This window comes from Oceanimonas baumannii, assembly GCF_002245495.1.
In the GTDB taxonomy this organism is placed as follows: domain Bacteria; phylum Pseudomonadota; class Gammaproteobacteria; order Enterobacterales; family Aeromonadaceae; genus Oceanimonas; species Oceanimonas baumannii.
In genome coordinates this window covers 1-115,343 of record NZ_NQJF01000013.1, presented here as the reverse complement: position 1 = coordinate 115,343, position 115,343 = coordinate 1, and the positions used below count along the sequence as shown (strand labels likewise).

The following is a 115,343-nucleotide window of genomic DNA, read 5'->3' as shown; positions in this document are numbered from 1 at the left end:
TTCATAATCTCCCTGGGTACCGAGTCTCTTGGCCTGTATCTGGATACCTTCTTCTCCCGTAGCCTGTTTACCGGCGCCGCCGCCAGCGATCCCTGGCCCCAGTGGTGGAGCATCTTCTACTGGGCAGTCTGGTTCGCCTGGGCTCCGGTCACCGCCCTGTTCCTGGGCAAAATCGCCCGGGGTTACACGGTGCGCGAGTTCATTCGCATCAACCTGGTGTACCCGGCGCTGTTCGCCATTGTGTGGATCTGCATCTTCTCCGGCACTGCTATCTACCTGGACATGCAGCAAGCTGCCGGTCTCAACGACGTGCTCAACAACAAGGGTGTGGAGCATGTGCTCTATCACATTTTTGAGCAGCTGCCGGGCAGCCATCTGATGATCGTGCTGCTGCTTTTTATCGCCTTTATCTCCTACGTCACCGCCGCCGACTCCAACACCGATGCCATTGGCGGCCTGTGCACCCGAGGCCTGACCGCCGACAGCGATCTCGAAAGCAACATTGGCATCAAGGTGCTGTGGGGTACGGTGATCGGCACCGTCTCCTGGGTAATGGTGTCCTTTGTCGGCATCGACGGCGTCAAGATGCTATCCAACCTGGGTGGCCTGCCTGCCATGTTCATTATTTTGCTGGCCAGCGGCTCGCTCTGGCACTGGCTGTCGAACCCGGCCCTGGTATCGTTCGCCGCTGAACCGGCCGACGCCCCCCATTCATCCGCCATCGAAGGAGTTCCAGCCAATGCACATCAAGCATGAATTTCCCCGTCGAGTACGTGAAATCGAGCACACCCTGATCCCGCTGCAGGATGGCACTCAACTGGCGGCTCGCATCTGGCTGCCAGAAGACGCGGAGCAGAACCCGGTGCCCGCCATTCTGGAGTACTTGCCCTACCGCAAGCTCGATGGCACCGCGGTGCGCGACGCCCTCACCCATCCCTACCTGGCGGGCCACGGCTATGCCTGCGTGCGGGTGGACATTCGCGGTAACGGCGAGTCCGACGGTCTGATGCTGGATGAATATCTCCAGCAGGAGCAGGACGACGCTCTTGAAGTTATCGACTGGATAAGCCGTCAACCCTGGTGCAGCGGAAAGCTGGGCATGATGGGTATCTCCTGGGGCGGCTTCAACAGCCTGCAGCTGGCCGCGTGCCGGCCCGAACCGCTGAAGGCGATCATCACCATCTGCTCCACCGACGACCGTTATGCCGACGACGTACACTTTAAGGGCGGTAACCTGCTGCTGGAAAATCTGGGCTGGGCTGCCACCATGCTGAGTTTTTCCGCCGCCGTACCTGACCCCCGGCTGGTGGGCGACGACTGGCTGGAGCGCTGGAAATACCGACTGGAGAATATGCCGCTGCTGGCTCAACCCTGGGTCGAGCACGGCACCCGGGACGCTTACTGGCAGCACGGTTCCATTTGCGAAAACTATGCAGATATCGAGGCAGCGGTGTACTGCATCGGTGGCTGGGGCGATGCCTACCGCAATACCCCGGTGCGTATGATGGAACACCTGACCTGCCCTAAAAAGGCACTGATTGGCCCCTGGATCCACAAGTATCCCCACTTCGCCATTCCCGATCCGGCCATCGGCTTTTTGCAGGAATCGCTACGCTGGTGGGATCACTGGCTCAAGGACATCGATACCGGCATCATGGACGAGCCCGAATGTACCTTCTATTTGCAGGAAGCCCAGCCGCCGGTAGCCATGGCGGCCCATCGCGCCGGTAACTGGGTGCAGACCGAGGCCTGGCCTGCCCGCGAGGTCAACACCAGAACCTTCAGCCTGACCGACGGCGGCCTGCGCGAAGGTGAGCACTCGCTGACCAGCGCAGCCTCGATCTGCTCCCCGCTGACCACGGGCGTGCACGGCGGCGAATACTGCGCCATTTGGTTCGGCCCGGACTTTCCCACCGATCAGCGCCGGGACGATGCCCAGTCGCTGTGCTTTGACAGTCCCCCCTTGAGCGAAGCGCTGCCGCTGCTGGGTAACCCCAGAGTACGCTTGACCGGTGCAGTAGATCAGGACTGTGGCCAGGTCACGGTGCGCCTGAACGATGTGGCTCCCGATAACCGTGCGACGCTGATCACCTATGGCACCCTTAACCTGAGCCTGCGCCATGACCGCGCCGAGTACACCCCGCCGGTGCCGGGAGAAAACATGGACTTTGAGATAGTGCTTGACAACATGGGTTATAAAATCCCCGCCGGTCACCGGCTGCGGGTGGCCATTTCCACCGCCCATTTCCCATTGTTGTGGCCCAGCCGCAAGCTGACCACCCTGACCCTGGCTCCCGGCGTCCAGCAACTGTTGTTGCCGGTTTTTGACGGTGAAGCCATCGACAACCCATTCCTGCCACCCGAGTCGGCACCGCCAGTAAATATGGACTACCTGCGCGAGCCCGTACCCAGGCGCACCATTACCGAAGACGTAGCCAGCGGTGAAGTCTGCCTGCGGGTAGAGGACGACATGGGCACCTACCGCTTTCTCGATCACGGTTTCTGGGTGGAGCAAACCGCTACCGAAGAATACCGCACCCGGCCTTATGATCCCGATGCCACCCGGGCCGACATTCGCTGGCTGTACCGGGCCGGCCGCGATGACTGGCAGGTACGGGTAGAAAGCACCCTCAGCATGCGAGGCGACGAAAACTACTACTACCTGAGCGCTCACCAGCAAGCCTGGCTCAATGATGACGAGCCCTTTAACGATAAGCTCTGGGAATATCGTATTCCGCGCCAGGCTCAGTAGCCATCAGGGAACAGCGGGAGTAAAGTAATGCCTGTTGTCAGCCATCACCTTATGCACCGCCATGTCTCAACGGATCTCGCCACTCCCGCCCCTCAACTGTCTGCAGGCTTTTGAGGCGGCGGCTCGCCGCCGCAGCTTTACCCAGGCCGCCGCCGAACTCAATCTGACCCAGAGCGCCATCAGCCGACAAGTCAAACGACTGGAAGAGTGCCTGGGCCGACCGCTGTTTATGCGTGACGCCTTGGGCGTGGTGCTGACGCCGGCAGGAGAGCGCTATTTCGAGCTGGTGCAAAGGCTGCTGCGGGAACTGGCCTGCGGCACGGCCGAGCTGACCCGACGCCAAAGCAGCCTGCAACTGACCCTGGCCTCCAGCCCGACCGTCGCATCCATGTGGCTGACCCGCCAGCTGCCCGAGCTGAAACAGGTCTACCCGCAGCTCGACATTCGAATCCTTACCGCCGAGGATCCGCGCCGGCTCGATCCCAGCGAGTTCGATTTGGCCCTCTATTACCTGCTGCCCGGCGAACGGGAACCGGAGGGAGTGCATATTCGCCCTGTGTTTGGCCCGGAGCCGGTGATCGCCCTGTGCAGTGCAAGCTACTTGCAACAACAAGGCCCTATTACCGGGCCGTCATCCATTTTGGAACAGCACACCCTGTTGGAACTGGAAGATCATTACCACGACTGGCTTACCTGGCGGGACTGGTTTGCCGGCATTGAGCAGCCCTGGCATACGCCGGCCCACACTCTCAAAGCCAACAGCTATTTGCTGCTGATGCAAGCAGCGCTGGCCGGTCAGGGCATAACCCTGGGCTGGGAGCGACTGCTGCAGCCTTACCTGCAGGAAGGCGCCCTGGTACAGGCCTTGCCCCAAAGCATGCTCAGCCAGGGTTTTTTGTGCCTGCTGGAGCCCAGCCATCGTCACGCCTCAGTAGCAGCTCGTCAGTTTATGCAATGGCTTCTTAAGGAGTAAGTACTTACAATTTATTCTATTTATTTAATGAGTTATTTTCACCAGCCCAACTCCTTTCCCGGTTAAAAACGTGTAAAAAACTGGTCTCCCGGTTTTGGCTGGTATAAAAAGACTCCCGTCATTTATGCTGTAATGATATCGGGCGCAGTTGTTACGCCCGGGTTTTAATGAGGAGAGTTACCATGTTTGCATCCCTTCGCCGTCTGGGCACCGCCCTGGCCCTGTCCGCCACCCTGCTCACCCCCGCCATGGCCGCCGATCCGGTTAAAGTAGGCATGTCGGGACGCTATTTCCCTTTTACCTTCGTTAAACAGGACAAACTGCAAGGCTTCGAAGTGGATGTCTGGAACGAGATCGGAAAACGTATTGGACGGGATGTAGAGTTTGTAACCACTAACTTCTCCGGTTTGTTCGGCATGCTGGATACTGGTCGCATCGATACCATTTCCAACCAGATCACCGTGACTCCCGAGCGTCTGGAAAAATACGACTTCGCCGACCCTTACGTGTATGACGGTGCACAGATTGTAGTGCGCAAGGGTAACGACAGCATTCAGGGCCTGGACGATCTCAAGGGCAAGAAGGTGGCGGTCAACCTTGGCTCCAACTTCGAGCAGATGATGCGCAAGCACGACACCAACAACGAGATCGACATCATCACCTACGAAACCAACCTGGAGCAGGACGTGGCTCTGGGCCGGATTGATGCTTTTGTCATGGACAGAGTCGGCTCCGCCCAGTTGATCAACGAAGCAGGTCTGCCACTGCAACTGGCCGGCAAGCCTTTTGAAACCATGGAAAACGCCTTTCCCTTTGTAAGAAAGCCCGAACAGCAGGCGCTGCTGGCCGAGGTAAACCAGGCACTGGCCGATATGCGTGCCGACGGCTCGCTTGAGGCCATTTCCGAAAAATGGCTGAACGCCGACATTACCAGTAAATAATTCCATGCAATTTGATATCGACTACACCCTGGCGCTGTTTCCCATCCTTCTCAAGTACTTGGGCACCACCATGGAAATGGCGCTGCTGGGCTTTGTATTCGCGCTGATCATCGCCGGCACCCTGGCGGTGATCAGAACCTTTGAGCTGCCGGGACTGAATGCCCTGGCCCGGCTGTTTATCTCGTTTTTCCGCGGAACGCCGCTGCTGGTTCAGCTGTTTCTGCTGTATTACGGCCTGCCCCAGATCATGCCCGTCTTTATCGGCATGAACGCCTTTACCGCCGCCGTGATCGGTCTGACCCTGCACTTCGCCGCGTATATGGCCGAGTCGATTCGCGCCGCCATTCTGGGTATTCACAAAAGCCAGATGGAAGCAGCCATGAGCATCGGCATGACCCGGGGTCAGGCGATGAAACGCATTATCCTGCCCCAGGCGGCGCGTATTGCCACACCTTCGCTGATGAACTACTTCATCGACATGATCAAAAGCACCTCACTGGCCTTTACTCTGGGGGTGGCGGAAATCATGGCATCGGCCCAGAAGGAAGCCTCGAGCAGCTTCAAGTTCTTTGAGTCGTTCATTGCCGTGGCGCTGATCTACTGGGCGGTGGTGGTGTTTTTCACCCACCTGCAGGGCCGGCTGGAACGCCGTCTGAACGCGGCTTATTAACCAGAGGCACCATGATCAAATTACGTAATCTGACCAAGGTCTATCACGGCCAGACGGTACTGAATGACATCAGCCTGGACATCAACAAGGGCGAAATAGTGGTGATTCTGGGCCCCTCGGGCACAGGTAAATCCACCCTGCTACGCTGTCTTAACCTGCTGGAAACCCCCGAGGCCGGCAGCCTGGAGATCGACGGCTTTACCATCAATCTGGCCAAGCACAGCGGTAAACAAGCCATTGAGCTGCGCAAACGCACCTCCTTCGTGTTTCAGAACTACGCCCTGTTCGCCAACAAGACCGCCCGCGACAACATTGCCGAAGGGCTGATCACCGTATGGAAAAAAACCAGGGCCGACGCACAAACAGAAGCTCTGCGCATCCTTGGTGACATCGGCCTGGCAGACAAGGCCGGTGCTTATCCATCATCTCTCTCCGGCGGTCAGCAGCAGCGGGTAGGCATTGGCCGGGCCATGGCCAGTCACGCCAAAGTTATGCTGTTTGATGAGCCTACCTCGGCACTGGATCCGGAATGGGTGGATGAAGTGCTGGGACTGATGAAAAAGCTGGCGCTGGCACACCAGACCATGGTGGTGGTCACTCACGAAATCGGCTTTGCCCGGGACGTGGCCGACCGGGTGATCTTTATGGACGGCGGCCGCATCGTGGAACAGGGCCCTCCCGCCGAGCTGCTGACCAACCCACAGGATCCACGTACCCGCGCCTTTCTGCGCAAGGTACTGCCAGCGGCATAATCTTCAGCGACTGCGTTGATCCCCCCCTCGAGAGCACCGGCCCCGAGGGGGAAACCCAGCTGATTATCCGTCGATCCTCAATATTTTCGCGCAGTAGCGCGTAAACCAAGTTGCCAAGATCGTTGACACAGGTATAATTCTCCACCCTCTGATCCTGATGGATCCGGGAACGATCCGGTCTGGCCAGCATGCAAAAGGCCCGGTTCGGTATTCATGCCATGCAGATTGACGGCAAGCACTTAACTGTTTAGAATTCGGCCTCTTAATTATATGGGTCGTCCCGGTGAGTGCCCGACACTTTGTCATGGCGATCAAACTGTACAGTTAACTGAAGCGGTAATAACAATGAAACGCACTTTTCAACCTTCAAATCTGAAGCGCAAGCGCAGCCACGGTTTCCGTGCTCGCAAAGCCACTGCCGGTGGTCGTAAGGTACTGCGTGCTCGTCGCGCCAAAGGTCGTGCCCGTCTGAGCGCCTAATGGCCCGGCATGCCTTTTCACGGGAGTTACGTCTGTTAACTCCCGCTCAATTCAAAAACGTCTTCGACAACCCCGTCCGAGCCGCCTCTCCTCATATAACACTGCTTGCCAAACCCAACGGTCTGGAACATCCCCGACTTGGTCTTGCTGTACCCAAAAAAGCGCTCAAGCGTGCCGTATGGCGCAACCGGGTCAAACGGGTCGCTCGGGAATCATTCCGGCTGAAGCAGCACAAACTGCCTGCAGTTGATATTGTGGTAATCGCCAAAAAAGGCATCGGAGATGTGCCCAACGACGAACTGTTCGAGCTGATGGAAAGGCTATGGCGCACCCTCTCTCGCCGTTGCAAAAGCTCGGCATAGGCCTGATCCGGCTCTATCAGCTGGTTATCAGTCCTTTGCTCGGCCCCAGGTGCCGCTTTACTCCCACCTGCTCCCAATACGCGATAGAAGCCATCCGACTCCACGGTTTTGTAAAAGGCGGTTGGTTAACTATCAAACGTCTATTAAAATGCCACCCTTTAGGTCCAAGCGGCCACGATCCGGTCCCGACAAAGCGAAGAAACTGACACTATGGAATCCCAACGCAACATACTTGTTATTGCGCTGCTGCTGGTGAGCTTTCTCATCTGGCAACAGTGGCAAACGGATAACGCGCCACAGCCAGAAACGGCGCAACAAAGTACTCAAACCAGCACAGGCGACGACAGTTTTATTCCCGAGTCGGACCAGGCCGGTGGTGAAGTACCTGCCGATGCCCCCGTTACTGCCAGCCGTCAGCTGGTTACCATTACCTCCGACACTCTGAAGCTGACTATCGACACCCAGGGCGGCGACATTGTGCGTGCCGAACTGCTGGAGCATGACGACGAGCTCAACTCCGACGACAAGTTCGTCCTGCTCACCAATGATGCCAACTTCGTCAACGTGGCCCAGAGCGGCCTGATTGGTCGTGACGGCCCCGACGCCAGCGCCGATGGCCGCCCGCTGTATCACGCGGAGCAAAAAAGCTATCAGCTGGCCGAAGGCGAAAATAGCCTGAGTGTTCCGCTGACCTTCACCAATGAAGCCGGCGTGACCTTCACCAAGACCTTTACCCTGGAGCGCGATAGCCACGTTGTCGGTGTTAATTACGATATTAACAACCAAAGCGACCAGCCGGTACAGGCTCAGCTCTACGCTCAGCTCAAACAGAGCGAAAGCAAGCCCGGCGACGATGGTGGCAGCATGCTGATGGCCTCTGCCTATCGCGGCCCGGCCTACTCCACCAGCGAAACCCGCTACAGCAAATACAGCTTTAGCGACGTCCGCGAGGCCCACCTCAACCAGACCACCGCAGGCGGCTGGATTGGCATGCTGCAGCACTATTTCGTGTCTGCCTGGATTGCACCGGAAAACGGTGAAAACCAGTTCTACACCCGTTTCCTGAACAACCAGGGCCAGGGCATTATCGGCTTCAAGGCACCGGTTACCACTGTCGCACCAGGCACCGAGCAGAATCTGAGTGCCAAGCTGTGGCTGGGTCCTAAACTGCAGGATGAAATGGCTGAAGTGGCTCCCAACCTGGATCTGACCGTAGACTACGGCTGGCTGTGGTTTATTGCCCAACCGCTGTTCAAGCTGCTGCAGTTCCTGCAGAGCTTTGCGGTTAACTGGGGTCTGGCCATTATTCTGACCACCTTTGTGGTGCGCGGTATCATGTATCCGCTGACCAAGGCTCAGTACACCTCCATGGCCAAAATGCGCATGCTGCAGCCCAAGCTGGTGGCCCTGCGCGAGCGCTACGGCGACGACCGCCAGAAGATGTCTCAAGGCATGATGGAGCTGTACAAAAAGGAAAAGGTCAACCCGCTCGGCGGCTGTCTGCCTATTCTGATCCAGATGCCCATCTTCATTTCCCTCTACTGGGTACTGATGGAATCTGTTGAGCTGCGCCACGCTCCCTTTATGCTGTGGATTGACGATCTGTCGGTGCGTGATCCCTACTTCGTGCTGCCCATTCTGATGGGTGCCAGTATGTACATCATCCAGAAGATGAGCCCGACCACCATCACCGATCCGATGCAGCAGAAGGTAATGCAGTTTATGCCGATCATCTTTACCTTCTTCTTCCTGTGGTTCCCTGCCGGTCTGACCCTGTACTGGCTGGTGAGCAACGTGGTGACCATTACCCAGCAGTGGTATATCTTCCGCCAGCTGGAGAAGAAAGGCCTGCACGGCAAGGCCGCGTCCTGAGGCCACTGGCCTGAACGGCGTTAACACAATACACTGGGCGGCCTGAGGGCCGCCTTTTTTATGGGTGGCTATCACCGCCATACTGAACTGAACAGCCACATTCCGGAGTAACAGAACCCATGTCCAACGACACCATCGTCGCTCAGGCCACCGCCCCCGGACGCGGCGGCGTCGGCATCATCCGCGTCTCGGGCCCCCAGGCCGAGGCCGTGGCCCGGGCCGTGCTCGGCAAGCTGCCCCAAGTGCGCTATGCCGATTACCTGCCATTCAGGGACGAGCAGGACAACGTACTGGACCAGGGTATCGCCCTGTTGTTTAAGGGTCCCAACAGCTTCACCGGCGAAGACGTGCTCGAGCTGCAGGGCCACGGTGGCCCTGTGGTACTGGACATGCTGGTGCGCCGTATTCTGACCCTGCCCGGCCTGCGTCCGGCCCGGGCCGGTGAATTCAGCGAACGTGCCTTTCTCAACGACAAGCTGGATCTGGCCCAGGCCGAAGCCATTGCCGATCTGATCGAAGCCTCCAGCGAACAGGCGGCCCGTTCGGCGCTGCAATCCCTGCAAGGTGAGTTTTCCACCCGGGTACACGGCCTGGTAGAAGCACTTACTCACCTGCGTATTTATGTAGAAGCGGCCATCGATTTTCCCGACGAAGAAGTGGACTTTCTTTCCGACGGCAAAATCGCCGGCGAACTCTACGGCATTATGGACCGTCTGACCGAAGTTCAACGGGAAGCCCGTCAGGGGGCCATTATGCGCGAGGGCATGAAGGTGGTGATCGCCGGCCGGCCCAACGCCGGCAAGTCCAGCCTGCTCAATGCACTGGCCGGCAAGGAATCGGCCATCGTCACCGACATCGCCGGCACCACCCGGGATGTGTTGCGGGAATACATTCACCTGGACGGCATGCCGCTGCATATCATCGACACCGCCGGCCTGCGCGAGGCCAGTGATGCGGTAGAGCGTATCGGTATAGAGCGGGCCTGGGCCGAGATTGAACAGGCCGACCGTATTCTGTTTATGGTGGACGGCACTACCACCTCGGCGCTGCATCCCAAGGACATCTGGCCAGACTTTATCGACCGGCTGCCGGCCCACATCGGCCTGACCGTGGTGCGTAACAAGGCAGATCTCACCGGTGAGGCGCTTACCGTCAGCAGCGACGGTGAGCACCCGGTCTATCCCATTTCCGCCCGTACCGGTGAAGGGGTGGAGGCACTCAAGGAACATCTCAAGGCCTGCATGGGCTTCCAGGGTGGCGGTGAAGGCGGCTTCAGCGCCCGTCAGCGCCACCTGGACGCCCTGCACCATGCCGACCAGCACCTGATCATGGCGAAAGAGCAGCTGGAAGTATACATGGCCGGCGAGCTGGTGGCGGAAGAACTGCGCCTGGCCCAGGAGCAACTCAGCCAGATTACCGGTGAATTCACCTCCGACGATCTGCTGGGCCGGATTTTCTCGAGTTTTTGTATCGGGAAGTAAAGCGTGATTAAAACAACTGTGTAGCTCCTAGGAGTAACAACATTCAAAAGGGACAGACAAATGAGCAAAGCTGGCATTCAGTCGAATCGAGGCGATGGTTACCAGACGCTGGTTGCTTTTGACTGGGCTTTGACTGTTCTGTCCGACCCTGACTACCAATGGCTTGAAGTCGATTCAGTAACGTTGTCGGTTGATGACGTGGTGATTGGCAAAGTCGATGGCACCAAAATCGGCTGCCAATGTAAAAAGAACCAGACGCAACATAAAGCTTGGTCGTTTACTGATATCAAAGATGAGTTGCGTAAAGCAGTCAGCTTGTTGACTAGCGACCCTAGAGCGGAAGTTCGCTTTTACTCCCGTAGCAACTTTGGGGATCTTGCAGCGCTGCGGGAGTTCAGTACGAACTATGCCGATGAATCGGCCTACCAAGCAAACCTGACCAAAGCGCACAGGAAAACGGATACCGACCTTGCAACTCTGCTTACAGAAGAGAAATCTGTTCAATCTACCTACCAATTCCTGCAACGTACGAGATTTGAAGTCAGCCAAGAACTGGATCGCATGGGAACATTGTTGCGAGAACGATTGCGACTGTTGGCAAGCAACCACTCAGCAGCTTACGACGCCCTATGGACTCGTCTCGACCACCTCGGAATGCGCGAAAATGGTGACGGCCAAAGCATTGCACCCCAACATCGACTGACAAAGGAGGACCTGAAGGCCCTGCTGACCACAGCAGGATCGATGTTGACCCCTCCCATGGATATGGTGGAAGTTCGTACCTCATTCACAAGTACTTCAGCTATTGGTCGCTTATGGCGCAGAGATATTGGTAATGAATACATTGCGAATCCAGTTGTTAACGAACTCCTCGAAGCCATTAAAGACAAACATCGCTCTATCCTGGTCACCGGCTCGCCGGGCTCAGGCAAGACCTGCGTGATGCTAACCGTACAGGACGAATTGGAACAACTCACACAAAATCGTACCGACTTGTTACCATTGTTCATTCAATCGCGAGAATTTGCCGACACCGCAACTGAGCAGGATCGACGGGCCCAAGGCCTCCCAGAACATTGGGTAGAAAGAGCAGCACGCATGGCGGAAGATGCGCATGTGGTTGTGATGATCGACTCGCTAGATGTACTGTCTATCGCTCGTGAGCACAGCGTATTGACATATTTTCTGGCCCAAATTGATCGTCTACTGCTGATTCCCGATGTTACTGTCGTCACGGCCTGTCGTGACTTTGACAGCCATTACGACCGACGCATTGCCCAGCGCAGTTGGGACAAGCAAATCACTTGCCAGCCGCTGGACTGGGACGCAGAAATCGCGCCGCTGCTCGCCAAACTCGGTATTGATGCATCAGCCACCGATGCCACCACCCGCACATTGATTAGCAATCCACGTGAATTAGCCTTGTTTGTAGAATTAGCGCTGCAAGGAGACAGCTTCAACGTAGTAACCAGCCAAGCACTGGCACAGCGCTACCTTGCCACTATCGTGGAGTCCAATAGTGCTCTGGGCGATGCGGCCATGCAAGCCATAGAAGCCATTGCAGCTGAAATGCTGGTATCACGTAGCCTTGCGGTGCCACACCAGCGATTTACCGCCTCACAAGATGTCAAACGGGCACTCCTCAGTAACAACGTATTGCACGAAACCCAAGATGGGAAACTGACATTCGGGCACCAGACTCTCCTGGATGTGTTGGTGATCAGCTGGGCTGTTCGCCAAGCTATGACTCTGAACGTATTCATTCAACAATTACCACCTGTGCCTTTTGTTCGCCCCAGCATTCGTAGCTTTGTTGCACAATTGGCAACCGGGGATCGGCGCGAGTTACGCAGACAACTGCGCACAGTATTGACAGGCAATAGCGCTTTTCATATTCGCCGCCTAGTGGCGGAAACCTTTGCGGAACAAGTCCCACACGATGACGACTGGCCACTGCTACGGGATCTACGCACCCAGCATCAAGATGTTTTCCAGGTCATCTACACCCAAGCGAATCGGCTGGAATGGCATCACTTCTGGATGACTCATCTGCTACCCATATTGAGGGATACTTGCGATACCGATGGGCTGACGATACATGCGAACTGGGTATCCCGATGGCAGAATGACGATCCTGCTGGCGTATCCGCCTTCTGGACTGAGATGCTGACGTTGGATAAGGTGGATAAGAATCAGTTAGCCAATGCTATTACACATGTAGCCACTCAAATTCAGCCGAAGTATTTGCCGTTGTTTCAGCCTTTACTCACCAAGCTACTTGAGCTGCCACAGCAGCAACACAGCTTCCTCGGTAATGCACTCGCTTACTGCATTACAAATGGTGTCATGGACGACGCGGAGCTTTGGAATTATATTGCTGGCGAAGTCAGCGACGAAGATGTGCTCTCCTACCGCTTAGACAACAAGTTGCGTTGTAAACCACATGAACTTAGCGTAGGTAATAAAAAATTTCTTTCAGACCGCATGCTGGAATCCACCATATTGCTTGATCTGGCCGTGGCATCGGTTGAGCGATGGAGCCAAGTCAAAAGCTCACGTTATGTTGACGCACCTCCAGCCTACTCGCATGGGTTCCTGGATGAGACATCATACAAAGATAAGCATACCGAGAATGACCTCCGGCATGCAGATAGTGATCGAATCCTATTTGATACTGTTGAAGCCGCCATCATCCATCACGCAAATACTCACTCTATTTGGTGGCAAAGCAACCGAGAACGCCTGAGCTTCAGCACGGAAGGGACATTGCGTTATTTCGCCATCCTAGCCTGTACGACAACGCCACACGCTAATCTTGATGTGGTTGGTCGCCTGCTGTGCGACAAGACACTGCTCGAGTCCAATTTGTCTTATGAGCTCGGCACTCTGATACAAGCCACATTTTTGCATCTTGATGCGTCTATACAAAATGAAATACAGGAGTGTATTCTAACCGTTAATCGGGAATACGCCGCAGACTTGCAGCGTAGAATATGGATGCTGCAAGCACAATCGCAGCTGATTATTACTATCCCATGTCACCTGCGTTCTGCCGGCGCGCAAGCCATATTGGACGAGTGCGAAAAGGCAATATGGCCACTGGTTCGTCAACCACATATTGGCTCGGAAGGTGGTATTGTTCAGGCACCGTTTTCATTCGAGGTGTTCCTTGATTCAAGTGACGACGGCGTGCTCCATCTGCTAAAACACTATGATGGACATGAAAGAAATTCTTTTGATGATTTCCTATTAGGTGGAAAAAGAGAGGTGGGGGAGCAGCTAAAGGAAGCCGCCTCACGCGCCCCGTCACGCTTTATGCATCTTCTGTCAGCGAACGGGGAACAGATCTCTGACGGATTTCGCGACGATCTTATGGAAGGTATTTCCAACTACCTGGCACACCGCTATGGTAGCCTAAGGCCAAATGGAAACTGGTTTCCCATAGAAGAGCCCGACGCCACCGTTCTGGCTCGGCAAATCATCGATGAGCAGGAAAAGCATCCGAGATTCTGGAGCCACAAACGCCCTGTATCCAAAGCAATACGGAGCTGCGCACACGTAGTGACACAAGTAACGGACGCTACGAGGCTAATATCTTTGGCGATGGATTTTTCAACATTACAGGAGGAGAGCGCCTCCTCGGGAAATACCGTTGATTTGCTTACCACCGGTATCAATATGATCCGAGGTAATGCAGCAGAAGCCTTGATGATCCTGGCCAATCAGCTTGAAAAGAACGGCATGCCATGGCCTGAATCGCTTCCACACGCGCTGCGCCTGTTTGCCGCAGACGACCACCCGGCCATTCGCGCCCTGCTGCTGCGGCACCTGCCTTATTTGCAAAGTCATCACCCAGAACTTGGCTGGGAGCTGTTTGACCTTGCCATGCAAGAAAGCTCCCCCGGGCTTTGGGCCATGGCCGAACCTTGCCTCTATTACGCCTATCACCAGAGATTCGACGTTGTTGCGCCATTGCTGGCTCGCCTCTACCTAGAAGGAAGTGGAAAGGATTTTGAGGTCTGGGCGCGAATATCTGCGCTAGCAGCTCTTTCGAAACGACTGGATTTTGCTGACTTTCTTGCAGAGCTCAACATGCTGAAATCTGTGGAAGCATGGCACGGTGCAACAAGCGTCTGGACTCATACCGACAACATACAGCAACACCGGGAACAGTGTCTTATCGGACTCAAAACTGGCTTGAGTCCAGAAAACATGCATGCCGTTACCGTTGCAGAAAAATCCCTCAAGCTCTTCCAAGAAATAACACCACCAATTTCTGTACCCATTGAATTAATCCGGCGTAGCTTCCACCTACTAAAAGCCGAAACTGATTCTGCACGACGAAACTTCTTTGGCTTCGATGCATGGCTGAACGCCACTTCACTACGTGATCCAGTGTATGCGCTGGAGGCTGCCGAGATTTATCTTGATTTTGTTCGTCACACTAAGCCTTATGTGTACGACTACGATAACAATCTCACCCAATTGCTGACCCGACTGTTTGAGCAGGCAGAAGAACAGGAAGAGTCTGACAGCGGAGCCATGTTGCAACGTGTGGTCAAGCTACAAGATGCTCTGCTAGCTGCAGGCCTTCGCGCAGTGAATGACTGGCTTAAGGCCGCAGAGCGACCATGACAAGGGTATCGCGATCATTCACCGAGATTAACCACTTTCCCCGGCAAGGAGCCTTCTGGCCTGTCAGTACAGCCCTTCCAGAATGGGGTCGCAGATATGGCGGGGAAAGTCGGCTGGCTCCGACTACTCCGCGGTTAAACTGAAAGCAAGTACACCACCGAGTGAAGAATTGTTGTTCGTCTGCTATGTAAGCGGTCAACGGTTTGCTGGAAACACAGATGAGCGCTTTGTTACGGTATGGCCTACTGATTATTTTCTGTCAGAAAGGGGACTGGCTGAGCAGAGGCTGCTGGATGGCATAAAGAGAGCGCCTTCCAGGAAGGTCTGTTTACATCGATATTCTGTGCTTGCATACCAATTATTAATTAAGAAATCCGATAGAATCATATAGTCTCTTTTTGGTGATTTTAATGAATAAAAATATTTCTTCTATTCCCGATTACACCGCATTAAAGAAGCTCGCGTCTGCACTTTGGCAACGGGATAGTTCGTATCATGGTGCAGCTATCATGATTGGGGCAGGATTCAGTAGAAGTGCGGCATCGACGGGTGACGCCAACAGAAAATTGCCCCTTTGGAACGATATCTCGAAAGTTCTTGCCGATGAGTTAGATTCAAGCAGCGTCGATCCTCTACGCTTAGCGGAAGAGTATTGTGCCTACTTTGGCAAACAGGCACTTCACGATTTGATAAAAAAAGAAGTCAATGATGCCGCCTGGGAACCAGGGGAGCTGCATAAATATCTACTAGAATTGCCATGGAGAGAAGTTCTAACCACTAACTGGGATACTCTACTAGAACGTGCTTCCACCGAGGTGCATCATCCTATTTACAGCGTAGTTTCCAAACAGGAAGATCTGTCGAGCGCCAGATCGCCACGAATCGTCAAGTTACATGGAACCATAGACATAACTAATGACTTAGTTTTCACTCAAGAAGATTACCGAAAATATCCACAGCATCACGCGGCGTTTGTTAACTTCTCGCGCCAAGTATTTATCGAAAACGAGCTGTGTTTGTTGGGTTTCTCCGGCGATGATCCCAATTTTCTGCAATGGGCTGGATGGGTAAGAGATCATCTGGCGAGCCACTCCAGGCGCATCTACCTTGTCGGAGCCTTGGGATTAAACTCAGCAAAGCGGAAATACCTCGAATCCATCAATGTAGCGCCTATCGACTTATACGATTTAGTGGCTGACCATGATGGGCACGATACTAGACATTTAGAAGCTACAGAAATATTTATTCAAGCATTGCAAGATCTAAGGCCTAAGCCTGCTTGTGAGTGGCTACCAACACGGCTCCAACGTAGTGCATTGACTGGGGATAAAATCAAAAAATTCCATCAGGACCCAGCATATGCTGCAAAACTACTTGAGGGGCATCTACCCATATTGGAAGAAGACAGAGCTACCTATCCGGACTGGTTGGTTTGTCCTTACGGAATACGCTGGCAACTACAAAACCGCATACAAGATCCTTTGCCTACACCACAAAACTTGGCACAAATGACAGCAGATAGTCGTGCAAAACTATTGTACGAAATTACCTGGAATTACAGCATGACTTATCAGGCTATACCGTCTTGGTTGGCTCAAGAACTGCTGACAGTATGTGACCCTGATACTCCCTGCTCACTAACCAAGAAACAGCAATTGGAAGTCGCCCTGTTACTTCTGAAAAATACCCGCTGGATGGACAACCCAGAAGCTAACCCTATGACTCAGACAACGAGGGTCATATTGGAAAAAGGCGAAAAATACTGGCCAGAAAGCAGCGACGAACTTGCGTACCATAACGCTATCATTGCACGAGACAAATTCGACTACTCAGCTTTAGAGAAGCACGTTGAGAAAATTACTAGCAACAACCCCGTTTGGAAGTTAAAAAAAGCGTCATTGCTTGCCGAGCTTGGGGAGTTTTATAGAGGCGAAGAATTGGTATCGGAAGCATATCGGATGCTTCTTGGCCAATATCGAAATGACCGAAATTCGCTCCATATACTTTCTCGCTTAGCTTGGGCTCACTGGTTAATAAGAGGAATTAAAGCTTGGTTACCAAAGGGAGAGTTTAAAGCTTTTCCTTCTCACCACCAAGACCAAAAATGTAACCCTTGGGATCATATTGAGCATATCAGAGAGCGTATTACCAAGGATTTGGATAAACAGCAAAAACAACATACGATCGAGCCATCATTCGAACCAGGTCGCTATAAGGACAACTCTAACACAGTAACTTTTAGCAATGAATTACACTCTTTACTTATATTCGAAGGGGTTACCGGCGCTGTAGGTATGCCTATACGGTGGCATGGCGTTAGCTTTCTTGTTGAACAGGCAGCTAAGCTTGTTGATTTAGAAGGGGTTGATAATATTCATCGTTTCTCATTGGCTATTCGTGCCGCAAACAGTGATACATCGGATGTATTGAAAAAAGTATTTTCCAGAGTTCAGGTTGCATGTCTGCCGGAGGAAGATGTAGATTTTTTACTGAGGCAATGCGTGCTAGCAATCAAGTATTGGAGCGAGAAGTGGACGGGTACATCTGGAAGCATTAGAAATGATGCTATTGACCGATTGCGAGTATTTATAGAAGTTTTGGCTCGTGTATCAGTGCGTGCAACACCTGAGCAGGCAAAAGAGCTCTTCTACTTGGCTGTGTCTCTTGGCAAGAAGCCTGAGTTTCATCATCTCTGGCTTTTTGATGCACTCAATCACCTGACTAAATTTACACTAGAAAGCATTCCTGAGTCGCAGCATCCAGACCTACTACTGGAAGCCTTATCGTTTCCACTTCAAACTGAAATAGGACCAAAAAACTACGATAAATGGGCTAATCCGGTAATAAAGAATCCTGGTAAAAGAGAGCAAAATACGATACTTGACCGTCGTATAGACGAAATAATAGACAGTATATCGCCGTGCTCATCTCAAAGCGCTCCAGCTCTTTTACGTCTACTTCCTTTAATTAAGACGAATTTCCTAACCAAAGCAGAGCACAATAAAATTGCAGAAAAATTATGGGGAACTGACCCCGACTATCAGACTATTCCTGAAACTGGATTGCTCAGATATGCACTTCTTGCGTTCCCCGCATTAGATTATCCTGCTGTAAAATCTCTCATAAGACGTTATTTATTTGAATCGGAAGATGGTGCTCTTTTTAACCAAGAATTTTTAGCAAACATTGCCAACGTCGCCCAAGCGGAAAATATCACGGAACTCCCGTCAGAAGCGCAAGCTATCAACTACTTCGAAAAAATGGTCGTTTGGAGGCCTAAGGAAAATCACAACGATATATTCGGTCGTTCTAAGCAAGAAGAAAAACAAACTGCTGAGCTGATCGGTAAAGTATTAGCACTTTCCATTGTTCCAGCACTGCCATCAGAGGCATTAACTAAAGATAACTTCACAAAACTATATGATTTTTATACAGCGGTTTACGCACCTGAGACTCTAAGCGCATTTTCCTATTTTGCTGCTGCGAACGCGACTTTTATAAACCCAGTGGAAAAATTAATCAGACAGGGCCTGCAAGCAAGAGAGGCAAACAAATTAGCACAGGTATCCTTTGCTCTCTTAACGTGGAGAGATCTGGAAGAACAGCCAGCTCTTAACAGACTAATATTGAGACTTATTTATCTTATAGGGTCGAATCGCATGAGCGGTTTACCAGCCCTACTTTGGACTGCCAATCAAATGCATAACAAGGGATATCTCTCCGATGAAAATATTGGGTCATTGATCGAGATTTTACCCGTTATCTTTGATAATACTGGGTATGGTGACATTTCTTCATCCAACAGAGATTCCGTTAGCATTTCGCTTGTCCGTGCAGCATGTGTCAGGCTGGCAAGAGATGTCCTTAGCAGGAGCCAAGACAAGAATGGTGAGTTACTCCGAGTTTTAGAAGAAGCTAAACAAGATCCTCTTCCAGAAGTTAGATTTGCTGGAATATCAGATTTATAGAGCTTGTATAAGTTACAAAAAATCGGGCTCATCTGAACAAGGAAAGAGAAACACTAGATAAAGAGCTAGATAGCAAGAAACTGTGATCTAGCTTGCAATTATCATTTAAAGCACTTTCCCCGCATGCACTCCAGAAAGAATCTATCTATATGATATTAAGGGCATTTTTACTTTTTGTATCGGGAAGTAAAGCGGTGGTGTTGGTCTGTTTATAGTTCGCAGTCAGGAACGACTGCGGACCAAGCCTGTTCCCAGACAGCGGAAGCTGGCGCCACAGCAACGGGTTGAGCAATATCAGGGGCTATTTCATGGCCGCACCGGTATGCATTCCACGCGTTGGGGAGAACCGATGGCTGCAGTAGTGATGCCGCGGCCTGTAGCAATAAGCTGGTTCAGGACTTCTTCCCGGCACCCAAAATACGGCGACTGTCCTCTTCATCTATTTCCTCCACAGAACATCAAGGTGCAGTCTGCTCACTTTGCGGGAGAACCAGTCGCCGGTTTATACCCTTGCAGCCAGGGGCATGCGTTCTCTTTTAGAAGTCGTAGCTCAGCGACAGGCGAAGGTTACGTGGTTCACCCCACCAGCCCTGGCTGTAGAACCCCACCTGATCGTGATACTCCTTATCAAACACATTGTTCAGGTTCAGCTGGGCACTGAGCTCCGGGGTGATGTCATAGCGGGCCATCAGGTCGACCACTGAATAACTGCCCTGGGTCAGGCGTGTTGTGCCAGCCGGTCCGCGGGTATCCCGGTAGATTTTGCTCTGCCAGCGCAGGCCGCCGCCAAGGCGGAGCGGGTGCCAGTCACCGTCAAACTGATAGCTGGTAAACAGCTTGGCCTGCTGCCTCGGGTGCGTGGTATTCATGCGGTCCCCGTCTGCACTTATCGGATTCGCCAGTGTAAAGCTGGCATTGAGATTCCAGCCCGGGGCCAAACTGCCAACCAGTTCGGTTTCAAAGCCTTCGACTGTAGCACCATCGGTGGCCCGATAGGCCTGGGTGTCTGGACGACCGTTCACGGTTTCACCCGGAATGGCTTCACCCAGCCCATTCTGCTCACTTCGGAAAACAGCCAGGTTCATTTCCAGTTCATCCGCCAATGTCGCTTTCAGGCCCACCTCATAGTTGCGACCTGTGATGGGATCCAGCAAAGAGCCGTCTGCGGAACGTACGTTCTGGGTCTGAAAAATCTCGGTATAGCTGACATAGCCACTGACGCGATCGTTGAAGTCGTATATCAGGCCGGCATAAGGGGTCAGCTCATTATTGTAGGAATATTGTCGCTCGTCCCCGAAATAGACCTGTTCAAGCTCCCAGTTGCTGAGCCGGATACCGGCAACCAGATGCAGGGGATCGGCCAGTGACAACCGGCTGACAGCATAGGCACCGCTCTGCACCAGCTTGCTGTCATCAACGCTGCCGTATGCGCCCCACTCGGGTTCGGCCACGGGAGCACCCTGTCCGTTAATATAAGCACCGATGTCCGGCGTCGCTCCGGCTGGTGAAGCCAGGCGCATGTCGAGATCGTCCTGGGTTCGCACCCAGCCGAAGGCGGCTTCATGATCGCGGCCAAGGAGTTCAAACGGCCCCTCTGCGGTGAAATGCACATCCTGGCGACGGCGATCTCCCCGGTAGTTGGCGAAATAGGCGGACATGCCTTCACCGGTGTGCCGATCCGGAAAACCGCTTCGGAAAAGATAGGTCAGACCATAGTTGCCATCATCATAGCTATAGGCCGCCCGCAGTCGCCAGCTATTGTCCAGAAAGTGATTCACATCGATGAACGCCCTGGTGGTTTCGTTAAAAAAGCGGGACCAGCGAGTGTTGTTGGAGGCAGAATGATCAAAGTCGGTCTGGCTGCCATCCGCATAAAACATGGGAAACCCGCCACCGGCGCCATCGGTCTGGTTATGCTGGTATTCCACGCCCAGGCTGACATCCGTGTTAGGCGTCAGTTGTGAGTTAATTACACCGTAGTAGGTTTCCTTGTCGTGCTCCATATTGTCGACATGAGTGTCCTGCCGGTCGCGTACAGCAATCAAACGTACCGCGGTCCGGCCTGAATCTCCCAGCGGAGCAGACACATCAGCCATCAAACGTCGCTGGTCCCAGCTCCCGAGATCTCCACTGACACGCGCGGCGAACTCCGGTAATGGTTTTTTACGAATGAAGTTAACACTGGCGGAAGGGTCACCTGCGCCCGTCAGCAGCCCTGTTGCGCCACGGACTACTTCTATCCGGTCATAAATGGCACCGTCCCAGTCCGTATCGCCGAAGTTCCAGTAGCCCTGAATCGGCGTCATCAGGCCGTCAAACTGATAGGTACTGATGGAATAACCGCGGGAGGAATAGTTGAAACGGTTACTGTCGCTGCGGGTCATTGAGACGCCGGGAGCCCGGTGCAGAATTTCTCCGCTGGTGATCAGGCCCTGGTCCTTGATCTGCTGGTGCGTAATCACACTGACGGCCTGAGGCGTTTCCTTGATGGACAAGGGTAAACTGGTAGCCGTGGTGCTGGCCCCGGGGGTATAGCTGTCGCGCTGTTCGGAATCAGCCGACAGCTGACGCCCGGTAACAACCATTTCGTCCAGCACGTTCAGTTCCAGAGGGATCTCTTCGGCGGAAACGGGAACACTCAACAACAGGGGAGCGATCAGCGGGCTAAAGCGGCCCGCCCGGTGTAAGGCAAAAGAGTCAAGGAACATGCAGGTATATCTCCAAACCATAAGGAATCGCGCCGTGCTTTGCCCTCCACACCTCGCAAGAGGCCAGGCCAAAACCAGCTACAAACGGAATGGTGATTTTGTAATATTCCCTGACCATTGAGCTATGCCAGATGACAGGATACCTATGCACCCGGCGATGAAGTCAGCGGATCAGGGAACTGGGTGCAACACCAAAGTGCTTGCGGAAGGCGGTAGTAAAATTGGTTGCATAACTGTAGCCGGTGAAATGCGCCGCTTGCTGTACACTGAATCCTCTCAGCAGATAGTCACGGGCCATTTGCAGGCGCTGTTCTTTCAGGAAATCAAACAGCGTTTGCCCGTAACAGGCCTTGAATTTTCTGCGCAGGCTGCTCGGACTCATGGCAGCGGTTTGTGCCAGCTCGCTGAGGCTGTACTCCTCTTGGGGATGGGCCGCAATCCGCTCCCGAACACATTCCAGGCGCAACCGCTCCTGAGGGTGAATACGCACCTCGCACAGTGAGGTGCGTGGCTCATCGAGCTGCAGTCCTTGCGACAGTATCTGCAGGCTCAGGCCTTCCAGGTAGAGTCTGGCCAGGCTCATGTCGTTGCGAAAGAGCTGAAATCCCTGATACAGATGCGGGGGCAGTCGCCAGATGGACCACCAGTTGCCCTTACGTATCGGAGCTTGCAGCTGATCCAGTGCGGCATGATCCAGACTCAGGGTCAGCACCCGCAGGTTCTGCCCGGCCTGCTGCAAGGCATCAAACTGAACTTCTTTTCCCAGACTCAGGGTCAGCGCCATCTGCTCCGACAGTTCAACTGTTTCCCCCCCCAGCGTCAGCCTGACATGCCCCTGCAGTACGATAATGATGTTCAGTGGAGAGGGATCCAGCGAACTGGATTCATAGGGCTCAACAACCCGGACATTGGAGCAAACCAGCTGCATCCCTGGCCGCAATCCGAACTCTTCCACCTGGCCCTGCAGGATATTGCCCGAGCCATAGCGATCAGGAAAACGGTAATCCAGGGCATACCGCCGGCCGAAGGCAAGCAGATCCTGATGTGTAAAGATTTGTGTGCCCAATGGTTCTTGATAATGGCGGCTTGGCATGAGGGGATACAATACTCTGGCTGAATGAACGTCGGGATAAGTCGATAACGCATATTATTCAGCCAACGCAAAAAACACAAATCTAAATGATTATCATGACCAATAATTAAAAAGGAACAACTCAGGTCCCTGCCGCCGCTTTCGCCAGTACCAGCAGTACAGTTGTAACGGCTGCGAATAACAGCGCATTACCGGGCATCACGGCGTCCCCGGATCCGCACCAGAAACACCACACCGGCACCGGCACTGAGGTATCCCAGCCACAATGTCAGACCCAGTCCGGGACGCCAGCCACTGAGTGCCGCCATCAGCCCCGCCAGCAACAGCAACCAGCCCGACCAGAACAGATCACGCCGCCGCCAGAACCTCCCTCTGGAGGTGGCCATCGCCAGCAGCTGAAACCCGGACATGGAGAGGATAAAAACCACCAGATGTGCCATCAGCATGCTCGCTTCCGTCGGGCAAATCTGAACATCAGTACCGCCAGCCCCAGACACGTCAGATCGAAGCCAACAAACAGCCAGTCACCGGCCATCAGGCTGGTGACAAACCCTCTTTCCGTGGTCACCAGATTCAGTACGGGCAGGCCCAGCAACAGTATGCCGGCCAGCCCCAGTTGCTCGCGCCAGCCGGCGTGCAAAGGCCGGATAAGTGCATGAACAAGCATGCCCAGCCACACCATAAACAGCCCGTGAATTTCCCATTGCGCTCGCTCTGGCCACGTCACGGGCAACAACCGGTTCAGCCAGAACAGCGACACGACCGCTACCGGAAAACCGGCCAGGGTTGTCAGATTAAGCCGGTCGACCAGCCATAATCCGACAGCGGAATGCTGCGGTTTACCGCGTCGTTTGACCGACCAGAGTATTAACCCGGAAGCCAGCATGCCGCACCCCGCAGCCCCCATCAGGGCATACAGCCAGCGGGCAGGCCAGTCGGCAAAGCGCCCCAGGTGCAGCCCCAGCAAAATACCGTAGGTATCATAGGCTGGTGCCGGGACTTTCTCCCGCAACCGTTCACCACTAACACCATCAAACACCTGAAATGGCGGATGTCCGCTGACGCCCAGCTGTTCCGGCTGGTCGCTGCGGGCTTCCATCACCACTTTGGCATATCTGTCACCGGGGTTGGAGACCTGAACCCGGCCAACCTCAGCGCCCTGCCAATGTGCCTCAGCCTGAGCCAGCAATGAAGGTAACGCCACCATCGGGGCCCGTTCACCGGAGCCGGGCTCCGCCGGCAAAAAGGCAAACACCTCGCTGAGCAAATGTTGTTTCTGCTGCGGCTCCGGAAAAGCCCGGTCCAGCCCCCAGGGGACATACAGCGCCATCATGGTGACCAGCCCGGTGTAGGTGATCATCAGGTGGAAAGGCAGCGCGAGCACAGAAAAGCCATTGTGTGCATCCAGCCAGGAACGCTGGCCTTTGCCCGAGCGGAAGGTAAAGAAGTCCTGAAAGATTTTCTTGTGGGTAATGACGCCGCTGATCAGCGCCAGCAGCATAAACATGGCCGCGATGCCCACCAGATAACGGGCAAAGAGAACGGGCAGGTAGTGCAACTGGAAATGGAAACGGTAGAAGAACTCCCCGCCCCGGGTTTCCCTGACCGGTATCACCTCCCCGGTAAGCGGGTTCAGAGAGGCCTGGCCCTGCCCGAGGGGACCCCGCCAGTTCAGGTGAACCAGGCCGTCACGCGAGTCCGGCAGCTTCACGGTCCAGTGACTGGCACCGGCAGCCTGCTGCTGCAGGTAACGGGAGGCCTGCTCAAGCACCAGCTCGGACTGGATCGCCTCGGAAACTAAAGGCCGCTCAGGCTGCATCCACAGCGAAATTTCCTGACGAAAGAAGCTCAGCGTACCGCTCAGAAAAATGACAAACAGCAACCAGCCCAGCAACAGCCCCGTCCAGCGATGCAACTGCGCCATACGCTGGCGTACACGCCCTCCCAAAGGCGCAATCACAAGGCTACCCCCTGACTGAAATACATCAGCAAGCCTCCCGCAGGCAGCAGCCCAAGGCAGGCACTGCGCAGGCTGCCCGCAGCAAACACCCAGATAACCGTGGCCGCAAAAACGGCAAATCCCAGCAACATACCGGTCATCACCGCTTGCTCTGGCGGCCAGGGTAATGCCAGCACCGCAATGCTGCTCCAGCGCGTCAACAGGAACGCACCAACGATGGCAACCAGTGTCCTGAGAAAGGGGTCTAGGTGAAATCGAACCTTGGCCGTCATGAGTCAGTCCTGTACAACAATGAGCGAGCGCAGTCTAACGACCGCTGTAACCAGGCGCATTCATCAACGCTATGCCTGGGCGGCGTGCATAAGCATTCTGGCAGATGGCATAGCTTTCTCAGCTCCCCGGTAACAACCGCCGCTGGCCATCGTGCCGGAAAAGACGGAGGCCATTGCACACAAGACACTTGAATGGTTTCCAGTGAAACTCTTAAATAGCCCTTTGGCCACTCACTTCCACCACCGGAACAACCATGAATAAACAACGTGACAAGGACGAGCTCAAACCGCTGCAAAAGCAGCTGGCACTGATCCATCAGGCCATGGGCCGCCAGGGAAAAAGTGCGGTGATCGTGTTCGAAGGCCAGGATGCCGCCGGCAAAGGAGGAGTAATCCGCCGGCTGGGCTGGTGTCTGGATCCGCGCTGGCTGAGCGTCTGGCCCATCGCAGCTCCCGATATCCGCGAGCAGCGGCAACACTGGCTGCAGCGATTCTGGCAACGGCTTCCCGAGCAGGGTCGCTGGGCAGTGTTTGATCGCTCCTGGTATGGCCGGGTACTGGTTGAGCGGGTAGAAGGCTTTGCCGAGCCGGATGCCTGGCAGCGGGCCTACCGGGAGATCAACGAATTCGAGCAAGCCATTACCGCCGAGCATGTGCAGCTGGTCAAGATCTGGCTGGATATCAGCGCCGATACCCAGCTGGAACGCTTCGAAGCCCGTTTCAGGGATCCCGCCAAGCAGTGGAAACTGACCCCGGAAGATCTGCGCAACCGGAACCGCTGGCCCGAATACCAGGCGGCCCGGGACGATCTGCTGGAGCATACTCACCACAACGCTGCGCCCTGGTTCCGGGTGGACGCCAACAACAAGCACCAGGCCCGCATGAGCTGCTTCCGGCTGCTGATTGAAGAACTGGGCAAGGGCCTGGATACCACCCCGCCGGGTCCGTCGGAAGACATTCGCCGTTTTTTTCACCCTGAGCATCACGATTCGCAGCCGACAGATTAAAAGCAGGGGACCCCCCTGCTTGTTCACCTCAGAAGCCCACCGTGGCCGACAGCATGACCGTCCGGGGTGCACCCAGAGCAAGCGTGGTGTAATGCGGCTTGGCCCAATAGGCTTTATTGGTCAGGTTCTCGATATTCAAGCGCCATGTTACCGGGTAGCCACTCACCTGGGTGCTGTAGCGAGCACCCAGGTCGTAGAGCGTGCGTCCCGGTAACGAAAGCGAGTTATCTTCATTCAGATACTGCCGGGAGACGGCACTGGCGTTACCCGTTAAGGTCAGCCCCTGCACAAAGGGAAGATCCCACTCAGCCCCGAGTTTGGCCTGCAGTTTGGGAATGCCCGTGGCCTGTTTCCCCTGATTGATGCCGCCCGCCGTTTTGGTGAGCTCCGGATCCACATAAGCCACCCCGCCCATCAGCCGGACATGCTCTGCCGGTGAGCCAAAGAAGCCCCACTCCACCCCTCTGTTACGCTGCTCGCCGCCAAATGAAAAGACATTGGTCACCGGATCCGTGTAACTGCTAGGGCGTGTAATCTCGTAAAAGCTAAGGGTGTGGGCAAACTCACCGAGATCAAACTTCAGACCCACTTCTTTCTGCTTGGTTTTGTAGGGTTTAAAGGTCTCGCCGGAATTGCTCGCCGTCGACGGCGCGCTGGCCCCCTGGCTTAATCCTTCTATGTAGTTGGCGTAGACAGAAACCTGATCGGTTAGCTCAAACAGCACGGCAGCGGCAGGAGTCAGCGCACTTTCATCGTAGCTGCTGATGGGAATGCTGTCCGGGCCAAAGAAGCTATCCTGCACGACCCTCTGGTGACGCAGCCCCAGCGTCAGGTGCAGCCTGTCCTGCGCAAATGAAAGGGTGTCAGCCAGCCCGAAACTGGTCAGCTCCAGCTCTCTCTGGGTAATTGGCCGGGCATTAAAGACGGTGCTGACATCCCCCCAGACCGGACGATAAATATTCGTGATAATGTCTGCAGGCAAAACGACGACTAGCGGACGGCCCAGAACAATCACCCGCGAACGTATCGTTGATGCCGGCATCAGCATGGGCCTGCCCAATATCACTTTTGTCGGGGTCGCCAGCGCTCTTGGAGTCAGCCATATGGCGCTCTACAAGCACGTTGCCAGCCTGGAGGCACTCAAGCATCTGGTGGCCGAAGAGATTTTCCACCGCTGGCAACTCCCTTCCCCACCGGGACCGGGCGGTAAGGAATTACAGCAGTATTTGTTTCATTTCACCGATGAAGTCAGCATTTTCGTGAAAAATCATCCGGGTCTGGCACCCTATTTGATTCGCCGATCAGCCGCCACCGCGCCGATGCTTGCCAAAATAGACGCCCATCACAACGCCGTGGCGGCAACCTATGGCCTGTCAAAGACACAGACACGCTGGCTGCTCGCAACCATCACCTTTCATTGCATCGCCGTTACCGATGCGGTGTATTCGGTCGCCGGCCAGCCCGGCATCTCAGACACAGACAGCCAGATAGATGAAGCCGAAATGGCAGCAGAGCTCACGGAAGGTATGCGTGCACTGATCGTAGGAGCACTTGCTCTGCTGAAGACGTAAAGGGCGCTGACACCTGTCCGCACCAGAGTAAACAGGGACAGGAAAGCTAGTTGTCGTGGTCAGTGTGCGCGCGTATACAGTCACGAAGGCGGCTGGCCGTCTCGCGCAGAATGGTCAGTACCTCCTGCTGGCCTCGCGAGCCGAGGTGGCGGCTTTCATACAGGGCAGCTTTCATGTCCATGCGGGCGGTAAGCAGCTCCTGAGCCATGGGCAGAGACGTGTTTTCATTACTGCCGGTTTCAGCCAGAGCGGCCTGAATATGCAGCAGTTTACGGCCGGCCCGGCGCAGACGTTCAGCAATCCGTTCGGCCCGGGACCGGTGCTCATCGAGAAAGAGCTGGCCGGCACTGGTGATCTGGTAATACTTGCGTCTGCCTTCCCGCCGTTGCTGCACCAGCTGCTGTTTGCTCAGGCTGGCCAGCCGCGGATAAAGCACCCCCGGGCTGGGCCGGTAAAAGTGCCGGGACAGCCGGGCCAGTTCATCGGCCAGTTCACTGCCGTAACGGGGATGCTGACTCAACAGCAGCAGTACCATCAGGCCCAGCTCATCGGCGGAAAGTTTGCGGGTGGCCGGCATGCCCAGCGGCAGGCCCGGATCCGGCAAGGAAGAGTTCGCATCGGTTTTTTGCATGACACACGCCTGAAACAAAAAAAGGGGTGAAGGAACCTCCCCCACCCCCGGCATCGCTCAATGCCTCAAAAGGTCACATTAATACCGGCATTATAGCGCCGCCCTTCCAGCAGGCGACCGTGTTCATCATTATTCACGTCCCGGTCAAACAGATTGTACACCCCGCCATAAATGCCAAAGGTGTCGGTCAGCTGATAGCGGACACCGGCGTCCACTATGGTGTAACCGGAATAGGCCTTGGAAAGACCACGGCGGCCGGCCACCTGCGCCGATTCTCCGCGGTAGCGGGCCTGAGACCACAGCTCGGTGGTGGCAACGGGCTGCCAGCTCAGGCCAAGAGCGGCCCGGTGCCGGGGCTGATCGTTCAACGGGCTGCCGGCATTTTTGCCCGATGTCTGCTCACTGTCGGTATAGGTGTAGCTGGCATCCAGATTAAGAGTCTCACCCAGGGGGGTGTTCAGGGTCAGCTCGGCTCCCCGCACTTCGGCCTTCTCCACATTGGTATACTGATAGATGGCCGTGTAGGGCGCCCCCTGATAAAGACACACGGGATCACCATCACGGGTATCGCACACAATGGGCTTTTCAATCTTGTCTCTGAAATCGGTATGGAACAGCGTTGCCCCCAGCGCCAGCCCCGCCTCGGACTGCCATTGCGCCGACAACTCATAACTGGTGCTCTTCTCCGATTCCAGATCCGAATTACCCACATCGCGACAGTCCGGGCACCTTGGGCCGCCACCGCCTTCAATCCAGTTGGAGTCACCCTGCTTCAGATCCGGAGTACGGTAACCGGCACTCACGCCACCCTTAAAGATCAGCCCCATTCCCGGGTTGTATACCGCATACACCCGCGGCACCAGCTCGGAACCGTATTTCTCGTCGTCCACCCAGCGGGCACCACCGGTAAGCGACAATTCATCGGTCAAAAACCACTCATCTTCGGCAAACAGGGCCAGATCCCAGCGTTTCAGGCTTTGTTCACCATACCCGCGATCCGGGTTCTCGGTACTTTGTTCGCGCGCCTCTGCGCCCACGGTGAGCAAATGGTTCTCCAGCGGGATCACGGTAGAGGTATTGGCGGTCAGCCGCTCATAAGTGGAACGATAACTGCTGTCGTTCTGGCGCATTTCAGTGCGCTGTATATAACTGCGGGTCGCCAGGTTATCACCCCATGTCAGGGTGTGGCGCAGGGTCTGGCGCTGACGGCGGGTATCAAGATGGCTGTTACGGCCCGTTTTCTCGGCACTGCCCTCGGTCTCCTGGGTGCCGTAACCCAGCTCCAGTACCAGCCGGTTGGCATCGTTCACTTCCCAGTCCAGCTGGCCACTGACATCGCGCCTGTCATAGCCCCGGTAACCGCTCTTAATGGCATCTTCATCCCGGTTGAGCACGGAGCCCGTCAGGGTGGCGGCCAGCGTATCGGTAACCGGCCCGCTCATACGAAACTGGGACTGCTGCTGATCACCCGAGGCCGAATCTTCCTGGATCACGGTATCCAGGTTTACTGTGCCACCCCAGCTGGCAGCAGCACCGCGGGTGATCACGTTAATCACGCCACCCAGCGCATCGGAGCCATAAAGGGTAGACATGGGGCCCCGGATCACCTCAATGCGTTCAATGGCGGACATGGGCGGCAACCAGCCGAATTCCGCGCCGGACCCGTTACCGTTGTAATAGGCCTGACGGGAGCTTTGCGGCACGCCGTCCACCAGAATAAGGGTATATTTCGAGTCCAGGCCACGTATGGACACCTCTCCGGTACCGCCCTTGCCCGATGGCCCCTCATCCACAAACACCCCGGGCAGCCGCTGCAGCGCATCGGTAATATCACGGTAGGAGCGCCCTTCCAGCTGCTCCCGGGTAATCACCGAAATACTGGCCGGTGCTCTGGCCGGATCCACCGCATAACCCGACGCCGCTGCCGAGGTCACCACTGTGGTGGGCAGCTCGCTATACGCACTGTCTGCCAGCGCCGGCCATGCCAGCGCCCCCAGCACCAGCGCACTCAGCGGAGCCAGCCTCGGCATCACAACAAACGGAGAGGGGGACTGCGAAGAACTCATGATCATTAATCCTTTTAAGTGTGGGTAAATGAGTTGTCAGGGTTGATGTAATGCCCTGGCCAGGGCCAATGTGGCCCGGCCACTGCCGGCTGCATCAAACTTAAGCGCGCTGTGTTCCAGCACCACCAGCCGGCGTTGCCTGGCGGCGGGCGTCAGACCCAGGCCAGGCACCCGCTGCCAGATATGTGTGAGCCCGCCCAGTGCCGCCAGCTCCAGATCCGATACCACCACCACCTCGGGAGCCATCAGCATTACGCCTTCGGCGCTCAGCACCTGATAACGTTCCAGCCCGGTCTCGGCACCCACATTCATGCCGCCGGCACGCTCAATCAGACCGTGGGCAGGAGTGCCCGCCCCGGCACCGGTTACGTTCCCCGCGCCGGCACCGTTGCTGGAAAGGTGCAGCACCCGCACCGGAGGGCGGCCCTGAGCCAACTCCGCCGCCCGGGCATAGTCCTGCTGCATGTGCCAGACCAGCTCCTGCCCCCGCCCGGGCACGCCCAGGATCCCGGCCAGGGCATGAATGCGTTCATCTACCGGCAGAGTGCGGACCAGCATGTGTGTACTCAGTGCAAAGCGTTGGCTCTGCTCGATCACCACCTGGTCGCGAACCGGGTTACCGCCAATCACCACATCCGGCTCCAGCGCCAGCAGGCTCTCAATGGCAGGGCGGTGCCGGTAGTGTTGCGCATGGGAAAAACCGTCACTTAACGCCGGATCCACCGGCAACAGCACGATGGCCTGCTCCATACCCAGTGCGCGGGCAATCTCGGCATGACCCGGATCCAGCACCGCCACTCTGGGCACCGGCCAGGCCGTCAGACTCCAGCACAGCAACACCACACCAGGCAGCGTGTGCATGGGGCGAAAAAGAAAAAACAGCATGGTTACAACGGTGACCAACTCGAATTATCGAAAGATAAGTTAAATGATAATCACAATCAATAACAGCTTTGATTTAATTTCATTAATACCAAACCGCGCTAGCGCAAACGTTGTTATTACAAAGAAAAGTTGATGGGCACGGTCAGGGTAAGCTGTGTGCCAGAGATCACCGCGGGGGGCTTGGGCAGGGGGGAGGCGCGCCGCACCAGGGCCAGGGCTTCTTTATCGAGGGAGGAAGTGCCGCTGCTGCCCACCAATGAGGCCGACAGCACCTTGCCGCTGCGATCCATGGTAAAGCTGATGCGGGGCATGCCTTCCCTGCCCTGCCGGCGGGCATGGCGCGGATAGCGCTTGTGCCGCTCAAGGTGGGCATGCAGTTTCTGCTGCCAGCTGATTCTGGCGGCTCTGTGCTGCACGCTGGTCTGCCCCTGACGGGGAGCCGACAACCTGTCGCTCCGGGGCGCATTAACGCTTTGCTCGGCCTGGGCGCGCTGGCTTTGTTGTGCCCGCTCACTGTGTGAGTTGGCCTCGGTTACCGGAGCGGGCTTGGGCTCGGCTTTTTTCACCGTGCGCTCAACGGGTTTGCGCGGTTTGGGCTTGGGTTTTGGTTTGGGCTCGGGCTTTTTTTCACTGGCCCGCAACGGCGAGGGTTTATCGGCCTTTGGTGCCGGCACCAAAGGTGCCGTTTCCGGCTCTGGCTCGGCCACCGGCGGGGGCGGCGCGCTGGCGCTGATTTCTGGCTGAGGCGGACCCGGGTCCTGCATTGGCTGAGGTTTGGGTGAGGTCACCGGCCCCACCATGCTGACCACCATGGGCACCGCCGCCGGAGCCATGGGGACGGGCACCGGACGGGGCTGCCATAGCCAGGCGGCCACCGCCAGGCCGTGCAGAGCCAGGCTGAATGACACCCCGGCCACAAGCCAGCGGCCGGTGTTCTCGGGAGGCACTCCAGGTCCGGCCAGCACCGTCATGATGCGGCCTCCAGCCCCACCAGCGCCACCTGCAAATAGCCTGCGGCACTGAGCGCGTTCATCACCTTCATCAGGTTCTGATAGCTAAGGCTTTGATCGGCGCGCAAAAAAATGCGCTGCTCCTTGTCGGGCAACGAAACACCAAGAGCCTGAGACAGCTGCTCCAGTGCCACCGGCTGATCTTCGCCCAGCACCAGGGTCAAGTCTTCCTGCACCGTGAGATAAAAAGGTTTATCGGGCTTGGGAGTGGGCTCGGCGCTAGAGGACGGCAAATCCACCGGCACGCTCACGGTGGCCAGCGGGGCCGCCACCATAAAAATAATCAGCAGTACCAGCATGACATCAATAAAGGGCGTTACGTTGATATCGTGATTGTCCGGCAACTCGTCGGGGCTGGAAAAACGCTTGAAGGCCATGGCTCACCCCGTTTTGCGCAGCAATACTTCGGTATTGGCCGCCTGGTTCACCGACTGACGATCCAGATCCCGGCTTACCAGCACCAGCAATGCCACCGACATATCCGCCAGCAGGGCGCGATAACCGCCAATGGCACGGGCAAAATGGTTATAGATCACCACAGCAGGAATGGCCGCCACCAGACCAATGGCGGTGGCCAGCAATGCCTCGGCAATCCCCGGTGCCACCACCGCCAGGTTGGTGGTTTGTGAGCGGGCAATGCCGATAAACGCATTCATAATGCCCCACACGGTGCCAAACAAGCCTACAAACGGTGCCACAGAACCAATGGTGGCCAGCAACCCCGTGCCCTTGCTCATGCCGCTGCCCAGGCCGGCCTGCACTCTGTCCAGCCGGGCCTGCACCCGCTCTTTAATGCCCTCATCGCTGGCCGGCCCCCGGGCCGACTGGCTCAGCTCGTGGCGGGTAGCTGCCAGCAGCGCCATGCCCCCGCCCCGGCCGGTGTGGCAGTCGAGCTCCGCCTCGGCAAAGGTGTCGGCATTCACCACGCAAGCAAGCAATTGCCGGCACCGGCGGCGGGCAACCATCAGTTGCAGCTGTTTGCCCAGCCACACCGCCCAGGTAACAACCGACGCGACCAGCAGCAAAATCATGACCGACTTGACCACCCAGTCGGCGGCCTGATACATGCCCCAGGGGGATAAGTCCGTCTGCCCCAGCGCCGCCACCATATCGGCACCCGCCACGGCATGACCTGCGCCATGCTGCTGGTCCGAATTTGCTTCGGTATTTGGTCCGGCATTCTGGCCGGCAGGCGTCTGGGCACCGGCGGCATGATCCATGTCTGCCGTGCCGGTGGCATTTTCCGCCTCAGTTAAAGGTACGCTTGCCGCCGGCACTTCAGCCTGGGCGGGAGCCGGTGCCGCGACCTCTGTGCTGGCTGCAGGAACGTCTGCGGCGGTATCGGCCATTACCTGAGCACTGGCCCCCAGCAAGGTCAGGCCAATACCATAACGAATCCATGTGTTCATAACTACCTCGGTTAACCTGTTTAAACGCCTTCCCTGACCTTTACACCGAACGAGAAGGGAAAGTCCGTAAAAAAACGGAAAAACAAGTCAGGTAGCGACTTACCTATTTCAGAGTACTCTTAAGTTCCCCCGCCCGGCGGGCATAAGGCCTGGCCTGGCTTTTTTTGCCCCAGGCGCTGTAGAGCGCACTCAGGTTTTGCAGCGCCACCAGCAGGTTTTGTGGTGACGCGTCCGGAGCCGACTCCAGCCACTGCAGTCCCTGCAAGAATACCGGCTCGGCTTTTTGATAATCCTGCTGATTGTAATAAAGGGTGCCCAGCCAGGCAGCGGTGTTGGCGGCATTGAGAGGACGCTGAGGGTACGCCAGATAAAGCCGGTAGCTTTGCTCGAACAAGCGCTCTGCCGCATTGTGCTCTTGCTGGGCAAATTTAACGCTCGCCAGGTTACCCAGCACCAGTGCCTGCTCCACACTTTGCGTATGATTAAGCAACTCCAGGGTGTGCTGCGCCTCTCTGAAGCGGCTTTCGGCATCGGCATATAGTTTTTGCTGCTGCAACTGCATGCCCAGCTCATTCAGCTGCATCACCCGGCTCATGCTGGCGGGTTGCTGCTCGCTGAGTGCCAGAATTTGTTCGAGCACCGAGCCGGCCTGTTGTGGCTGATCCAGTTGTTCATAGGCACTGGCCAGATATTCCAGTCCGTTTTGCTGCAACCCGGCATTACCAGCCTGCCGGGCCAGCTCAATGGCCTGCTCCAGATCGGTAACCGCCGCCTGATATTGCCCGAGCTGAATGTGAGCCTGCCCCAGCAAATAAGCCAGCCGTGCCTGATGCGGCACCGGCGGCCGGTGAGTAAAGCCTGGCTTATCATCAAACCCCGACAAAGCCCGCAATAACAAGGTCCGGGCCTGCTCGGGCTGCTCTGCCACCAGCAGCTGGCCCTGAGCAGTCACCGCCTGCCACAGCTTGCCGTTGCCGCTGCTGTTCAACGCCAGATAGTCGTTCATGGCCTGCTGCAGCGCCGCCAGTGCCGGCTTGGGCTGGTTGGCCTGCTGCAGCAACATCCCCTGATTGTAATAAAGCGCGGCCAGCTGCTCGCCTGGACGGGCCAGTGCGGTTTTGCCCAGCCGCACCGCCCGCTCCATGGTGCCAAGGGCAGCATTCAGCTCGCCCCGGTCGGCCTGAATAAAAGCGAGAAGATTCAGGCTGCCGGCAGTATATCCGGTGCTGCCACCGCCTTGCTCCGCCAGCTCAAGCGCCCGGCGAATGGCCGCCTCGGCAGCCTGGTAGTCACCGGCCTGATAAGCCTGAGTGGCCTTGTTCTGCCAGTGTTGCCAGTCGCTGGCACTGGCCAGCGGGGCCAGATGCATGCAAATCATCAACAGCAGGGGGGTGGTCAAAGAACGGACAGACACAATAAGGCTCCTTGGTCGCATAAAAACAGTCGGGAAGTTAAAAGCGCTTTTCCAGTTTGAGGCTGTATTGGTTTTTTTCATGGCTGTAAACCCAGTCCACATTGCTGTCTACCCTGTGGTGACGCAGGGTAAACACGGGAGAAAATCCGGCCAATGTCAGTCCGGGCAGGCCCAGGGTCAGGGTGTAGCTTTGTTCGTCATCTTCCCGCAGGGCACCAAGCAGTGCGCTGTAGTCTCCAAAGCGGCGCTTTCTGAAAGAGGCAAACACGGCGCTGTCCAGCCCCCAGTCCCATTGTTTGCTGACCCCGATGCGGGTGCCATAAAGCTGATAGGCATGCACCTTCTGGTCGTTGTCCCGGTGGGTATAATCCAGCCCGCCGAATAACAGCCAGCGGCCGGGCAGCTGATGCCAGAGGGTGGCATAAACGGCCGATTGCCGGCCCGACAGGTAATCCAGGTTCTGTGGCCGGTAGCCAAGCTGCTCGGTTTCCGCTTCAAACCGAAAGGCCGTTTGCGGGCTCAGGTGATGAAACCAGCCCAGCTTGAGCCCGGCAGACACATACAGGGTGTCGTTGCCATAGGCGTGATATTTGAACCGGGGCAGCACCGACACCTCGTTGCCGGCACTCTGATAGCTGTAACCCAGGCTGGTGACCAGGGTCTGCTCATTGTACTGACTGTGATCCCGGTAATGACTGCCATAAGCCAGATTATTCAGCACAATGCCGTGGTGCCCGGACAGGGAAAACCGTTTGTTAAGCGTCCCGTCAAAATCGAATCCGAGTGCCGCTTCAGCCTTGGGAGTGCTGCGCTCCACCAGGCATAGCCCGCTGCTGTGCAGCAGCAGGCAGGTATCGCTTTCCGATGACTGGTTAACATTGTCGTTATAAGCAGGGCCGATAGCGAAGGAGCCTTGCCAGGCATCGCGGTAGTGCAGGGCACCGGCAAAGCTTGTTACCGTGTTTCTTACTCCCTGGGCACGTTCATCATTGGCTGGCAGCGACGCCAGTATCTGCTCGAATAATGCCAGCGAGTCGGCGTTTTTCTTGTTTTCAAACAATACCCGCGCCTGCTCCAGCCGGGCAGGCAGAAAGTCGGGCTGCAGTTGCAGCAGGGTGGCATACTCCTGCTCTGCCGCATTCAGATCACCGTTAACCCGAGCCAGCGCACCTTGTGCGTAATGCACCAGCATGGTGTCGTGGCCGGGCAGCGCAATATAGGCAGGCAACAGTTGCCGCACCTGCTGCCAGTGCTTGCGTTGCAGCGTCATATAAAGCGCCCGGCCCAGCTCGTTCACGTTATTGCTTATCTGCGGGTCGCTGACGGCAGATGATGCGCGGCGCTCCTTTTCCAGCTCCTCCTCAATAAAAGACAGCTCTTTTTGCTGGGCACCGGCTGCATTGCGTTGCTGCAGCCTGAGCTGAGTATCCTGATCGGCAAACGAGGCGGCCGCAAAAAACACCACCAGCCCCAGTAACACAGGCCGAAAGTAAAGGTGAAATACACGAGAAGTCATAATCTTTCCGGCGGGCAAACACAAACAGGCAGGGGCGGCCAAGCCGCACCTGCCGGTAACATGACATCAGCCAATAACGTTACTGCTTGGCACCACCAAAGGCAGTGTCGTGCTGGCTGCTGCCAGCAAAGGTGGCAATACCCGCCAGGGCGGCAGCATCGGCACCAAAGAAGTGGCCTTGGGTTAAGCCTTGCGTATCAACACCACCGACAGTGGCTGTTGCACCACCACCAAAGCTGGCGGTAGAAGCGTTAACCATTGCATTGACAGATACAGTTAAAGCCGAGTTGCTGATTGAGCCGGTCAGTGTCTTCGCGTCAAAATCTGCGGTAAAGGTGCCAGCCAGGGCGTTAGTGCCGTCAAAGTGATTAACGCCTTTTACGTTATAATTGGCGGTACCTCTGCTTGGCACACTGGTATTAACATTGCTTTCACCAATGTAATACACGGTGCGGTCTGTAAAGTTGCCGTCTGAGGACCACTCACCAAACCAGATATCCTGACTGGCCACCTGAGCAAAACTGTAAACCGCTGAGCTTCCGCCATGGGGGTTGCCAATCTGATGAACTCCCTGATTCAATGTAGCGTAATTGGACAAGCCCTGAAAGTCGACCTTACCTCGGGCACCGCCAATGCCCGCCCGGCCGGCAATGTGGGCGGGCGGCGCACTGACAGTGGAAGTACCCACTTCAATGTTGGTACTATCACTTTGCGTGCCAACAAAGGTCGCTGAATACGCTGCACCGGCAAACATGGTGGATGATAAAACAATAGCAAGCACTGTTCTGTTCATTTCTATCTCCATTATTTACTACACACGTTATAAAGAGCAGCCAACGCTGCCCGGCCAAAAAATCAGAATTTAAAGTTCATTTTAAGTTTTACCGTTCTTCCCGGAGCCGGCACGCTGGAGCGGGCCAATGGATCCGTGTAATAGGCATCGGTAATATTGGTGCCGACTACTTCGAAGCCCAGGTTCTTGTTGTGCTGATATTGCACATAGGCATCAAAGGTGGTGGTGTCATCCCGCTCGATGTAATCGTCATCGTCATTGCCGGCAAGGTGAATAACCCGGGTGCCGGTAGTCAGTTTTTCGTTCAGCCAACGGGCACCTATGTCCAGGTTAAGGGAGTAAGGTGGCACCGAGTAATCAGCGGTATAGTTGGCACCACCAAAACCCGCATGCTGGCAAGCGGCAATGGGCGCACTGCCATATTCAAGCAGAGCACTTTCTATAATGGCTTCCTGTTCATCACACACCTTGTTTTTAAGCAGATAGGCCGCACCTAAGTCAGCATAGAAATGACCAATATCGTACCGGGCCTGCAGCTCTATGCCTTCCAGGGTCTGGCTGTCGATATTGGAAAATTCCAGATTGGTGTTTCTGTCTATCAGGTTTTCAGTTTTATGGTGGTAATAGCTGAGTTTGATATCGCCATCATTAAAGTTGTGCACTAGGGCCACTTCAAAGTTTTTGGCATGCTCCGGCTCCAGTGGCCCATAACGGTTACTGCTGGCAGAAAACCCAAGGGTGGATTCAAACATGCTGGGAAAGCGCAGTTGTTCGGTATAACGGCCATAGAGACGAGTGCTGTCATTGAATTTCAGCGTTGCAGACAGGGTCGGTGTCCAGCCCGAGTCCTCATTGCGGACCTTGGTATTATCTTGCGTAGTGATACTATGAATAAGGCTTGTACTACATTTTTCTACAGAATCAGCAGAGGTCGCAAATTTTTTATTAAAGCAGACATTATTATCCAGGTCATATTTTCCATTTCCGTCATGCTCCCAAATACCTTCAAACTTGATACTTTTATCAGGGAGCATACTGAGATACTTTCTACGAAAGCTAATCCAGCGCTCTATATTTTTCTCACTGGTACCCAGCTCCCTCATTTCATCAGCTTCAAGTTTCAAATAATCATCTAATACAGTACCACCATCAATTCCTGGAGCGCCTACCTTCGCCTCATAATAAACCTTATGACCATTCTCAACCCTCTTGGTCATAAAATACCCATCGCCAGCATCAATCCGGCTTTGTTTAAAGTCGTCCACCACCCAATAGGAGCCATAGCGGCCACCCACATTAAACTCCAGGAAAGATGTTGGCTGCCAGTTAAAGTTATGGGTAATATCATATTCCTGTCGACGACCCGCACGCGGCATTATCTGCCAACCATTACTGGCCACACTGGAGTATTCGTCATCGGATCTCAGCTTGTGATATTCATATTTACCACCCAGCTTAAAGCTTAAGTGGTCGGTAAGATCAAATTCATTACTGATATCAAACCCGACACGTTGGTCTCTTGAGTGTGTAACTGCCGTATTACGAATAACAGGGCTATGGTTCGGGTTCCAGCTGGGATATTGATTGGCCCAATTGGGAAAGCCGCCTTTATCGTTGTTCTGGGTTTCTGATCCACTGTGCCATAAGTTGGCCTCAAGATTGATAAGCCGGTTTTCCGGGTTCCATTGATAACCAAGGTTATAAGCTGTAACCTTTAAATTACTCTCTGGCCACTGCGCTAGCTTGCCATCCGTTAAGTCACCAGAGCGGCTGGCCATAATATCGCCGTAGTGAGACTGAGTATGCCTTACCCCAGCGTTAATCTCCTGATTATCAGCCAGTTTCAGCTTGCCTTTGAGCAGCACAGACTCCATTTCATTGGAGGTATTAGGCACCTCATGGCCGGGCAGCTGACGATGGGCCAATGAAGTGGGATCAACCTTGGTATTTAAAAATTCCTTTCGGTTATGCTGGCTATAGAAATCGGCAGAGTTTTTACCGGAAAAATAGTTACCGCTATAACGATAAGCATAGGCACCCAGCAGCTCAAAATTGTCAGTCCTTTTTGCCAGCGCCAGACGATAGGAATAATCATCTCCCGAGAAGGGGTTGCTATTTTTGCTGTCGTCCATGGTCGCCAGAACCGATGGATCAGCATAAGGATAAAAACGTGGATCCGGAAAGCCGGGCACATCACGATAATCCTGACCGGTATACAGCGAGGGCCATTTAGGCTTGGTGGCATTGTTGCTGCCCTCCATCACCAATTCCCCCCCCATATCCTGGCCGTCCCGCAAAATATCTTCCGCTTCTATGGTCGACACCACCACCCCCCCCCCCACCGAGGTTTTGGTGTTGGCTTCATTTACCGGCCCTTTATAAACCTTGATTCCACCAATCAGGTTAGGGTCGATATAACTGCGGTTGGATACTCCCCGGTAACCGCGATACACCGTCAGCGCCTGCTCGGTTCCGTCTATGGTAACCGGCACCCGGCCCGGGCCCTGAATGCCGCGAATGTTGGGGTCGAGGCCACCACCATTGCGCGGATCACCGCTGTATACGTTCACCATCCCCTTGAGCACATCACCGTCGCTTTTGCCCTTAAAGCGTTCAATGGTTTCCTTGCCGGCATAAGTAGTGGAAACATCGTCATCATAAACAGCGAATTTTCCTTCCTCATCCCGGCTGATGATGGTGCTACTGTCGCGCACATCAATCACATCCAGCGCCATCACATCACCGGCACTAGCAACGACGGCCAGGGGCACAATGCGATAGGCACCATCAGGCTGGCGCTCGGCACGCAGTCCGGTGTTGTTCAGCAGCAGGGTCAACGCCTGCCCGGGTGAGTAACTGCCGTGAATTCCCTCGCTGTAAACCCCTTGCGACAGGCTGCCGTTCAGATGAAAGGTAATGCCTGCATCCAGGGCAAACTGGCTGAGCACGGTGTCGAGCCGGCCTGGGGCAATATCAAAGCTCTGCGCCTCCGCCGCCCGAACGTGCTCAGGAGCCAGCGAGCTGGCCAGGCCCAGGGTGGCAGCCAGCCACACAGACAGCAAACGGGGTTTAAACGGGGTTCTCACTGCATTTTTCCTGCGTCAGTTAAAGGGTCTTACTCTTTATACCGGACAAACACAGCAAACCCGCAAATGAGAATGAAAATACTTTAATGGAATCAGCGAGCCGACACTCTGACCCAGTAACGAGTGAAATGACGCACCCTGACAGGCAGAATCTGAGCCAGATGGCGCAGCACGGCCTCGGTGTCATTCACCATAAAGACCCCGGTCACCTTCAGCCGGTGCAGGGAAGCATCCGCCCGCAATACGCCGGGGTGATAGCGGGCCAGCTCGGCAATAAACTCGTGAAGAGGCTGGCCGGTGGCCACCAGTTTGTGCGCAGTCCAGAGCCCGGCCCCGTCGGCCAGAGGCTGAGCGGCCGAAGCATCGGTGCCGGTAAGCTGGCCCTGCTCTCCGGCCAGGATGCGCGACGTGCCACCGCTGATGGCCGGGCGCAGCTCTACTGCTCCTTCCAGCACTTCTACCTGCGTCTGCCGCTGCCGGGCGTATACCGAAAAGCGGGTACCCAGGGGCACCACCCGACCGTGGGCGGTTTCCAGCTCAAAGGGGGTGCCATGGTGGGCGGTCGTGATCATCACCCTGCCCTGACGCAGATACAGCCGGCGGCGGCCATGATTGAAGTCCACCCGGACTTCGGTGTCGGTGTCCATGATCAGCCGGGTGCCGTCGGCCAGCGTCAGGCGTTTTTGCTCACCCACTGCTGAGGTATAAAGCTCGCCGCTGTGTTGCGGCCACCGGGTGGGCAGCACCAGCGTGCCCACAGACACCCCGCCCCACAGCAAAAACTGCCGGCGCGACGGGCCCTGAGACCTGCCCAGCACCCGGCTGCCGGTGTGCGGCTGTGGCAAGGTGCTGAACTTTTGCTGCAACCGCTGCAGCTGTTGCCAGGCACAGTCATTGGCAGGGTGCTGTTCTCGCCAGGCTTCAAATGCCTGTTTATCGGCCTCGGAGACATCGTCGGCCCATAGCCGGGCCATCCAGACGGAAGCCTGCTCTATCGCCTCGCGGGTGAGCTGGGTCATATCAGCTCCTGCTCCAGAGCCGTCAGCAGGCAGGCCTGCAACGCCCGGGCCACGTACTTTTCCACCGATGACACCGACACCTGCATACGGGCGGCAATGTCCTTATAGCTCAATCCTTCAAGCTGGCGCAGCAGCAGCGCCTGCCTGACCTGATTGGGCAACCGGTGCAGCAGGGCATCGATTTCCACCAGGGCTTCCACCATTTGCACCCGGGCCTCGGGCGAAATGGCGACGGGCTCCGGCTCCAGTTGCAATTGCGCCAGGTAAGCGGCCTCAATGCGACGCCGGCGATATAAGTCGATCACCAGCCCTTTGGCAATGTGGGTGAGATAACGTCGGGAATCATCCGGCTCGGGCAGGCGGCCACTGACCAGCAGCCGTAAATAGGTGTCTTGTGCCAGATCGGCTCCCGCCTCAGGGCAGGATACGCGCCGGGAAATAAACGACGACAACCAGCCATGGTGCTCCCTGAACATGGTTGCAACACTGTTGGCGGTGGCCTGGCTGATAACCGTCATGATGCATACTCCCTTTATTGCGCCACAAAGAATAATGTGAATCATTATCATTAAAGAGGTGTGTTTGGCAATCTTTTCGGAGAAGAGAGGCGGCTTTATGCGTAAAGCGACACAAAACCTTCATGCAGCATGCGGGTTTCAATAACACCGGCCTGCCACCTGCACGAGCAGGCCGGTTGCGGTAATGATCTTATTCAGCCGCCATGCGCTCGGCTTTCAGCGCACGCCGGTGCGCCAGCACAAAGGCGATGGCAAAAAACAGGGTCATCAGTAACACGATGGTAGGGGCCGGAGCGCTGTCGAGATAGAAGGAAATATACACGCCGAAAAAGCCGCCGCTCGTGCCGAACAGCACCGCCAGCAGCAACATATGGGTAAAACGCCGGGCCAGCAAAAAAGCGGTAGCACCGGGGGCGATCAGCAAGGCAATGGCCAGCAACAGCCCTACTGAGGTCAGCGCCGCCACAATGGTGAGGGTAATCAGGCACAGCAAGCCATAATGGAGCCAGCCCACTTTCAGCCCCACCGCCCTGGCCTGCACCGGATCAAAGGCATGCAGCAAAAAATCTTTCCATTTCATGGCCAGTACCAGCACGGTAAGCAGGGCCACAGCACCGGTCTCAGCAATGTCCCTCAGACCCACCCCGAGCAAATCGCCAAACAGAATATGATCCAGGTGTACCTCGGTGCTGATCTGCACGTAAATCAGCAGGCCCAGAGCAAACATGCCGGAAAACACGATCCCCATAACAGTGTCCTGCTTGATCCGGCTGTTAGCAGCCAGAAAGCCAATGCTGAATGCACAGGCCATACCGGCACCAAAGGCGCCCAGCGCCAGCGGAATACCGGTCATATAGGCCAGCACCACACCGGGAAACACCGCATGGCTCATGGCATCGCCCATCAATGCCCAGCCACGTAGCACCATAAAGCAGGACAACAGCGCCGCCGGCACCGACACCACCACAGCCATCATCATGGCGTGCACCATAAAGTCGAACCGGAAGGGCTGCAGCAACAGCTCTGGCAAGGTCATGTCTGCCACTCCCGCGCCCTGGCGGCACGCCGGCGGGCGCTCAGATAGCCGTGTTTGGGTGCAAATACAAACGCCAGCAGAAAAATCAGGGTCTGCAGGACCACAATCAGGGCACCGGTAGCACCATTGAGAAAATAGCTGAGGTAAGCACCTGCAGCACTGGTCGTGGTCCCCAGGCCAACGGCAATCAACAGCAGCACCGGAAAGCGATCGCTCAACAGATAGGCGGTGGCGCCGGGCGTGACCACCATGCAGATAACCAGAAAAGCCCCGACGGTTTGCATTGCCGCCACCGAACTGGCCGCCAGCAACGCAAAAAACATGATTTTCAGTAAGTGAGGCTTCAACCCCAGTGTGTATGCATGATTTTCATCAAAAAACACCACCAGTAGATCTTTCCATTTGCACAGCAGTACCACCAGAGCAACCATACTGATGATCACCAGCTGCACAATATCGGCAGGGTCAATCGCCAGAATATTCCCCAGCACTATGGTCCGGATATTCACCGCCATCGGCTGCAGCGATACCATAAACAGCCCCAGTGCAAAAAATGACGAGAAAATCAGACCAATAATCACGTCTTCCTTCAGCTTGCTACGCTGGTTCAGCAGCATCATGGCACCGGCGGCCAGGCCTCCGGCCAGAAAAGCCCCGAGCGAAAATGGCAGCCCCAGTAAATAAGCACCCGCCACCCCGGGTACAATGGAGTGAGACAGGGCATCACCGATCAGCGACCACCCCTTGAGCATCAGATAACAGGAAAGAAAAGCACACACTCCTCCCACCAGAGCCGATACCCAGACCGCATTGAGCATATATCCGTAGGTAAAGGGCTCAAGCAGGGTCGTCATGCTTTTCCTGCTTGCGTTGGGGTTGACTCGCGCGCCGTTGTACCTGCCCGCCTTCGATAATCAATGGCCGCTCATCATCACTGATAACCCCGATCGGCAACGCACCGCCACTCAGCATAAAGTGACGCAGCACACCACCAAACGTCTGTTCCAGATTGGCCTGGTTAAAGGTCTCCTCGGTGGTTCCGTGAGCCAGTACCGTCCCCTTGATTAAAATGGTGCGATCACAAAACTCGGGCACTGATCCCAGGTTATGGGTAGACACCAGCATGACCCTGCCTTCATCACGCAGCTCCTGCAGTAATGCGATAATCTGCTCTTCGGTCGTCACATCCACGCCGGTAAAGGGCTCGTCGAGCAAAATGACCTTGCTGTTCTGGGCCAGCGCCCGGGCCAGAAATACCCGTTTTTTCTGACCTCCGGAAAGCTCGCCAATCTGTCGCTTGCGAAGCGCGATCATGTTCACCCGCGCCAGTGCCTGCTCTACTGCATCTCGATCCGCCGCCTTGGGCCGGCGCAACAACCCCATATGGCCATAACGCCCCATCATGACGACATCTTCCACCAGCACCGGAAAGTTCCAGTCCACTTCTTCGGCCTGCGGCACATAAGCCACCAGATTCTGCCGCAAGGCCCGGGTGACCGGCATGCCCAGCAGGCGAATATCGCCGGCCACCGGGCGCACAAATCCCATAATGGCCTTGAACAGGGTCGACTTGCCGGAGCCGTTCACCCCCACCAGGGCGGCAATGGTGCCCAGCGGCAAATGAAAGCTGGCATCATGCAAGACGGTGTGACCATTGCGATAGGTCACCGTAATCCCACTCACCACCATGCCAGCCCCATCTAATGACGCAGCCAGTGTGTCGATAGTGTTCATTTTCCCCCCTCAGTCAGCCCGCGAGCAATGGTGTCTGAGGTCACCCGCAGCAACTCGAGATAATTCGGTACCGGGCCGCCCTGTTCACTCAGCGAGTCAACATAGAGCACACCGCCGTAATGGGCCCCGGTTTCCCGGGCTACCTGACGGGCAGGCTTGTCGGAAACAGTACTCTCACTGAACACCACCGGAATATCATGCTGGCGCACCGTGTCGATCACGTGCCGAACCTGCTGGGGGGTCCCCTGCTGGTCAGCATTGATCGGCCACAGGTACAGCTCTTTCAGGCCGTAGTCCCGGGCCAGATAGGAAAACGCCCCTTCACTGGTTACCAGCCAGCGCTGCCGCTCGGGAATACGGGAGAACAGGTCACGGATGGGGGAAGTTTCATCGGCAATTTTCTGTTTATAGGCCTCGGCATTGGCCCGGTAGACCTCCGCGTTGCCGGGGTCGTGCTGCAGGAAAGCCGCAAGAATGTTGTCCACGTAGATAAGGGCATTATCAGGCGACATCCAGGCATGCGGGTTAGGCTTGCCGTCATAGGGGCCACCGGTAATGCTCATGGGAGTAATGCCTTCACTGACCACAACCTCGGGCACATTGCTCAGGTTTCGGTAAAACTTTTCGAACCACAGCTCCAGGTTCAGGCCATTGGACAGAATAAGCTTGGCATCGCTGGCCCGAATCATGTCGCCCGGCGTGGGCTGGTATTCATGGATTTCAGTACCGGGCCTGGTAATGGACTCGACAACAGCAGCATCACCGGCCACATTAAGGGCCATATCGGCGATCACGGTAAAGGTGGTGACCGCCTTGAACTTTTCCTGAGCAGCCACCGGGAAAACTGATATCGCCATACATAGCGACAGGATGAGTGCACCCTTATTGCACTTGCCTCTGCCACGATCACACATACCCGCCCCTTTTATTATGGTAGCGCCTTAACCCTGATAACTGATGCAGGCTACGGACAAAACTGATTCACACTAAATATAATGATAACCATTACTATTTGGTGTTTCAATTTATCCTTCTTCACGGCAAATATCCACAAAGCGACGCAGAAGGGATGAGTGATATTTTTTCCGATGCCACACCAACTTCAGTGTCCTCGACAACGTAATCCCCACATCAAGCACTGTCAGCCGGCCCTGTGCCAGCCTGTCTGCTGCCGCCAGGCGGGAAATCAGCGCCAGCCCAAGCCCCTGCTCCACCGCCTGCATCACGGCCTCCGGGGTACTCAGTTCCAGCATACGACCCATGCCATTAAGATAAGGAGCCAGCTGATGATCAAACTGCTCCCGGCTGCCGGAACGTGGCTCACGCAGTACCCAACTGCAGTCAGCCAGGCTGGCAGGTGTCAGGTGATCTTTCGCTGCCAGATAATGAGAGGGGGCTGCCACAATACACATTTCATCGGTCAGCCAGGCTTGGGTTTCCAGCTCGGGGCGACGATTTTCCCCTTCTATCAGGGCCATATCCAGCTCAAAGCGGGCCACCATATCGCACAGGGTCTGAGTATTGGTAATGGTAACGCCTGCCTGCAACCAAGGTTGCCGTGCCAACAACGCCGGTAGCACATAGTTCCCTATGGTCTGGCTGGCACCAATTCGCAGGCTGCCGGCAAGACCGCTTTCACTCTCCCGGCTACCGCCGAATTGCTGCTCTATGTCAGCAACCCGGCTTAGTAAGTCTTCCGCCATCGGCTGCAGTCTCCGCCCCTGGTCGTTGAGCTGCAGCCTGGGATGAACCCGATCAAACAACGGCCCGCCCAGCCGCCGTTCCAGCTCGCCCAGAGACTGGGAGACCGCTCCCCGGCTTAAACATATCTCTTCTGCAGCCCGTCCCAGGTTGCCATGGCGGGCAATGCTGGTGAACACCTGCAGCTGTTTGAGGGTTATCATTTAGTTTTTCCAAACGATGTTTTTAAATCATTTGGATATTATAAACGCAATGTTCTTTTTATGATGACGGAAGTCACTGAGGAGAACCGTTATGCTGAACAACACCCGCCACCGTTTTGCCACTCTCCCGACCCCCATCGCCGGTCTGGCTCTCGGCATTGCCAGCCTGGGTTGGTGCTGGGAGAACAGCGGCTTGTTTGATGGCCGGACTCAGACTCTGGGAGCGGCTATCGCTGCGGTACTGCTGCTGCTCCTGACTGCCAAGTTTGTCCTGCATCCGCGTTTACTGGCGCAAGATCTGTCTCATCCAGTGGTGGGCAGTGTGGTACCTACCTTTGCCATGGCAGCCATGGTGGTATCTGCATCCTTGCACGGCAATGTCCGCAATGCACTGTGGTTGCTGGCCAGCGGAATGCATATCATCTTTTTACTGACCTTTATGTTTCACCGACTGCGGGAGTTTCGCCTGCACCATATGGTACCCAGCTGGTTTGTACCACCGGTTGGCATGATTGTGGCTGCCGTGGCCAACCCGGGGGGAGCCCTTGAGCCGGTTGCGCAAGGGCTGATGTGGTTTGGTCTGAGCTGCTATGCACTGATGCTGCCGTTCATGCTGTACCGGTTGATGTTCTGCTCCGCCGTGCCTGATGCCGCCAAGCCCACCATTGCCATTCTGGCTGCCCCAGCCAGTCTGTCTCTGGCCGGTTATTTGACAGTAACAGATGAGCCCAATCTACTGCTGGTGGCCGTTTTACTTGGGGTCGCCATGCTGATGACCTCGCTGATTTACCTGGCGCTGTTTCATCTGTTACGACTGCCATTCAGTCCGGCTTATGCTGCCTTTACCTTTCCTCTGGTCATCAGTGCCACAGCCCTGTTCAAAGTGGCGACCCTGACTTCCGGAATGGATGAGCCGGGGGCATTTGCCCAACTGCGGCACCTAGCACAATTGGAACTCATCGTAGCAACCCTGATGGTAGGCTACGTGACACTACGCTACCTCCTGCACCTTACCCCTTTGGGTCGTCTGCTGACACCGGATCGACAGGCGACTCAATAATGGACATCGGGCACCGGCAGGGTTTTTCCTTCCCGACTGCTCTTTTCCGCCAGGTTGATAATGTTCAGCCCGTTGAGCGCATCACGAATGGTGACCGGCAACGGTCCCTCACCCCGGATGGCCCTGGCCGTACCTTCATAAAAATGTCGGTAGCCACCCACTTCCGACACAATGACTTCCGGCTCACCATCGGAGTAAAACACCCCGTAATCGCTTTCCGCCTCCTTGGCCAGATAGGGTGAACCGGGCACAATGCCGTCCCGCAGCCGTTCTTCCTGCGGATCGAAACCCCGCTTGATGTAGCAGCCACGCTCTCCCTGCAGCTTAAAGCGCAGCGTCGGCCCGGGATGATAGGAGCTGGAGTGCAGCACCACTTCCTTGTCGGCATAATGCAGCTGCACGTGAAAATAGTCGGTTACGTCCGAGCCCGGACGCTGGGACAGGCAACGACCGGTCACCGACAGCGGCTTGCCGAACAGCTCCAGGGTCTGATCCACCAGATGGCCACCCAGATCAAACCAGGAACCCGCTCCCACGCCGGGCTGATCTTCCTGGCCCTCAGGAGTGGGCCGGAAACGATCGAAGTGAGATTCAAACGCATGCACAGGGCCCACCTTGCTCTCGGCCAACAGACGTTTGATGGTAAGGAAATCGCTGTCCCACCGGCGGTTATGAAACGGGATCAGGCACAGCCGGCTGGTTTCGGCCAGACGCATCAGCTCACTGCCCTGATGCAGCTGGGTCACTGCCGGATTTTCCATGACAACATGCAAGCCCAGGCTGAGGGCCTTGCGCCCCAGCTCATAGTGCACCTCGTTGGGAGCAGTGATCACCACCAGGCGGGCACCGGACTCCTTCAGCATTTCATCCACATCGGTATACACCCGCACATCAGGCCAGTCCCGCTCCACCCGCTCGGGGCGTGACGTGTGAATGGCCACCAGCTCAAATTCCGGCAAGCTGTCGATAAAAGGCAGGTGATAAATGCTGGCCGACTGGCCATAGCCGATTACGGCGGTTTTGATCATGGTACAACCTCATCGAAAACCGACACGCTTGCGCATCCCGGTAATGAATATTTCAGCCTTACAACAAACCACAGCCCCTCCTGCCGGGTCAAGGCTGGCTGGCACTCCCACTGAAAAGAAAACAAACTGTTGACTTAAAAGCAACAAAACAACCACTTCCGGGTTATTTTTAAATCATTTCTACTCGCTAAAATCTTACTTTTTCCTTTGTTCCGAGAAGTAAAATGAAACCACATCAACTGGAAAAAACCATTGCCACCCGACGTGAATTGCACCGGCACCCGGAGCTGAAATTCGAAGAGTTCGACACCTCGGCTCTGGTAGCACGCCGGCTTAACGAGCTGGGTTATCAGGTCAGTACCGGAATCGCAGTCACCGGCGTGGTCGGCCTGCTCGACACCGGTCGCCCGGGGCCGGTTATCGCCCTGCGTGCTGACATGGATGCCCTGCCCATCGTTGAAGCCAACGACTTTGAACACAAGTCACAACGTCCCGGTTGCATGCATGCCTGTGGCCACGATGGCCATACTGCAACCATGTTGCTGGCGGCAGAGCTCATTATGGAAGCCCGGGACAGCCTGTGCGGCATGGTCAAAATTCTTTTCCAACCGGGCGAAGAAGGCGGCAATGGTGCCGATGTGATGATCAAGGAAGGGGTGCTGGAAAACCCCAAGGTTGATGCCATTTTTGGTTATCACAACAGACCGGGGTTCGATGCGGGCCTCGTATTTGCCAAAGCAGGACCAGCCATGGCCGGCAGCGACACCTATGAAGTTACCCTTATCGGTGAGTCTGGTCATGCATCCATGCCCCATCTGGCCGTCGATCCTATCTATCTGGGAGCGTGCCTGGTTCAGCAACTGCAAGGCATTGCAGGGCGAGCCAAATCACCGCTGCAGGCCGGGGTGATAACGGTCTCCTCCTTCGAAGCCGCTTCCAGCGCTAATGTCATTCCCGGCCAGGCCAGGCTGCTGCTCAATATCCGTAATGACCGGCAGGAAACCCGGCACCAGCTGGTCGGCCAGCTGGATGCGCTTATCGCAGGTATCTGTGCCCCTTATGGCGCAGATTACCGGCTCGAACATGTGCACCATGTACCGCCGCTGGTCAATGATACTGCATGGACCAATAAGCTCATTGCTGCTGCCCACAAGCACCAGGTCAGCGAGCAGATTGAGCAAATCGACTATATGCCCACCATGGGATCGGAAGACTTTGCTTTCTATCTCGAACAGGTGCCGGGATGCTTCTTTTTCGTCGGTAACGGTCAGGATTCCGCTTACCTCCACAACTGCCATTACGAATTTAACGACCAGATACTGGCTCCTGCCGCTCACACCTTTCTGGCCATTACCAAAGAAATGCTGGCCATTCCACAAACGTAATTCAATAAGGGACTATCTGATATGCAAAGGATTCTGAGCTCCATCGAGCGTGCCGGGAACCGGCTGCCCCACCCGTTTATTCTGTTCGTCACCCTGGGCGTCTTTATCGTCCTGCTGTCTGCTATATTGTCGGCAACAGGTACCAGCGCGGTTAACCCCAAAACCGGGGACATTGTAACGGTAAAAAGCCTGTTATCAGATGAAGGTATTGTCTTCATCCTGACCAGCATGGTATCGAACTTTGTCAATTTCCCGCCTCTCGGCCTGATTCTGGTCGTTATGTTTGGCATCGGTCTGGCCGACAAGGTGGGTCTGATGTCCAGCCTGATGCAAGTGAGTGTGGCCAAGGCTCCCCCCGCCCTGCTCACCCTGGTGGTGTTTCTGGCCGGAATCTGCGGCAGTGTTGCATCTGACGCCAACTACCTGATCCTGATCCCGCTGGCCGCCATGGTCTTCCACTCGGTGGGCAGACACCCGTTGGCCGGTGCCGCGGCAGCCTATGCGGCCGCCGGCGCAGGCTATGATGCCAGCTTGTTTGTCACCGTCGGTGATGCATTGTTCTCAGGCATTACCACAGAGGCTGCCCGTACCATTGATCCTCAGGCCTATATCTCACCGCTCGACAACTACTACTTCGTGGCTTGCTCGGTACTGGTGCTGGCCGTGGTGGGCACCGTGATTGTGGATCGTTTTGTTGAACCTTACCTGAACCGGTCTCTGCCTGTTAACGGTAAGCAGTGTCAGGCAAAACCTGTTCTGGTGGAGCTGAGCACGGCCGAAAAGCGGGGGCTGAAGCGCGTGATGTGGGCCAGCCTGGCCTACCTGGGACTGGTATTGCTGCTGGTACTGCCAGAAACATCTCCGTTGCGTAACCCGGATGGCGGTCTGGTACCCTCTCCTTTCCTGAAGTCCTTTGTACCCATCTTGTTTGGATACTTTATCACCATCGGCCTGACCTACGGGGTCAGCGTAGACAAGATCCGTTCCAGCCGGGATGTGCCGGAGCTGATGGCCGAGTCCACCAGGGAACTGGCCACCACACTGGTGCTGTTTTTTGCTATTGCCCAGTTTATTGCTTACTTCAAATGGTCTGAACTGGGTCAGTTCATTGCCATTGAGGGGTCCAACATCCTCGAAAGCACTGGGTTCACTGGTATGCCCCTGGTCATCGCCTTCATTCTAATGACAGCAGTGCTGAACATTTTTATGACCAGCGGCTCGGCCCAGTGGGCTCTTATGGCTCCGGTTTTCGTCCCCATGCTGATGCTTTCCGACTTTAACCCCGCCTTTGTTCAGGCCATGTTTCGCATCGGAGACTCAACAACCAATATCATTTCACCCATGAGTCCCTACTTTTCAGTCGCCCTGGTGTACATGCAGCGATACGTCCCGTCTATGGGACTGGGCAGCCTGATCTCAACCATGCTGCCACTGGCGCTCGGTTTCCTGATCTGCTGGACACTGTTTTTACTGCTTTGGTTAACCCTGGGACTGCCGCTCGGCCCCGGTGTTTACATGATGATGTAATGTTCAGCTGGCCCTCAATGAGGGCCGTTTTTTATCCTAGCGCATGCCGCTCATTAATCTCCACAGATAACCTGCAGCCGGACTCAGGTTACGACCAACCCGGCATACCAGGTTACCGTAAGTATCTTCCGCTATCGGATGAGCAACCGGTACAGCGACCAGTTTGCCGCTGTTTATTTCACTCTGGGCTCCCCAGGCCGTCATAAAAGCAATGCCGATGCCCGCTCCTGCCATCAGTTTGGCCACCGAATGCAGGTTGCACCGGTAAGCAGGTGTCACCGACAATCCGCTATCCCGAAAAATGGCGCTCACGCAAGACTGCGTACCCGACTGGTCCGGTAAAAAAATCAGCTTGTGTGCAGCCAGGGTGGTTGCCGACACTCTGCCCCGCTGAGCCAGGGGATGATCGGGATGCATCAGGGCGCACAGTGGCCCCCTGCTGAAACTGCGTACCCGCAACCGGGGATCGGATACAGGGCCGTAGGTAATGGCGATATCCACTTCATCTTCCAGCACCATATCGTGAGGCTCACGGGGAAAATAAACCCCCGTCTTCAGCTCAATAAACACATCTGGGTACTGCCGGGATACACGCAATAGTACCGACTGAATAAAACTCTCGATAAAGCCGTCACCTACCGAGATCACAACACGTCCTCCTTTCAGGGTTTTCATCCGGGACAGGGAATCGGACAAATCGCTCTGTAAACGTTGCTGAGCAGCAAAGGTGTCAATAATGAGCCGGCCAGCCTGGCTCAGGCTGACGTTTCTTCCTTTCTTCTCAAGAAGAGCAATCCCGGCCTCCTGCTCCAGCTGACTGATATGCCGGCTTACCACAGAGGCGTTAATCCCCAGCGATTCGGCAGCAGCGCGAATTCCGCCACACATGGCGACCTGATTCAGATAAAAGGCTTTCTTGCCCAGTAAATCCATGCCTAACGTCTCGTAGGTAATGCCACTGTATGCGGCTTAAAAGTAATGCTTGATGTCCGTATAGCGTGCACGAAGATGTTCAATCAGCAGCTTGATCTTGCGGGAGGGCTGGCGGTTATAGGGGTAGACCGCATAGATACCGAGCACCTTACCCACCCGGTTGGTCAACAGATCCACCAGCCGTCCCGCCTGCAGATCCGGATACACCAGGCAACGGGGCACATAGGCCAGACCATAACCGGCCAGGGCAGCCTTACGCAGGGCGGCAGCGTTGTCGGTAGAAAAGTTGCCGTTCACCCGCAGTGAATAGGTCTCGCCATGGCGGCTGAACAACCAGTCCCGCGCCCCACTCTCCTGGTAGCTGTAAATCAGGCAATTATGGTGTAGCAGATCTTCCGGCACCTGGGGCTTGCCATGACGGCTGAGATACACAGGTGCCGCGCAAATGGTCCAGCGCGAGTCCAGAAAATGACGGGCAACCAGACTGGAATCTTCCAGATGACCGGTACGGACCACCAGGTCATAGCCTTCCGCTACCACATCCACGAACCGGTTTTCCAGTGACATGTCGACGGTGATACCCGGATGTAGTTCACAAAATTGTGCCACCGCTTCTGCCAGCAGCAACTCACCGGAAATGGTCGGTACCGACATTCGAATGTGTCCCTGCAAGGAGTCACTGTAGCCCGTCACTGCATCAAAAGCCTCCTGGGCTGTCTGCGCCACTGCCTGAGCTCGCTCAAACAGCACCCGGCCCGCATCGGTCAGCGTCAGACGCCGCGTGGTGCGGTGGATAAGAGTACTGCCCAGCTCCTGCTCCAGACGGGCAATGCGTTTGCTAACCACCGAGTTGGTCAGACCATGAGCCTCGGCAGCCTTACTGAAAGAGCCCAGTTCAATCACCTGGGAAAACAGAATGAGATCGTCGGTTCTTGGCATTATTTAACCAATTCTGGAAACAATAAGTTTCATTAATTCTATATATCAACAAAAAACAGATTATTAAAGTTTACATCCGTTTAACACCGCAAGTGCCATCGTACTCTACATTATTAAGGATACGGGTGGAGAGGCTGCCACCCATGAACAAGGTGACAAGGATACACACATTATGAATGATACTTTGCTGGCATTACTGGCCTTTTCCCCCATTCTGCTCGCCGCCGTGCTGCTGGTGGGCCTGCAATGGCCGGCCAAACGCGCCATGCCACTGGCCTTTATTCTGACCGTGGTCATCGCATTGCTGGTCTGGGACATGACCGGCACCCGGGTGCTGGCATCCACTCTGCAGGGACTGGTGATTTCCATCTCGCTGCTGTGGATCATCTTCGGTGCCATCTTGCTGCTCAACACCCTCAAGCATACCGGAGCCATTACCACCATCCGCAATGGCTTTACCGCCATCAGCCCGGATCGCCGTGTTCAGGCGATTATTGTAGCCTGGTGCTTTGGTTGCTTTATTGAAGGTGCGTCGGGTTTCGGTACGCCGGCGGCGGTGGCAGCACCGCTGATGGTGGCACTGGGCTTTCCGGCCCTGGGGGCGGTGCTGATGGGCATGATGATCCAGAGTACGCCTGTTTCCTTCGGTGCTGTTGGTACTCCCATTATCGTGGGGGTGACCACCGGCCTCGACAATGCCGCCATCAACACTACCCTGAGCGCCGCCGGCTCCGGCTGGCCTGCGTACCTGCAAACGGTCACCACCAACGTGGCCATCACCCATGCCATCGTCGGCATTCTGATGCCGCTGTTCATGTGCATGATGCTGACCCGCTTTTTCGGCAAGGAAAAAAGCTGGAAACAAGGTCTGGAGATCCTGCCTTTCGCCATTTTCTCCGGCCTGGCCTTTACCGTGCCCTACGCCCTCACCGGCATTCTGCTGGGGCCGGAGTTTCCATCGCTGATCGGCGGCCTGGTGGGTCTGGCCATTGTTGTCACCGCAGCCCGTAAAGGGTTTCTGGTGCCCAAACACACCTTTGATTTCCCCGATGAAAAAGACTGGCCGGCGGAATGGCTGGGTTCACTGGCCATTCACAAGGAAGACCTGCAGAAAAAGCCCATCGGCCTGGCTCTGGCCTGGTTCCCCTACCTGCTGCTGCCGGCACTGCTGGTACTGAGCCGTACCAGCGACAGCTTCAAGGGCCTGCTCACCAGCTGGAACATCGCCTTCAGCAACCTGCTGGGTGAAGCCGGAATCAGCGCCGGTGTTCAGCCTCTGTATCTGCCTGGCGGCATTCTGGTATTCGTCTCGCTGGTCGCGGTGCTGACGCAGACCCGTTCGCTCAGGGATCTGGGCCCGGCCATTCACGAATCGAGCAAGACTCTTATCGGTGCCGGTTTTGTACTGATGTTCACCGTGCCCATGGTACGGATCTTTATCAACTCCGGCGTCAATGAGGCGGATCTGGCCAGTATGCCGGTCATGGCTGCCCAGGTCGCAGCCGATCTGGTAGGTGGCTTCTTTCCTGCCATCAGCGGCGTGATCGGTGCCCTGGGTGCCTTTATCGCCGGCTCCAATACCGTGTCCAACATGATGTTTTCCCAGTTCCAGTTCGAAGTGGCACAGACCCTTGGCATGTCCACCGCCATGATAGTGGCACTGCAGGCGGTGGGTGCCGCTGCCGGTAACATGATCGCTATCCACAACGTGGTTGCGGCCTCGGCCACCGTGGGGCTGCTGGGCCGGGAAGGCACCACCTTACGCAAAACCGCCCTGCCCACCCTTTACTACCTGGTGGCCATCGGCGTGATTGGCATGATTGCCATCTACGGAATGGGCATCACGGATCCGCTGCTGCAGCTGTCCTGATGCCATGCCGCCGCCGGTGCCCACCGGCGGCGTTGTTGTAACCCTGACAGGAATTGCCTTATGTCATCCACTATTCGCCTCTATCCGTCCAAGCCCGACAAGGTCTATGTTTACGCCACCTGCCTGGTGGATTTGTTTTCGCCACAAAGCGGTCTGGATGCCATTCGTCTGCTGGAGCTGGCCGGGGTTGAAGTCATCTACGTGCCCAAGCAAAGCTGCTGTGGCCAGCCAGCCTACTCCTCCGGCTACAACGATGATGCCCGCACCACAGCACTGAGCCAGATGGCCTTGTTTCCCGAACCCTGGCCAGTGGTAGTACTGTCTGGATCCTGTGGTGGCATGATGCATCATCACTACCGTCGACTGTTCGCCGGCAGTGAGCACGAGAATAGTGCCAATACATTCTGTGATCGGGTATTTGAACTCACCGAGTTTCTGGTGCATGTCTGCCGCCTCCGGCTGGAAGACAAGGGACCTGACACGTCTGTGGTGCTGCACACCTCCTGCGCCGCCCGCCGGGAGATGAAGGTGCATGTCACCGCCCGCCAGCTGCTCGGCCAGCTGGACCAGGTTGAACTGCGCGAGCAGGCCTATGAAAGCGAGTGCTGTGGCTTTGGCGGCACCTTTGCAGTGCGTCACCCGGCCATCAGCGAGGCCATGGTGCAGGATAAAACCCAGCACCTGAGTGACACTCAGGCAGAACAACTGGTAAGTGCCGACTGGGGCTGCCTGCTCAATATCAACGGTGCGCTGGAATACCAGGGTCGCCCCCTTAAGGGCATTCACCTGGCCAGCTTTCTGCTGAACCGGCTGGAGGGGCACCATGCATAACCAGCCACAACTCTTTCATCCCCAGGCCGAAGCTGCCCTGGCCGACAAAGAGCTACGCGCCAACTTTCGCGGCGCCATGGATTACCTGCGCGACAAGCGTAAAACCGCTTTTGACGACGCCGCCGAAGAAAACGCCATTCGTGATCGATCCGAGGCCATTCGCCAACGCTGCCTGAGCAAGCTGCCCGAGCTGCTGGAGCAACTTGAAGCCAACTGTATTGCCAACGGCATTCGCGTGCACTGGGCAGAAAACGCCGAACAGGCCAATGCCATTTTCACCGACATCATTCAGTCCCACGGCGGCACCCTGGCGGTGAAGGGAAAATCGATGGTGAGCGAGGAAATCGAGCTCAACGCCGCCATGGCAAAAGAAGGCATCAGTTGTCTGGAAAGCGACATGGGTGAATACATCGTCCAGCTCGGCCAGGAAACGCCGTCACACATCATCATGCCCGCCATTCACAAGAATAAGCGGCAAGTAGCCGACCTGTTCGCCGAACACGTACCCGGCTTTGAACACACCCTGGACGTGGATACCCTGATCCAGACCGGCCGCCGGGTGCTGCGTGAAAAATACCGCACCGCCGATGTGGGCGTATCCGGGGTCAACTTCGCGGTAGCCGAAACCGGCACCCTCTGCCTGGTGGAAAACGAGGGCAACGGCCGTATGTGCACCACCGTGCCCGAGGTGCATATCGCCATTACCGGCATCGAGAAGGTAGTGGAGTTTCTGGCCGATGTACCGCCGCTGTTCAGCGCCCTGACCCGCTCTGCCACCGGTCAGATGATCACCACCTACTTCAATATGATCAGCGGTCCGCGCAAGGACGATGAGCTGGACGGCCCCAAGGAAGTGCACCTGGTGCTGCTCGACAACGGTCGCAGCCAGGCCTTTGCCGACGAAGAGCTGCGCAAGACCCTGCAATGCATTCGCTGCGGTGCCTGCATGAACCACTGCCCGGTGTATACCCGTATTGGCGGCCACGCCTACGGCACCGTCTACCCCGGCCCCATCGGCAAAATCATCTCACCTCATCTGATGGGCCTGGACGCGACTCAGGACCTGCCCACCGCTTCCAGCCTGTGTGGTGCCTGCGGCGAAGTATGTCCGGTGCGCATTCCGATCCCCGAACTGCTACAGCGGCTGCGCCATGAGGCCAAGCAGGAGCCCAACCCGGGAGCTTTACCTCTGCGCGGCCAGAAGGCGGCGGCCAGCAACACCGAGGCCTTTGTCTGGCGCAGCTTCGCCCTGGCTACCCGTCAGCCGGCCCTGTACCGCGCCATTACCTGGTGTGCAACCCGACTGCGCCGGCTGATCCCGAGCAAACTGGGCCCCTGGACCCGTTGCCGTACAGCCCCCAGACCCGCCGCCCGCACCCTGCGTGAACTCATGGCCGAGAGGAACAAATAATGTCGACCGCCCGAACTGCTATTTTCGACCGGCTGCGCCGGGTTAATGCCCTGCCGCTGTCCGCCCCGGAACCGGACTATCCGATCTGGAACAACACCGATACCGACACCATGCTGGCCCGGTTGACCGGGCTGCTGGAGCAGAACCACGCCGAGGTGATCCGTCTGCCCCGCAGCGGTCTGGTCAGTACCCTGCAGGACCGGCTTGCCCAGGCCGGAATTAAACGGGTGTCCACCGGTACCGGCGGCGAATTTTTTGACGACATCATGCAAAGCCTTAACGACCACGTCGAGCAGATCTGCTTTGACCGCCCTCTGGAAGAGTGGAAGGATGAACTGTTCAATCAGGTGGATGCGGGCATTACCGGTTGCCATGGCGCCATTGCCGCTACCGGTAGCCTGGTGCTGTGGCCGGGCCCGGAAGAGCCACGCACCCTGTCGCTGGTTCCGCCTCATCATATCGCCATTCTGAAAGCCTCCACCCTGCACACCAACCTGCCGGCCATGATGGCCAGCGAAGGCTGGAATCAGGGGATGCCCACCAACCTGCTGCTGGTCTCGGGGCCGTCCAAAACTGCCGACATTCAGCAAACCCTGGCCTACGGTGCCCACGGACCCAGTGCCCTGACGGTACTCATTCTGGAGGATGCTTGATGGAGGCTCGTTACCAGCTTCTGGCCGAGGAACTGTCCTCCTTTTTGCCCACTGAACGCATTATTTCCGATCCGTCCTTATGCCTGGCCTATGGCACCGACGCCAGCTTTTACCGGCTTTTGCCCAGGCTGGTGCTGCGGCTGGCCAGCCCCGAGGAAGTCGTACAGGTGCTTGCAGCCTGCCGGCGACACCGCATTCACTGCACCTTTCGCGCCGCCGGCACCAGTCTGTCTGGCCAGGCGGTGTCCGACTCAGTACTGATCACCCTGACCGACGACTGGCGCTCGCACCGTATTGAGGACGATGGCAAGCAAATCGCCCTGCAACCCGGAGTAATAGGGGCCGATGCCAACCGTTATCTGGCTCCCTATGGCCGTAAAATTGGCCCGGATCCGGCCTCCATTAACAGCTGCAAGATAGGCGGCATCGCCGCCAACAACGCCTCCGGCATGTGCTGCGGCACCGCCCAGAACTCCTACCGTACCCTGCACGGGCTCAGCCTGGTGCTGGCCGATGGTACCCGGCTCGACACCCGCGACGCCGACAGCCGGGCCCGCTTTGCCGAACGCCGGCCCGACCTGCTGGAAGGACTCTCGCAACTGAGCGAGGAAGTAAAGGCCAACCCCGCGCTGTGCGAACGTATTCGCCACAAGTACCGGCTGAAGAACACCACCGGCTACAGCCTGAACGCCCTGACCGATTTTGATGATCCCTTCGACATTCTGGCCCACCTGATGATTGGCTCCGAGGGCACCCTCGGTTTTATGGCCGAGGTCAGCTACAACACGGTCCCGGATCACCCGTTCAAGGCATCCTGCCTGCTGGTGTATGACAACATCGAGACCACCTGCCGGGCGGTTACTGCACTGTCCCAAGCGCCGGTGGCCGCAGTAGAACTGATGGACGGCCGGGCCCTGGCTTCCATTGCCGACAAGCCGGGCATGCCCGACTTCATCGGCGATCTCGACCTGGAAGCCGCCGCCTTGCTGGTAGAAGTACACGGTGCCAGCGAGGCCGAGCTGCTGGCTCTGTGCGAGCAGGCCATGGAGGCGGTTACCCCCTTTGCCCGCTGCAACGAAATCGCTTTTACCCAGGACAAAACCACTTGCGCCGTCCTCTGGGGCATACGTAAAGGCATGTTCCCAGCGGTGGGTGCGGTGCGCGAAACCGGCACCACCGTCATCATTGAGGACGTGGCTTTCCCGGTGGAAGAGCTGGCCCCGGCGGTACGCAAACTGACCGCGCTGTTCGACCGCTTCGGCTACTCTGAGGCCATCATTTTTGGCCACGCCCTGGCCGGTAATCTGCATTTTGTATTCACCCAGGGCTTTGACACTCAAGCAGAGCTGGACCGCTACGGCGGCTTTATGGACGCCGTGGCCCAGCTGGTGGCGGTGGACTACCAGGGCTCGCTCAAGGCCGAGCACGGCACCGGCCGCAACATGGCCCCCTATGTGGAGCTGGAATGGGGCCGGGACGGTTACACCCTGATGCAACAAATCAAGGCTCTGTTCGATCCGGATGGACTGCTGAACCCCGGAGTAATCCTCAACGAGGACCGTCAGGCTCATTTAAAGGATCTCAAACCCCTGCCCGCCGCCGACGACATCGTCGACAAATGCATCGAATGCGGTTTTTGCGAGGCGGTGTGCCCGTCCCGGGATCTGAGCCTGACTCCGCGCCAGCGCATTGTGCTGTTTCGCGAGCTGCAGCGCCGAACCGCCGCCGGCGAACACACCGACGATACCCTGCAACGGGTGTTCGACCGCCTGGGGGTGGACACCTGCGCCGCCACCGGTCTGTGTGCGCAGCGTTGCCCGGTGGGCATCAACACTGGCGATCTGGTACGCCAGCTGCGCACCGCACGCTACCGTAAATTCGAGCCCATCGCCCGCTGGACCGCCAAACACTTCGCTACCACCACCAAAGCCATGTCCATGGGGCTGAACGCCGCAAGTTTGGGCCGCAAGCTGCTGGGCGAACACAACATGGGCAAACTCAATCGCGGGATGCGCAAGCTCAGCCACGATCGGGTACCGCTGTGGCTGCCGGGAACCCCGGCCGCCAATCCGCACAAACCCACAACCAGCACCTTGCAAGGCGACAGACCTAAAGTGGTGTATTTCCCATCCTGTGCCAGCCGCACCCTGGGTGCAGATCCGAACGCGAAAGACGGCCGCTCACTCACCGAAGTGACCCTGGCTGTGCTGGAAAAAGCCGGCTTTGAAGTGATACTGCCGGGCGATCTGAACAACCTGTGTTGCGGCATGCCCTATCAGAGCAAGGGCATGCTGACACTGGCCGAGGACAAGGCCGCCGAGCTGGAGGCCCGGCTGTGGCAGGCCAGCGAACAAGGCCGCTGGCCGGTACTGATGGACACCAGCCCCTGCGCCAAACGCACCCTGGAGACTCAGCGCCTGCCACTCAAGGTATTTGAACCGGTACAGTTCGTACTGGAGCATGCCCTGGAACGACTGACGCTGACTCCGGTGGAGGAAACCGTGATGCTGCATATCACCTGCAGCAGCCGGCGCATGGGACTGGCCGACGCCATGCTGACACTGGCCCGACGCTGCGCCAAAGAAGTGGTGGTGCCGGAACATATTGAATGCTGCGGCTTTGCCGGCGACAAAGGCTTCACCACGCCGGAGCTGAACACTGCCGCTCTCAAGCCGCTGCGGGAACAGGTGCCAGCAGGCTGTACCCGGGGCATCAGCAACAGCCGCACCTGTGAGCTGGGCCTGAGCCACCACAGTGGCATTCGCTATGAGTCCATCCTCTACCTGGTGGATCAGGCGTCGGCCTAAGCCTCCACCCGCAAGAACAGCCGCCCGCGTCACAATCGTACCGTCGTCTTTGCCACTAACCGTAGAATATGCAACATTCTGCGGTTAGTGGCCGTTTTTTTGAGCGGTTCATGGCCGAAATGAGCAATTCTGTACAAAGACAGCCGGCGGAGGCAAGACATCATGAAAGAGCACACCCGGTTCCTGCAACTGAACGAGTTCGGTGGCCTGGAAATGCTACAGGCCCGTTACCATCGTCAGCGCTTTTCCCGTCATGTGCACGAAACCTTCTGCGTCGGTGTCATCGAAGATGGCGCCCAGCGCTTTTACCGCTCCGGAGCCGAGCACGTGGCGCCCAAGGGTGACATCATTCTGGTCAACGCCGATGAGGTACACACTGGCTCATCGGAGCTGGCTACCGGCTGGGCCTATCGCGCCATCTATCCCCACCCCGAGCTGTTTCGCAGCCTGTCCCGGGACGTCAGGCAGGTTGACGGTCAAGTCCCCTGGTTTCCCGAAGCCGTACTGCATGATCCCGGTCTGGCAGAGCAGCTGCTGATGACCTTCAAGCTGCTCGCCCAACCGGACAATGCCCTGCTGAAGGAAACCCTGCTGCTGTCATCACTGAACTGGCTGATGCTGCGCCACAGCCGAACCAGAGGCCAGGCTGGCCGTCTGCCGCCGGCAGCACAACGGGTGCAGCGAGTCCGGCAGCTGATCGATGACTGCCCGGAGCAGGATCTGTCCCTCAGCACCCTGGCAGCCACCGCCGGGCTCAGCCCCTGGCACTTTTTGCGCCAGTTCAAGGCCAGCACCGGCATGCCACCCCACGCCTATCTGGTGCAGGCCCGGCTGCGCAAAGCCAAGGCCCTGCTGCTGAGTGGGCAGTCGATCAGCTCAGTATCGACCCTGTGCGGCTTTACCGATCAAAGCCACCTGCATCGCCACTTCAAGAACGCTTTCGGCTTCACGCCGGGGGAATTCGTGCGGGGCGTGGCCTGAACCAGACCGCCACCTAGCCCAGCAACTTCATCCAATACCGCGGCGGTGGCCGACGCTAGCCTTGAGTCATTCTTTCTCGGCCTGCGGTCACTACAATGAACATCCCTCTATTTCCTTTGAACAACACTCGGCAACACCGCCGGGAATGGCTCACCGGCGCCATCGACATGCTGCCCCTGTGCCTGGCGGTGGTGCCCTGGGGCATACTGGCCGGCTCCATGGCCGTTCAGTCCGGCCTAACCCTGGGGCAGAGCATCGGCATGTCGGCCATCGTCTTCGCCGGCGCGGCTCAGCTGGTGACCCTGGGGTTACTGATGTCCGGTGCCAGTGTGCTGACCATCATGTTGTCGGTGTTTTTCATCACCTCACAGCACTTCCTCTATGGCCTGACCCTGCGGGAGTACGCCGCCTCACTCGCCGGCCGGCAGCGCCTGGCCCTCGGCTTTCTGCTCACCGATGAGCTGTTCGCCCTCAGCGGCAGCCGGCACGCCGGTCCCGGCCTATCGGTGAGCTATCTGCTCGGGGCCGGGCTCACCTTTTATATCGGATGGGTGCTGTTCAGCCTGCTGGGTATAGTGATGGCCAATGCAGTGCCGAATCTGGACCACTACCACCTCGATTTTTCCATCGTCGCCACCTTCATCACCCTGGTGGTGCCCATGATTAAGCATCTCAGCACCCTGGTGGGGGTACTGCTGTCCCTGCTGCTGTCGATGCTGCTGTCGGTGCTGCAAATAGAGGGGGGCATCATCATTGCCGGCTGCAGCGGCATGGTGTGTTCGGTACTGGTGTCGAAACTTGGAGGAAAAAAATCATGATCTGGCTTTTAATTCTGACCCTGGCGGGAATTGTCTTCATCAACAGATATGTTTTTCTCGACCCAAGAGTGCCGGTGCGTCTGCCGGCTTTTATTCACGAGGCCCTGAAATATTCGGCACCGTGTTTGCTGATCGCCATTTGCGGTCCCATCATCATGATGGAAAACGGACTAACTCGAAGCATGCCGGATAATCCCTACCTGTGGGGTGCCGTGCTAACCGTGATTATTTCTCGCCTGGTCGGTAACCTGTTTCTGGCCGTACTTGCCAGCCTGACAGCCTTTTATATTTTAAATGCAATGCTTTCCCCCCCGGCCTGAGTGACTCACGCTGCCGTCAAAACCGGAGCCTCGGGCTGATAAACCTGACGGGGATGAACATCGGCTTGCGGCCCCCGTACCGGCCGGCACGGACTTGAGCAAACGAGCATAGATTCCCGTGATCGACTCCATATTGTTTTACATTTTTCTAAATAGGAAGTTTACAAACCAGGAACAGTCGGTAAGGTCTGGCTTTTAGCTTTTAAGACAAGTCTGAAAGGAAGAACAAATGACTATTGAGCGCCAGCAAACCGGCCAACGCATGAGCCGTATTGTTAAACACAACGGCACCATCTACCTGTGCGGTCAGGTATGCAAGGATGCCACCCAGGATATTACCGAGCAGACCATTACCATGCTGGAAAAGGTGGATGAACTGCTACAGGAAGCCGGTTCAGACCGTGAGCATCTCCTCTCAGCCACCATTTATCTGAACACCATGGCCGACTTTACCGCCATGAATGCGGTATGGGATGCCTGGGTACCGGAAGGTCATGCTCCCGCCCGCGCCTGCGTAGAAGCAGCCATGGCCCGTCCGGAGCTGCTGGTGGAAATTTCGGTCGTCGCTGCCGAAATCTGAACACATCGTGCCGGGTGAGTCCCGGCATGAGCAAGCAGGATGTTTGGCATCAAAAAATAAAAGCCCGGTCTGCCGGGCCTTTAGACGTTACGCTGGCGGGAGCAGTGTATTTACACCACACCCTGCTCGATCATGGCATCGGCAACCTTGCGGAAACCGGCAATGTTGGCACCCAGCACCAGGTTGTGGGGCTCACCGAACTCAGCGGCGGTTTCACTGGCGTTCAGGAAGATGTCCTTCATGATCACTTTCAGCTTCTCATCCACTTCTTCAAAGCTCCAGCGCTGCATGCTGGCATTCTGGGCCATTTCCAGCTGACTGGTAGCAACACCACCGGCGTTGGCAGCCTTGCCCGGGCCGTAGCTGATTTTGGCATCCAGGAACACCTCTACCGCTTCCTGAGTAGACGGCATGTTGGCACCTTCAGATATCCCAATCACGCCATTGGCAATCAGTACCTTGGCATCGGCTTCTGACAATTCGTTCTGAGTGGCACAGGGGAAAGCCAGCTGGGCCGGAATACGCCATACCGCATTGCCATCAGCCGGATAATCGGTAGCGGGAATGAACTTGGCTTCCGGGTGGGCTGCCACATATTCGTTCAGGCGCACCTTGCGAACTTCTTTCAGCTCTTTCAGGGTGTCCAGGTTAATACCGGTCTCGTGATACACGGTACCACTGGAGTCGGAACAGGTGACCGGAATAGCACCCAGCTGGTACAGCTTCTCGATGGTATAGATGGCCACGTTACCGGCACCGGATACCAGGCAGCGCTTGCCGGCCAGGGTGTCACCTTTGGCTTCCAACATGTACTGAGCGAAGTAAACACAGCCGTAACCGGTGGCTTCCTTACGCACCAGAGAACCGCCCCACAGCAGGCTCTTGCCGGTGAGAACGCCATCATAGTTACCGGTCAGACGCTTGTACTGGCCAAACATGTAACCAATTTCACGGGCACCCACACCGATATCTCCGGCAGGAACATCCTTGGTCGGACCAATGTGACGATACAGTTCGTTGATGAAAGACTGGCAGAAACGCATGATTTCACCATCGGACTTGCCTTTCGGATCAAAGTTGGCACCACCTTTACCACCGCCGATAGGCAGACCAGTGAGGGCGTTTTTGAAAATCTGTTCGAAGCCGAGGAACTTAATGATGCCGGCGTTCACGCTGGGGTGAAAACGCAGACCACCCTTATACGGACCCAGCGCCGAGTTGAACTCGATACGGTACCCCTTGTTCACCTGCACATTGCCCTGATCGTCAACCCAGGGAACCCGGAACATGATCTGGCGCTCGGGCTCAACCATCCGCTCAATAATGGCATGCTTCTTGTATTTCTCGTTGGTTTCGAGAATAGGTTGCAGGGAGTCGAGCACTTCCTCTACCGCTTGATAAAACTCTGCTTGTGCCGGACTGGTCTTCTGCAGCTTGACAATGGTGTCATGAATATACGTCACGATGTCTTCCTTGTTATTGTTTCTAAATCTCGATTGGGGATGCATCTTTAAGAGACCCCGTACTATTGAAATATGGCTCTGCTCTCGGGTCAACGAATAATTTTCAAATTATTATACTAAAAAGAAGAATATTTATGCTTTCTTAGACCTCAGAGTCCGATCGCGACTCCCTCTCAACTCTCCGCAGGCGGACTATGCTTGTAACAGTGAACAGGGAGACAAACGATATGGATGTCAGCGGATCCTGGTCGGCCCGAGAGCAGATTCTGGGCCAAAAACTGATTGAACAGGGACAACTCACCGACAAAGAGCTGAGCCGGCTGGAACGTATGCAGCAAGGCCAGCAAGAAGTCATTCCCCTTACCCGCCTGTTACTGAACCTGGGCATGATATCAGAACGGGAACTGGCCCGTATTCTCGCCGAACAGCACGAGCTGCCACTGACCGAAAAAAATCACTATCCCCCCACTCCGCCACTCGACTACCCACTGCCCTACCGCTTTCTCAAAGAACATCATCTGGTTCCTCTGTTTCTTGAAGAAAACACCCTGGTGCTGGCCATGGTGGATCCCGGAGACGAGTTCGCCCTGCAGGCCATGGCCATGCTGTGTGGCCGGCCAGTTCGTGCTCAGGCAGGAGTGAGTTCGGAAATCGACGCTGCCATAGAACGACTCTACGGCGAAGGCCAGAGCAAAATGGGAGACATTCTGTCGGCGGTGCAGGAAGAAGAGGAAACCGAGGAACGTATTGCCCAGCTCAAGGACATGGCCAGTGAAGCGCCGGTCATTCGCCTGGTCAATCTGCTTATTCAGAAGGCGGTAGAACTCAGGGCCTCGGACATTCACGTTGAGCCTTTTGAAAACCGGCTTAACATCCGCTACCGCATTGACGGCGTGCTACAGCAGGGTGAAGCACCACCGGTGAACATGACCCCAGCCATTATCTCGCGCATCAAGATTCTGGCCCGGCTCAACATTGCCGAACGACGGCTGCCTCAGGATGGCCGTATCGAGCTGCGGGTTCAGGGACAGGATCTGGATATCCGGGTGTCCACCATACCCACCATGCATGGCGAAAGCGTGGTCATGCGTCTGCTTAACCGGGAAAGCGTGGTACTCGACTTTAATGCGCTCGGCTTTGCCGCAGATACCCGAATCAGATTACAACAGGTGCTGGCCATCCCACACGGCGTACTGCTGGTCACCGGTCCCACCGGCAGTGGCAAAACCACCACTCTCTATACCGCCCTTAACCGTCTTAACACGACCGAGCGCAAGCTGATCACGGTAGAAGATCCGGTGGAATATCAGATGGAGGGGATCAATCAGATACACATTAAGCCGGCCATCAACCTGACTTTTGCCAGCGCCCTGCGTGCCATTGTGCGTCAGGATCCGGATGTCATTATGGTAGGGGAAATGCGTGATCTGGAAACCGCCCGCATTTGCGTGCAGTCGGCCCTTACCGGCCACCTGGTGCTGTCCACTTTACATACCAATGATGCCGCCAGCAGCGTCACCCGGCTGCTGGAAATGGGGGTGGAAGACTACCTGCTGACCTCCACCCTTAATGGGGTGGTTGGCCAGCGCCTGATCAGGGTGCTTTGTCCTCACTGCAAGGAAAGTTATGAACCTCTGCCGGAGCTGGTACGTGAACTGAAACTGGAACCCCTCACACCCGGCGAACCCATCCGGCTTTATCGTCCTGTCGGTTGCCCGCACTGCGCCAACACCGGTTATCACGGCCGGCTGGCCATTCAGGAATTGCTGGTCATGAACGACGATATTCGCAAACTGGTGCTGAGCCATGCCGATGCCGGACAAATTCAGCGGGCCGCCGTGGCCGGCGGCATGCGTACCATGTATGGCGATGGTCTGCTCAAGGCACAACAAGGGATCACCAATGTGGAAGAGGTGATTCGGGTCACCCAGGAGGCCTGACATGGCGCTGTTTCATTTCAGGGCGGTCAGCCACAGCGGTGAAGAGCAGGAAGGCCGGCTGGAGGGGGCCGATCAGCAGGCCATTGTGATGCAACTGCAGCAACGGGGCTTGATCCCGCTCAGTGTTGAGCCTGCCGCTGAACACGGTGCCGGTTTGCTGAATATGAACATAAACCTGGGCCGCCGCAGCTCCGGCGAACGCCACATTCAGGCCCTGACTCAGGATCTGGCAGCTCTGCTCAAGGCCGGTGTTCCTCTGGAACGGGCCCTTGGCATCATGATCCAGGTTCGCGACCAAGAAGATGACATTCGCCTGCTGAGCCGGATTCGTGAAGGTATCCAGCGAGGGCAGGCATTGTCGGCGGTACTGGCTGAACAAAATGCCGGTTTCTCGCCGTTTTATCTCAACATGATCCGTGCCGCTGAAATATCGGGCAACCTGGAGCAGGGCCTGGCAGATCTGGCGCAGTACCTGGAACGCAGCCGGCAGCTGCGGGAAAAGGCTCTGTCGGCATTAATCTATCCGCTGATCCTGCTGCTGGTGTCGGCCATTTCACTGCTGATCATTCTCACCTATGTCATCCCTCAGTTTCAGCAGCTGTTTGCCGATATGGGCCAGACCCTGCCCCTCCCGACCCGTATCGTTATCGGCACCGCCGAGTTCATAAAAAGCACCGGACTGTGGCTGCTGCTGGGCCTGTTACTGGTCCTGATCTATCTGCGCCGGCGGCTGCGCGAGCCTCACATTCGTCTGGCCTGGCACCGGCTGTTATTGCGTCTTCCCCTGGCCGGAACACTGATTCAGCGGCTGGAGGTAGCACGCTTTACCCGCAGCCTGGGCACACTGATGCAAGGTGGCGTACCCCTGCTGAGTGCCCTCGATATCGCCCGCCAGACCCTCGGCAACCAGCTGTTGATGGATATCCTGGCCGAAGCCGGCCGTGAACTGAAAGAAGGCAAGCGACTGGCGGATCCACTGCAGGCCTCAGGCCGGTTTCCGCCCCTGGCCATTCAGATGATCCGGGTCGGCGAAGAAACCGGCCAGCTGGAAAGCATGCTGCTCAAGGTGGCCGACACCTACGACCGGGAAGTGGAAAACGCTATTCAGCGTCTGCTGACCATCATGGAGCCCATGATGATCCTGGGTCTGGGGGTGCTGATTGCCGGCATTATCATTTCCATGCTGGTGGCCATTCTCGGTATCAACGAACTACCCATCTAGGGAGGTAATCGTGCGTTATCAACATAAACCATACGGACCCGGTTTTACCCTGCTTGAGCTGCTGGTCGTGCTCGTTATTCTGGGGCTGCTGGCCAGTCTGGCCGGGCCGCAGGTACTGCGCCAGCTGGGTGGCTCGAAAACCAAAGCAGCGGTCCTGCAGATCAAGGAGCTGAGTACGGCACTGGATCTTTACCGGCTGGAAGTAGGCCGCCACCCGAATACCGGAGAAGGACTGCAAGCCCTGCTCAGTGCTCCCTCCGGGGCCAAGGGCTGGAACGGCCCTTATCTGAACAAAAAGTCTGTTCCGCTGGACCCCTGGGGCAATGAATATCAGTACCGCTCCCCCGGCCAGCACGGCGAATTCGATCTGTTCAGCCTGGGTGCCGATAACCAGCAAGGAGGTTCAGGTGAAGCACAGGACGTGGTCAGCTGGGAGTAACACAACCGGCTTCACCCTGCTTGAGCTGCTGGTGGTACTGACCATCGCCACATTGGCCCTGACCGTGGCCCTGCCGCGCTTTGCCGCCCTGCTGCCCGGAGCCGAGCTGAAAAGCTACAGCCGGCAAACCGCTGCCCTGCTGCGGCTGGCCCGCAGTCAGGCCATTGCCACCGGCAACATTGTGCTGTTAACGCTAAATTCGGAACAGCGGCAAACACAACTCGCAGAGCAAATACATGCCTGGCCGGACGGTGTGACACTGACTCTTTCCGGCACCGGCAAGCCGCAACGTCCCGATGCCCCTGCCGAACTGACATTTTATCCGGACGGAACCAGCAGTGGCGCAACCCTGCTGGTAGCAGGCGAACACCTGCGCTATCGCATTCAGGTTGACTGGCTCACCGGCCGGGTATATTTCGATGACTAGCTCCTCTGTACACAAGGGCTTCACCCTGCTGGAGGTGCTGGTGGCCTTCGCTGTGCTCACCATCACCCTCGGGGTGCTGCTGAATATTTTTTCCCTGGCCATCCGCACCACCCAGGCTGCACTTGAGCAACAAAAAGCGGTGCTGCTGGCTGAATCGAAACTGGCTGAACTGGATGCCGGCCTGACACTGCAACCCGGGGTAGAACGAGGAGATTTCAACGACCGCTTTGAATGGGAAACCCGGGTAGAGGAATACCACAGCCAGGGGCTAATGGATAACCAGACCCTGTTTATCCCCTACCGGCTGTCGGTAATAGTGAGCTGGAGCGACCACCGCCAGTATGAGCTTTCCACCCTGCGGCTGGTTCGCACGGAGGCCCGATGACGACCACCGGACTAAATGGCTGTTCAGGTACTGTCGCCATTTTCTGGGGTCACTCCCATCGGCGAAGGAACGTCATTGGCGAAGGCGGGGACGGGAGTCCATGCCACAGCCCCCGCCGGTATCTGATTGTCGTCCGAGCGCCACCGCTCAAGAGTCGTCTGCTCTGGATCTCCGCCTCCGCGGAGATGACAACTTGGCAATGTCACTCCCGCGAAGGCGGGAGTCCATGCAATATTTCCTGGCCCCCCGCCTTCGCGGGGGTGACGTGCCTATGCAGAGATAACGGTCACCGGACCGCTGCGATAAAGGAAACAATATGACACGTCCGCGCGGCTTTACGCTGCTGGAGCTCATGGTTGCTCTGAGCCTGCTCACCCTGCTGGCCGGTCTGATGTTCGGCGGCTTTCGCATTGCCAGTCGTACCTGGCAAACGGTAGACGAACACAGCGGTCAGTTGAGCGAAACAGTACAGGCCCAGCGCTTTCTGCGCCGGCTGCTGGCGCGCAGTGAATCCCGTCTGGTACCGGAAACCCGGGAAACCTCCCTGCTGTCATTTCAGGGAAGTGAGTATTCACTGATATTTATTTCGGCTCTGCCGGAACGGAACAGTCGCACCAGTCAGTCTGCCTGGTTTTATCTGGCTCTGGACAGCACCGCCCCTGAACTCCCCCAGCTGATACTGAAAACCCAGCCGCTGGGCGGGCTGGATCCGCCCACTCCCGAGCAGCCGGAGATCACCTTTGACTGGTACCAGATGGTGGATGATTTTCAGCGCCCTGACGGTATCCCTGCGCTGCTTACCTTGCCTGCGGCCGATTTCCGCCTGAGTTATATGCCCCGGGAAGAAGACGGCATACAGGCCGGCTGGCAGAGTGACTGGCAACAGCAGGATGCACTGCCTGAATTGATGCGTATAACCCTGACTGAGGACTGGCCGGCGCTGGTGGTGTCTCCCGGAGAACAACGCAATGTTATCAAGCAATTCAAATAGGGGAATCGCCCTGGTCAGCGTGCTGTGGCTGCTATTACTGCTGACAATACTGGCCTCAGGGTTATCGGTAAACAGCCGCAGTCAGGCCAGGCAAAGCAGCAACATCGCCCATGCTGCCCAGCTTTATCAGGGAGCCGATGCCGGCCTGCAACTGGCACTGCTGGCCCTGGCACAACCTGCCGATCAACAGCCCTGGCTGGCCGATGGCAGCCCCTATGTTGTGCCATTCGATGACATGGAAATATACATAGCCCTGTTTAATGAAAGCGGCCGTATCGATCTCAACTCCGCCGGCCCCGAGCTGCTCGATGGCCTGCTGGCCACGGCAGAGCCCGACGATGCCCTGCGCGCACGGCTGACTGACGCCATTATGGACTGGCGCGACGGCGATGATTTGCGCCGGCTGAACGGTGCCGAAATAGATGATTATCTGGCGGCAGGCCTAAACTACGGTCCCGCCAACGCCCCCTTCAGCACAGTAGATGAACTGCAGCAAGTGCTGGAAATGACCCCGGAGCTGTACCGGAAAATTCGTCACAGTCTGACCCTGCGCAACCCCCGCCAGGGCATTAACCCGCAATTCGCTCCCCGCCAGGTGCTACTCTCCCTGCCCGGCGTGAGCGAAGCCACGGCAGATCAGTTTATTGAGGACAGACGCGCCCGGCATGAGGCAGGACAACCGCCTCCCGCTACCGACATGTTTCCTCAGACCTTGCTCTCTGGCGGCGCTCCCGGGGTCAACTACACTATTTATACTGAATCCCGAATGAATACTGTCTATCGCTACCGGCTGTCCGCCAGCCTGCTTAACCGCCGAGGCCGGCCTCTGGTACTGAAAGCGGAGCAGGAGTTTATTCCGCTGCTTACCGACACTACTCCTGATGGAGACACCCTATGGACGGGGACCGACTAACACAGGCAATGGGTTATTACCGCCGCCATGTTTTAACCTGGCTGCAGCGCTTCTGGCACTGGTGGAGCGGACAACTGCTCGGCATGCTGCCGGCCAATGCACGCCAGCGTCTGTTCCGGCCAGGTCAGCAACTGTGCATTTACAGCGGTCCGGATCACTACCAGCTTCAGCTGCAGCCCGGGGGCCAGTTACAGGCCCTCACCGATATACCTCCTTCTGAACGACAGCAACTACTGCAAAAAGCCAGTCAGGTACACCTATATCTTCCAGCCAGCGAGTTACTGCAGACGAAGCTCACCTTGCCTGCTGCCACCGCCGGCGACCTGGAAAACGTACTGCGCTTTGAGATGGACAGACACACCCCTTTTACCGCTGATCAGGTCTATTTTGGCTTTACTGCCAGCCCGCAGAAAAAAAACCAGCCGCATATCGACGTGACCGTGCTGCTGGCGCCCAGGGAGCGAATTGACACTTACCTCACCGAGCTGGCAGAACTGGAACTGTACCCTGTCCGGCTTTTTTCGGCCGATAATACCGATGCTCCCGCCATTACCCTGCCGGTCAGCTCAGTACGAACCTTCCGGAAAGCAGGCCGGCTGAAAAACCTGAATGGTGCCCTGGTACTGGTGATGCTGTTTTTGCTCATTGCAGTTCCCCTCTATCACCGGCAAAACCGCATCGACAGCCTCACCTCCGAGATAAACCAGCCTCGCCAGCGAGCCGAGCAAACAGCCGCCCTCAAGCGTGAACTGGCTTCACTGCGCAACAGCCTGGCCTTTCTCGGCAAAAAACAGAGCGATCGTAACCCTACCCTGCCGCTGCTGAGCGAACTGACACAACAACTGCCCGATCACACCTGGCTGACCCGGCTGGAACTGGAACATGACACGCTGCAAATTCGCGGCGAGTCGGCCAATGCCTCTGAACTGATCGGTCTGCTGGAAGGTTCAGCACTGTTTTCCGATGTTCGCTTCAGCTCTCCGATCACCAATAACCCGGCCACCAATAAAGAGCGCTTCATGATCACCGCCCGTCTGGCTGAAGGAGGTGCGCCATGAACCTGGATACAAAGCAACAAAAATGGCTGGCACTGGCCCTGCTGGGGCTGGTGGTGGTGCTGGTGTTCAGCCTGATCATCAGCCCCCTGTTCAGCCTGTTCTGGCGTCAGGGCGACAGGCTGGAGCAACTCGAAGGTCAGCTGGAACGTTACCAGCGACTGGCCGGAGAACTGGAGCAGACCGAGCAACAACTGCAGCAACTCAGCGCCGAGACCCCCGACGACAACCTCTATCTGCCGGAACAGCGCCCGGCCCTGGCTCAGGCCTGGCTGCAACAGCACCTCAACCGCCAGGTGGCACAAAGCGGCGGCCAGCTGGTCAGTATTCAGAATGCGCCTGCCAGCAGCGACGGGCCGCTGCCAGAGGTGATGCTGAGGGTACATTTGCGCAGCGAACTGAACGAACTGGTCCCGCTTATTCATGCCATCGAATCGGGCATGCCGGCATTGTTTATTGAAGATCTGGTGATCACCGCCTCTCCTCGCCGGGTACGCGCGCGCAACAACCAGGTAGTGGCACGCCGGCAAAGTGCCCGGGTACGGGAGATTCCATCTCTCGATGTGCGCTTCAATCTGCTGGGCTATACAAAACAGGAGGCCCCATGAAACATCCCCCCTGGCCCCTGTTGCTGATGCTGTGGCTGCCGGCAGTACTGGCACAGAATGAGGATGAAACGGCACCGGAATACCCGCCTCTCGAGCAGTTTGACAGCATGCTGGAACGACCGCTGTTCAGCACTACCCGACGTCCGGAAAACAATGAGGACGACAGCGAAACCCTGAGCGAAAGCGCCGCCGAAATGCGGGAAAAATGGCGTCTTAGCGGCGTGGTGTGGGAAAACGAGCAACAACTGGCACTGTTCAGCGAACGGCAGGGAGAAGGCAGACTGCGTATTCGCACGGGTATGTATCTGGACGGCAACTGGCAACTGCAAGACATCACCGAAGACAGCGTCACCCTGACCGATAATGGCCAGCGTTTACGGCTGGAGCTGTGGGAACCGAGGGAGCCTTCCACCCGGCCTTTGCCGGAGCAGGAGGAATCAGCCCCCACCGACGAGCAGCCTGAACAGGATAACGACCACGGCAACGAGCCGGAAACCGAACAAGGAAGTAACGGGGAGTCATCATGAGCAAGCTTTCATTACCTCACTGGCTTGGCACCGGCCTTATCTGTACTTTACTGGTGGCCTGCTCCAACCCTACCGGAGACCGGCCCGCCCTCGACAAGCCCTGGGGCAAAGACAGGGTGAGCAGCAACTACGATCCGGTCAAACTGCCATCAGGCGAGCGGCCTGCCGACCGGCTGCCCAGCAGCCTGACACCGGCTACCGCTGCCTCTCCCTCTACCCGCAGTGAAATTTACCGAGGCTCGGGCAACTTTATGCGCCTGGGGCAGACGGAACAGACCCAGGCATCAGCCCCCGGCGATGTCACCCTCAATTTTCAGGGGTCCGATATTGCCGAAGTAGTGAAAACCATACTGGGCGATATTTTGCAGCTTAACTACTCCCTTGACGAACGGGTGCGCGGTCAGGTCTATCTGCAAACCAACCGCCCCATCAGTCAGGACGACCTGCTGCCTACCCTGGAAAGTCTGCTGCAGACTCACGGTGCCGCTCTGGTACACAGTAACGGCCTGTTTAACGTGATACCCGCCGGTGAAGTGCCGCCCTCGGCACTGAACCCTCGTCTGACACCCACCGCCGAACGGGGATACCAGATGCTGATTCTGCCGCTGCGCTATATCGGAGCCCGGGAAATGGAAAAAATTCTGGAACCGGTAAAACCCCGGCAAGGTGCCATGATGGTGGACGACAGGCGCAACCTGATTACCCTGGTGGGCACCCGCGACGAACTCATCAATATCCGCGATACCGTCAACCTGTTTGACGTAGATCAGCTGCGCGGCATGTCGGTGGGACTGTTCCGGTTGCAGGCCAGCAGCGCCGAGGTTATCGCCAGTGAATTGCAGGCCATTTTCGGTGACGAAGCGGAAGGTCCGCTGGCGGGAATGGTACGCTACCTGCCCATAGAGCGGCTCAACGCGCTGCTGGTGATCACTCCCCAGGAGCGTTACCTGTCCGACGCCAGAGTGTGGATACAACGTCTGGACCGGGCCGAGAATCCCCGGGGACTGAACATGTATGTTTATCACGTACAAAACGGCAAGGCTGACCACCTGGCCGAGCTGCTTAACCAGCTGTTCGACAGCCAGCGCCGCAACAGCGCCGGTTCGCCCCTGCCGGCAGCTTCCAGTAATGAAGAAGGCAGCCCGGTGCAGATTGCCACCGGTATTAACGCCGCCAACCTGGATGTAGGTGAAGTCAGCGTGATTGCCGACACCGAACGAAATGCCCTGGTGGTGATGGCCGCCAGTGCCGACTACGAAAAAGTGGAACAAGCCATCAAACGACTGGATCAGCTGCCGTTGCAGGTACTGGTGGAAGCCACCATTGTCGAAGTCAGCCTGGAGGACGAATTACGCTACGGCCTGCAATGGTATTTCAAAAACAGCCTGGGCGGTGGTCGCACCGGCGTAGGTGCCATCGGCGCCCTGCCCATACCTTCACCTTTTGATGGCGGCCTGGATGTCAGCGCCAGCTATGAAATATTCAATGCGGCTGGCACACGGGCCCTGCTCCAGGCGCTGGCCAGCGACTCCAAAGTCAACGTGATTTCCTCGCCCTCGCTGATGGTGCTCGACAACCAGAAAGCACTGATACGCGTGGGGGATCAGGTGCCTATCCGCACCTCGGAAACCACCAACCTTAACAGTGATGTCGGTAACGTCACCAGCACCATTCAGTATCGCGATACCGGTGTGTTACTGGAAGTAACCCCCAGAGTAAACGCCGGCGGCATGGTGGTGCTGGAGCTGGTCCAGGAAGTGAACGACGTGGCCACCACCACCAGCTCCAACATTCAGTCACCCACCATTACCCAGAGAAAAATCGACACCCGGGTGGCGGTGCAGAGCGGCGAAACCCTGGTGCTGGGCGGGCTGATACGCGAAAACACCACCCGCGACAGCCAGGGCGTGCCCGGCATTCGCCATGTGCCGGTATTGGGCTGGCTGTTCGGCAGCAGTGGCACCAACACACGTCGCACCGAGCTGGTGGTGCTGATCACCCCCACTGCTGTCACTAATGCCATCGACGCCCGCGCCGTGACCCAGGAATACCGCAGCAAGATGCTACAGGTGGCGATGTAATTCAGTCCGAGACCCGCCCCGCAGAAAGCGGGCCGGGTCTCGGCGTCTGACTGTTTCTGTCCTCGTGTTCATTTCAGGTTACACCTGACTTTTCACTCCGTTGTTTTATTTTTCAGTCAGTTGCCGCTACCTGACTAAAAAACTGTTAACTCCGCTTAACAGTTTTTCTCTATCCCTCCCTACCAGATACAAAAAAACCCTTGCTTATTAACAGGTTAATCTTTTGGCCCGATATATGCCTGCTTGTACGGGTGAGTTAAGGCTGACCACTGTCCGGCCATGCTGGTAGTGGTCCTTACACAAGCTCAGTCACCGGTTGCACGCTCATGGGAAGTGCAACCGTGTCTGTCTGATCAATGTTCATGACCACACCACAAGGAGGTTGGACATGCACCGTTTTATAACCAAAACAAAAACGACGCCCTGGTGGCTGTCTCTGTTTTTGTTGATAGCAGCAGCCTGGCCGGCTCAGGCTGTCGATGATCCGGAAGGGTTACAATTTACCTTATCGGGCTGTCGGCAAGAGGCCGGTGATATCATTCCATCCGGCGATCCACTGATCGCCCCCATTTGTGAGGACGGAGCTTACACCACGGGTAACCTGGGGAAACTATGGGCCGAGCTTGATCTGGTCCCCCACCGGCTGATCCTGACCAAACAAAAAAACGATCCCAACCAGATCTACCGCGTTGTGGTCTCGGGAGATAATGAACTCAGCAGCGGACTCATTGGCTGGGACAACATCACAGTCCCGGTAATTAACACCGACAAGTCCTCTGCAAGCTGCCAGATTATGGACGTCGGCCCTGTTTCATATGCCAGCGGTGCAGTAGGCGGGGTGGAACAAATTGTTTATCGCTATATCGATATCAAACATGACTCCGCGACAACTTGTGTACTGGATTATGCCCAGCGGCTCTCCATCACGTCTGCCGGCTTCTCCGGATCTTCATTACAGTCACAATTACTGAAACAGGATCTGTCCAGCATAGGTCAGCGTACCTTGTCCTTGCCGGTGGCAGACATACTGCCCCAGGAAATCAGCAAGGAAATGACCGCCTCGCAGGACATCGAGAACGACTGGAACGTGATGAAATCCATTGAGCCCGTGGTATTTGACTTCGGCGATACCTGCGACCCGGAAACTCCGCTCAGTCAGGACGTCACCGTCAAGGTGGAGTGGACCAAAACCCCCACACCGGGCGGCGTGCACGTTCAGACCGTGGTCACAGCAACCAACCCCTCGTCTCGTGACGTGCTGATCCGCGTGACCGACACCATCTTCGACGGCAACACCGAACTGGATATGGTCGATACCAGCATTATGCCCGCAGCCGACGACGACGGCTTTATTCTGCTGCCCGCCAATAGCATGGTGCCGGTACTGGTACATGAATTCGACGCGCCTTCCCATGTCACCGACCTCAACGACAAAGCGGTGGCCGAATACAAGGATCCCATCTTTAACGATGTGACTATCCCCACCGAAGACGACACCGCTACCGCATCAGCGGAAATCGAACCCGGCAATACCTTCAACGATACAGCCACCATCACAGATACCGAGACTATCTCCGACACCAATAGTGCACTGAGCTTCTCGGTCGATCCCGTGACCGTTGGCGCCTTTGATGGCTACACACCCGGCGACAAGGCCACCAAAGTGGTCTGGAATTCCGGTGTGCTCAGCAACAGCGGCGAAGTGTACTTTGACAAGACGGTATACATAGACGGACCGGCGATAGTGACGGACGGTATACTGAAGGATAAGGCGGTACTGACCTCGGGCGAAGGTGAAAATCAGATAGTCCGCAAGGCCTTCGCCAAGACCAAAATCACGTCCGGCGCCATAGTAGAACTGACCATTAAAAAATCCCTGTCTGATGACATCTTGCAGGGCGGCGAATCCGCCACCTTCAACTTTGAAGTCAAATCCGGCGATGATGTGATAAAGAGCGCCAGCATAGAACTGAATGGTTCCAGCTCCGGTTCAACCTCCATTTCCGGCCTGGCTCCGGGCAGCTACAATGTACTGGAACTGGCCACCACCGGCTTTACCACTGCCACCAACCCGCAACCGGTCAGCATCAACCTGCCTGACTGTGAAGGTGAAGTGAGCTTTGTTAACGATCCAATCGAGCCCAAGGCAAAAGTGAAGAAAGTCACCTTCCCTGCCGGCAATGAAAGCGGTTGGGAATTCACCCTGTGGAAAAACGGCGAAAAAATCGAAGGCCCCCTGGCCACTGGCGGCAATGGTGAACTTAACTTCACCGCTATGCTGGGCGAAGGCAACTATGAGGTAAAAGAAGCTCTGAAGGACAACTGGCAGCTGACCGGCGTGACTGATCCGCGCAATGACAACGGTGACAAGATCTGTAGCTTTACCGTTGATCTGCCGGACGACTACAACGGCGTCAATAACAGTGGCTACTTTACCTGTACCTTTGAAAACACCAAGGATGCCCGCGTGCTGATCCGCAAGGTAGTACAAGGCGATGCCTGGCTGGATCCTGACGGCACCTTTGACTTCAGTGGCGATCTGGGTAACTTTGCCATTTCCACTACGGCCTTTGATACCCCGGTAAACAGCCCCAGCGGCTATGTTTACGTTACCCCGGGTATCGAGCCCTATCTGGTGTCAGAAGCCGATCCCAGTCTCAGCAACTTCTCCTTTAAGGAGGTCACTTGTGTGGAAGACGGCCTGCTCAACAGCGGCCAGTCCGGCACCTTGCTCCGTACTGCGGAAATTGTGGTGGAACCGGGTGAAAAGGTCGTATGTACCTTCGTCAATACCAAGGAGGCTGCACCGGGCGAGATCATCATTCGCAAGATCACCAAGGGAGGCACTGGTCAATTTGCCTATGACTTCACATTGGGTGGCTTCAATCTGATGACCGAAACCGAAAATGTTCCGGTAAGCAGAGTATTCCCGGGCGTAGCAGCCGGTCTGTATAAGGTGGAAGAATTGTTCCCCTTCAACAGTGCCGACGGATTCGACCTGGTTGACCTGCAGTGTGACGATCCCAACGAAGTGGATGGCAACACCACCGACTGGAATGGTGTGAACTGGGATGGCAATACGCCAAGCGCCAACATCAGCGTGGACGATGGCGAAACCGTGACCTGTACCTTTGTGAACAGGAAACGCGGCAGAATCATCGTCGACAAGATAGCCAACCCCAGTGATACCGGACAGAGCTTTGTGTTCAAGTCCAGTTACGATACTGAAGATTTCTTCCTGAAACACGGAGAAAAGAATGATTCAGGCTGGTTGGTGCCCGGTAACTACAAGGTAAGTGAAATCGTGCCCGATGGCTGGGATCTTACCCAAACCAGATGTGTATCGAACGGGGAAAATGGCACAGACAGCTTGGTCAACGGCGTGCAAAACCCTGTCCCCATTGAGCTGGATGCCGGTGAAGTAGTCCGCTGTACCTTTACCAATGTACAGCGCGGTATGGTGGATGTGGTTAAGACCCTATCCGGTAACCCACTCGACGATGGAGACAGTTTCACCTTTGAAATTCGTCTGGGTGACGGTACCGGTCAGGCTATTGCTGCAGCAACCGCAGCCGGTCCACTGGGGGCGGGAGAAGCTGTTGACTTCGCCTGTACTGCTGAAGGCCCTTACTGCATGACAGTTGATGGCATGGCCAAGTTCCCAGTCTACAACGGAGCTCTGGTTCAGTACGCCTTCTGTGAAACCAACATGGACCCCGGCTGGCAGAACGTACAAGTCGATGAATTCGGTACACCGCTGGATCCGCAAAACTGGTTTGTACCGGGCGGCGGAGATCCTGAACTGGACAACAGTGTGGAATGCATTGCCTTCACACTGGAGCCGGGTCAGACCACCCGCTTCTATATCGATGATGTACCGCCTCCTGGTGGAGATGCCAGAACCATCGGCTACTGGAAAAACTGGACATCCTGCGATGGTCGTGGCAATCAGGATCCGGTCATGGACATGAACCTGCCGATCACCCTGTACCAAGGCTTCAGTATCGGTGACAGCGTCCTCGGTGAAGCTCCTGACGGTCAGTGCGCCATTGCGGTGGATCTGCTCGACAAACGTCATGTGGGCATTCTGGATGAAGTCAGGGACAGCGACAAACGAGCCAACGATGCGGCTTACAGCCTGGCTGCTCAGTACACAGCCTATCTGCTGAACCAGAACGCAGGAGCCTACTATTGTGCTAAGGCCGATAGTGCGGCCGGCGAGGCTGCTTACCTGCTGATGGACATTGACTTTAACGGTCAGGGCAGCTACCTGCCTTCCGGCAGAAAAGGCTCTGATCTCAACCTGAGTCGCAAGCACTACAAAGAGCTGCAGGATCTGGCCCGGAAACTGGCCGGTATCCTTGACAGCTATAACAATAACGAATGCCAGTAACGGCAATCAGCAAAACGGCGGGCAGATGCCCGCCGTTTTTTATTTACTTGTTTGGCCCTTTTCCGTTGCCCTTGCCACCACCGGTGTCACTACTACTGATACTAACCATGGCTCTGGCCGTGACCCTACCGTCGATAATGGTATAACTGAAGCTGTCGCTGTGCTTGAAGTTACGCGCCGGGGTGTAGGTCAGAGTACCATCAGCATTAATCCGCACGGTACCCTTGCTGCCCTGAGTGACCGAGGCAATGCGTAATGTATCTCCATCTGGATCCCTGTCATTGGCCAGCACAGCAATGGTAATGCTGCTGCCATCGGTGCTGGCGCTGTCATCATTGGCAACCGGTGCTGCGTTGCTGCTGACAACCTTGCTCACCTGCACGGTCACACTGGCACTGGCACTGCCCCCTTTACCATCGGACACACTGTAACTGAAGGTTTCGGTACCGCTGAACCCGGCCGCCGGGGTAAAGTTAATGCTGCCATTCTGATTGATCACCGCTGTACCGTTCACGCCACTGGTACCAGTGACTGTCAGAGTATCTCCATCCGGATCGCTGTCATTGGCCAGTACCGATATGGTTACCGCCTTGTCCTGCTCGGTGCTGGCGATGTCGTTGCTGGCCACGGGTGCGGTATTAACCGATGCCGCCCTGGCCACATCCACCATGACACTGGCGCTGGCGCTGCCCCCCCTACCGTCAGTTACGTTGTAGCTGAAGGTTTCGGTACCGCTAAACCCCGTTGCAGGCGTAAAGGTAACAGTGCCATTAGCATTGATCATCGCTTGACCGTTTACACCCGAGAGGGCGCTAACAGTAAGCGTATCGCCATCGGGATCGCTGTCGTTAGCCAGTACGGAAATCACCACGGCCTCATCCTGGCCGGTCGTCGCCCGGTCATCCTGTGCTATCGGCAGATTGTTAATACTACTGCCGGCCCCAAGCTGATAGATAACCGTCTGAATGTCATTGCCATAGCGGCCGGAAGCCGTTACCTGTATATCGTAGCTGCCGTTACCGGCATCAGCGGAAGAAATTACCTTCAGTTCGGCATTGCCACTTTGACCGGGCAGCAGGTTGGCTCCCAGAGAAGACAGACTGTAATTCCAGCCTGCAGGCACTGCGGCACCAAAGCTGAAGCCGGTCATGTCACAGGCCTGGGTGTCATTGTTGGTCACGGTGATTTTGTAAGTCACCTGGGTACCGGCACTGACACTTTCACTCTGACCCGGAGTCACGCTCAGGGTCGGGGCGGTGTGTTCACAGGTTTCCACCGGCACATAGTCACCCCGGGTAACGGTGACCTGCGCCTGACCATTCTGTACCCAGTCAGTAGAAATGCTGATATCACCTTTTACATCAATAAACTGCAGCCCCGCCTCGAGCGCCGGATCCCGGGTATCGGCATAATTTGATGACTGACTGGAGGGCGTCATATCGAGCAGGTGACTGCTGTCGCCATCGCCATCCACCGCTTGATGAATCACCACACCATTGCTCACGTTGGCGTTGCCGGCAAATACAGCGTCAACCCCGACCGGCTGGCGGTATTCCACCCAGTAAAAACGTGGCTGACCAGTCACCGGATCCGAACCATTGGGAATTTTCAGGGCCTTGAGTCCAGCTGTAGTAGTTGCAGCATAACCACTGAGGGTAAAGGTACCGCTTTCGGTCACTTCAGCCACCTGATCACTGTCCAGCCAGCTCAGACGGGTTTTCTGAAAGGCATTAAAATGCCCCTGCATCCCCCCCATCATGTCTACTCCATCACCATATTCATCGCTGGTACAATTGGTACCCAGAGTATCGGTACCACATTCCAGCGCGTGAGAATGATGCAGTCCCAGATTATGCCCCAACTCATGGCTGATCGTGTGCGCCCGCATGGCACCGTTAATCAACATGGAGGTAGTCTCACCGCCAACCCCGGCCACGCCGGAAAAACGACAGGAACTGGTATAGGGAAAGGCGTAGATAAAACGGTTGTAGCCACTCAGATCTACCCCATCAAATTCAGCCTGTTGACGGGCAGCAGTAATGATATCGCCATTATTGCAGCTGTCATTGGTCAGTGGCAGGGTATACCAGCCAGTTACATCACCAGAGAGCCACGTCCGACCATCGGAATTTTCCTGCATAAAATCATTGGTTTCACCGAACACTACATTACGGGCTTCTTCTACCGTCCAGGGGGCAGAGGTGTCATTGGAAAAATTCACCAACATCACCAGTGTTTTCTGCTCGCCAATCGCGTAATTACCCGACAGGGCGGTGCCGCCATTGCTGCCACCGTCGGTACCGCCATCCGCCGCCAGCACCAGTACATTCTGCTCCGCATCGGGAACAAAGAGGCTGTCACTGTATTGTTCCGTTCCTGCCAGCCAGGCGCCCACTGCCCGAATACGCTGGCCATTGGCCAGACCGGCGGGCAGGCTGTCAGTATGCAGCCGGGTACGGCGACCGTTTTCTTCAACCAGTGCCACGTTCAGCTGATGTCTGCCATCTTCAAAGTCGGAATAGCTCAGCTCAAGCCGGCCCTCCAGCTCCAGAGGTTGCTCCAGCTCAGCCTGAACCTCAGCCGGCATGGCGCTCACTTCCCTGGCAGGCAGCAACAACGGGAACACCTTGTCCGGTGCCTGGCTGGCCAGCGCCAGCAAGGATTTCCGGCGCTGGCGCGCTTCCCTCATCAGCTCCTTCGGCAGGCCTTTTCCCCTCAGGCTTAACAGCGCTTGTTGCCGCTGCAGTGCTGCTGCCACTGCAGAGTTTCTGGCTTGCTCCTGTGGCCCACTTTCTGCGCTGGCTAATGCCGAAGCACTGAATATGGGGGCGGCAATACCACCTGTTGCTAACAAAAAGGCAATAGCAGACCCTGGAAGGCGCATTGGTTTCTCCCGAAAAAAGTGAAAAGAATGCCTGCCCCAATAAAGGAGCCATTCAAATCTTAATTACGATTTTTGGCCAGATGAATAAAAACAGGACTCTGGCAATGACGGGTGGTGACACACTAAGTACAAAACTCAAATGGTGCTGTCACAACCGAACGGCGGGCACTATAACACTCTAAAGTGGTTAATTTTTATTCCACAATGATATAAAAACGTACAATTCGTCTAAATTAAAAGCAAAAGGAGTCTGATGAATATGATCATAAAATGTTAAGTCATTCATTTGAATAGAATAAAACAAGTGGTCATTTTTTAATCACTTGCGTTTTTATGATGCCTGTATATCCAATACTGGTCAGGTTTTGTCATGCCTGTATTCATACGAATCAGTTTTACATGTTTTATTTTAAGTATCATATGGCCCTTTATTGATAAATTCATCACAAAGCACTGTGTTGCAATTTCAGTATTGACACACTCTTCAAACAGTTAGTTTAATTTAAATATGAATAACTTAATCAGGTAATGACATAAACCCCGTATCAATATTGAAACACCTCGGATTCAACTACCACTCTTTCAATATGATAAAGCTTTAATAATCAACATGTTGAAATATTGGCTCAATATATGCCCTTCCTTATGTCGGAGAAACAGGCCCTGTGCAGCATAGAGCACAGGGTTCGATGTTTGGTGAGAAACAAAGGAAAGGAGTTGCAGTCATGAAGACGAGACAATTTAGACGATGTCTGCCTCTAGTGGCGGCCCTATTGGCTGGTTCAGCCATGGCGGTGGATGGCGACCCACCTGAAATATTCGAGTTTGACGGCGATGTCACCGACAATGTCGTCGTCGGTGACGAGCCCCCGGTAAACGGCTCACAAATCCCCATGGTTCATCTGGGCGGGGATGACTGGAGCCTGTTGTTTGACGAGTGCGGCCGCATCCCCAGCAGCAACGCCGGTGACTGCGGTACCTCCCAGGCCTTTACCGGTATTGTACAGGACTACGATTTCCTGGGAGACGACAGCTTTATCGATCTTAAATTCACCAAGGGGAGTTCAAAAGACGAACAGTTTGTCGGTGACTGGGAAATTACCAACAGCGGTGGTCAGCCGGACAAAAACGATATTACTAATGGTTATGCCGCTGCTTATGAGGTGACCAATCCCAGCGTCGATCCCAATCACTGCTGGGATGCCGACACCAAGGCAGTAGTCCCCTGTAGCGACCCGTCATCGGACGGCCCGCTGCACGAAGCCGGTGATTTGATCTTCACCGTAGGTGCCGATCGTTACGCCGTGCAGGGCGATGCCACCCTCGGAGCCTGGTTCTTTCAGGGCGATGTGGGCGTTACCGGTGCCGATACCGATAATCCCCAGTTCGTGGGTGAACATGTCATCGGTGACTTGCTGCTGATATTCAACTTCCCCCAATCTAGCGGCAGTGATCCCGAGATTATCATCTACGAATGGCGACCCGATCTGGATCCTTCCAGCCCGTTGCTGCTGCTGTACGATGATGTTGCCGCCAAATGTGATGGCCTGGGTGGCAAGCTGGGCTGTGGTATCAGTAACGAAGCCATCGACTTCGGCAAGGGTCAGGACGCCGGCATTCCCATCGGATACCAGATTGGCCCCATCACTGTGCCCTGGGACTATCTGCCCAAAGGTGGCGTACTTAATGGACCCGTTCCCGCCACTGGCTTTAACGAAGGTGCGGTTAACGTCACCAAGGCGCTGGGCGAACAGCGTTGCTTTACTTCCTTCCTGCTCGAAACCCGCTCCTCCGAATCCGTCTCTGCGACGCTCAAGGACTTTGTGGTCGGCAAGTTCCCGCTCTGTAACACCAGCCTGAGCACCGAGATCCACGATGCCGAAGCAGCTGACACCTATGTGGATATTCAGAGTACGGAAGTAGCCCCTGGCGACGTGCACGACGCAGCCTACCTGATCTTTACCGCTCCGGGCGATCTGCTGCCGAGCGGTGAAGTCAAGTTCGAGCTGTTTGAAGCCACCTGTGAAGATCTGGTTGCTGACTACAACAACCTGGTGGATGGCGTTCCGGATATGTCGATTGATGACTTTACAGCGGTAGCCACGCATACCGAGGACACCGACAACGGCACCCTGATCACTGACGGCTCGGATGTGGATGACCTTAACGGCAACGCATCACGTGTTGGCCAGCTCAGAGTACAGTCACCGAATGATGATACTCTGGAGCCCGGCACCGCCTATGCTTATTGGGTGAATTTTACCTCCGACGGTGACTTCCCCGATGCCGGTCCGCACTGTGAAGAAATCACCGCATTCCAGCTGACACCGACCGTGGTCACCGAGATCCATGAAGGTACCAGCGTGGGCGGTAATCACAGCGGTACGGATATTCAGGACAACCCTGTGCCCAATCCGTTAACCTTCCCCTGGGCCGGAGCCCAGAAAGTTGGCACCCTGATCCACGACAAGGCCTTTGTGACCGGTGACAAGAGCATTACTCCGGCCGGGGATATCGTGTTCCGTCTCTATGGCCAGGAAGGCTGTACCGGCGAGCTGCTGACTCTGGATCCGGGCGATTCAGACGGTGACGGCAGTGCAACCACCAACACCGTGAACGTTACTGCCGTGAATGACGATGACAGTGCCGCAGAGTCCCTGACCTTCGACACTGCCGGTCTGATCCCGATGGGCAGCAACAACCGGGTCATCTCCTTCAAGGCGACCTATACGCCATCAACCAATGCCTACACCGGAGCTTCTGCTGCATGTGAAAACATCGTGATTGAGAAGTACGTGCCCAAACTGGTAACCCATATCCACGCAGACGGTGATCATGCCACCGACATTCAGGATACGGAACAACTGGTAGGTATCAGCATTCACGACCAGGCCGTGCTGACCGGCGACGCGCCCTTTAATCCGGCCGGCACAGTGACCTTCCAGCTCTATTCAGACGGTACCTGCACCACCGCCAATGGCGCAGCTGAAGATGTCACCATGACCGCAGACGGAGGCGATAGTGGAGACGGTAAGGCCGAATCGTCCAGCTTCGATACCACCAGTTACCTGGTCGGTATAGTAGGCAGCAACAGGAAGTTGTCGTATACCGCCAGCTACGGCGGCGATAGCTATTATGTGGCTGTGGATGCTACCGAGCCTGCCTGCGAGGTACTGACCATCAAAAAACGCACTCCCACCATCTACACTCAGGTGAAAATTGAGGATACCGCTGTCGTTGGTGGTGATGGTAGTGGATTAAGCGTAACTAGTGGTGGTAATGAGGTTACCTTCAAGATCTTTGCCAATGGCAGTTGCTCTGGTGATCCTGCGGCTACAGAGACCGAAAATCTCACTGCCGGCCTGCTGGCAGTACTGAGCCAGACTGCCACCATAGGTGATAATGCGGGTGAACGAGGTACAACCACCTCAGTCTCTTACCTGGCCACCTATAACGGCAACCAGTACTACGACAGCAAGACTCACGGTTGTGAAATCGTATCCGTAACACTGCCGTAAACAGCAACCATTAACCCACAAGGAAAAAACGCGGTGGCTCTAGCCACCGCGTTTTTTTATTACTTGTTGGGGCCCTTGCCACCCCCCTTGTTACCGCCGCCACCGGAGGCGGTCTGCAATTCCAGACTGACTCTGGCCTGGGCATTCAGCCGGCCATCACTGATGGTGTATCCAAAGCTGTCACTGCCCTTGAAGGACTTTGCTGGCACATAGGTCACCGAGCCGTTTCCGTTATTGAGTACCTGCCCCTTGGAACCCTGCTCCACCGCTACCAAAGTGAGGGCATCGCCATCGGGATCCCAGTCATTACCGAGAGGATAAAAAGTAATGCTGCCGTCGGTTTCCATGGTGACCAGATCGGCTTCCGCCACCGGTGCCTGATTACCGACGGTATTGTTCACGATCACCGAGGCCTGAACCTGGGCTCCCAGACGGCTATCATCGGCGGCAAACACCATGTCATATTCTCCTTCCGCCACCGCCCCCGGCGGCAACAGTGTCACCCCTACAATCACAGTATCACCCGGCGTCAGGCTGACACTGCCGGCTGACCATTCACTCACCCACCCCTCGGGTAGTTGAGCACTCAGCGCATACTGACTGGTGGCACAGGAGCTGTTGTTGGTCAGGGTCAGCTCAAACTGCGCAGTGGCGTCACCCTTGATGGTCTGAGTAACGCTGCCAAGGCTTAACGATGGACCGGTCGCCATGCAAACACTGTCATTGAGTTCAATATGTACGGTCGCGCCCTGCTCATCCAGCCACTGGGGAATAATGCTCAGCAGACCATCCGGATCATCAAATATCCGTCCCGGTGCCAGCAAGGGATCCAGCGCTACCTGATGAGTCGTTTCCGGCGTCATATCCAGCAGGAAAGAGCCTTCCATACCGGCCCCCTCATACACCGCCCTGACGGTCAGACCATTGGTGGTATTTTCTATAAACATCGGGTTTTCAGACGTCGTCAGATAGCCGTCGTAACCGGTGGGGTGACGATACTCAATGTAATACCAGCTCTTGCGCCCCTGCTCATCAACAGCTTTCAGTACTTTCAGCGCCTTAATGCCCTTATCTTGGGCCGCATAGGGCTCAAGCTGGTAGTCCCCGCTCTGCTCAACGGTCAGCACCTGGGACTCATCCAGCCAGCCCAGCCAGCGTTTTTGCATGGCACTGAAATGGCCGGAAGGTGACCAGCCCATCACGTCCAGGCCGTCTCCATAGGTCCGGCTTTCACAATTGGACCAGGGAACAGAACCGGTCGCTCCCGTGCCACCCGTAATGGTGACCTTGTCCTGACACAACAGTGAATGGGCATGACGCAGGCCAAAATTGTGCCCCAGCTCATGAGCCGTGGTCATCAGAGTCAGACTCTCATTAATCCAGGTCTGGGAAGGTGATCGGCTGAGGGTACCCGACCCGGAAAATCCACAGGCATTTTTAGGAAATACGTAAATAAAACGGTCATAGCCTGAGATGTCCACCCCGTTCTCTGCAGCAGCCTGCTCGGCATGTTCATCAATGGTGCCATCACAGACCGTACTCGACAGCGGCAGGGTATACCAACCCACCACATCACCGCTCAGCCAGGTCTGGCCAAAAGAGTTTTCCTGGTAAAAACCATTCACCTGGTTAAAAACCATGTCTCTGGCTTCTTCCAGGGTATAAGGCTCTTCTACCTTATCTTCAAAATTGACCAACATGACCAGAGTGCGTTGTTCACCCAGTTTGGCAGTGCCGGTGTTGGTTGCTGCCCCCATACTGACCACCCCGGAATCGTCTCCTCCCTGAGCCAGAATAGTGACGTCGTCTTCACTTGCCAGCAGCAACGGCTGCTCACCGGCCAGTCGCCAGCCGGCAACCCGGATCCGGGAATCCGGCGCGGGGACCTGGCCTGCCAGCACCAGCTCCCATTTTTCTCCCGCCGGTGTATCAATAAAGTGACGAAGCCGGTGATCATGGTTGGGGTAGTCTTCATAGATAGACTCCAGCGCACCTTCTGTCTCAAACCGCTGTTCCAGCATAACCTGCACCTCGGCAGGCATGCGGCTGCGCAGCTGTTCGCTGATGGCCAGCTCCAGCACCGCCTGCGGATTGGTTTGCGCCAGCTCCGCCAGTGACTGCGTCCGGCTTTGAGCAAGCACGGCCAGTTTTTTCTGGGCACGGGCTTTGTCGGCGCCACTGACGGCAGCCTGCCAGTGCCGGGATTGCTCCAACAGGGCAAGGGTCTGTTCTTTTGCCTGTTGCGCGTCGGCACTGGCCGGCACGGCAGCAGAATGAGCGGGGTGTTCCTGCCCGGCATGGGCGACAAACGATATGGTCAGCACAGTGGCAAAGGCACCAGCCGCCAGATAACAGGCAATAGCAGACCCTGGAAGGCGCATTGAGTTCTCCCGAAAAAAATTAAAAGAATGCCTGCCCCAATAAAGGAGCCATTCAAATCTTAATTACGAATTTTTGGCCAGAAGAATGAAAATAGAACTCTGGCGATGATGGGCTGTCACACAAGTGAAACTCAAATGGTACTGTCACAACCGAACGGCGGGAACTATAGCATTGGGTGTTGGTTGTTTTTTATTCCTTATTGATATGAAAACACCCATATTGAATAAATTCAAAGCAAAAGGAGTCTGATGAATATGATCATGAAATGTTAAGTCACTCTTATCCCTTAAATAAAATAACCGATTAATTTTTAACCACTTAAGTTAATCGATTTTATTGATGGCAATTTCTACGGTCAGTTTCTGTCGACTACGTTTTCGTTCGGCACCTATTAACAGGTAACCCGACCTCATCCCACAGGGTAACATAGCGACAGCAAGCACGGCGGAGATAAAAACGGCAGTAAAAGTCAGGACCAGAACGAAACCATAAATGGCTCAGCTTTTTACTTTCGCTGTTTTCTGATTTTCTCTTCGCTCTTGCATGTTTCATAGTGCAATGCTTCCGGCCTGAATATGTTCAGTTTTTTAAGAAGCAAGTTTTGCACCATGCCAAATAACTTTTTGCTTATCAGACTGTTGCCCTTCTTCAATATTTCTTTTTGTTCAAAAGTGTTAACTTCAGGAAACAGAGAGCCGGTATTTACCTGACGTTGGCCAGCTGGTGCTTTTCCATCAGCCGGTACAGCGTTACCCGGGACACCCCCAATAATTTTGCCGCCAGCGATACATTGTTACCGGTTTTTTTCAGGCTTCGCCGGATGGCCTGACGCTCGGCCAGGTTACGGGCTTCTTCCAGAGTAGGAACGACTTGATCCTGGGTGCCGCCCAGTCCCAGATCCGCAGCGGTAATCAGCCGGTTTTCACTCATTACAATGGCTTTGCGTACCCGGTTGATCATTTCCCGCACGTTACCGGGCCAGTCATGGCAGTTCATGGCGGCAATGGCCCGACGGCTGAAGCCCCGCACTCTGTGATGCCGCCCTTCGGTAAATTTACGAAAAAAGAAGTTGGCCAGCAGCTCAATGTCGCCTTCCCGCTCCTTGAGATCCGGTACTTCTATGCTGAGCACATTCAACCGATAATAAAGATCTTCCCGGAACACTCCTTCCCGTATTTCAGCTTCCAGGTTTCTGTGAGTCGCAGCAATCACCCGGGCATCAATATACAGGGTTTCATTGCCTCCCAACCGCTCTATGGTCTCTTCCTGCAAAAAACGCAGCAGATTCACCTGCAGTGACAACGGCAGATCACCGATTTCATCAAGAAACAGAGTGCCGCCACCGGCCGCCTCAATGCGACCAATCTTGCGGCAGTGAGCACCGGTAAAAGCGCCTTTTTCATGACCGAACAACTCGGCCTGGATCAGGTTTTCCGGCAAGGCACCGCAGTTAAGTGCCACAAAGGGTCCTTTGCAGCGTTGAGAGCGCTGGTGAATGGCCCGGGCGATCAGCTCCTTACCGGTGCCGCTGCTGCCGGTAATCAATACGGTGGCGTCTACTCCCGCCACTTTACGGATCTGGCTGAATACCAGCCGGATAGCCGGGCTGGCACCTACCATCTGGCACTCTTCCCGGTAGCGCCGCAGATCGTCTTCCTGTTCCCTGAGCCGGCCCAGTCCCCAGGCATGGCCAAGGGTAGCGCACAGGTAGGGAGCCTTGTCTTTCAGCGGCAAGGTGTAGTAATCAAAGAAATAATCGTAAATCAGTTCGTTGGTTATGTCGTTATTCAGATATTCCGGCTCTATCAGGGCAATCCAGTTCAGCGGCGGCGCATTCTCCACCAGACGTTCCAAATCTCCCCGCTGTTTGTCATTCAGCTTGCCAATATGCGCCAGAGCCACCTGAAAACGGTTACTGTCGAGAGCAAGCTGAGCCTCGTTAACAGAGTTTGCCTGCACTACCTGCCAGTCTTTAAGGCAAGTAGCAATGTTATCACCCGGAGCAAGGTGTACATAAAGCACCTTTCTGGATGTTTCCTGAGATATATGTTTATTAGTAGCCAGCTGAGACATTACTGATTCGACCTTCCTGGAGCGAATGTCTTTAGTCTAGTACAGAGATGGAACTCTTCGGTAAGCCCGGCCCCCGGCATCTATAGTTAACAGGAGACCAATCCAGGGACGGACATTATGTATGGCGATTACTTCGGGTTAACGGATCTGCCCTTTTCCATTGCGCCGGACCCCCGCTTTCTTTACCTTAGTCAGCAACATCGGGAGGCACTGGCCCACTTACAGTATGGTCTGAACTGCCCCGGCGGTTTTGTTCTGCTGACCGGTGAGGTCGGCACCGGTAAAACAACGGTATGTCGTTGTTTACTGGAACAAGTCCCGGAGCATACCGATCTGGCCTTTATTCTCAGCCCCGGCGGTACTGCTACCGAGCTGCTGTCTGCCATTTGTCAGGAACTTGGTATTACCCTGCCCGGACAGCCCGATGTGCGTCAGCTGAGCAACGCCATACATCATCATTTACTGGAGTCGCACGCCGAAGGGCGTCATACGGTATTGCTTATTGACGAAGCGCAGAACCTGCCCGTTTCGCTGCTGGAACAAATTCGTCTGCTGACCAACCTGGAAACCAATACTCACAAACTGCTTCAGATCATGCTGCTGGGTCAGCCGGAACTGGCAGAAAAGCTGGCTCGGCCCGAACTTCGGCAACTGTCACAACGTATTACCGCCCGTTATCACCTGGTGCCATTGTCATTTGACGAAATGCAGGCTTATATTGCTCATCGCCTGTCGGTAGCGGGTATTGAAGCACAATTATTTCAGCCTTCGGCCCTGCGCCGGCTGTTCCGCCTGACCGGCGGCGTGCCCAGGCTCATTAATGTTATCTGTGATCGCGCTCTGCTGGGTGCCTTCGTACAACGATTGCCAAGAGTAGATCTCATTACCTTAAACCGGGCCGCCACTGAGGTACTGGGTAATATCACGGTCTCTTCCCGCCAGCGCTTACCGGCCCTTGCAGCCTTGCTGCTGTTACTGCTTTCCGTTCTGGCTGTCACAGGATGGCAATATCAGCGTGAAATATCACACCTTGTGATGTCACTGGACTCACCGCCGCCCGCTCTGCCGGCTGAGGAGCTGCCAGCCGCTGAAGCCGTGTCTGCGGCCGGCACACTGACCGCTTCTGCAGCAACTGCAACCACTGTCTCTTCAGAGCTGCAATGGCCGGAAATTGATACCGGGCTGAGCCAGATCCTGGCCTATCAGCAGCTGTTTGCCCTATGGCAGCTGGACTATGATCCGGTCAGCCAGCCGGTGATATGCCGTTATGCCCGCAGCCAGAAACTGGATTGCACCATGCAGGAAGCCAGCCTGGAAACGCTCAGAGCGCAAAATCATCCGGCCGTGTTCCGGCTGGAACGACCGGAGCATGCTCCCTTATATGTCACTCTCATTGCCATTAATAACGAGCAGGCCACATTAGTAGCTGGCGGACAAACGCTGCAGTTACCGCTGGAAAAACTGGAAGCCTGGTGGCCCGGCAGCTATGTCATGCTATGGCAGCCGCCGCCTGAATACCGGGGGCCACTGCGTCCGGGCAGCCGGGGAGCAGCAGTGGCCTGGTTGGAACAACACCTGGCCGGATGGCGTAACCGCTCAGTGCGGCCCTCCCAGCCCTATTATGATGACGTTCTGAGCACCGACGTACAGGCTTTTCAGCAAAGTAAGGGGCTGATCCCGGATGGCATTTTTGGCCCGCAGACCGGTATTTATTTCAGTGCCAGCCTGCTGAGCGGCCTGCCCCAGCTCAGCGATTAAACGGAGGCATAAGGTGTCTTATATTCTTGACGCTCTGAAGCAATCGGAACGCCGGCGCAATCGTCAGACCCCGGAAGCAGTGCTCCCGGAACCCGCCGGTGCTCCCCCGCCAAGGCGACCGCCCCTGTATCGCCGCCGTCTGTTCAGGCTGTTGATGATTATCGTACTGGCTATGCTGATTGGACTGGGTCTGGCACGGTTTGCTGCCCGCTGGCTGGAATTGCCGCCGGTAGCTGAGCCGGCACCACAAGCACAGATACCGGTTATTCCCGACACTTCAGAAGGCATTGCCGTCACGCCACCACAACCGGCCAGGCAACCCATCGTCATCAGCTCCAGCTCCAATTCCCCCCGCATTCTGGTAGAAGAACCACCGGCTGTCAGTCTGAATGAGCCGGAGCCGACCCCAGCCCAACGGGAGCAGACCACTCAGGCTGCTCCAACAAATGCCAATGTGCCCGCCGGATCACTGTCGCAAGCTCCCCCTTCCGAGCCGGTATTTGATCCCGGGGTACCGGATATCCGTGAGCTGCCGGCCAGCATTCGCAGCCGGTTGCCACCGCTGATCCTGTCGGTACACATTTACTCGCCGGATCCAGCTGCACGCATGGCTAATATCAACGGCCAGATGCTGCGGGAAGGGCAAAACGTCGGCTCTCTCGGTATTGAGCGCATTACCCCCAAGGGGGTGGTGCTGAGCTTTCAGGGCAACGAGTTTCACCTGGGCTCGGTAGGCGGGTAACAAGCGACAGACCTCCGTCATCTTCTGTGAAGCCAGGTCCACCCCGCTCAGGCGAGGATCCATGCCACAAACCACGCCATGCTTGTAACCGTACACATCTGTACTGGATACCTATCTGCATGGGCATGACCAGACCGAGAAGAAACGTCCCCCCCGCGAAGGCGGGGGTCCATGCAGCAGACAATACGGCGTTTAACGCCGTGCACATCTGTACTGGATGCGCATCTGCATGACCAGAGTTGGGGGCAGGGATCCATGACGGATATGTCATTACAGCAAAAATGAAGAGCGTGCCGCTCTCGCGCAGATTGATCTCTGGGGTAAGATGACATACCTGTTTGCCAACATGAGTCAGCTATGAGCCACTTTACCCTGCTGGTGGGATCCACTCTCGGTTGTGCCGAGGATCTGGCCGAAGACCTGGCAGATCACCTGCAGTCTGCCGGTCATACAACGGTTATTCACACTTCTCCCCAGCTTGATCACATCTTGATCGCCCCCGATCATTATCTGCTACTGATATGCTCCACCCACGGAGCGGGAGATCTTCCTGATAACATTCAGCCATTTTTTGAGGCGCTACAACAGCAAGCTCCCCATTTCCCGAAGCTCAGCTATCTGGCTGTGGGTCTGGGCGACAGCAGTTACGATACTTTCTGCCACGCGATACAAAAGCTGGATCAAACACTGACGGCACTGGGCGCCACCCGGATCGGGGATCGGCTGGAGATAGATGTCAGCGCCGGCGATCCACCGGAACAACAGGCTCAGATCTGGCTGGATCGCAACTTAAACGAAGCAATGATCGCTTAATGTTAATGCTGGCCGGGATCCGGTTTTCACGCCTCCGCGCCAGCGCACCAAGTTTCTTCCACCAAGTTATCAACAGATCCGCCCCTTACAACCATTCACTTGTCACTAAACGGCAGCAGTACGACTGTTGATAAATGTGCGATAAAACGGTGTTAAACCTATAGTTATCCTATAAATTAAATTTTTTCACCGGACCCCATGTGGATAAGTAGAGCAGTTAACCACTGGTCATACGGGAGTATGAGATCTGTTTTCCACATCAAACGATCTGAGGTAAGTGAATGATCTCCCTGATCAAAAATCGCTTATACACAGATCCGGCCGTTGCTAATAACAGATCTAACAGAAGATCGATCTAAAGATCTAAGATCTATAAGCAATCACAGGATCCGCTCTGATCCGGTTTCCATCCCTTCCGTAAAACAGCTAAAATATGCACCCCTTGAGCAAACCGGCTAAACAGTGACGGTTGATCACAGGGCCAGAGATCCTTTCAGCTGAGTGTTTCAAGAGTGTTCAATATGCAATATGAAGAATCGTTTGATGTCATCGTGGTAGGTGGTGGCCATGCCGGAACGGAAGCAGCTGCTGCCGCTGCCCGTATGGGGGCAAACACCCTGTTGCTGACGCACAACATTGATACACTCGGACAAATGTCCTGTAACCCCGCGATTGGTGGTATTGGCAAAGGACATCTGGTTAAGGAAATTGATGCCCTTGGCGGTATCATGGCACAGGCTGCAGATCGCGCCGGCATTCAGTTCCGCACTCTGAATGCTTCCAAAGGCCCGGCGGTACGTGCTACCCGTGCCCAGGCAGATCGGCAGCTCTATCGTCAGGCTGTCAGAACCCGACTGGAGAATCAGCCCAATCTGAAAATCTTCCAGCAAGCCTGTGATGATCTGATCCTCAATGGCGATACGGTCACTGGTGTCATTACCCAGACCGGCCTTAAGTTTTACGGTAAAACCGTGGTGCTGACCGTCGGTACTTTCCTTAATGGCCGGATTCATATTGGTATGGATAACTATCAGGGCGGCCGCGCCGGAGATCCTCCGTCCATTGCCCTGGCCAGCCGGTTGCGGGAACTGCCGCTGCGGATCGATCGGCTGAAAACCGGTACGCCGCCCCGTATTGATGCCAATAGTGTTGATTTTTCGGTGATGCAGCCCCAGCCCGGCGATAACCCGACGCCGGTATTTTCCTTTATCGGCAGCCGGGCAGATCATCCCCAGCAAGTACCCTGTTACATCACTCACACCAATGAGCGTACTCATGACGTGATCCGGCAAAACCTGGATCGCAGCCCCATGTATGCCGGTGTGATCGAAGGGATCGGCCCCCGTTACTGTCCGTCGATCGAAGATAAGATCATGCGTTTCGCCGATAAGAACGCTCACCAGATCTTTGTTGAGCCGGAAGGCCTGACCAGCACCGAACTTTACCCTAACGGGATCTCTACCAGCCTGCCGTTTGACGTACAGATCCAGATCGTACGCTCGATCAAGGGGTTCGAGCAGGCACATATCATGCGCCCCGGTTATGCCATCGAATACGATTACTTCGATCCGCGGGATCTGCGCTCCAACATGGAAAACAAGTGTCTGCACAATTTGTACTTTGCCGGCCAGATCAACGGCACCACCGGTTACGAAGAAGCCGGTGCTCAGGGCCTGTTAGCCGGAACCAACGCCGCATTGCGTGCCTTTGACAAAGAATCCTGGTCACCGCGCCGGGATCAGGCTTATCTCGGGGTGATGATGGATGATCTGTCTACCTTGGGTACTCAGGAGCCTTACCGCATGTTTACCAGCCGGGCCGAATACCGCCTGCTGCTGCGCGAAGACAACGCCGATCTGCGTCTGACCGAGGAAGGTCGCAAGCTGGGTCTGGTGGACGATCACCGCTGGAGGCTGTTCTGCGACAAGGTTGAACGCATGGAACAGGAAAGCCAGCGTCTGCGCAGCACCTGGATCAACCCCAAACATGCTGCCGCCTCGGCTCTGAATGAAAAACTGAAAACTCCGCTCAGCCGGGAGCACAATCTGGAAGAGCTGCTGCGCCGTCCCGAACTGGATTACACCACCCTGATGGCCATCGAGGGCATTGGTCCGGGCATTGAACACGAACAGGCCGCCGAACAGGTGGAAATCCAGACCAAATACGCCGGTTATATCGAGCGTCAGAAGGACGAGATTCAGAAGCAACTGCGCAACGAACATACCAGGTTGCCGCTGGATCTGGACTACGCCGAGGTATCAGGCCTGTCCAACGAGGTGATTGCCAAGCTTAATGAAGCGCGGCCAGAAACACTGGGCCAGGCCTCGCGCATTTCCGGTGTTACCCCGGCAGCCATTTCCATTTTGCTGGTTCATCTGAAAAAGCGCGGCCTGCTGCGCAAATCGGCTTGAGGTTTATGATGCTGCAACAACTGCATTCCCTGCTGGCTAAGACCAGACTGGAAATAACTGACCAACAGGCTGAGCAACTGGTGGCCCTGGTGGGGCTGCTCGACAAGTGGAACAAAGCCTACAACCTCACTTCGGTGCGGGATCCCAATGCCATGCTGGTACGCCATATCATGGATAGCCTGGTAGTAAGCCCTTACCTTGATGGTGAACGTTTTATCGATGTAGGCACTGGCCCGGGTCTGCCCGGTTTGCCGCTGGCCGTTATCAATCCTGACAAACAGTTCGTGCTGCTCGACAGCCTGGGCAAGCGTATTCGCTTTATTCGCACCGTGGTACACCAGTTGGGGCTGACCAATGTGGAGGCAGTGCAAAGCCGGGTTGAAGCTTTTCAGCCTGAACAAAAGTTTGACGGCGTGTTGAGCCGGGCCTTTGCTTCGCTGGATGACATGCTAAGCTGGTGCGCGCACCTGCCCGCCCCTCATGGTTGTTTTCTTGCCCTTAAGGGACAAATTCCGGAGCAGGAGTTAACATCCCTGCCCGCCCACCTGACATGCGATGGCGTTTATCCGCTGCATGTGCCCGGGCAGGAAGGCGACCGCCATCTGGTGGTCATTTCGCAAGCCAGCCAGTAGAGGTTCCCGGTGGGAAAAGTCATTGCTATAGCCAATCAGAAAGGTGGAGTGGGTAAAACCACCACCTGTGTGAATCTGGCCGCTTCCATGGCGGCCACCAAGCGTAACGTGCTGGTGATCGATCTCGATCCTCAGGGCAACGCCACCATGGCCAGCGGTGTCGACAAATACCAGGTAGCCAATACCGCCTATGAGCTGCTGGTAGACGAACTGCCGGTGGCGGAGGTTGTCGTCTCGGAAACCAGCGGTGGCTATGATCTGATTGCCGGTAACGGTGACGTCACTGCTGCTGAAATCAAGCTGATGGAATTCTTCGCCCGTGAGGTGCGCTTGCGTAATGCGCTGGCACCGGTACGGGAGCACTATGACTACATTTTTATCGATTGTCCGCCTTCCCTTAATTTGCTCACCGTCAATGCCATGTCGGCGGCAGATTCGGTGCTGGTGCCCATGCAGTGTGAATATTTTGCGCTGGAGGGACTGACCGCGCTGGTGGATACCATCAGCAAGCTGGCCGCGGTGGTTAACCCCGACCTCAAAATCGAGGGCATACTGCGCACCATGTATGATCACCGCAACCGTCTGTCCAATGAGGTGTCCGATCAGCTTAAAAGCTATTTTGGCGATAAGGTGTATCGCACCGTGATCCCGCGCAATGTGCGCCTGGCCGAGGCTCCCAGCCACGGTACTCCTGCCATGTATTACGATAAATCCTCGGTAGGAGCCAAATCCTATCTGGCGCTGGCCGGTGAAATACTGCGCCGTGCCGAAGATGAGCAGTCCAACTCCGAACAGGTGGAAAAGACAGCATGAACATGAAACGTCGCGGACTGGGCAAGGGGCTGGATGCTCTGCTCAGCACCAGCTCCGCCGCTAATCTGCGTCGTGAGCAGGCCGATACCCATTCTGAATCCGGTGCCGGTGGCGAGCTGCAGAATCTGGCCATCAACAATCTGCAGCCGGGCAAATATCAGCCGCGCCGGGACATGTCCCAGCAGGCGCTTGAGGAACTTTCCGAGTCCATTCGTCAGCAAGGCATTATTCAGCCCATCGTGGTGCGTCCGCTGGAAGCCGGCGGTTATGAAATCCTGGCTGGTGAGCGGCGCTGGCGGGCGGCCAGAATGGCCGGTCTGAGCAAGGTGCCAGTGCTGGTCAAGCCAGTTACCGATCAGGAAGCCCTGGCCATCGGCCTGATTGAAAATATTCAGCGTGAAGACCTCAATGTGATGGAAGAGGCCCGCGCCCTGGCGCGGCTGATAGAAGAGTTTGCATTCACTCACCAGACAGTGGCCGACGCCGTGGGCAAAAGTCGCAGTGCGGTGAGCAACCTGCTGCGGCTGAATCAGCTTAACGATGATGTGAAGCAGCTGGTGGAAAACGGCTCACTGGAAATGGGCCATGCCCGGGCTTTGCTGACGCTGGAAGGGGAAAGTCAGTCGCAACTGGCGCGCGTGGTGGCGCAAAAAGGCCTGACCGTGCGGGAAACCGAAAAATTGGTAAAACAGGCTCAGGTGCCCGAAAAAGCAAAAACAGAGCAACCCAGATCCCTGTTTATGACCCAGCTTGAGCAGGAGTTTGGTGAAAAATTAGGTATAAAAGCCGAAATCAAGTCATCAGGAAAAGAGAAGGGAAAGCTAGTCATTTCATATAACTCATTGAATGAACTGGATAAAATAGGCACTTTTTTCGGTTTGGGGGATGATCCCAAGCTCTGAATATCCGCGCACACTGTAGTAATCCTTCAGTCAATACAAGTGTGGTGAAAATGCATAAAAAAAGCACTGAAATCCGCGAAAAATAAGGATTTAGTCCAATTGCATTTGTGTCGTTCACGGGTATAATTTGACCTGCTTTTTTGGGGCTTAACCGATGGATGCCATCGGGAAGGCCCCTAACTGTATCAGGAGTAATTGTGAAGCGGAAAAACCGGCACCTCAGTGACAGACAAGTGGCGCTGGTAATACTGATTTATCAATTATTCCTGGTGGTGGCAGTCGCTGCACTGTTCGGATTCGGACAGGGAGAGGCCGCCGCTCGTTCCGCCCTTTTTGGGGGCGGAATCTACTGGGTTCCCCAATGTCTTTTCAGTGTGGTGGTGCTGGCCAGAAGTACCAGTGACGCCACGCCGCAAAACATTGTGGCGAGCTTTTACAGCGGGGCAGGGATTAAGCTGGCCAGTACCATCATGTTGTTTGTGGTGGTGTTCAAGTACATGGAGGTAAGTATCTTGCCCCTGTACACGGCTTACGCCCTGGCATTGCTGATGCAGTGGATTCTTTCATTCACTCTCAACAACCGTTACTAGGAAAACACATGGCTGCAACAGGAGATGTCCTAACTTCCCAGGGTTATATCTCTCACCACCTGCAACACCTGCAGATTGGTTCGGGATTCTGGGCGTTGAATATCGATTCTTTGCTTGTTTCCGTTGTCCTGGGCGCGCTGTTCTTGTGGGGCTTCAGCAAGGTTGCATCCCGTGCAACCACTGGTGTTCCGGGCAAGTGGCAATGTGCCGTTGAGCTGCTGGTTGAGTTTGTGGATAAATCCGTCAAGGACGTCTTCCATGGCAAGAGTGCGTTAATCGCGCCGTTGGCGCTGACCATTTTTGTCTGGGTATTCCTGATGAACCTGATGGACCTTATCCCGGTCGACTATCTGCCCTATGGTGCTCAATTGCTGGGCGTTCCTTACCTGAGGGTTGTTCCTTCCGCCGATGTTAACATCACCATGTCCATGGCGTTCGGTGTCTTCTTCCTGATCATTTTCTATAGCATCAAGATGAAGGGCGTGTCCGGCTTTGTAAAAGAGCTGACCATGCAACCGCTGAACCACTGGTCCATGATTCCCGTTAACCTGGTGCTTGAGACTGTATCGCTGATCGCAAAACCCATCTCCCTGGGTCTGCGACTGTTCGGTAACATGTACGCTGGTGAGATGATCTTCATCCTCATCGCGGGCCTGCTGCCGTGGTGGTCTCAATGGGTCCTTAATGTGCCGTGGGCGATTTTCCACATTCTGGTAATCACTCTGCAGGCTTTCATCTTCATGATCCTGACCGTCGTCTATATGTCGATGGCCTATGAAGAGCATTAATTTAAGATAACAAGAATTTAACAAGCTGTCGTTCTAACCGCTAACAATTGGAGAAATAAAATGGAAATGATTTTCATCGCTGCCGCTCTCATGCTGGGTCTGGCTTCTATCGGTGGTGCTATCGGTATCTCTATGCTGGGTGGCAAGTTCCTGGAAAGTGCTGCTCGCCAGCCTGACATGCTGCCTGCCCTGCGCGGCAACTTCTTCATCGTGGTCGGTCTGGTTGACGCCATCCCGATGATCACCGTTGGTATGGCTCTGTACCTGATCTTCGCCGTAGCCTAATGGCCCGGTACGTTAATCAGTCTGCTAACCAACTTTAAAGGAGAGTTGCGATGAATATGAACGCAACAATCCTCGGTCAAACGATCGCGTTTATCATCTTCGTTTGGTTCTGCATGAAGTTCGTATGGCCCCCCATCATGGGTGCCATCGAAAAGCGCCAGAAAGAAATCGCCGAAGGTTTGTCTTCGGCCGAACGTGCCAAGAAAGACCTGGCACTGGCGCAGACCAATGCAACCGAACAGCTGAAAGAAGCCAAGCTGGAGTCCGCTCAAATTGTTGAGCTGGCGAACAAGCGTAAGGCTCAGATCATCGAGGATGCAACGCGTGAGGCTCAGGCCGAGCGTGAAAAGATTCTGGCACAGGCCCAGGCGGAAGTTGAAGCCGAACGCAATCGTGTCAAAGAGGAACTGCGTAAGCAGGTTGCTGCTCTTGCCCTGGTGGGTGCAGAGAGAATCCTCGAGCGTCAGATTGATGCCGCTGCCAACAGCGACATCGTAGAGAAAGTAGTAGCTGAACTGTAAGGGAATCAGAGCCATGGAAATGAAAACCATTGCTCGCCCCTATGCCAAAGCAGCTTTCGATTTTGCCGTTGAGAAAAAAGCGGTCGACAACTGGTTGTCCATGCTGACTTTTGCTGCCGAAGTGGCGCAGAACGACAGCATGGCCCAGGTGCTCGGCAGCGATCTGAACGCGGAAAAGATGGCCGACGTGTTTTTGGCTGTCTGTGGCGAACAGCTCGATGAGCAAGGCCAGAACCTGATTCGGGTTATGGCCGTAAACGGACGCTTGAGTGTGTTGCCGGCAGTGGTCCGGGAATTCGCCGAAATGAAGGCGGAACTGGACCGGGTAGTGGATGCCGATGTGGTATCTGCCGCCAGACTGACCAAGCAACAAGTGGCCAAGATTCAGGCTTCACTGGAACAGCGTCTGGGACGCAAGGTGAACCTGAATTGCAGCGTCGACAAGAGCCTGATGGCCGGCATTATCATCAAGGCCGGTGACATGGTTATCGACGGAAGTGTGCGGGGCCGTCTGTCCCGCTTGGCCGAAACGCTGCAATCTTGATTGGGGAATAGAGCATGCAACTGAATTCAACTGAAATTGCTGAGCTGATCAAACAGCGCATCGAGCAATTCAATGTTGTCAGTGAAGCACGAAACGAAGGCACCATCGTCTCTGTAAGCGATGGCATCATTCGTATTCACGGCCTTGCTGACATCATGCAAGGTGAAATGATTGAACTGCCGGGCAACCGTTACGCCCTGGCACTGAACCTGGAGCGCGACTCCGTAGGTGCCGTGGTTATGGGTCCTTATGCCGACCTGGCCGAAGGCACCAAGGTTCAATCCACTGGTCGTATCCTGGAAGTTCCGGTAGGCCGCAGCCTGCTGGGCCGTGTGGTTAACACTCTGGGTGAGCCGATCGACGGTAAAGGCGCCATCGACACTGATACCACTTCTCCGGTAGAAGTGATCGCGCCCGGCGTTATCGATCGTCAGTCGGTAGACCAGCCGGTACAGACCGGTTATAAAGCCGTTGACGCCATGATTCCGATCGGCCGTGGCCAGCGTGAGCTGATCATCGGTGACCGTCAGGTGGGTAAAACCGCCCTGGCCGTTGACGCCATCATTAACCAGAAAGACTCCGGCATTAAGTGTGTGTACGTGGCCATCGGCCAGAAAGCGTCCACCATCGCCAACGTCGTTCGCAAGCTGGAAGAGCATGACGCGCTGAAGAACACCATTGTGGTTGTTGCTTCCGCTTCCGAGTCTGCCGCCCTGCAATACCTGGCACCTTACGCCGGTTGTGCCATGGGTGAATTCTTCCGTGACCGCGGTGAAGATGCCCTGATCGTGTACGATGACCTGTCCAAGCAGGCCGTTGCCTACCGTCAGATCTCTCTGCTGCTGCGTCGTCCGCCGGGCCGTGAAGCCTACCCGGGTGACGTGTTCTACCTGCACTCCCGTCTGCTGGAACGTGCTTCCCGCGTGTCTGCTGACTACGTTGAGAAGTTCACCAACGGTGAAGTGAAAGGCCAGACCGGCTCTCTGACCGCGCTGCCGATCATCGAAACCCAGGCCGGTGACGTGTCTGCATTCGTACCGACCAACGTGATCTCCATCACCGACGGTCAGATCTTCCTGACCACTGAACTGTTCAACTCCGGCATCCGTCCGGCCGTTGACCCGGGTATCTCCGTATCCCGTGTAGGTGGTGCTGCTCAGACCAAGATCGTGAAGAAACTGTCCGGTGGTATCCGTACCGCGCTGGCTCAGTACCGCGAACTGGCGGCCTTCGCTCAGTTCTCTTCCGATCTGGACGATGCTACCCGCAAGCAGCTGAACCACGGTCAGAAAGTTACCGAGCTGATGAAGCAAAAGCAATATCGTCCGATGTCCGTTGCCGAGCAGTCACTGTCTCTGTTCGCTGCAGAAAACGGCTACCTGGATGATGTTGAGCTGCGACTCATCACTACGTTTGAAGACGCCCTGATCGCTTACGCCAATTCAGAACATGCCGCCCTGATGGCGGAGATCAACGAGAAAGCCGACTACAACAAAGACGTTGTGGCTCAGCTGACTGCGTTGCTGGATAGCTTCAAGGCTACCCAGTCCTGGTAACCATGTGGCAGCGTTAATTGCTGCCACCTGAATTGGAGAAGCGACATGGCCGGCGCAAAAGAAATACGTAGCAAGATCGGGAGTGTGAAAAACACTCAGAAGATCACCAGCGCTATGGAGATGGTGGCCGCCTCGAAAATGCGTAAAGCGCAGGATCGCATGGACCACAGCCGCCCATACGCTGAAACCATACGCAAGGTGATCGGCCACATCGCGCAGGGGAACCTGGAATACAAGCACCCCTATCTGGAAGACCGTGAGGTCAAGCGCGTAGGCTTTATTATCGTCTCCACCGATCGTGGTCTTTGTGGTGGTCTGAACATCAACGTGTTCAAGGCTGCCATGAACGAAATGAAAGCATGCACCGACAAAGGTGTGGGCGTTGATCTGTGCCTTATCGGCAGCAAGGCGGTTGGTTTCTTCAACCGTTATGGCGGCAAGGTACTGGCGCAGGCCTCCGGCCTGGGCGACAACCCCTCGCTGGACAGCCTTATCGGATCTGTCAGCGTGATGCTGGAAGCGTACGACAAAGGTGAGATAGACAAGCTGTACCTGGTGTACAACAAGTTTGAAAACACCATGGTACAAAAGCCGACGGTCGATCAACTGTTGCCTTTGCCTGCATCGGAAGAAGAAGTGGCCAGCCACAGCTGGGACTACCTCTATGAACCGGATCCCAAATCGCTGCTGGACAAGCTGCTGGTACGCTTTGTGGAATCTCAGGTGTATCAGGGTGTGGTCGAGAACCTGGCCAGCGAACAGGCGGCCCGGATGGTAGCGATGAAAGCCGCAACCGACAACGCCGGCAACCTGATTAACGATCTGCAACTGGTGTATAACAAGGCCCGTCAGGCCGCGATTACCCAGGAGCTGAGTGAGATTGTTGCCGGGGCCGGTGCCGTATAAGGCGAAGGTATTCAAAGGTTTAGAGGATTTGACATGAGTAAGGGTATCATAGTCCAGATCATCGGTGCCGTTGTTGACGTGGAATTCCCGCAAGATGCGGTTCCTCACGTTTACGATGCGCTGAAGATTACGACTGAAGGCCAGGGCCAGGGTCTGGTTCTGGAAGTTCAGCAGCAAATCGGCGGCGGCGTTGTACGTTGTATCGCCATGGGTTCTTCCGACGGCCTGCGCCGTGGTCTGGAAATCGAAAACACCAACGCGCCGATCCAGGTGCCGGTAGGTGTTCAGACCCTGGGTCGCATCATGGACGTTCTGGGTAACCCCATCGATGAAAAAGGCGACATCGGCGAAGAAGAGCGCTGGTCCATTCACCGTGAAGCTCCCAGCTACGAAGAGCAGTCTAACTCTGCCGAGCTGCTGGAAACCGGCATCAAGGTAATCGACCTGGTATGTCCCTTCGCCAAGGGTGGTAAAGTTGGTCTGTTCGGTGGTGCCGGTGTTGGTAAAACCGTAAACATGATGGAGCTGATCCGTAACATCGCCATCGAGCACAGCGGTTACTCCGTATTTGCCGGTGTTGGTGAGCGTACCCGTGAAGGTAACGACTTCTATCACGAAATGACCGACTCCAACGTTATCGACAAGGTATCGCTGGTATACGGTCAGATGAATGAGCCGCCCGGAAACCGTCTGCGCGTAGCGCTGACCGGTCTGACCATGGCCGAGAAGTTCCGTGACGAAGGTCGTGACGTACTGTTGTTCGTGGACAACATCTACCGTTACACCCTGGCCGGTACTGAAGTATCCGCACTGCTGGGCCGTATGCCTTCCGCAGTAGGTTACCAGCCGACCCTGGCTGAAGAGATGGGCGTTCTGCAGGAGCGTATTACCTCTACCAAGACTGGTTCTATCACTTCTGTACAGGCCGTATACGTGCCTGCGGATGACTTGACTGACCCGTCTCCGGCAACCACCTTTGCCCACCTGGATGCGACCGTGGTACTGAGCCGTCAGATCGCAGCTCTGGGTATCTACCCGGCCGTTGACCCGCTGGATTCCACCAGTCGTCAGCTGGACCCGCAGGTAGTTGGTGAAGAGCACTACTCTGTTGCCCGTGGTGTACAGACTGTACTGCAGCGCTACAAAGAGCTGAAGGACATCATCGCCATTCTGGGTATGGACGAACTGTCTGAAGACGACAAGCTGACTGTGTCTCGCGCGCGTAAAATCGAGCGTTTCCTGTCTCAGCCGTTCTTCGTGGCCGAAGTGTTCACCGGTGCTCCCGGCAAGTATGTGTCTCTGAAAGACACCATCGCTGGCTTCCAGGGCATCCTGAACGGCGACTACGACACACTGCCCGAGCAGGCGTTCTACATGGTTGGCTCCATCGACGAAGTGGTCGAAAAAGCCAAGAAACTGTAAGCCTCTAAGGAGGACCTGATGGCTGAGTATAACTTTCACCTGGACATCGTCAGCGCCGAAAAACGCCTGTTTTCCGGCTCTGTGACCGCGGTGACTGTTTCCGGCTCTGAGGGTGAATTGGGCGTTCGTTACGGACACGCCCCCCTGCTGACGGCAATCCGTCCTGGCCTGGTGCAATACGTTACCAAGGCTGGTGAGCAGGAAGTTCTGTACATTTCCGGCGGTATGCTGGAAGTACAGGGCAGCAGTGTCATGGTATTGGCCGACACTGCAATTCGCGCCGAAGATCTGGATAAAGCCAAGGCCGAAGAAGCCAAACGCTCGGCAGAAGCCAAGCTGCAGAACTCCTCACACGATGTGGACTATGCAGAAGCGGCTGCCGAACTGGCCCGGGCCATGGCGAAACTGCGCGTGCTGCAGTTGGTTAAGAAAAACGTACGTTAAGCCGAACGTTCGAAAAAGCGACCTCAGGGTCGCTTTTTTTTTGCAAAAAAATCACAATACCGGCAGTGAAAATACATTCATTGATAAACGGGACATTGATTTCCATGACCATACAGGCAGTGATTCTGGCGGCGGGCAAGGGCACCCGCATGCGTTCTTCTCTTCCCAAGGTGCTGCATCCGGTGGCCAACAAACCCATGGTGTCCCATGTGATCGAGGCCGCCCGGGCCTGTCAGGTCAACGGTATTCATCTGGTTTACGGTCACGGTGCCGAACAGCTGAAAGCCCGCGTTGAAGCCACCGATCTTCATTGGGCCCATCAGGCCGAGCAGCTGGGCACCGGCCATGCGGTGGCGGTGGCGTTGCCCGCGATCGCTGACGATGCCAAAGTGCTGGTGCTGTACGGAGATACCCCACTGTTGCAGGCGGACACCTTGCAACGGCTGATCACCGCCCAGCCGGACGGTGGCGTGGGCCTGCTGACCGTGAATCTTGCCAATCCCACCGGCTATGGCCGCATTGTGCGCGAACAGGGCAAGGTAACCGGTATTGTTGAACAAAAGGATGCGAGCCCGGAGCAGCTGGCGATCAACGAGGTAAATACAGGTGTGCTGGTGGCCGATGCCGGCCGGCTCAAGGCCTGGCTGGGCGAGCTCAATAACGACAATGCTCAGGGTGAGTACTATCTCACCGACATTTTTGCAATGGCCCACCGCGATGGCTGCGACATTGCCACTGTGCAACCGGCCAGCACCGCCGAGGTGGAAGGGGCTAATGATAGAGTGCAGCTGGCCGGGCTGGAACGGGCCTATCAGCGCATGCAGGCCGAACGGCTGATGCGCGAAGGCGTCAGCCTGCTGGATCCGGCCCGCTTTGATCTGCGCGGCACTCTGACCGCCGGCGAGGAAGTGGTGATCGACGTCAACGTGATTATTGAAGGGGATGTGCGCCTGGGTAACCGGGTGAAAGTCGGTGCCGGTGCCATTCTCAAAAATTGCATGATTGGTGATGATGCCGAGATCAAACCTTACTCTATTGTTGAGAATGCCGAGCTGGGCAGCGCCAGCAGTGCCGGTCCCTTTGCCCGCCTGCGTCCCGGTGCCGTGCTGGCTGAAGACGCCCACGTCGGCAACTTCGTGGAAATGAAAAAAGCCCGGCTGGGCAAGGGCTCCAAGGCCGGCCACCTGACCTATCTGGGCGACGCCGAGATAGGCGAGGGGGTCAACATCGGCGCCGGCACCATCACCTGCAACTATGATGGCGCCAACAAATTCCAGACGGTGATTGAAGACGGCGTTTTCGTCGGCTCCGACACTCAGCTGGTAGCCCCGGTGCGCATCGGCAAGAACGCCACTCTGGGGGCGGGCAGCACCGTCACCAAGGACGTGGCCGAGGCCGAGCTGGTGATTACCCGGGTAGCCCAGCGCCATATCAAGAACTGGCCGCGACCGGTGAAGAAAAAATCCTGATCAATACTGTTTAGTTGTTACTCCCGCGAAGGCGGGAGCCCAGTGTATACGTGATGGACCTCCGCTTTCGCAGAAGTGACTATTACTGACGCGGCTGCTTATGCAGCCGCGTTTTTTTGCGCTCATGTTTGTCAGCAGAATTCATTTCTGGTCATTTCTGGTCATTTCGGCCTTTGAGCCGGAATCCATTCTGCAAGCAAGGGTGCAACTCGCCATGGACTTCGGCATGCGCCGGAGTGACGGGGTTTTTAGTTTGTTGATTGGTTTTGTTTTGATCTGCTAGTATTCTTCTTTCAAGTCGAAACTTAAGCGTTTAATGTCGAAACGTAATACCCAACAACGCCGTCATACCATTGTTTCCCTGCTCAATGAGCAAGGCGAAGTGACCGTGGACGAGCTGGCCCGTCGGTTTGATACTTCGGAAGTTACTATTCGCAAGGATCTCACTGCCCTTGAGAGAAATGGCCTGCTGCTGCGCCGTTATGGTGGTGCCGTGCCGGTACCGAGCGAGATGGTGGCGGAAAACACCGCCGAGCCGGTTTCAAAACGAAAGCAGGCACTGGCCCGGGCGGCGGCGGCGCGCATTCGTGATCATAATCGCATCATCATCGACAGCGGCAGCACCACGGCGGCCCTGCTGGGAGAGCTGGACCACAAGCATGGTCTGGTGGTGATGACCAATTCCCTGGCCATTGCCAACGCGGTGCGTGAGCTGGATCCGGAGCCGACCCTGCTGATGACCGGTGGCACCTGGGATCCTTCTTCCGAATCGTTTCAGGGTCAGGTAGCGGAGCAGGTGTTGCGCTCTTATGACTTCGATCAGCTGTTTATCGGTGCCGATGGCATCGATCTGGAGCGGGGTACTACCACCTTTAACGAGCTCACTGGACTGTCGCGAGTAATGGCAGAGGTTGCCCGGGAAGTGGTGGTGATGGTGGAGTCGGACAAGCTCGGCCGCAAAATACCCAATCAGGAATTGCCCTGGAGCAGCATTCATACCCTGGTCACCGATAACGGTATCAGCGAGTCAGATCAACAGCAGTTAGTGAAAAAGGGCATCACGTTGGTGATTGCACCTGAATAAAGAGGATTCAGAGCATGTGTGGAATTGTAGGGGCGGTAGCCCAGCGTGATGTGGCGGAAATACTGGTAGAAGGCCTGCGCCGTCTGGAATACCGGGGTTATGACTCCGCCGGGGTTGCGATCATTGACGGCAACGAGCTGGGTCGGGTACGTCGGCTGGGCAAGGTGCAGGCGCTGGCCGAAGCACTGGAGCAGCAGCCGCTGTCTGGCGGCACAGGCATTGCCCACACCCGCTGGGCCACCCATGGCGAGCCATCCGAGCGTAATGCTCATCCGCATGTGTCCGGCAACATTGCCGTGGTACACAATGGCATTATTGAAAACCACGAGGAGCTGCGTGAATCACTCCAGGCCAAGGGCTATGAGTTTGCTTCCGACACCGATACTGAAGTGATTGCCCACCTGGTGCACTGGCATCGCCAGCATACCGACAGTCTGTTGGCGGCGTTGCAGGCCACGGTCAAGGAACTGCGTGGTGCCTACGGTACTGTGCTGATGGACGTGAACGATGACTCTCGTGTGGTGGTGGCCCGCTCCGGTTCGCCGCTGGTGATTGGCTTGGGATTGGGCGAGAACTTTATCGCCTCCGATCAATTGGCGTTGCTGCCGGTGACTCGACGTTTCCTGTTCCTGGAAGAAGGGGATGTGGCCGAAGTGACCCGTCGCGAAATCCATATCTTTGATCGTGATGGCCAACCGGTAATCCGTGCCGAGCAGGAGTCCGACGTGACTCACGACGCCGGTGACAAGGGCGAATACCGCCACCACATGCTGAAGGAAATTCACGAGCAGCCCAAATCCATCACCGACACCCTGGAAGGCAGGTTGGCCGAGCAGGGTGTGGTAGTCGAATCCTTCGGTAACGGCGCCCGCGACATCTTTGAAAAGGTCGAGCACATTCAGCTGATTGCCTGCGGCACTTCCTACCATGCGGGCATGGTGGCCCGTTACTGGTTTGAGGCCCTGGCCGGCGTGCCCTGCGATATCGAGATTGCCTCTGAGTTCCGCTACCGCAAGTCGGTGGTGCGCCCCAATAGCCTGCTGATCACCTTGTCCCAGAGCGGCGAGACCGCCGATACTCTGGCGGCGCTGCGGCTGGCCAAGGAGTCCGGCTACATGAGCAGCCTGACCATCTGCAATGTGCCCGGCTCTTCCCTGGTGCGGGAATCGGATCTGGCCTTTATGACCCGGGCCGGTGCCGAGATCGGTGTGGCCTCCACTAAAGCCTTTACCACCCAGCTGGTAGCATTACTGATGCTGGTGGCGGCGGTGGGCCGTTGCCGGGGCAACATGACCGAACAGACCGAGGCTGAGCTGGTGCGTTCGCTGCGGGCACTGCCGGCGCACATCGTCGATACCCTGGCGCTGGCCGGGGATATCGAGCTGCTGGCGGAAGAGTTTGCCGACAAGTACCACAGCCTGTTCCTGGGCCGGGGCGAGCAGTACCCCATCGCCATGGAAGGGGCGCTCAAGCTCAAGGAAATTTCCTACATTCACGCCGAAGCCTATGCTGCCGGCGAGCTCAAGCATGGTCCGCTGGCGCTGATCGATGCCGACATGCCGATTATTGTGGTGGCGCCCAACAATGAGCTGCTGGAAAAGCTGAAGTCCAACGTGGAAGAAGTACGCGCCCGGGGCGGCATTCTCTATGTGTTCGCCGACAAGCAGGCCGGCTTCAAGGGTGACAACACCATGCGGGTAATGTCGCTGGAGCACGTGGACGAAGTGATCGCACCCATCGTCTACACGGTACCGCTGCAGCTGTTGTCTTACTACGTGGCCCTGATAAAAGGCACCGATGTGGATCAGCCCAGGAACCTGGCCAAGTCAGTCACTGTCGAGTAAGGCATACTCGGGCACCACTCGATGTTTTTCGGTTGGTGCCTTTCAGCGTTCTGAAAATACCGCCACATAATGACTGATTTCTCCATGATCATTACTCAGGCTGCGAATTGACAGGCGCAGTGCGGTATTGTTCCCGTGTTTGAGCTTGCCGTTGATGTCCCCCTGCCAGTGGCCCTGAGTATCAACATACTGCCAGGGGGTCAGGTCTTCTGTGGGCTCCAGAGGCAGAGCCCTGTCGGGGGGCTGGCCCAGCATGCCATCCAGGGTATAGCCGGTAAGGTGGTGATAAGCCGGATTGGCATATACCAGGCGGCGTTGGCGATCAAAGATCATGACGGCTTCCAGCATGTTGGCCATTACCAGGCTGTTCAGCTGTAAAGATTCCTCTACCTGCTTTAAGCGACTGATATCCTGTCCCTGCAATTGCACGGCAGTGACCACTTTATTGGTAAAAACCGGTGCCAGTGTCCACAGCTGGTAACGTGGGCGATGTGGCAGAGAACCCAGCCTGGCTTCAACCCCATCAACTTTATGACCTTTTCTTGAGCGATGAATGGCTTGCAGTAGGGGAGCCAGTTGCTCCGGAATAAAGTGCTGTGTAAAAGGCGTTCCCACCAGTTGATCGGGTTCTTTTTTGAAGAGTTGTATGGCTGCATTGTTTACTGCCTGAATATTATCGTTGTTATCGATAATGATGGCAGCTGAGTTGGCGGCATCAAACAGGTGGGCCAGGCGTTGCTCTTTTTGTTGCAGAGCTGAGACCATTCGCTCCAGACTGTCCCCAAGAAAATTAAACTCTTGTATGCGGTCAGGCTTAAATATGGTCCGCTGGCCATTACGGATAAGCTCGGCAAAGTGAGTCAGGTTGGCCAGTGGTGAAGAGATGATTTTCAGGGTGTACAAAGATAAAAGCAAAGCGGTAAGCAGTACCAGGAAAAGTGCTAACAGCGTGTGGTGACTATAGTTTTGCTGAAGTTGCTGCGCGATGGTGTTGTCGGTTAACAGCAGCACTTTCAGCTCACTGGTTTCACCGTTTATCAGAATGGGCTGCAGGCTGAAATAATGCCCTTTGAGCTGCCCATATGGCTGTGGTGCAGCCAATATCTCAGAGATGACATCGGTTGCGATGTCATTGTTGTTGCGGTAAGCCGGCCCAACGGGTTTATTGTTCAGTATCAGCTGCACACTCAGGTTATCTGCTCCCTGAGCCAGCTTACGCAATAAACTCAGGTTGTCATTCAATACCACGCCACCCAGCAGGCTGCCGATCACCTGCCCGGAGTCGGGGGAAATAACCGGATATTGCTGTGTCAGTGTGATCAGTTTATCCAGGGATGAATCCAGCTCTGTGCTGATCCATTGATGATAGATGGCTGGGGAGGTAACCAGTTTATGCAGGCGGTGACGGGTAATGTAAAGCGGTGAGCTCATATTGATCCAGAGCTTACTCTCCCGGCTCAGCATCAGAAAATCCAGATATTCACCATTGCGGTGGCTCAGTGTGTCCTGCAACCTGGCTTGGGCTATGTCTTTATTGTCAGATAAAAGCGCCAGTGCCAAGGTGGGTTGTTCAGCTGCGGCGGCAAGCAGCCCGTCCAGTCCACTGAGATAGCTGTCCATCAGTATTTGCAGGCGGTCATTGGCATCCCGCAATTGATGCTGGATGCTGTTATTTACCATGTTCGAGGTACTGCGGTAGGTCAGTACCAGAAGTGCTGCAGCAAGCAGCAGAAAGGCTGGCAGCAAGACGCGTAGCAACAGTCTGAGCAGCGGAAGGGCCGGTTTGTTATTGTGAGTAACGGAAGGCATGGGCTTTAAGCTGTTCCAGTCTGGTTGCCGGGGTCTGGCCGTCAACAATCGCAAAATCACCACTATATATAAGAGGGATTTGATCTGTCTTGTTTTCCTGATCCAGACGAATGGCTTCTGCGATAGCAATGCCATTATCGTCATTCATACGCATTACTGTAACGTCCAGCCTGCCGTCGGCTATGGCGTCAAGTTCGGCCTTGCCACCTCCCCAGCCGTTGATGACGATGTCATTTTCTTTACCCAGTTGCTTCAGTGCGTCGGCGGCACCCAGAGCAATGTCGGTGGTACAGGCATAAATCAGGTTAATGCTGGGATCAGCAGCCAGCGACCGTAACACAGCCTCCTGAGCTTTATCCCGCTTTACATCGGTATAAAAGGCATTACTCAGCACATATCCAGGCATGTCGGCGTTAAGTTGAATAAATTCGTCACCTCTGACTTCACTGACATAGCCCTGAGTGCCATAAAGCATCAGATAGTTGGCTGTCGGCCCCGTCATTTTATTAATAGCTTGTTTGAGCCGTTGGGTGCCTTCACGATGATCGAACCCGACATAAAAAAAGGGCTGATTATGGGCCCAGTGTTTCAGCGGGGTGGTAATGTTCATCAGGATGAGCTTGGGGTGGCCTCGGGCCAGAATTTTCTCAACCAGCACCCGGTGGCGCAGAGCATTCAGCGTAAAAATAAGGTAATCGGGATCATCCCTTAAGGCGTCGGCCAATAGTTGTTCTTGCTGACGAATGGTTGTTGCCGGCTGAAATGAATAACTGGTCAGGGAAAATGTCAGCCCAGCTTCCTGCAACCGGCGGGTGAGGCTGATACGGTTTCGCCACCAGTAATCGGATGCCTGGGCATCGGGAGTCAGCATGGCAATGCGCAGGGGGGAGCTTGTGGAGGTTACCTGCTTTTTGACCGGCTGCCGTACCCGCTCGGCGAAGCTTTTGGTCAGCTGATGCTGTTCAGGAAAGGCTTCCATATATTCCTGATAGGTCCAGTAATCCCCACTGTTTGCCAAAGCACAGGAAGATGCAAACAACATAAAGCTTATGACAGTCAGTAAAAGCCGTGTTACCAGCATGGATAAAAGCCCCTGCAACAGCATATGGATCAAAGCCCCGGAGGACTCAGGGCCGAAGCCATGACATGTTCGAATTTGTTTCTGTTGCCTTGATTATATCAAAAGTTATAACTCAGTCTGAAAGACGGATACACACGGGTCATGGCAAAAAAAATGGAATTGGGTTAAATTTCCTGCGTTTTATTCTTTCCGCCAGACTTCATTTGGTGGAACACACCTCCTGGATGGTAATACCTAACCATGACAACCTTTGAGCAAGTGTTGATTATTCTGCTGCTGGTAGCGATCAGCTCATTTTTTTCCGTTTCCGAGATCGCCCTGGCGGCAGCCCGCAAGATGAAGCTGAGACTGATGGCCAGTGACGGTAACCTCAATGCAGAAAAAGTACTGTTATTGCAGGAGCAGCCGGGAAACTTCTTCACCATAGTACAGATAGGGCTCAACGCCGTGGCCATTCTGGGCGGTATTATCGGGGAGTCGGCCTTCACTCCTTTCACCAAAGGCCTGTTCAGCCTGTTTTTTGAAGGTGCCTGGATAGACAAGGCTGCTTTCTTCGGTTCTTTCTTTATGGTGACATCGCTGTTCATTTTGTTTGCGGACTTAATACCCAAACGGCTGGCGATGATCGCACCCGAGAAAATTGCGGTGGCGGTGGTGCGCCCCATGAGCTTTATGATCCTCTTATTCCGGCCCTTGGTCTGGTTGTTCAACGGTCTGGCCAATGTGCTGTTCCGGCTGTTTAGTGTGCCTACCATGCGTCAGGACGAAATCACTCCCGAAGATATTATTGCCATGATGGATGCGGGGGCCCAGGCCGGGGTGCTGCAGGAGCAGGAGCATCACCTGATTGAAAACGTATTTGAAATGGAGTCGCGAACTGTGACGTCGGCCATGACCACCCGGGAGAGCCTTATCTATTTCACTCTTCATGAGGATCAGGAAGACATCAAAAGCAAAATTGCTGAGCATCCCCATGCCAAGTTTCTGGTGTGTGAAGACAGTCTGGACAAGGTATTAGGTTATGTGGACTCTCGTGACATCTTGATGCAGGTGCTGCACCAGCAGCCGATCTCACTGCAAAAGGAAGGCATACTGCGCAATCCGTTGATCATTCCCGATACGCTGTCCATGTATGAGGTGCTGGAGCACTTCAAAACGGCGGGAGAAGATTTCGCCATCATCATGAACGAATACGCGTTGGTGGTGGGCATTATTACTCTTAAGGATGTAATGAGCATCGTGATGGGGGAATTGGTGCAGTCTCAGGAGGAGCAGATTGTGTCCCGGGATGCCAGTTCCTGGCTGGTGGAGGGGCTTACACCACTTGAAGATGTGATGCGGGTACTCGATATTGACAGCTTCCCCGATGACGAAAACTACGAAACCATCGCCGGCTTCATGATGTACATGTTGCGCAAGATCCCCAAGCGTACCGATTTTGTGCTGCATGCGGGCTATAAGTTTGAGGTGGTAGATATCGACAGCTACAAGATAGATCAGTTGCTGGTGACCCGTTTGGGGCATTCAGAGCTGGTTGAAGAAGAGAAAAAGCAGTAAAAAACACCGCTTTGTTTAAGGTTTGAGCTGTCGGGACTGAAAGTCATGTTTTTGTCAAAAAAGCCCTTGCGCAAAATCCGCGGCTCCCTATAATGCGCATCCACTGACACGGGGCAACACGCCAACGGTCACAAACGTTGAAAGCGAACAAAACAAAGTTAAAATCAACGCTTGACGAACACCAAGAGTTGCGTAGAATACGCAGCCCTGACCAGCGAAAGCGGTCACGCTCTTTAACAATTTATCAAGCAAACTGTGTGGGCACTCGCAGTCGATTGAGAAACAAAAAATATTGTTTTTCAATGATTTGTGAAGTGCACTAGAAATAGCAGCAATTCAGATATTCATTGAGCATCAAATCTTTAATTGAAGAGTTTGATCATGGCTCAGATTGAACGCTGGCGGCAGGC

Annotated in this window: 92 protein-coding genes (1 of these 92 running past the window's edge); 60 read left to right on the top strand and 32 right to left on the bottom strand. The window is 55.8% G+C overall.

The window, feature by feature from the left end:
• The 13 genes from B6S09_RS15095 to B6S09_RS15035 form a co-directional block, all read left to right on the top strand.
• Positions 1 to 756, top strand: the 3' end of a protein-coding gene (locus B6S09_RS15095) for a BCCT family transporter (protein WP_094279326.1). 834 nt of this gene lie to the left of the window's left edge; 756 of the gene's 1,590 nt are visible here — the last part of the coding sequence; its start codon lies beyond the left edge, outside the window; the stop codon is at positions 754 to 756.
• Positions 740 to 2,752 (top strand): CocE/NonD family hydrolase, encoded by a 2,013-nt coding sequence (locus tag B6S09_RS15090; protein ID WP_094279325.1) that lies wholly within the window; start codon positions 740 to 742, stop codon positions 2,750 to 2,752. Before B6S09_RS15095 ends, B6S09_RS15090 begins: the two co-directional genes overlap by 17 nt.
• Positions 2,753 to 2,786: 34 nt before the next feature.
• Complete coding sequence (locus B6S09_RS15085; RefSeq protein ID WP_243832854.1) at positions 2,787 to 3,725, top strand: LysR substrate-binding domain-containing protein; 939 nt, start codon at positions 2,787 to 2,789, stop codon at positions 3,723 to 3,725.
• 182 nt (positions 3,726 to 3,907) lie between these two features.
• A complete protein-coding gene (locus tag B6S09_RS15080) occupies positions 3,908 to 4,666 on the top strand; it encodes an amino acid ABC transporter substrate-binding protein (RefSeq protein ID WP_094279324.1) in 759 nt (252 codons plus the stop codon).
• 4 nt (positions 4,667 to 4,670) lie between these two features.
• Positions 4,671 to 5,336 carry an amino acid ABC transporter permease gene (locus tag B6S09_RS15075; RefSeq protein WP_094279323.1) on the top strand — a complete coding sequence of 222 codons (666 nt, stop codon included), beginning with the start codon at positions 4,671 to 4,673 and terminating at the stop codon, positions 5,334 to 5,336.
• Between the two features lie 11 nt (positions 5,337 to 5,347).
• Positions 5,348 to 6,088: an amino acid ABC transporter ATP-binding protein gene (locus tag B6S09_RS15070; RefSeq protein WP_094279322.1), complete on the top strand. Its 741-nt coding sequence runs from the start codon at positions 5,348 to 5,350 to the stop codon at positions 6,086 to 6,088.
• 345 nt (positions 6,089 to 6,433) lie between these two features.
• Complete coding sequence (rpmH, locus tag B6S09_RS15065) at positions 6,434 to 6,568, top strand: 50S ribosomal protein L34 (protein WP_094279321.1); 135 nt, start codon at positions 6,434 to 6,436, stop codon at positions 6,566 to 6,568.
• Positions 6,568 to 6,930: a ribonuclease P protein component gene (gene rnpA / locus B6S09_RS15060; protein ID WP_094279320.1), complete on the top strand. Its 363-nt coding sequence runs from the start codon at positions 6,568 to 6,570 to the stop codon at positions 6,928 to 6,930. The genes rpmH and rnpA overlap by 1 nt, the downstream gene beginning before the upstream one ends.
• Positions 6,891 to 7,136, top strand: a complete 246-nt coding sequence (gene yidD / locus B6S09_RS15055; protein WP_094279319.1) for a membrane protein insertion efficiency factor YidD — start codon at positions 6,891 to 6,893, stop codon at positions 7,134 to 7,136. The genes rnpA and yidD overlap by 40 nt, the downstream gene beginning before the upstream one ends.
• A 4-nt stretch (positions 7,137 to 7,140) precedes the next feature.
• The gene (yidC, locus tag B6S09_RS15050; RefSeq protein ID WP_094279318.1) at positions 7,141 to 8,802 is read left to right on the top strand and encodes a membrane protein insertase YidC; all 1,662 of its coding nucleotides are present in this window, start codon (positions 7,141 to 7,143) and stop codon (positions 8,800 to 8,802) included.
• A 119-nt stretch (positions 8,803 to 8,921) separates the two neighbouring features.
• Complete coding sequence (mnmE, locus tag B6S09_RS15045) at positions 8,922 to 10,283, top strand: tRNA uridine-5-carboxymethylaminomethyl(34) synthesis GTPase MnmE (protein WP_094279317.1); 1,362 nt, start codon at positions 8,922 to 8,924, stop codon at positions 10,281 to 10,283.
• Positions 10,284 to 10,343: 60 nt separating this feature from the next.
• Positions 10,344 to 14,918: an AAA family ATPase gene (locus B6S09_RS15040; protein ID WP_094279316.1), complete on the top strand. Its 4,575-nt coding sequence runs from the start codon at positions 10,344 to 10,346 to the stop codon at positions 14,916 to 14,918.
• Positions 14,919 to 15,328: 410 nt separating this feature from the next.
• Complete coding sequence (locus tag B6S09_RS15035; RefSeq protein WP_094279315.1) at positions 15,329 to 18,886, top strand: SIR2 family NAD-dependent protein deacylase; 3,558 nt, start codon at positions 15,329 to 15,331, stop codon at positions 18,884 to 18,886.
• A gap of 536 nt (positions 18,887 to 19,422) precedes the next feature.
• Here B6S09_RS15035 and fauA read toward each other — a convergent pair.
• The 5 genes from fauA to B6S09_RS15010 form a co-directional block, all read right to left on the bottom strand.
• Entirely contained in the window at positions 19,423 to 21,594 is a 2,172-nt protein-coding gene (gene fauA, locus B6S09_RS15030) for a TonB-dependent alcaligin siderophore receptor FauA (RefSeq protein WP_094279314.1), read from the bottom strand.
• Between the two features lie 163 nt (positions 21,595 to 21,757).
• Positions 21,758 to 22,660 (bottom strand): helix-turn-helix transcriptional regulator, encoded by a 903-nt coding sequence (locus B6S09_RS15025; RefSeq protein ID WP_166670333.1) that lies wholly within the window; start codon positions 22,658 to 22,660, stop codon positions 21,758 to 21,760.
• A 215-nt stretch (positions 22,661 to 22,875) separates the two neighbouring features.
• A complete protein-coding gene (locus B6S09_RS15020) occupies positions 22,876 to 23,133 on the bottom strand; it encodes a DUF3325 family protein (RefSeq protein WP_094279312.1) in 258 nt (85 codons plus the stop codon).
• Positions 23,127 to 24,647 carry a PepSY-associated TM helix domain-containing protein gene (locus tag B6S09_RS15015; RefSeq protein ID WP_094279311.1) on the bottom strand — a complete coding sequence of 507 codons (1,521 nt, stop codon included), beginning with the start codon at positions 24,645 to 24,647 and terminating at the stop codon, positions 23,127 to 23,129. The genes B6S09_RS15020 and B6S09_RS15015 overlap by 7 nt, the downstream gene beginning before the upstream one ends.
• Positions 24,644 to 24,919, bottom strand: a complete 276-nt coding sequence (locus tag B6S09_RS15010; protein WP_094279310.1) for a hypothetical protein — start codon at positions 24,917 to 24,919, stop codon at positions 24,644 to 24,646. The genes B6S09_RS15015 and B6S09_RS15010 overlap by 4 nt, the downstream gene beginning before the upstream one ends.
• 254 nt (positions 24,920 to 25,173) lie before the next feature.
• On the opposite strand from B6S09_RS15010, the gene B6S09_RS15005 reads away from it, so the two are divergent.
• Entirely contained in the window at positions 25,174 to 25,926 is a 753-nt protein-coding gene (locus B6S09_RS15005) for a polyphosphate kinase 2 family protein (RefSeq protein ID WP_094279309.1), read from the top strand.
• A 28-nt stretch (positions 25,927 to 25,954) separates the two neighbouring features.
• Here the strand turns inward: B6S09_RS15005 and B6S09_RS15000 are convergent, their stop codons facing one another.
• A complete protein-coding gene (locus tag B6S09_RS15000; RefSeq protein WP_279586674.1) occupies positions 25,955 to 26,968 on the bottom strand; it encodes a TonB-dependent receptor in 1,014 nt (337 codons plus the stop codon).
• Between the two features lie 4 nt (positions 26,969 to 26,972).
• Between B6S09_RS15000 and B6S09_RS18665 the strand changes: the two genes are divergently transcribed.
• Complete coding sequence (locus tag B6S09_RS18665) at positions 26,973 to 27,497, top strand: TetR/AcrR family transcriptional regulator (RefSeq protein ID WP_243832853.1); 525 nt, start codon at positions 26,973 to 26,975, stop codon at positions 27,495 to 27,497.
• A 46-nt stretch (positions 27,498 to 27,543) separates the two neighbouring features.
• Here B6S09_RS18665 and B6S09_RS14990 read toward each other — a convergent pair whose 3' ends face one another.
• From B6S09_RS14990 to B6S09_RS14910, 17 genes are all read right to left on the bottom strand, one after another.
• The gene (locus B6S09_RS14990; RefSeq protein WP_166670332.1) at positions 27,544 to 28,128 is read right to left on the bottom strand and encodes a PadR family transcriptional regulator; all 585 of its coding nucleotides are present in this window, start codon (positions 28,126 to 28,128) and stop codon (positions 27,544 to 27,546) included.
• 65 nt (positions 28,129 to 28,193) lie between these two features.
• A complete protein-coding gene (locus B6S09_RS14985; RefSeq protein WP_208321760.1) occupies positions 28,194 to 30,194 on the bottom strand; it encodes a TonB-dependent receptor domain-containing protein in 2,001 nt (666 codons plus the stop codon).
• A gap of 36 nt (positions 30,195 to 30,230) precedes the next feature.
• Positions 30,231 to 31,079 carry an ABC transporter substrate-binding protein gene (locus B6S09_RS14980; RefSeq protein ID WP_094279305.1) on the bottom strand — a complete coding sequence of 283 codons (849 nt, stop codon included), beginning with the start codon at positions 31,077 to 31,079 and terminating at the stop codon, positions 30,231 to 30,233.
• Between the two features lie 116 nt (positions 31,080 to 31,195).
• Positions 31,196 to 32,050: an energy transducer TonB gene (locus B6S09_RS14975; protein WP_094279304.1), complete on the bottom strand. Its 855-nt coding sequence runs from the start codon at positions 32,048 to 32,050 to the stop codon at positions 31,196 to 31,198.
• Entirely contained in the window at positions 32,047 to 32,466 is a 420-nt protein-coding gene (gene exbD / locus B6S09_RS14970) for a TonB system transport protein ExbD (RefSeq protein WP_094279303.1), read from the bottom strand. The genes B6S09_RS14975 and exbD overlap by 4 nt, the downstream gene beginning before the upstream one ends.
• A 3-nt stretch (positions 32,467 to 32,469) precedes the next feature.
• The gene (gene exbB, locus B6S09_RS14965) at positions 32,470 to 33,498 is read right to left on the bottom strand and encodes a tonB-system energizer ExbB (protein ID WP_243832852.1); all 1,029 of its coding nucleotides are present in this window, start codon (positions 33,496 to 33,498) and stop codon (positions 32,470 to 32,472) included.
• Positions 33,499 to 33,601: 103 nt separating this feature from the next.
• Entirely contained in the window at positions 33,602 to 34,912 is a 1,311-nt protein-coding gene (locus B6S09_RS14960; protein WP_166670331.1) for a tetratricopeptide repeat protein, read from the bottom strand.
• 37 nt (positions 34,913 to 34,949) lie between these two features.
• A complete protein-coding gene (locus tag B6S09_RS14955; protein WP_094279301.1) occupies positions 34,950 to 36,428 on the bottom strand; it encodes a surface lipoprotein assembly modifier in 1,479 nt (492 codons plus the stop codon).
• A 79-nt stretch (positions 36,429 to 36,507) separates the two neighbouring features.
• Positions 36,508 to 37,221: a Slam-dependent surface lipoprotein gene (locus B6S09_RS14950; protein ID WP_166670330.1), complete on the bottom strand. Its 714-nt coding sequence runs from the start codon at positions 37,219 to 37,221 to the stop codon at positions 36,508 to 36,510.
• Positions 37,222 to 37,283: 62 nt separating this feature from the next.
• Entirely contained in the window at positions 37,284 to 40,307 is a 3,024-nt protein-coding gene (locus B6S09_RS14945; protein WP_094279299.1) for a TonB-dependent receptor domain-containing protein, read from the bottom strand.
• Positions 40,308 to 40,399: 92 nt separating this feature from the next.
• Positions 40,400 to 41,326, bottom strand: a complete 927-nt coding sequence (locus B6S09_RS14940; protein WP_094279298.1) for a FecR domain-containing protein — start codon at positions 41,324 to 41,326, stop codon at positions 40,400 to 40,402.
• Entirely contained in the window at positions 41,323 to 41,844 is a 522-nt protein-coding gene (locus B6S09_RS14935) for a sigma-70 family RNA polymerase sigma factor (protein WP_094279297.1), read from the bottom strand. Before B6S09_RS14935 ends, B6S09_RS14940 begins: the two co-directional genes overlap by 4 nt.
• Before the next feature lie 190 nt (positions 41,845 to 42,034).
• On the bottom strand, positions 42,035 to 42,880 hold the full coding sequence (locus B6S09_RS14930; protein ID WP_094279296.1) for a metal ABC transporter permease: 846 nt from the start codon (positions 42,878 to 42,880) through the stop codon (positions 42,035 to 42,037).
• Positions 42,877 to 43,734: a metal ABC transporter permease gene (locus B6S09_RS14925; protein ID WP_094279295.1), complete on the bottom strand. Its 858-nt coding sequence runs from the start codon at positions 43,732 to 43,734 to the stop codon at positions 42,877 to 42,879. The genes B6S09_RS14930 and B6S09_RS14925 overlap by 4 nt, the downstream gene beginning before the upstream one ends.
• Positions 43,718 to 44,614: a manganese/iron ABC transporter ATP-binding protein gene (locus B6S09_RS14920; RefSeq protein WP_094279294.1), complete on the bottom strand. Its 897-nt coding sequence runs from the start codon at positions 44,612 to 44,614 to the stop codon at positions 43,718 to 43,720. Before B6S09_RS14920 ends, B6S09_RS14925 begins: the two co-directional genes overlap by 17 nt.
• Positions 44,611 to 45,471: a metal ABC transporter substrate-binding protein gene (locus B6S09_RS14915; protein WP_243832851.1), complete on the bottom strand. Its 861-nt coding sequence runs from the start codon at positions 45,469 to 45,471 to the stop codon at positions 44,611 to 44,613. The genes B6S09_RS14920 and B6S09_RS14915 overlap by 4 nt, the downstream gene beginning before the upstream one ends.
• Positions 45,472 to 45,639: 168 nt before the next feature.
• On the bottom strand, positions 45,640 to 46,518 hold the full coding sequence (locus B6S09_RS14910; protein ID WP_094279292.1) for a LysR substrate-binding domain-containing protein: 879 nt from the start codon (positions 46,516 to 46,518) through the stop codon (positions 45,640 to 45,642).
• A 91-nt stretch (positions 46,519 to 46,609) separates the two neighbouring features.
• Between B6S09_RS14910 and B6S09_RS14905 the strand changes: the two genes are divergently transcribed.
• Positions 46,610 to 47,578, top strand: coding sequence for a TDT family transporter (locus B6S09_RS14905; protein ID WP_094279291.1), 969 nt, complete (start codon positions 46,610 to 46,612; stop codon positions 47,576 to 47,578).
• On the opposite strand, the gene B6S09_RS14900 is transcribed toward B6S09_RS14905, so the two are convergent.
• Positions 47,572 to 48,606, bottom strand: a complete 1,035-nt coding sequence (locus B6S09_RS14900) for a Gfo/Idh/MocA family oxidoreductase (RefSeq protein WP_094279290.1) — start codon at positions 48,604 to 48,606, stop codon at positions 47,572 to 47,574. The two genes, B6S09_RS14905 and B6S09_RS14900, sit on opposite strands and share 7 nt — an antisense overlap.
• A 224-nt stretch (positions 48,607 to 48,830) precedes the next feature.
• Between B6S09_RS14900 and B6S09_RS14895 the strand changes: the two genes are divergently transcribed.
• Together B6S09_RS14895 and B6S09_RS14890 are read left to right on the top strand one after the other, a co-directional pair.
• Positions 48,831 to 49,991, top strand: a complete 1,161-nt coding sequence (locus B6S09_RS14895; protein ID WP_094279289.1) for a M20 metallopeptidase family protein — start codon at positions 48,831 to 48,833, stop codon at positions 49,989 to 49,991.
• A 21-nt stretch (positions 49,992 to 50,012) separates the two neighbouring features.
• Positions 50,013 to 51,518 (top strand): AbgT family transporter, encoded by a 1,506-nt coding sequence (locus B6S09_RS14890; RefSeq protein WP_094279288.1) that lies wholly within the window; start codon positions 50,013 to 50,015, stop codon positions 51,516 to 51,518.
• Between the two features lie 36 nt (positions 51,519 to 51,554).
• On the opposite strand, the gene B6S09_RS14885 is transcribed toward B6S09_RS14890, so the two are convergent.
• Together B6S09_RS14885 and B6S09_RS14880 are read right to left on the bottom strand one after the other, a co-directional pair.
• Positions 51,555 to 52,451, bottom strand: coding sequence for a LysR family transcriptional regulator (locus B6S09_RS14885; RefSeq protein ID WP_094279287.1), 897 nt, complete (start codon positions 52,449 to 52,451; stop codon positions 51,555 to 51,557).
• Positions 52,452 to 52,487: 36 nt separating this feature from the next.
• Positions 52,488 to 53,390, bottom strand: a complete 903-nt coding sequence (locus B6S09_RS14880; RefSeq protein WP_166670329.1) for a LysR family transcriptional regulator — start codon at positions 53,388 to 53,390, stop codon at positions 52,488 to 52,490.
• Between the two features lie 172 nt (positions 53,391 to 53,562).
• Between B6S09_RS14880 and B6S09_RS14875 the strand changes: the two genes are divergently transcribed.
• The 9 genes from B6S09_RS14875 (at position 53,563) to B6S09_RS14835 (ending at position 63,661) form a co-directional block, all read left to right on the top strand.
• On the top strand, positions 53,563 to 55,260 hold the full coding sequence (locus tag B6S09_RS14875) for an L-lactate permease (protein WP_094279285.1): 1,698 nt from the start codon (positions 53,563 to 53,565) through the stop codon (positions 55,258 to 55,260).
• A gap of 60 nt (positions 55,261 to 55,320) precedes the next feature.
• Positions 55,321 to 56,091 (top strand): (Fe-S)-binding protein, encoded by a 771-nt coding sequence (locus B6S09_RS14870; protein ID WP_094279284.1) that lies wholly within the window; start codon positions 55,321 to 55,323, stop codon positions 56,089 to 56,091.
• The gene (locus tag B6S09_RS14865) at positions 56,084 to 57,502 is read left to right on the top strand and encodes a LutB/LldF family L-lactate oxidation iron-sulfur protein (protein ID WP_094279283.1); all 1,419 of its coding nucleotides are present in this window, start codon (positions 56,084 to 56,086) and stop codon (positions 57,500 to 57,502) included. Before B6S09_RS14870 ends, B6S09_RS14865 begins: the two co-directional genes overlap by 8 nt.
• Positions 57,502 to 58,155 (top strand): LutC/YkgG family protein, encoded by a 654-nt coding sequence (locus B6S09_RS14860; RefSeq protein WP_094279282.1) that lies wholly within the window; start codon positions 57,502 to 57,504, stop codon positions 58,153 to 58,155. The genes B6S09_RS14865 and B6S09_RS14860 overlap by 1 nt, the downstream gene beginning before the upstream one ends.
• Complete coding sequence (locus B6S09_RS14855) at positions 58,155 to 60,962, top strand: FAD-binding and (Fe-S)-binding domain-containing protein (RefSeq protein WP_094279281.1); 2,808 nt, start codon at positions 58,155 to 58,157, stop codon at positions 60,960 to 60,962. Before B6S09_RS14860 ends, B6S09_RS14855 begins: the two co-directional genes overlap by 1 nt.
• 162 nt (positions 60,963 to 61,124) lie before the next feature.
• A complete protein-coding gene (locus B6S09_RS14850) occupies positions 61,125 to 61,943 on the top strand; it encodes an AraC family transcriptional regulator (RefSeq protein WP_094279280.1) in 819 nt (272 codons plus the stop codon).
• A 95-nt stretch (positions 61,944 to 62,038) separates the two neighbouring features.
• Complete coding sequence (locus B6S09_RS14845) at positions 62,039 to 62,761, top strand: AzlC family ABC transporter permease (RefSeq protein WP_094279279.1); 723 nt, start codon at positions 62,039 to 62,041, stop codon at positions 62,759 to 62,761.
• Positions 62,758 to 63,081, top strand: coding sequence for an AzlD domain-containing protein (locus B6S09_RS14840; RefSeq protein WP_094279278.1), 324 nt, complete (start codon positions 62,758 to 62,760; stop codon positions 63,079 to 63,081). The genes B6S09_RS14845 and B6S09_RS14840 overlap by 4 nt, the downstream gene beginning before the upstream one ends.
• A 229-nt stretch (positions 63,082 to 63,310) precedes the next feature.
• Positions 63,311 to 63,661 (top strand): RidA family protein, encoded by a 351-nt coding sequence (locus B6S09_RS14835; RefSeq protein WP_094279277.1) that lies wholly within the window; start codon positions 63,311 to 63,313, stop codon positions 63,659 to 63,661.
• A 110-nt stretch (positions 63,662 to 63,771) separates the two neighbouring features.
• On the opposite strand, the gene gdhA is transcribed toward B6S09_RS14835, so the two are convergent.
• Complete coding sequence (gdhA, locus tag B6S09_RS14830) at positions 63,772 to 65,124, bottom strand: NADP-specific glutamate dehydrogenase (RefSeq protein ID WP_094279276.1); 1,353 nt, start codon at positions 65,122 to 65,124, stop codon at positions 63,772 to 63,774.
• 227 nt (positions 65,125 to 65,351) lie between these two features.
• On the opposite strand from gdhA, the gene gspE reads away from it, so the two are divergent.
• The 12 genes from gspE (at position 65,352) to B6S09_RS14770 (ending at position 80,105) form a co-directional block, all read left to right on the top strand.
• Entirely contained in the window at positions 65,352 to 67,064 is a 1,713-nt protein-coding gene (gene gspE / locus B6S09_RS14825) for a type II secretion system ATPase GspE (RefSeq protein ID WP_094279275.1), read from the top strand.
• Position 67,065: 1 nt separating this feature from the next.
• Positions 67,066 to 68,286 (top strand): type II secretion system F family protein, encoded by a 1,221-nt coding sequence (locus tag B6S09_RS14820; RefSeq protein WP_094279274.1) that lies wholly within the window; start codon positions 67,066 to 67,068, stop codon positions 68,284 to 68,286.
• Between the two features lie 10 nt (positions 68,287 to 68,296).
• Entirely contained in the window at positions 68,297 to 68,725 is a 429-nt protein-coding gene (gene gspG, locus B6S09_RS14815; protein ID WP_094279273.1) for a type II secretion system major pseudopilin GspG, read from the top strand.
• Positions 68,694 to 69,152: a GspH/FimT family pseudopilin gene (locus tag B6S09_RS14810; RefSeq protein WP_094279272.1), complete on the top strand. Its 459-nt coding sequence runs from the start codon at positions 68,694 to 68,696 to the stop codon at positions 69,150 to 69,152. The genes gspG and B6S09_RS14810 overlap by 32 nt, the downstream gene beginning before the upstream one ends.
• Positions 69,145 to 69,537: a type IV pilus modification PilV family protein gene (locus tag B6S09_RS14805; RefSeq protein WP_094279271.1), complete on the top strand. Its 393-nt coding sequence runs from the start codon at positions 69,145 to 69,147 to the stop codon at positions 69,535 to 69,537. The genes B6S09_RS14810 and B6S09_RS14805 overlap by 8 nt, the downstream gene beginning before the upstream one ends.
• A 316-nt stretch (positions 69,538 to 69,853) precedes the next feature.
• On the top strand, positions 69,854 to 70,528 hold the full coding sequence (locus B6S09_RS14800) for a prepilin-type N-terminal cleavage/methylation domain-containing protein (RefSeq protein WP_094279270.1): 675 nt from the start codon (positions 69,854 to 69,856) through the stop codon (positions 70,526 to 70,528).
• Positions 70,506 to 71,441 (top strand): type II secretion system minor pseudopilin, encoded by a 936-nt coding sequence (locus B6S09_RS14795; protein ID WP_094279269.1) that lies wholly within the window; start codon positions 70,506 to 70,508, stop codon positions 71,439 to 71,441. The genes B6S09_RS14800 and B6S09_RS14795 overlap by 23 nt, the downstream gene beginning before the upstream one ends.
• Positions 71,423 to 72,499 carry a PilN domain-containing protein gene (locus B6S09_RS14790; RefSeq protein WP_094279268.1) on the top strand — a complete coding sequence of 359 codons (1,077 nt, stop codon included), beginning with the start codon at positions 71,423 to 71,425 and terminating at the stop codon, positions 72,497 to 72,499. Before B6S09_RS14795 ends, B6S09_RS14790 begins: the two co-directional genes overlap by 19 nt.
• Complete coding sequence (gene gspM, locus B6S09_RS14785) at positions 72,496 to 73,104, top strand: type II secretion system protein GspM (RefSeq protein ID WP_094279267.1); 609 nt, start codon at positions 72,496 to 72,498, stop codon at positions 73,102 to 73,104. Before B6S09_RS14790 ends, gspM begins: the two co-directional genes overlap by 4 nt.
• A complete protein-coding gene (locus B6S09_RS14780) occupies positions 73,101 to 73,631 on the top strand; it encodes a type II secretion system protein N (RefSeq protein ID WP_094279266.1) in 531 nt (176 codons plus the stop codon). The genes gspM and B6S09_RS14780 overlap by 4 nt, the downstream gene beginning before the upstream one ends.
• On the top strand, positions 73,628 to 75,712 hold the full coding sequence (gene gspD / locus B6S09_RS14775; protein ID WP_094279265.1) for a type II secretion system secretin GspD: 2,085 nt from the start codon (positions 73,628 to 73,630) through the stop codon (positions 75,710 to 75,712). The genes B6S09_RS14780 and gspD overlap by 4 nt, the downstream gene beginning before the upstream one ends.
• Before the next feature lie 388 nt (positions 75,713 to 76,100).
• Positions 76,101 to 80,105 (top strand): prealbumin-like fold domain-containing protein, encoded by a 4,005-nt coding sequence (locus B6S09_RS14770; protein ID WP_094279264.1) that lies wholly within the window; start codon positions 76,101 to 76,103, stop codon positions 80,103 to 80,105.
• 43 nt (positions 80,106 to 80,148) lie between these two features.
• Here the strand turns inward: B6S09_RS14770 and B6S09_RS14765 are convergent, their stop codons facing one another.
• On the bottom strand, positions 80,149 to 82,989 hold the full coding sequence (locus tag B6S09_RS14765; protein WP_094279263.1) for an Ig-like domain-containing protein: 2,841 nt from the start codon (positions 82,987 to 82,989) through the stop codon (positions 80,149 to 80,151).
• A 725-nt stretch (positions 82,990 to 83,714) separates the two neighbouring features.
• On the opposite strand from B6S09_RS14765, the gene B6S09_RS14760 reads away from it, so the two are divergent.
• Positions 83,715 to 86,507, top strand: a complete 2,793-nt coding sequence (locus B6S09_RS14760; RefSeq protein ID WP_134113994.1) for a hypothetical protein — start codon at positions 83,715 to 83,717, stop codon at positions 86,505 to 86,507.
• A 59-nt stretch (positions 86,508 to 86,566) separates the two neighbouring features.
• Here the strand turns inward: B6S09_RS14760 and B6S09_RS14755 are convergent, their stop codons facing one another.
• Positions 86,567 to 88,888 carry an Ig-like domain-containing protein gene (locus tag B6S09_RS14755; RefSeq protein WP_094279261.1) on the bottom strand — a complete coding sequence of 774 codons (2,322 nt, stop codon included), beginning with the start codon at positions 88,886 to 88,888 and terminating at the stop codon, positions 86,567 to 86,569.
• 703 nt (positions 88,889 to 89,591) lie between these two features.
• Positions 89,592 to 90,962, bottom strand: a complete 1,371-nt coding sequence (locus B6S09_RS14750; protein ID WP_094279260.1) for a sigma-54 dependent transcriptional regulator — start codon at positions 90,960 to 90,962, stop codon at positions 89,592 to 89,594.
• 117 nt (positions 90,963 to 91,079) lie between these two features.
• Here B6S09_RS14750 and B6S09_RS14745 point away from each other — a divergent pair, with 117 nt between their 5' ends.
• The 19 genes from B6S09_RS14745 (at position 91,080) to glmS (ending at position 110,486) form a co-directional block, all read left to right on the top strand.
• Complete coding sequence (locus tag B6S09_RS14745) at positions 91,080 to 92,720, top strand: ExeA family protein (RefSeq protein ID WP_094279259.1); 1,641 nt, start codon at positions 91,080 to 91,082, stop codon at positions 92,718 to 92,720.
• Positions 92,721 to 92,733: 13 nt separating this feature from the next.
• Positions 92,734 to 93,462: a general secretion pathway protein GspB gene (locus B6S09_RS14740; protein ID WP_094279258.1), complete on the top strand. Its 729-nt coding sequence runs from the start codon at positions 92,734 to 92,736 to the stop codon at positions 93,460 to 93,462.
• A gap of 357 nt (positions 93,463 to 93,819) precedes the next feature.
• Positions 93,820 to 94,275: an FMN-binding protein MioC gene (gene mioC, locus B6S09_RS14735; protein WP_094279257.1), complete on the top strand. Its 456-nt coding sequence runs from the start codon at positions 93,820 to 93,822 to the stop codon at positions 94,273 to 94,275.
• A gap of 521 nt (positions 94,276 to 94,796) precedes the next feature.
• Complete coding sequence (mnmG, locus tag B6S09_RS14730; RefSeq protein ID WP_094279256.1) at positions 94,797 to 96,686, top strand: tRNA uridine-5-carboxymethylaminomethyl(34) synthesis enzyme MnmG; 1,890 nt, start codon at positions 94,797 to 94,799, stop codon at positions 96,684 to 96,686.
• A gap of 8 nt (positions 96,687 to 96,694) precedes the next feature.
• Positions 96,695 to 97,318 carry a 16S rRNA (guanine(527)-N(7))-methyltransferase RsmG gene (gene rsmG / locus B6S09_RS14725; RefSeq protein ID WP_094279255.1) on the top strand — a complete coding sequence of 208 codons (624 nt, stop codon included), beginning with the start codon at positions 96,695 to 96,697 and terminating at the stop codon, positions 97,316 to 97,318.
• A gap of 9 nt (positions 97,319 to 97,327) precedes the next feature.
• Positions 97,328 to 98,131: a ParA family protein gene (locus B6S09_RS14720; RefSeq protein WP_094279254.1), complete on the top strand. Its 804-nt coding sequence runs from the start codon at positions 97,328 to 97,330 to the stop codon at positions 98,129 to 98,131.
• Positions 98,128 to 99,033 carry a ParB/RepB/Spo0J family partition protein gene (locus B6S09_RS14715; RefSeq protein ID WP_094279253.1) on the top strand — a complete coding sequence of 302 codons (906 nt, stop codon included), beginning with the start codon at positions 98,128 to 98,130 and terminating at the stop codon, positions 99,031 to 99,033. The genes B6S09_RS14720 and B6S09_RS14715 overlap by 4 nt, the downstream gene beginning before the upstream one ends.
• A gap of 197 nt (positions 99,034 to 99,230) precedes the next feature.
• Positions 99,231 to 99,623: an ATP synthase subunit I gene (locus B6S09_RS14710; protein ID WP_094279252.1), complete on the top strand. Its 393-nt coding sequence runs from the start codon at positions 99,231 to 99,233 to the stop codon at positions 99,621 to 99,623.
• 8 nt (positions 99,624 to 99,631) lie between these two features.
• Complete coding sequence (atpB, locus tag B6S09_RS14705; protein ID WP_094279251.1) at positions 99,632 to 100,411, top strand: F0F1 ATP synthase subunit A; 780 nt, start codon at positions 99,632 to 99,634, stop codon at positions 100,409 to 100,411.
• A 60-nt stretch (positions 100,412 to 100,471) separates the two neighbouring features.
• Positions 100,472 to 100,696, top strand: coding sequence for a F0F1 ATP synthase subunit C (gene atpE, locus B6S09_RS14700; protein WP_071471457.1), 225 nt, complete (start codon positions 100,472 to 100,474; stop codon positions 100,694 to 100,696).
• A gap of 50 nt (positions 100,697 to 100,746) precedes the next feature.
• Entirely contained in the window at positions 100,747 to 101,217 is a 471-nt protein-coding gene (gene atpF, locus B6S09_RS14695) for a F0F1 ATP synthase subunit B (RefSeq protein WP_094279250.1), read from the top strand.
• A gap of 13 nt (positions 101,218 to 101,230) precedes the next feature.
• Complete coding sequence (atpH, locus tag B6S09_RS14690) at positions 101,231 to 101,761, top strand: F0F1 ATP synthase subunit delta (protein ID WP_094279249.1); 531 nt, start codon at positions 101,231 to 101,233, stop codon at positions 101,759 to 101,761.
• Between the two features lie 14 nt (positions 101,762 to 101,775).
• Positions 101,776 to 103,317 (top strand): F0F1 ATP synthase subunit alpha, encoded by a 1,542-nt coding sequence (gene atpA / locus B6S09_RS14685; protein ID WP_094279248.1) that lies wholly within the window; start codon positions 101,776 to 101,778, stop codon positions 103,315 to 103,317.
• 45 nt (positions 103,318 to 103,362) lie between these two features.
• A complete protein-coding gene (gene atpG, locus B6S09_RS14680) occupies positions 103,363 to 104,223 on the top strand; it encodes a F0F1 ATP synthase subunit gamma (RefSeq protein ID WP_094279247.1) in 861 nt (286 codons plus the stop codon).
• Between the two features lie 33 nt (positions 104,224 to 104,256).
• On the top strand, positions 104,257 to 105,645 hold the full coding sequence (gene atpD, locus B6S09_RS14675) for a F0F1 ATP synthase subunit beta (protein ID WP_094279246.1): 1,389 nt from the start codon (positions 104,257 to 104,259) through the stop codon (positions 105,643 to 105,645).
• An 18-nt stretch (positions 105,646 to 105,663) separates the two neighbouring features.
• A complete protein-coding gene (locus B6S09_RS14670) occupies positions 105,664 to 106,089 on the top strand; it encodes a F0F1 ATP synthase subunit epsilon (RefSeq protein ID WP_094279245.1) in 426 nt (141 codons plus the stop codon).
• 104 nt (positions 106,090 to 106,193) lie between these two features.
• Positions 106,194 to 107,558: a bifunctional UDP-N-acetylglucosamine diphosphorylase/glucosamine-1-phosphate N-acetyltransferase GlmU gene (glmU, locus tag B6S09_RS14665; RefSeq protein ID WP_094279244.1), complete on the top strand. Its 1,365-nt coding sequence runs from the start codon at positions 106,194 to 106,196 to the stop codon at positions 107,556 to 107,558.
• 316 nt (positions 107,559 to 107,874) lie between these two features.
• Entirely contained in the window at positions 107,875 to 108,642 is a 768-nt protein-coding gene (locus B6S09_RS14655; protein ID WP_094279242.1) for a DeoR/GlpR family DNA-binding transcription regulator, read from the top strand.
• A gap of 14 nt (positions 108,643 to 108,656) precedes the next feature.
• Entirely contained in the window at positions 108,657 to 110,486 is a 1,830-nt protein-coding gene (gene glmS / locus B6S09_RS14650; RefSeq protein WP_094279241.1) for a glutamine--fructose-6-phosphate transaminase (isomerizing), read from the top strand.
• Between the two features lie 42 nt (positions 110,487 to 110,528).
• Here the strand turns inward: glmS and B6S09_RS14645 are convergent, their stop codons facing one another.
• Together B6S09_RS14645 and B6S09_RS14640 are read right to left on the bottom strand one after the other, a co-directional pair.
• A complete protein-coding gene (locus B6S09_RS14645) occupies positions 110,529 to 112,295 on the bottom strand; it encodes a LuxQ periplasmic sensor domain-containing protein (protein WP_094279240.1) in 1,767 nt (588 codons plus the stop codon).
• Entirely contained in the window at positions 112,273 to 113,274 is a 1,002-nt protein-coding gene (locus tag B6S09_RS14640) for a substrate-binding domain-containing protein (protein ID WP_243832850.1), read from the bottom strand. The genes B6S09_RS14645 and B6S09_RS14640 overlap by 23 nt, the downstream gene beginning before the upstream one ends.
• Before the next feature lie 342 nt (positions 113,275 to 113,616).
• Here B6S09_RS14640 and paeA point away from each other — a divergent pair, with 342 nt between their 5' ends.
• Positions 113,617 to 114,933: a polyamine export protein PaeA gene (paeA, locus tag B6S09_RS14635; RefSeq protein ID WP_094279239.1), complete on the top strand. Its 1,317-nt coding sequence runs from the start codon at positions 113,617 to 113,619 to the stop codon at positions 114,931 to 114,933.
• The last annotated feature ends 410 nt before the right edge of the window (positions 114,934 to 115,343 follow it).

What these genes read in the sequence shown, in the direction of transcription:
- B6S09_RS15090 (WP_094279325.1), top strand. Translation starts at nt 740, where the DNA reads ATGCACATCAAGCATGAATTTCCCCGTCGAGTACGTGAAATCGAGCAC.
- B6S09_RS15080 (WP_094279324.1), top strand. Translation starts at nt 3,908, where the DNA reads ATGTTTGCATCCCTTCGCCGTCTGGGCACCGCCCTGGCCCTGTCCGCC.
- B6S09_RS15075 (WP_094279323.1), top strand. Translation starts at nt 4,671, where the DNA reads ATGCAATTTGATATCGACTACACCCTGGCGCTGTTTCCCATCCTTCTC.
- B6S09_RS15070 (WP_094279322.1), top strand. Translation starts at nt 5,348, where the DNA reads ATGATCAAATTACGTAATCTGACCAAGGTCTATCACGGCCAGACGGTA.
- rpmH (WP_094279321.1), top strand. Translation starts at nt 6,434, where the DNA reads ATGAAACGCACTTTTCAACCTTCAAATCTGAAGCGCAAGCGCAGCCAC.
- rnpA (WP_094279320.1), top strand. Translation starts at nt 6,568, where the DNA reads ATGGCCCGGCATGCCTTTTCACGGGAGTTACGTCTGTTAACTCCCGCT.
- yidD (WP_094279319.1), top strand. Translation starts at nt 6,891, where the DNA reads ATGGCGCACCCTCTCTCGCCGTTGCAAAAGCTCGGCATAGGCCTGATC.
- yidC (WP_094279318.1), top strand. Translation starts at nt 7,141, where the DNA reads ATGGAATCCCAACGCAACATACTTGTTATTGCGCTGCTGCTGGTGAGC.
- mnmE (WP_094279317.1), top strand. Translation starts at nt 8,922, where the DNA reads ATGTCCAACGACACCATCGTCGCTCAGGCCACCGCCCCCGGACGCGGC.
- B6S09_RS15040 (WP_094279316.1), top strand. Translation starts at nt 10,344, where the DNA reads ATGAGCAAAGCTGGCATTCAGTCGAATCGAGGCGATGGTTACCAGACG.
- B6S09_RS15035 (WP_094279315.1), top strand. Translation starts at nt 15,329, where the DNA reads ATGAATAAAAATATTTCTTCTATTCCCGATTACACCGCATTAAAGAAG.
- fauA (WP_094279314.1), bottom strand. Translation starts at nt 21,594, where the DNA reads ATGTTCCTTGACTCTTTTGCCTTACACCGGGCGGGCCGCTTTAGCCCG.
- B6S09_RS15020 (WP_094279312.1), bottom strand. Translation starts at nt 23,133, where the DNA reads ATGCTGATGGCACATCTGGTGGTTTTTATCCTCTCCATGTCCGGGTTT.
- B6S09_RS15010 (WP_094279310.1), bottom strand. Translation starts at nt 24,919, where the DNA reads ATGACGGCCAAGGTTCGATTTCACCTAGACCCCTTTCTCAGGACACTG.
- B6S09_RS15005 (WP_094279309.1), top strand. Translation starts at nt 25,174, where the DNA reads ATGAATAAACAACGTGACAAGGACGAGCTCAAACCGCTGCAAAAGCAG.
- B6S09_RS15000 (WP_279586674.1), bottom strand. Translation starts at nt 26,968, where the DNA reads ATGCCGGCATCAACGATACGTTCGCGGGTGATTGTTCTGGGCCGTCCG.
- B6S09_RS18665 (WP_243832853.1), top strand. Translation starts at nt 26,973, where the DNA reads ATGGGCCTGCCCAATATCACTTTTGTCGGGGTCGCCAGCGCTCTTGGA.
- B6S09_RS14990 (WP_166670332.1), bottom strand. Translation starts at nt 28,128, where the DNA reads ATGCAAAAAACCGATGCGAACTCTTCCTTGCCGGATCCGGGCCTGCCG.
- B6S09_RS14985 (WP_208321760.1), bottom strand. Translation starts at nt 30,194, where the DNA reads ATGAGTTCTTCGCAGTCCCCCTCTCCGTTTGTTGTGATGCCGAGGCTG.
- B6S09_RS14980 (WP_094279305.1), bottom strand. Translation starts at nt 31,079, where the DNA reads ATGCTGTTTTTTCTTTTTCGCCCCATGCACACGCTGCCTGGTGTGGTG.
- B6S09_RS14975 (WP_094279304.1), bottom strand. Translation starts at nt 32,050, where the DNA reads ATGACGGTGCTGGCCGGACCTGGAGTGCCTCCCGAGAACACCGGCCGC.
- exbD (WP_094279303.1), bottom strand. Translation starts at nt 32,466, where the DNA reads ATGGCCTTCAAGCGTTTTTCCAGCCCCGACGAGTTGCCGGACAATCAC.
- exbB (WP_243832852.1), bottom strand. Translation starts at nt 33,498, where the DNA reads ATGAACACATGGATTCGTTATGGTATTGGCCTGACCTTGCTGGGGGCC.
- B6S09_RS14955 (WP_094279301.1), bottom strand. Translation starts at nt 36,428, where the DNA reads ATGACTTCTCGTGTATTTCACCTTTACTTTCGGCCTGTGTTACTGGGG.
- B6S09_RS14950 (WP_166670330.1), bottom strand. Translation starts at nt 37,221, where the DNA reads ATGAACAGAACAGTGCTTGCTATTGTTTTATCATCCACCATGTTTGCC.
- B6S09_RS14940 (WP_094279298.1), bottom strand. Translation starts at nt 41,326, where the DNA reads ATGACCCAGCTCACCCGCGAGGCGATAGAGCAGGCTTCCGTCTGGATG.
- B6S09_RS14935 (WP_094279297.1), bottom strand. Translation starts at nt 41,844, where the DNA reads ATGACGGTTATCAGCCAGGCCACCGCCAACAGTGTTGCAACCATGTTC.
- B6S09_RS14930 (WP_094279296.1), bottom strand. Translation starts at nt 42,880, where the DNA reads ATGACCTTGCCAGAGCTGTTGCTGCAGCCCTTCCGGTTCGACTTTATG.
- B6S09_RS14925 (WP_094279295.1), bottom strand. Translation starts at nt 43,734, where the DNA reads ATGACGACCCTGCTTGAGCCCTTTACCTACGGATATATGCTCAATGCG.
- B6S09_RS14920 (WP_094279294.1), bottom strand. Translation starts at nt 44,614, where the DNA reads ATGAACACTATCGACACACTGGCTGCGTCATTAGATGGGGCTGGCATG.
- B6S09_RS14915 (WP_243832851.1), bottom strand. Translation starts at nt 45,471, where the DNA reads ATGGCGATATCAGTTTTCCCGGTGGCTGCTCAGGAAAAGTTCAAGGCG.
- B6S09_RS14910 (WP_094279292.1), bottom strand. Translation starts at nt 46,518, where the DNA reads ATGATAACCCTCAAACAGCTGCAGGTGTTCACCAGCATTGCCCGCCAT.
- B6S09_RS14905 (WP_094279291.1), top strand. Translation starts at nt 46,610, where the DNA reads ATGCTGAACAACACCCGCCACCGTTTTGCCACTCTCCCGACCCCCATC.
- B6S09_RS14900 (WP_094279290.1), bottom strand. Translation starts at nt 48,606, where the DNA reads ATGATCAAAACCGCCGTAATCGGCTATGGCCAGTCGGCCAGCATTTAT.
- B6S09_RS14895 (WP_094279289.1), top strand. Translation starts at nt 48,831, where the DNA reads ATGAAACCACATCAACTGGAAAAAACCATTGCCACCCGACGTGAATTG.
- B6S09_RS14890 (WP_094279288.1), top strand. Translation starts at nt 50,013, where the DNA reads ATGCAAAGGATTCTGAGCTCCATCGAGCGTGCCGGGAACCGGCTGCCC.
- B6S09_RS14885 (WP_094279287.1), bottom strand. Translation starts at nt 52,451, where the DNA reads ATGGATTTACTGGGCAAGAAAGCCTTTTATCTGAATCAGGTCGCCATG.
- B6S09_RS14880 (WP_166670329.1), bottom strand. Translation starts at nt 53,390, where the DNA reads ATGCCAAGAACCGACGATCTCATTCTGTTTTCCCAGGTGATTGAACTG.
- B6S09_RS14875 (WP_094279285.1), top strand. Translation starts at nt 53,563, where the DNA reads ATGAATGATACTTTGCTGGCATTACTGGCCTTTTCCCCCATTCTGCTC.
- B6S09_RS14870 (WP_094279284.1), top strand. Translation starts at nt 55,321, where the DNA reads ATGTCATCCACTATTCGCCTCTATCCGTCCAAGCCCGACAAGGTCTAT.
- B6S09_RS14865 (WP_094279283.1), top strand. Translation starts at nt 56,084, where the DNA reads ATGCATAACCAGCCACAACTCTTTCATCCCCAGGCCGAAGCTGCCCTG.
- B6S09_RS14860 (WP_094279282.1), top strand. Translation starts at nt 57,502, where the DNA reads ATGTCGACCGCCCGAACTGCTATTTTCGACCGGCTGCGCCGGGTTAAT.
- B6S09_RS14855 (WP_094279281.1), top strand. Translation starts at nt 58,155, where the DNA reads ATGGAGGCTCGTTACCAGCTTCTGGCCGAGGAACTGTCCTCCTTTTTG.
- B6S09_RS14850 (WP_094279280.1), top strand. Translation starts at nt 61,125, where the DNA reads ATGAAAGAGCACACCCGGTTCCTGCAACTGAACGAGTTCGGTGGCCTG.
- B6S09_RS14845 (WP_094279279.1), top strand. Translation starts at nt 62,039, where the DNA reads ATGAACATCCCTCTATTTCCTTTGAACAACACTCGGCAACACCGCCGG.
- B6S09_RS14840 (WP_094279278.1), top strand. Translation starts at nt 62,758, where the DNA reads ATGATCTGGCTTTTAATTCTGACCCTGGCGGGAATTGTCTTCATCAAC.
- B6S09_RS14835 (WP_094279277.1), top strand. Translation starts at nt 63,311, where the DNA reads ATGACTATTGAGCGCCAGCAAACCGGCCAACGCATGAGCCGTATTGTT.
- gspE (WP_094279275.1), top strand. Translation starts at nt 65,352, where the DNA reads ATGGATGTCAGCGGATCCTGGTCGGCCCGAGAGCAGATTCTGGGCCAA.
- B6S09_RS14820 (WP_094279274.1), top strand. Translation starts at nt 67,066, where the DNA reads ATGGCGCTGTTTCATTTCAGGGCGGTCAGCCACAGCGGTGAAGAGCAG.
- B6S09_RS14805 (WP_094279271.1), top strand. Translation starts at nt 69,145, where the DNA reads ATGACTAGCTCCTCTGTACACAAGGGCTTCACCCTGCTGGAGGTGCTG.
- B6S09_RS14800 (WP_094279270.1), top strand. Translation starts at nt 69,854, where the DNA reads ATGACACGTCCGCGCGGCTTTACGCTGCTGGAGCTCATGGTTGCTCTG.
- B6S09_RS14795 (WP_094279269.1), top strand. Translation starts at nt 70,506, where the DNA reads ATGTTATCAAGCAATTCAAATAGGGGAATCGCCCTGGTCAGCGTGCTG.
- B6S09_RS14790 (WP_094279268.1), top strand. Translation starts at nt 71,423, where the DNA reads ATGGACGGGGACCGACTAACACAGGCAATGGGTTATTACCGCCGCCAT.
- gspM (WP_094279267.1), top strand. Translation starts at nt 72,496, where the DNA reads ATGAACCTGGATACAAAGCAACAAAAATGGCTGGCACTGGCCCTGCTG.
- B6S09_RS14780 (WP_094279266.1), top strand. Translation starts at nt 73,101, where the DNA reads ATGAAACATCCCCCCTGGCCCCTGTTGCTGATGCTGTGGCTGCCGGCA.
- gspD (WP_094279265.1), top strand. Translation starts at nt 73,628, where the DNA reads ATGAGCAAGCTTTCATTACCTCACTGGCTTGGCACCGGCCTTATCTGT.
- B6S09_RS14770 (WP_094279264.1), top strand. Translation starts at nt 76,101, where the DNA reads ATGCACCGTTTTATAACCAAAACAAAAACGACGCCCTGGTGGCTGTCT.
- B6S09_RS14765 (WP_094279263.1), bottom strand. Translation starts at nt 82,989, where the DNA reads ATGCGCCTTCCAGGGTCTGCTATTGCCTTTTTGTTAGCAACAGGTGGT.
- B6S09_RS14760 (WP_134113994.1), top strand. Translation starts at nt 83,715, where the DNA reads ATGAAGACGAGACAATTTAGACGATGTCTGCCTCTAGTGGCGGCCCTA.
- B6S09_RS14755 (WP_094279261.1), bottom strand. Translation starts at nt 88,888, where the DNA reads ATGCGCCTTCCAGGGTCTGCTATTGCCTGTTATCTGGCGGCTGGTGCC.
- B6S09_RS14750 (WP_094279260.1), bottom strand. Translation starts at nt 90,962, where the DNA reads ATGTCTCAGCTGGCTACTAATAAACATATATCTCAGGAAACATCCAGA.
- B6S09_RS14745 (WP_094279259.1), top strand. Translation starts at nt 91,080, where the DNA reads ATGTATGGCGATTACTTCGGGTTAACGGATCTGCCCTTTTCCATTGCG.
- mioC (WP_094279257.1), top strand. Translation starts at nt 93,820, where the DNA reads ATGAGCCACTTTACCCTGCTGGTGGGATCCACTCTCGGTTGTGCCGAG.
- mnmG (WP_094279256.1), top strand. Translation starts at nt 94,797, where the DNA reads ATGCAATATGAAGAATCGTTTGATGTCATCGTGGTAGGTGGTGGCCAT.
- rsmG (WP_094279255.1), top strand. Translation starts at nt 96,695, where the DNA reads ATGCTGCAACAACTGCATTCCCTGCTGGCTAAGACCAGACTGGAAATA.
- B6S09_RS14715 (WP_094279253.1), top strand. Translation starts at nt 98,128, where the DNA reads ATGAACATGAAACGTCGCGGACTGGGCAAGGGGCTGGATGCTCTGCTC.
- atpB (WP_094279251.1), top strand. Translation starts at nt 99,632, where the DNA reads ATGGCTGCAACAGGAGATGTCCTAACTTCCCAGGGTTATATCTCTCAC.
- atpE (WP_071471457.1), top strand. Translation starts at nt 100,472, where the DNA reads ATGGAAATGATTTTCATCGCTGCCGCTCTCATGCTGGGTCTGGCTTCT.
- atpF (WP_094279250.1), top strand. Translation starts at nt 100,747, where the DNA reads ATGAATATGAACGCAACAATCCTCGGTCAAACGATCGCGTTTATCATC.
- atpH (WP_094279249.1), top strand. Translation starts at nt 101,231, where the DNA reads ATGGAAATGAAAACCATTGCTCGCCCCTATGCCAAAGCAGCTTTCGAT.
- atpA (WP_094279248.1), top strand. Translation starts at nt 101,776, where the DNA reads ATGCAACTGAATTCAACTGAAATTGCTGAGCTGATCAAACAGCGCATC.
- atpG (WP_094279247.1), top strand. Translation starts at nt 103,363, where the DNA reads ATGGCCGGCGCAAAAGAAATACGTAGCAAGATCGGGAGTGTGAAAAAC.
- atpD (WP_094279246.1), top strand. Translation starts at nt 104,257, where the DNA reads ATGAGTAAGGGTATCATAGTCCAGATCATCGGTGCCGTTGTTGACGTG.
- B6S09_RS14670 (WP_094279245.1), top strand. Translation starts at nt 105,664, where the DNA reads ATGGCTGAGTATAACTTTCACCTGGACATCGTCAGCGCCGAAAAACGC.
- glmU (WP_094279244.1), top strand. Translation starts at nt 106,194, where the DNA reads ATGACCATACAGGCAGTGATTCTGGCGGCGGGCAAGGGCACCCGCATG.
- B6S09_RS14655 (WP_094279242.1), top strand. Translation starts at nt 107,875, where the DNA reads ATGTCGAAACGTAATACCCAACAACGCCGTCATACCATTGTTTCCCTG.
- glmS (WP_094279241.1), top strand. Translation starts at nt 108,657, where the DNA reads ATGTGTGGAATTGTAGGGGCGGTAGCCCAGCGTGATGTGGCGGAAATA.
- B6S09_RS14645 (WP_094279240.1), bottom strand. Translation starts at nt 112,295, where the DNA reads ATGCCTTCCGTTACTCACAATAACAAACCGGCCCTTCCGCTGCTCAGA.
- B6S09_RS14640 (WP_243832850.1), bottom strand. Translation starts at nt 113,274, where the DNA reads ATGGAAGCCTTTCCTGAACAGCATCAGCTGACCAAAAGCTTCGCCGAG.
- paeA (WP_094279239.1), top strand. Translation starts at nt 113,617, where the DNA reads ATGACAACCTTTGAGCAAGTGTTGATTATTCTGCTGCTGGTAGCGATC.